Source organism: Nodosilinea sp. FACHB-131 (genome assembly GCF_014695395.1).
Taxonomy (GTDB): domain Bacteria; phylum Cyanobacteriota; class Cyanobacteriia; order Phormidesmidales; family Phormidesmidaceae; genus Nodosilinea.
On sequence record NZ_JACJOF010000013.1, the window covers coordinates 115344 to 223780 of the forward strand.

128 protein-coding genes, 1 tRNA gene and 1 other annotated feature (2 of these 130 cut by a window edge) are annotated in these 108437 nt (G+C 56.0%); of the genes, 61 read left to right on the forward strand and 68 right to left on the reverse strand.

The window, feature by feature from the left end:
- Positions 1-791, forward strand: the 3' portion of a protein-coding gene (locus H6F75_RS08835) for a hypothetical protein (protein ID WP_190751281.1). 19 nt of this gene lie to the left of the window's left edge; only the last 791 of its 810 coding nucleotides appear in the window; the start codon falls outside the window, past its left edge; the stop codon is at positions 789-791.
- A 196-nt stretch (positions 792-987) separates the two neighbouring features.
- Here the strand turns inward: H6F75_RS08835 and H6F75_RS08840 are convergent, their stop codons facing one another.
- Together H6F75_RS08840 and H6F75_RS08845 are read right to left on the reverse strand one after the other, a co-directional pair.
- Positions 988-1488, reverse strand: coding sequence for a DUF427 domain-containing protein (locus H6F75_RS08840; RefSeq protein WP_190751283.1), 501 nt, complete (start codon positions 1486-1488; stop codon positions 988-990).
- Between the two features lie 117 nt (positions 1489-1605).
- Positions 1606-3555, reverse strand: a complete 1950-nt coding sequence (locus H6F75_RS08845) for a caspase family protein (RefSeq protein ID WP_190751285.1) — start codon at positions 3553-3555, stop codon at positions 1606-1608.
- 203 nt (positions 3556-3758) lie between these two features.
- Between H6F75_RS08845 and H6F75_RS08850 the strand changes: the two genes are divergently transcribed.
- From H6F75_RS08850 to H6F75_RS08860, 3 genes are all read left to right on the forward strand, one after another.
- On the forward strand, positions 3759-4202 hold the full coding sequence (locus H6F75_RS08850) for a hypothetical protein (RefSeq protein ID WP_206754676.1): 444 nt from the start codon (positions 3759-3761) through the stop codon (positions 4200-4202).
- A 122-nt stretch (positions 4203-4324) separates the two neighbouring features.
- Positions 4325-4501 carry a 50S ribosomal protein L32 gene (gene rpmF, locus H6F75_RS08855; protein ID WP_190522797.1) on the forward strand — a complete coding sequence of 59 codons (177 nt, stop codon included), beginning with the start codon at positions 4325-4327 and terminating at the stop codon, positions 4499-4501.
- 144 nt (positions 4502-4645) lie between these two features.
- On the forward strand, positions 4646-4999 hold the full coding sequence (locus tag H6F75_RS08860; protein ID WP_190751289.1) for a DUF4870 domain-containing protein: 354 nt from the start codon (positions 4646-4648) through the stop codon (positions 4997-4999).
- A gap of 4 nt (positions 5000-5003) precedes the next feature.
- On the opposite strand, the gene H6F75_RS08865 is transcribed toward H6F75_RS08860, so the two are convergent.
- The gene (locus tag H6F75_RS08865; protein WP_190751292.1) at positions 5004-6857 is read right to left on the reverse strand and encodes a hypothetical protein; all 1854 of its coding nucleotides are present in this window, start codon (positions 6855-6857) and stop codon (positions 5004-5006) included.
- A gap of 138 nt (positions 6858-6995) precedes the next feature.
- Between H6F75_RS08865 and H6F75_RS08870 the strand changes: the two genes are divergently transcribed.
- A complete protein-coding gene (locus H6F75_RS08870; protein ID WP_190751294.1) occupies positions 6996-7709 on the forward strand; it encodes a hypothetical protein in 714 nt (237 codons plus the stop codon).
- Positions 7710-7715: 6 nt separating this feature from the next.
- Here the strand turns inward: H6F75_RS08870 and trxA are convergent, their stop codons facing one another.
- From trxA to H6F75_RS08885, 3 genes are all read right to left on the reverse strand, one after another.
- Positions 7716-8066 carry a thioredoxin gene (gene trxA, locus H6F75_RS08875; protein WP_190751296.1) on the reverse strand — a complete coding sequence of 117 codons (351 nt, stop codon included), beginning with the start codon at positions 8064-8066 and terminating at the stop codon, positions 7716-7718.
- A gap of 122 nt (positions 8067-8188) precedes the next feature.
- Positions 8189-8575, reverse strand: a complete 387-nt coding sequence (locus H6F75_RS08880) for an alr0857 family protein (RefSeq protein WP_190751298.1) — start codon at positions 8573-8575, stop codon at positions 8189-8191.
- Between the two features lie 288 nt (positions 8576-8863).
- Positions 8864-9211, reverse strand: coding sequence for a hypothetical protein (locus tag H6F75_RS08885; RefSeq protein ID WP_190751300.1), 348 nt, complete (start codon positions 9209-9211; stop codon positions 8864-8866).
- Between the two features lie 250 nt (positions 9212-9461).
- Here H6F75_RS08885 and H6F75_RS08890 point away from each other — a divergent pair, with 250 nt between their 5' ends.
- The 3 genes from H6F75_RS08890 to era all read left to right on the forward strand — a co-directional run bounded on the left by H6F75_RS08890 (position 9462) and on the right by era (position 11273).
- On the forward strand, positions 9462-9785 hold the full coding sequence (locus tag H6F75_RS08890) for a ribbon-helix-helix domain-containing protein (RefSeq protein ID WP_190626184.1): 324 nt from the start codon (positions 9462-9464) through the stop codon (positions 9783-9785).
- Positions 9786-9880: 95 nt separating this feature from the next.
- On the forward strand, positions 9881-10318 hold the full coding sequence (locus H6F75_RS08895; protein ID WP_190751302.1) for a secondary thiamine-phosphate synthase enzyme YjbQ: 438 nt from the start codon (positions 9881-9883) through the stop codon (positions 10316-10318).
- A gap of 1 nt (position 10319) precedes the next feature.
- Positions 10320-11273, forward strand: a complete 954-nt coding sequence (era, locus tag H6F75_RS08900; RefSeq protein WP_190751527.1) for a GTPase Era — start codon at positions 10320-10322, stop codon at positions 11271-11273.
- Positions 11274-11280: 7 nt separating this feature from the next.
- Here era and H6F75_RS28980 read toward each other — a convergent pair whose 3' ends face one another.
- From H6F75_RS28980 to H6F75_RS28455, 5 genes are all read right to left on the reverse strand, one after another.
- Complete coding sequence (locus tag H6F75_RS28980) at positions 11281-11442, reverse strand: hypothetical protein (protein WP_242019826.1); 162 nt, start codon at positions 11440-11442, stop codon at positions 11281-11283.
- A 58-nt stretch (positions 11443-11500) separates the two neighbouring features.
- Positions 11501-11860, reverse strand: a complete 360-nt coding sequence (locus H6F75_RS28760) for a hypothetical protein (protein WP_279308294.1) — start codon at positions 11858-11860, stop codon at positions 11501-11503.
- Between the two features lie 75 nt (positions 11861-11935).
- Positions 11936-12346 (reverse strand): PPC domain-containing DNA-binding protein, encoded by a 411-nt coding sequence (locus H6F75_RS08910; protein ID WP_190751306.1) that lies wholly within the window; start codon positions 12344-12346, stop codon positions 11936-11938.
- An 83-nt stretch (positions 12347-12429) separates the two neighbouring features.
- A complete protein-coding gene (locus H6F75_RS08915) occupies positions 12430-14076 on the reverse strand; it encodes an MBL fold metallo-hydrolase (RefSeq protein WP_190751530.1) in 1647 nt (548 codons plus the stop codon).
- Between the two features lie 127 nt (positions 14077-14203).
- Positions 14204-14326 carry a hypothetical protein gene (locus H6F75_RS28455; RefSeq protein WP_017297736.1) on the reverse strand — a complete coding sequence of 41 codons (123 nt, stop codon included), beginning with the start codon at positions 14324-14326 and terminating at the stop codon, positions 14204-14206.
- A gap of 111 nt (positions 14327-14437) precedes the next feature.
- On the opposite strand from H6F75_RS28455, the gene H6F75_RS08920 reads away from it, so the two are divergent.
- Entirely contained in the window at positions 14438-15028 is a 591-nt protein-coding gene (locus H6F75_RS08920) for a DNA-3-methyladenine glycosylase (protein WP_347710630.1), read from the forward strand.
- 25 nt (positions 15029-15053) lie between these two features.
- Here H6F75_RS08920 and H6F75_RS08925 read toward each other — a convergent pair whose 3' ends face one another.
- Both H6F75_RS08925 and H6F75_RS08930 read right to left on the reverse strand, forming a co-directional pair.
- A complete protein-coding gene (locus H6F75_RS08925) occupies positions 15054-15284 on the reverse strand; it encodes a hypothetical protein (protein WP_190751308.1) in 231 nt (76 codons plus the stop codon).
- A 217-nt stretch (positions 15285-15501) separates the two neighbouring features.
- The gene (locus H6F75_RS08930) at positions 15502-16497 is read right to left on the reverse strand and encodes a GNAT family N-acetyltransferase (protein WP_190751311.1); all 996 of its coding nucleotides are present in this window, start codon (positions 16495-16497) and stop codon (positions 15502-15504) included.
- Between the two features lie 184 nt (positions 16498-16681).
- Between H6F75_RS08930 and H6F75_RS08935 the strand changes: the two genes are divergently transcribed.
- Positions 16682-18316 (forward strand): alpha-D-glucose phosphate-specific phosphoglucomutase, encoded by a 1635-nt coding sequence (locus tag H6F75_RS08935; RefSeq protein WP_190751313.1) that lies wholly within the window; start codon positions 16682-16684, stop codon positions 18314-18316.
- A gap of 624 nt (positions 18317-18940) precedes the next feature.
- Here the strand turns inward: H6F75_RS08935 and H6F75_RS08940 are convergent.
- Both H6F75_RS08940 and H6F75_RS08945 read right to left on the reverse strand, forming a co-directional pair.
- The gene (locus tag H6F75_RS08940) at positions 18941-19351 is read right to left on the reverse strand and encodes a hypothetical protein (RefSeq protein WP_190751315.1); all 411 of its coding nucleotides are present in this window, start codon (positions 19349-19351) and stop codon (positions 18941-18943) included.
- A gap of 471 nt (positions 19352-19822) precedes the next feature.
- Positions 19823-20098, reverse strand: coding sequence for a hypothetical protein (locus H6F75_RS08945; protein WP_190751317.1), 276 nt, complete (start codon positions 20096-20098; stop codon positions 19823-19825).
- Between the two features lie 47 nt (positions 20099-20145).
- Between H6F75_RS08945 and H6F75_RS28765 the strand changes: the two genes are divergently transcribed.
- From H6F75_RS28765 to H6F75_RS08975, 6 genes are all read left to right on the forward strand, one after another.
- A complete protein-coding gene (locus H6F75_RS28765) occupies positions 20146-20307 on the forward strand; it encodes a PIN domain-containing protein (protein WP_279308295.1) in 162 nt (53 codons plus the stop codon).
- Positions 20308-20495: 188 nt separating this feature from the next.
- The gene (locus H6F75_RS08955) at positions 20496-23018 is read left to right on the forward strand and encodes a glycogen/starch/alpha-glucan phosphorylase (RefSeq protein ID WP_190751319.1); all 2523 of its coding nucleotides are present in this window, start codon (positions 20496-20498) and stop codon (positions 23016-23018) included.
- Positions 23019-23289: 271 nt separating this feature from the next.
- Entirely contained in the window at positions 23290-23928 is a 639-nt protein-coding gene (locus tag H6F75_RS08960) for a histidine phosphatase family protein (protein WP_190751321.1), read from the forward strand.
- Positions 23929-23989: 61 nt separating this feature from the next.
- Entirely contained in the window at positions 23990-24628 is a 639-nt protein-coding gene (locus H6F75_RS08965; protein ID WP_190751323.1) for a histidine phosphatase family protein, read from the forward strand.
- Positions 24629-24672: 44 nt separating this feature from the next.
- On the forward strand, positions 24673-25875 hold the full coding sequence (locus H6F75_RS08970) for an acetate kinase (protein WP_190751325.1): 1203 nt from the start codon (positions 24673-24675) through the stop codon (positions 25873-25875).
- 180 nt (positions 25876-26055) lie between these two features.
- Complete coding sequence (locus H6F75_RS08975; RefSeq protein WP_190751327.1) at positions 26056-26286, forward strand: hypothetical protein; 231 nt, start codon at positions 26056-26058, stop codon at positions 26284-26286.
- Between the two features lie 24 nt (positions 26287-26310).
- Here H6F75_RS08975 and H6F75_RS08980 read toward each other — a convergent pair whose 3' ends face one another.
- Complete coding sequence (locus tag H6F75_RS08980; RefSeq protein ID WP_190751329.1) at positions 26311-26607, reverse strand: hypothetical protein; 297 nt, start codon at positions 26605-26607, stop codon at positions 26311-26313.
- 184 nt (positions 26608-26791) lie between these two features.
- Here H6F75_RS08980 and trpS point away from each other — a divergent pair, with 184 nt between their 5' ends.
- Complete coding sequence (trpS, locus tag H6F75_RS08985) at positions 26792-27802, forward strand: tryptophan--tRNA ligase (RefSeq protein WP_190751331.1); 1011 nt, start codon at positions 26792-26794, stop codon at positions 27800-27802.
- Positions 27803-27861: 59 nt separating this feature from the next.
- Positions 27862-28785, forward strand: coding sequence for a methylenetetrahydrofolate reductase (locus H6F75_RS08990; RefSeq protein ID WP_279308296.1), 924 nt, complete (start codon positions 27862-27864; stop codon positions 28783-28785).
- Here the strand turns inward: H6F75_RS08990 and H6F75_RS08995 are convergent.
- From H6F75_RS08995 to H6F75_RS09015, 5 genes are all read right to left on the reverse strand, one after another.
- On the reverse strand, positions 28771-30150 hold the full coding sequence (locus tag H6F75_RS08995; protein ID WP_190751333.1) for a cytochrome P450: 1380 nt from the start codon (positions 30148-30150) through the stop codon (positions 28771-28773). The two genes, H6F75_RS08990 and H6F75_RS08995, sit on opposite strands and share 15 nt — an antisense overlap.
- Positions 30151-30258: 108 nt before the next feature.
- Entirely contained in the window at positions 30259-31503 is a 1245-nt protein-coding gene (locus tag H6F75_RS09000; protein WP_190751335.1) for a glycosyltransferase family 4 protein, read from the reverse strand.
- An 803-nt stretch (positions 31504-32306) separates the two neighbouring features.
- Positions 32307-32801 (reverse strand): hypothetical protein, encoded by a 495-nt coding sequence (locus H6F75_RS09005; protein WP_190751337.1) that lies wholly within the window; start codon positions 32799-32801, stop codon positions 32307-32309.
- 187 nt (positions 32802-32988) lie between these two features.
- A complete protein-coding gene (locus H6F75_RS09010; protein ID WP_190751339.1) occupies positions 32989-33651 on the reverse strand; it encodes a DUF2301 domain-containing membrane protein in 663 nt (220 codons plus the stop codon).
- 59 nt (positions 33652-33710) lie between these two features.
- Positions 33711-35960 (reverse strand): GAF domain-containing protein, encoded by a 2250-nt coding sequence (locus H6F75_RS09015; RefSeq protein WP_190751341.1) that lies wholly within the window; start codon positions 35958-35960, stop codon positions 33711-33713.
- A 201-nt stretch (positions 35961-36161) separates the two neighbouring features.
- Between H6F75_RS09015 and rplS the strand changes: the two genes are divergently transcribed.
- The 9 genes from rplS to H6F75_RS09060 all read left to right on the forward strand — a co-directional run bounded on the left by rplS (position 36162) and on the right by H6F75_RS09060 (position 40718).
- Entirely contained in the window at positions 36162-36527 is a 366-nt protein-coding gene (rplS, locus tag H6F75_RS09020) for a 50S ribosomal protein L19 (protein ID WP_190751343.1), read from the forward strand.
- A gap of 47 nt (positions 36528-36574) precedes the next feature.
- Positions 36575-36647: transfer RNA gene (locus tag H6F75_RS09025), tRNA-Trp, on the forward strand.
- A gap of 226 nt (positions 36648-36873) precedes the next feature.
- Positions 36874-37098: a preprotein translocase subunit SecE gene (secE, locus tag H6F75_RS09030; protein WP_347710631.1), complete on the forward strand. Its 225-nt coding sequence runs from the start codon at positions 36874-36876 to the stop codon at positions 37096-37098.
- Positions 37098-37796: a transcription termination/antitermination protein NusG gene (nusG, locus tag H6F75_RS09035; RefSeq protein ID WP_190751347.1), complete on the forward strand. Its 699-nt coding sequence runs from the start codon at positions 37098-37100 to the stop codon at positions 37794-37796. Before secE ends, nusG begins: the two co-directional genes overlap by 1 nt.
- A gap of 3 nt (positions 37797-37799) precedes the next feature.
- The gene (gene rplK, locus H6F75_RS09040; RefSeq protein WP_190751349.1) at positions 37800-38225 is read left to right on the forward strand and encodes a 50S ribosomal protein L11; all 426 of its coding nucleotides are present in this window, start codon (positions 37800-37802) and stop codon (positions 38223-38225) included.
- A 93-nt stretch (positions 38226-38318) separates the two neighbouring features.
- On the forward strand, positions 38319-39032 hold the full coding sequence (rplA, locus tag H6F75_RS09045; RefSeq protein ID WP_190751351.1) for a 50S ribosomal protein L1: 714 nt from the start codon (positions 38319-38321) through the stop codon (positions 39030-39032).
- A 52-nt stretch (positions 39033-39084) separates the two neighbouring features.
- Positions 39085-39243: a sequence feature (ribosomal protein L10 leader region), on the forward strand.
- Between the two features lie 67 nt (positions 39244-39310).
- Positions 39311-39871: a 50S ribosomal protein L10 gene (gene rplJ / locus H6F75_RS09050; RefSeq protein WP_190751353.1), complete on the forward strand. Its 561-nt coding sequence runs from the start codon at positions 39311-39313 to the stop codon at positions 39869-39871.
- A gap of 61 nt (positions 39872-39932) precedes the next feature.
- Positions 39933-40340: a 50S ribosomal protein L7/L12 gene (gene rplL, locus H6F75_RS09055; RefSeq protein ID WP_190751355.1), complete on the forward strand. Its 408-nt coding sequence runs from the start codon at positions 39933-39935 to the stop codon at positions 40338-40340.
- Between the two features lie 168 nt (positions 40341-40508).
- Positions 40509-40718: a hypothetical protein gene (locus H6F75_RS09060; protein ID WP_190751357.1), complete on the forward strand. Its 210-nt coding sequence runs from the start codon at positions 40509-40511 to the stop codon at positions 40716-40718.
- Positions 40719-40722: 4 nt separating this feature from the next.
- On the opposite strand, the gene H6F75_RS09065 is transcribed toward H6F75_RS09060, so the two are convergent.
- The gene (locus H6F75_RS09065) at positions 40723-42057 is read right to left on the reverse strand and encodes a TrkH family potassium uptake protein (RefSeq protein WP_190751359.1); all 1335 of its coding nucleotides are present in this window, start codon (positions 42055-42057) and stop codon (positions 40723-40725) included.
- 133 nt (positions 42058-42190) lie between these two features.
- Here H6F75_RS09065 and H6F75_RS09070 point away from each other — a divergent pair, with 133 nt between their 5' ends.
- Positions 42191-43051, forward strand: a complete 861-nt coding sequence (locus H6F75_RS09070) for a methyltransferase domain-containing protein (protein ID WP_190751361.1) — start codon at positions 42191-42193, stop codon at positions 43049-43051.
- 80 nt (positions 43052-43131) lie between these two features.
- On the opposite strand, the gene H6F75_RS09075 is transcribed toward H6F75_RS09070, so the two are convergent.
- Both H6F75_RS09075 and H6F75_RS09080 read right to left on the reverse strand, forming a co-directional pair.
- The gene (locus H6F75_RS09075) at positions 43132-44466 is read right to left on the reverse strand and encodes a DUF3747 domain-containing protein (protein ID WP_190751363.1); all 1335 of its coding nucleotides are present in this window, start codon (positions 44464-44466) and stop codon (positions 43132-43134) included.
- A gap of 423 nt (positions 44467-44889) precedes the next feature.
- A complete protein-coding gene (locus H6F75_RS09080) occupies positions 44890-46926 on the reverse strand; it encodes a hypothetical protein (protein WP_190751365.1) in 2037 nt (678 codons plus the stop codon).
- A 238-nt stretch (positions 46927-47164) separates the two neighbouring features.
- On the opposite strand from H6F75_RS09080, the gene H6F75_RS09085 reads away from it, so the two are divergent.
- Positions 47165-47347 carry a CsbD family protein gene (locus H6F75_RS09085; protein ID WP_190522730.1) on the forward strand — a complete coding sequence of 61 codons (183 nt, stop codon included), beginning with the start codon at positions 47165-47167 and terminating at the stop codon, positions 47345-47347.
- Positions 47348-47506: 159 nt separating this feature from the next.
- On the opposite strand, the gene H6F75_RS09090 is transcribed toward H6F75_RS09085, so the two are convergent.
- Both H6F75_RS09090 and H6F75_RS09095 read right to left on the reverse strand, forming a co-directional pair.
- Positions 47507-47860 (reverse strand): Spx/MgsR family RNA polymerase-binding regulatory protein, encoded by a 354-nt coding sequence (locus H6F75_RS09090; protein WP_190751367.1) that lies wholly within the window; start codon positions 47858-47860, stop codon positions 47507-47509.
- A gap of 116 nt (positions 47861-47976) precedes the next feature.
- On the reverse strand, positions 47977-48204 hold the full coding sequence (locus tag H6F75_RS09095) for a Calvin cycle protein CP12 (protein WP_190751369.1): 228 nt from the start codon (positions 48202-48204) through the stop codon (positions 47977-47979).
- Between the two features lie 337 nt (positions 48205-48541).
- On the opposite strand from H6F75_RS09095, the gene H6F75_RS09100 reads away from it, so the two are divergent.
- On the forward strand, positions 48542-49792 hold the full coding sequence (locus H6F75_RS09100) for an FIST N-terminal domain-containing protein (protein WP_279308297.1): 1251 nt from the start codon (positions 48542-48544) through the stop codon (positions 49790-49792).
- 110 nt (positions 49793-49902) lie between these two features.
- Here the strand turns inward: H6F75_RS09100 and H6F75_RS09105 are convergent, their stop codons facing one another.
- Positions 49903-50796: a hypothetical protein gene (locus H6F75_RS09105; protein ID WP_190751371.1), complete on the reverse strand. Its 894-nt coding sequence runs from the start codon at positions 50794-50796 to the stop codon at positions 49903-49905.
- Positions 50797-50835: 39 nt separating this feature from the next.
- Positions 50836-51561 (reverse strand): M15 family metallopeptidase, encoded by a 726-nt coding sequence (locus H6F75_RS09110; RefSeq protein ID WP_190751373.1) that lies wholly within the window; start codon positions 51559-51561, stop codon positions 50836-50838.
- A 285-nt stretch (positions 51562-51846) separates the two neighbouring features.
- On the opposite strand from H6F75_RS09110, the gene H6F75_RS09115 reads away from it, so the two are divergent.
- The gene (locus tag H6F75_RS09115; RefSeq protein WP_190751374.1) at positions 51847-52149 is read left to right on the forward strand and encodes a PadR family transcriptional regulator; all 303 of its coding nucleotides are present in this window, start codon (positions 51847-51849) and stop codon (positions 52147-52149) included.
- Between the two features lie 78 nt (positions 52150-52227).
- Positions 52228-53502, forward strand: coding sequence for a chromate efflux transporter (chrA, locus tag H6F75_RS09120; protein ID WP_190751376.1), 1275 nt, complete (start codon positions 52228-52230; stop codon positions 53500-53502).
- 21 nt (positions 53503-53523) lie between these two features.
- On the opposite strand, the gene H6F75_RS09125 is transcribed toward chrA, so the two are convergent.
- On the reverse strand, positions 53524-54222 hold the full coding sequence (locus tag H6F75_RS09125; RefSeq protein WP_190751378.1) for a response regulator transcription factor: 699 nt from the start codon (positions 54220-54222) through the stop codon (positions 53524-53526).
- Positions 54223-54431: 209 nt separating this feature from the next.
- On the opposite strand from H6F75_RS09125, the gene H6F75_RS09130 reads away from it, so the two are divergent.
- Positions 54432-54839 (forward strand): DUF6713 family protein, encoded by a 408-nt coding sequence (locus tag H6F75_RS09130; RefSeq protein ID WP_190751380.1) that lies wholly within the window; start codon positions 54432-54434, stop codon positions 54837-54839.
- Between the two features lie 127 nt (positions 54840-54966).
- Positions 54967-55908 carry a hypothetical protein gene (locus H6F75_RS09135; protein ID WP_190751382.1) on the forward strand — a complete coding sequence of 314 codons (942 nt, stop codon included), beginning with the start codon at positions 54967-54969 and terminating at the stop codon, positions 55906-55908.
- On the opposite strand, the gene H6F75_RS09140 is transcribed toward H6F75_RS09135, so the two are convergent.
- The 8 genes from H6F75_RS09140 to H6F75_RS09175 form a co-directional block, all read right to left on the reverse strand.
- Positions 55909-56217: a DUF3181 family protein gene (locus tag H6F75_RS09140; RefSeq protein WP_190751384.1), complete on the reverse strand. Its 309-nt coding sequence runs from the start codon at positions 56215-56217 to the stop codon at positions 55909-55911.
- A 16-nt stretch (positions 56218-56233) separates the two neighbouring features.
- Positions 56234-56518 (reverse strand): 2TM domain-containing protein, encoded by a 285-nt coding sequence (locus H6F75_RS09145; protein ID WP_190751387.1) that lies wholly within the window; start codon positions 56516-56518, stop codon positions 56234-56236.
- 30 nt (positions 56519-56548) lie between these two features.
- Entirely contained in the window at positions 56549-57082 is a 534-nt protein-coding gene (locus H6F75_RS09150) for an RNA methyltransferase (protein ID WP_190751390.1), read from the reverse strand.
- Between the two features lie 192 nt (positions 57083-57274).
- The gene (locus H6F75_RS09155) at positions 57275-57922 is read right to left on the reverse strand and encodes a DUF3386 domain-containing protein (protein WP_190751392.1); all 648 of its coding nucleotides are present in this window, start codon (positions 57920-57922) and stop codon (positions 57275-57277) included.
- Between the two features lie 451 nt (positions 57923-58373).
- Positions 58374-59813: an aspartate aminotransferase family protein gene (locus H6F75_RS09160; protein ID WP_347710628.1), complete on the reverse strand. Its 1440-nt coding sequence runs from the start codon at positions 59811-59813 to the stop codon at positions 58374-58376.
- Between the two features lie 72 nt (positions 59814-59885).
- A complete protein-coding gene (locus H6F75_RS09165; protein WP_190751396.1) occupies positions 59886-60656 on the reverse strand; it encodes an anti-sigma factor in 771 nt (256 codons plus the stop codon).
- 4 nt (positions 60657-60660) lie between these two features.
- The gene (locus H6F75_RS09170) at positions 60661-61242 is read right to left on the reverse strand and encodes a sigma-70 family RNA polymerase sigma factor (protein WP_190751398.1); all 582 of its coding nucleotides are present in this window, start codon (positions 61240-61242) and stop codon (positions 60661-60663) included.
- Positions 61243-61401: 159 nt separating this feature from the next.
- A complete protein-coding gene (locus H6F75_RS09175) occupies positions 61402-62061 on the reverse strand; it encodes a CHRD domain-containing protein (RefSeq protein WP_190751400.1) in 660 nt (219 codons plus the stop codon).
- Between the two features lie 227 nt (positions 62062-62288).
- On the opposite strand from H6F75_RS09175, the gene H6F75_RS09180 reads away from it, so the two are divergent.
- Positions 62289-63344, forward strand: coding sequence for a dipeptide epimerase (locus tag H6F75_RS09180; protein WP_190751402.1), 1056 nt, complete (start codon positions 62289-62291; stop codon positions 63342-63344).
- Entirely contained in the window at positions 63325-64368 is a 1044-nt protein-coding gene (locus H6F75_RS09185) for a DUF1611 domain-containing protein (protein WP_190751404.1), read from the forward strand. The genes H6F75_RS09180 and H6F75_RS09185 overlap by 20 nt, the downstream gene beginning before the upstream one ends.
- 6 nt (positions 64369-64374) lie before the next feature.
- On the opposite strand, the gene infA is transcribed toward H6F75_RS09185, so the two are convergent.
- The 21 genes from infA to rplC all read right to left on the reverse strand — a co-directional run bounded on the left by infA (position 64375) and on the right by rplC (position 75533).
- Positions 64375-64599 (reverse strand): translation initiation factor IF-1, encoded by a 225-nt coding sequence (gene infA, locus H6F75_RS09190; RefSeq protein ID WP_017297627.1) that lies wholly within the window; start codon positions 64597-64599, stop codon positions 64375-64377.
- A gap of 57 nt (positions 64600-64656) precedes the next feature.
- Entirely contained in the window at positions 64657-65211 is a 555-nt protein-coding gene (locus H6F75_RS09195) for an adenylate kinase (protein ID WP_190751406.1), read from the reverse strand.
- Positions 65211-66524, reverse strand: coding sequence for a preprotein translocase subunit SecY (gene secY / locus H6F75_RS09200; protein WP_073609617.1), 1314 nt, complete (start codon positions 66522-66524; stop codon positions 65211-65213). Before secY ends, H6F75_RS09195 begins: the two co-directional genes overlap by 1 nt.
- Positions 66525-66632: 108 nt before the next feature.
- Positions 66633-67079: a 50S ribosomal protein L15 gene (gene rplO / locus H6F75_RS09205; protein WP_073609618.1), complete on the reverse strand. Its 447-nt coding sequence runs from the start codon at positions 67077-67079 to the stop codon at positions 66633-66635.
- Positions 67080-67115: 36 nt separating this feature from the next.
- The gene (gene rpsE / locus H6F75_RS09210; protein ID WP_073609619.1) at positions 67116-67637 is read right to left on the reverse strand and encodes a 30S ribosomal protein S5; all 522 of its coding nucleotides are present in this window, start codon (positions 67635-67637) and stop codon (positions 67116-67118) included.
- Positions 67638-67703: 66 nt separating this feature from the next.
- Entirely contained in the window at positions 67704-68063 is a 360-nt protein-coding gene (gene rplR / locus H6F75_RS09215; RefSeq protein WP_190751408.1) for a 50S ribosomal protein L18, read from the reverse strand.
- A gap of 3 nt (positions 68064-68066) precedes the next feature.
- Entirely contained in the window at positions 68067-68606 is a 540-nt protein-coding gene (gene rplF / locus H6F75_RS09220; protein ID WP_190751410.1) for a 50S ribosomal protein L6, read from the reverse strand.
- Between the two features lie 82 nt (positions 68607-68688).
- The gene (rpsH, locus tag H6F75_RS09225) at positions 68689-69090 is read right to left on the reverse strand and encodes a 30S ribosomal protein S8 (RefSeq protein WP_035991897.1); all 402 of its coding nucleotides are present in this window, start codon (positions 69088-69090) and stop codon (positions 68689-68691) included.
- 26 nt (positions 69091-69116) lie between these two features.
- The gene (rplE, locus tag H6F75_RS09230; protein ID WP_190522683.1) at positions 69117-69662 is read right to left on the reverse strand and encodes a 50S ribosomal protein L5; all 546 of its coding nucleotides are present in this window, start codon (positions 69660-69662) and stop codon (positions 69117-69119) included.
- A 64-nt stretch (positions 69663-69726) separates the two neighbouring features.
- Positions 69727-70071, reverse strand: coding sequence for a 50S ribosomal protein L24 (gene rplX / locus H6F75_RS09235; RefSeq protein WP_073609624.1), 345 nt, complete (start codon positions 70069-70071; stop codon positions 69727-69729).
- Entirely contained in the window at positions 70071-70436 is a 366-nt protein-coding gene (rplN, locus tag H6F75_RS09240; protein WP_073609625.1) for a 50S ribosomal protein L14, read from the reverse strand. The genes rplX and rplN overlap by 1 nt, the downstream gene beginning before the upstream one ends.
- An 8-nt stretch (positions 70437-70444) precedes the next feature.
- Positions 70445-70696: a 30S ribosomal protein S17 gene (gene rpsQ, locus H6F75_RS09245; RefSeq protein WP_190751412.1), complete on the reverse strand. Its 252-nt coding sequence runs from the start codon at positions 70694-70696 to the stop codon at positions 70445-70447.
- Between the two features lie 16 nt (positions 70697-70712).
- Entirely contained in the window at positions 70713-70985 is a 273-nt protein-coding gene (rpmC, locus tag H6F75_RS09250) for a 50S ribosomal protein L29 (protein ID WP_190751415.1), read from the reverse strand.
- Positions 70986-70989: 4 nt separating this feature from the next.
- On the reverse strand, positions 70990-71409 hold the full coding sequence (gene rplP / locus H6F75_RS09255; protein ID WP_073609628.1) for a 50S ribosomal protein L16: 420 nt from the start codon (positions 71407-71409) through the stop codon (positions 70990-70992).
- A gap of 55 nt (positions 71410-71464) precedes the next feature.
- Entirely contained in the window at positions 71465-72199 is a 735-nt protein-coding gene (gene rpsC, locus H6F75_RS09260; RefSeq protein ID WP_190751417.1) for a 30S ribosomal protein S3, read from the reverse strand.
- Positions 72200-72264: 65 nt separating this feature from the next.
- Positions 72265-72621, reverse strand: a complete 357-nt coding sequence (gene rplV, locus H6F75_RS09265) for a 50S ribosomal protein L22 (RefSeq protein ID WP_190522672.1) — start codon at positions 72619-72621, stop codon at positions 72265-72267.
- A gap of 24 nt (positions 72622-72645) precedes the next feature.
- Entirely contained in the window at positions 72646-72924 is a 279-nt protein-coding gene (rpsS, locus tag H6F75_RS09270; protein WP_190522670.1) for a 30S ribosomal protein S19, read from the reverse strand.
- A gap of 48 nt (positions 72925-72972) precedes the next feature.
- A complete protein-coding gene (gene rplB, locus H6F75_RS09275; RefSeq protein WP_190751419.1) occupies positions 72973-73836 on the reverse strand; it encodes a 50S ribosomal protein L2 in 864 nt (287 codons plus the stop codon).
- Positions 73837-73888: 52 nt separating this feature from the next.
- Positions 73889-74191, reverse strand: coding sequence for a 50S ribosomal protein L23 (locus H6F75_RS09280; RefSeq protein ID WP_190751540.1), 303 nt, complete (start codon positions 74189-74191; stop codon positions 73889-73891).
- A complete protein-coding gene (gene rplD / locus H6F75_RS09285; protein ID WP_190751421.1) occupies positions 74187-74819 on the reverse strand; it encodes a 50S ribosomal protein L4 in 633 nt (210 codons plus the stop codon). Before rplD ends, H6F75_RS09280 begins: the two co-directional genes overlap by 5 nt.
- Positions 74820-74897: 78 nt before the next feature.
- Positions 74898-75533, reverse strand: a complete 636-nt coding sequence (gene rplC, locus H6F75_RS09290) for a 50S ribosomal protein L3 (protein WP_190751423.1) — start codon at positions 75531-75533, stop codon at positions 74898-74900.
- Positions 75534-76001: 468 nt separating this feature from the next.
- Between rplC and H6F75_RS09295 the strand changes: the two genes are divergently transcribed.
- The 15 genes from H6F75_RS09295 to H6F75_RS09365 all read left to right on the forward strand — a co-directional run bounded on the left by H6F75_RS09295 (position 76002) and on the right by H6F75_RS09365 (position 88037).
- Positions 76002-76469, forward strand: a complete 468-nt coding sequence (locus tag H6F75_RS09295; RefSeq protein WP_190751425.1) for an NAD(P)H-quinone oxidoreductase subunit N — start codon at positions 76002-76004, stop codon at positions 76467-76469.
- Between the two features lie 72 nt (positions 76470-76541).
- Entirely contained in the window at positions 76542-77864 is a 1323-nt protein-coding gene (locus tag H6F75_RS09300) for a circadian clock protein LdpA (RefSeq protein WP_190751427.1), read from the forward strand.
- Positions 77865-78009: 145 nt separating this feature from the next.
- On the forward strand, positions 78010-79731 hold the full coding sequence (locus H6F75_RS09305; RefSeq protein WP_190751542.1) for a R3H domain-containing nucleic acid-binding protein: 1722 nt from the start codon (positions 78010-78012) through the stop codon (positions 79729-79731).
- A gap of 151 nt (positions 79732-79882) precedes the next feature.
- Complete coding sequence (gene psb27 / locus H6F75_RS09310; protein WP_190751429.1) at positions 79883-80284, forward strand: photosystem II protein Psb27; 402 nt, start codon at positions 79883-79885, stop codon at positions 80282-80284.
- A gap of 166 nt (positions 80285-80450) precedes the next feature.
- Complete coding sequence (rpmJ, locus tag H6F75_RS09315) at positions 80451-80564, forward strand: 50S ribosomal protein L36 (protein WP_071527191.1); 114 nt, start codon at positions 80451-80453, stop codon at positions 80562-80564.
- Positions 80565-80777: 213 nt separating this feature from the next.
- Entirely contained in the window at positions 80778-81161 is a 384-nt protein-coding gene (gene rpsM / locus H6F75_RS09320) for a 30S ribosomal protein S13 (RefSeq protein ID WP_190522654.1), read from the forward strand.
- Between the two features lie 164 nt (positions 81162-81325).
- Positions 81326-81718, forward strand: a complete 393-nt coding sequence (rpsK, locus tag H6F75_RS09325; RefSeq protein ID WP_073609638.1) for a 30S ribosomal protein S11 — start codon at positions 81326-81328, stop codon at positions 81716-81718.
- Between the two features lie 68 nt (positions 81719-81786).
- Positions 81787-82734 carry a DNA-directed RNA polymerase subunit alpha gene (locus H6F75_RS09330; protein ID WP_190751431.1) on the forward strand — a complete coding sequence of 316 codons (948 nt, stop codon included), beginning with the start codon at positions 81787-81789 and terminating at the stop codon, positions 82732-82734.
- 109 nt (positions 82735-82843) lie between these two features.
- Positions 82844-83194, forward strand: a complete 351-nt coding sequence (gene rplQ, locus H6F75_RS09335) for a 50S ribosomal protein L17 (protein WP_190522649.1) — start codon at positions 82844-82846, stop codon at positions 83192-83194.
- Positions 83195-83244: 50 nt separating this feature from the next.
- Positions 83245-84117: a tRNA pseudouridine(38-40) synthase TruA gene (gene truA / locus H6F75_RS09340; protein WP_190751433.1), complete on the forward strand. Its 873-nt coding sequence runs from the start codon at positions 83245-83247 to the stop codon at positions 84115-84117.
- A 72-nt stretch (positions 84118-84189) separates the two neighbouring features.
- Complete coding sequence (rplM, locus tag H6F75_RS09345; RefSeq protein ID WP_073609641.1) at positions 84190-84648, forward strand: 50S ribosomal protein L13; 459 nt, start codon at positions 84190-84192, stop codon at positions 84646-84648.
- Positions 84648-85061 carry a 30S ribosomal protein S9 gene (rpsI, locus tag H6F75_RS09350; RefSeq protein ID WP_073609642.1) on the forward strand — a complete coding sequence of 138 codons (414 nt, stop codon included), beginning with the start codon at positions 84648-84650 and terminating at the stop codon, positions 85059-85061. The genes rplM and rpsI overlap by 1 nt, the downstream gene beginning before the upstream one ends.
- A 127-nt stretch (positions 85062-85188) precedes the next feature.
- On the forward strand, positions 85189-85437 hold the full coding sequence (gene rpmE, locus H6F75_RS09355; protein WP_190751435.1) for a 50S ribosomal protein L31: 249 nt from the start codon (positions 85189-85191) through the stop codon (positions 85435-85437).
- A gap of 60 nt (positions 85438-85497) precedes the next feature.
- Positions 85498-86598, forward strand: coding sequence for a peptide chain release factor 1 (gene prfA, locus H6F75_RS09360; RefSeq protein ID WP_190751437.1), 1101 nt, complete (start codon positions 85498-85500; stop codon positions 86596-86598).
- A 113-nt stretch (positions 86599-86711) separates the two neighbouring features.
- Positions 86712-88037, forward strand: a complete 1326-nt coding sequence (locus H6F75_RS09365; RefSeq protein ID WP_190751439.1) for a DNA repair exonuclease — start codon at positions 86712-86714, stop codon at positions 88035-88037.
- A gap of 1 nt (position 88038) precedes the next feature.
- Here the strand turns inward: H6F75_RS09365 and H6F75_RS09370 are convergent, their stop codons facing one another.
- Positions 88039-88785, reverse strand: a complete 747-nt coding sequence (locus tag H6F75_RS09370) for a sulfite exporter TauE/SafE family protein (protein WP_190751441.1) — start codon at positions 88783-88785, stop codon at positions 88039-88041.
- Positions 88786-88960: 175 nt separating this feature from the next.
- On the opposite strand from H6F75_RS09370, the gene H6F75_RS09375 reads away from it, so the two are divergent.
- Both H6F75_RS09375 and H6F75_RS09380 read left to right on the forward strand, forming a co-directional pair.
- A complete protein-coding gene (locus H6F75_RS09375) occupies positions 88961-91489 on the forward strand; it encodes a M48 family metalloprotease (RefSeq protein WP_190751443.1) in 2529 nt (842 codons plus the stop codon).
- 687 nt (positions 91490-92176) lie between these two features.
- Positions 92177-92623: an RNA-binding protein gene (locus tag H6F75_RS09380; RefSeq protein WP_190751445.1), complete on the forward strand. Its 447-nt coding sequence runs from the start codon at positions 92177-92179 to the stop codon at positions 92621-92623.
- An 89-nt stretch (positions 92624-92712) separates the two neighbouring features.
- Here the strand turns inward: H6F75_RS09380 and H6F75_RS09385 are convergent, their stop codons facing one another.
- On the reverse strand, positions 92713-93168 hold the full coding sequence (locus H6F75_RS09385; RefSeq protein WP_190751447.1) for an SRPBCC family protein: 456 nt from the start codon (positions 93166-93168) through the stop codon (positions 92713-92715).
- Positions 93169-93410: 242 nt separating this feature from the next.
- Between H6F75_RS09385 and H6F75_RS09390 the strand changes: the two genes are divergently transcribed.
- Together H6F75_RS09390 and ppk1 are read left to right on the forward strand one after the other, a co-directional pair.
- A complete protein-coding gene (locus tag H6F75_RS09390; RefSeq protein WP_190751449.1) occupies positions 93411-95072 on the forward strand; it encodes a mechanosensitive ion channel in 1662 nt (553 codons plus the stop codon).
- A 244-nt stretch (positions 95073-95316) separates the two neighbouring features.
- Entirely contained in the window at positions 95317-97485 is a 2169-nt protein-coding gene (ppk1, locus tag H6F75_RS09395; RefSeq protein ID WP_190751451.1) for a polyphosphate kinase 1, read from the forward strand.
- On the opposite strand, the gene H6F75_RS09400 is transcribed toward ppk1, so the two are convergent.
- Positions 97474-98346, reverse strand: a complete 873-nt coding sequence (locus tag H6F75_RS09400; protein WP_190751453.1) for a CPBP family intramembrane glutamic endopeptidase — start codon at positions 98344-98346, stop codon at positions 97474-97476. The two genes, ppk1 and H6F75_RS09400, sit on opposite strands and share 12 nt — an antisense overlap.
- Positions 98339-98626 carry an ATP-dependent Clp protease adapter ClpS gene (gene clpS / locus H6F75_RS09405; RefSeq protein WP_190751456.1) on the reverse strand — a complete coding sequence of 96 codons (288 nt, stop codon included), beginning with the start codon at positions 98624-98626 and terminating at the stop codon, positions 98339-98341. Before clpS ends, H6F75_RS09400 begins: the two co-directional genes overlap by 8 nt.
- A 323-nt stretch (positions 98627-98949) precedes the next feature.
- On the opposite strand from clpS, the gene H6F75_RS09410 reads away from it, so the two are divergent.
- Positions 98950-99342, forward strand: coding sequence for a hypothetical protein (locus tag H6F75_RS09410; RefSeq protein ID WP_190751458.1), 393 nt, complete (start codon positions 98950-98952; stop codon positions 99340-99342).
- A 143-nt stretch (positions 99343-99485) separates the two neighbouring features.
- Here H6F75_RS09410 and H6F75_RS09415 read toward each other — a convergent pair whose 3' ends face one another.
- The gene (locus H6F75_RS09415; RefSeq protein ID WP_190522619.1) at positions 99486-99719 is read right to left on the reverse strand and encodes a hypothetical protein; all 234 of its coding nucleotides are present in this window, start codon (positions 99717-99719) and stop codon (positions 99486-99488) included.
- A gap of 317 nt (positions 99720-100036) precedes the next feature.
- Between H6F75_RS09415 and H6F75_RS09420 the strand changes: the two genes are divergently transcribed.
- The 3 genes from H6F75_RS09420 to H6F75_RS09430 all read left to right on the forward strand — a co-directional run bounded on the left by H6F75_RS09420 (position 100037) and on the right by H6F75_RS09430 (position 103941).
- Positions 100037-100354, forward strand: coding sequence for an STAS domain-containing protein (locus tag H6F75_RS09420; RefSeq protein WP_190751460.1), 318 nt, complete (start codon positions 100037-100039; stop codon positions 100352-100354).
- Positions 100355-100432: 78 nt separating this feature from the next.
- Entirely contained in the window at positions 100433-103072 is a 2640-nt protein-coding gene (locus H6F75_RS09425; protein ID WP_190751462.1) for a TIGR03960 family B12-binding radical SAM protein, read from the forward strand.
- A 23-nt stretch (positions 103073-103095) separates the two neighbouring features.
- Positions 103096-103941, forward strand: coding sequence for a hypothetical protein (locus H6F75_RS09430; protein WP_190751464.1), 846 nt, complete (start codon positions 103096-103098; stop codon positions 103939-103941).
- 120 nt (positions 103942-104061) lie between these two features.
- On the opposite strand, the gene H6F75_RS09435 is transcribed toward H6F75_RS09430, so the two are convergent.
- Positions 104062-105171, reverse strand: a complete 1110-nt coding sequence (locus H6F75_RS09435) for an extracellular solute-binding protein (protein WP_190751466.1) — start codon at positions 105169-105171, stop codon at positions 104062-104064.
- A 198-nt stretch (positions 105172-105369) separates the two neighbouring features.
- Between H6F75_RS09435 and H6F75_RS09440 the strand changes: the two genes are divergently transcribed.
- Positions 105370-106341, forward strand: a complete 972-nt coding sequence (locus tag H6F75_RS09440; RefSeq protein ID WP_347710629.1) for a threonine/serine dehydratase — start codon at positions 105370-105372, stop codon at positions 106339-106341.
- 1 nt (position 106342) lies between these two features.
- Here H6F75_RS09440 and H6F75_RS09445 read toward each other — a convergent pair whose 3' ends face one another.
- From H6F75_RS09445 to H6F75_RS09455, 3 genes are all read right to left on the reverse strand, one after another.
- Positions 106343-106636: a hypothetical protein gene (locus H6F75_RS09445; protein ID WP_190751468.1), complete on the reverse strand. Its 294-nt coding sequence runs from the start codon at positions 106634-106636 to the stop codon at positions 106343-106345.
- A 37-nt stretch (positions 106637-106673) separates the two neighbouring features.
- Complete coding sequence (locus H6F75_RS09450) at positions 106674-107336, reverse strand: DUF938 domain-containing protein (RefSeq protein WP_190751470.1); 663 nt, start codon at positions 107334-107336, stop codon at positions 106674-106676.
- 108 nt (positions 107337-107444) lie between these two features.
- Positions 107445-107825, reverse strand: coding sequence for a hypothetical protein (locus H6F75_RS09455; RefSeq protein WP_190751472.1), 381 nt, complete (start codon positions 107823-107825; stop codon positions 107445-107447).
- Positions 107826-107942: 117 nt separating this feature from the next.
- On the opposite strand from H6F75_RS09455, the gene H6F75_RS28460 reads away from it, so the two are divergent.
- A complete protein-coding gene (locus H6F75_RS28460) occupies positions 107943-108071 on the forward strand; it encodes a hypothetical protein (RefSeq protein WP_277874246.1) in 129 nt (42 codons plus the stop codon).
- 199 nt (positions 108072-108270) lie between these two features.
- Here the strand turns inward: H6F75_RS28460 and H6F75_RS09460 are convergent, their stop codons facing one another.
- Positions 108271-108437: the 3' portion of a hypothetical protein gene (locus H6F75_RS09460; RefSeq protein ID WP_242019828.1), read on the reverse strand. It continues 43 nt past the right edge of the window; the window shows 167 of its 210 coding nt (coding positions 44-210); its start codon lies beyond the right edge, outside the window; its stop codon occupies positions 108271-108273.

The following is a 108437-nucleotide window of genomic DNA, read 5'->3' on the forward strand; positions in this document are numbered from 1 at the left end:
CTGCTGAATTCTCCGCTGTGCCCTCCCCTACTGTGGGTGCCGGGGAGGGACGTTCTGCTCAACGGCCAGTTTCATTTACCATCGATCTCAGCAGAGCGGCTAGCGCTGATACCCCTGCTAGCAGTGCTGCCGCCAAGCCGGTGCTCAAGGCTACGAATGCTCCGGCCCACCTGGCTCCCTTTCCGGTGCAGGCTCAGCTATCGCATTTGCCCCTGCTACCACGCCGCAAGTCACCAACCTTTAGCCGCCACCGTCACGACGCCAACCCAGCCCTGGCAGTTAAGGTACTGCAAGACATTCAGATGGCGGTAGAAGCCTGGCACCAAGACCTAAAACAGACAGTGCATCGCATTCAGGCCGTCTACATGGAAGGGCCGATTGTCGATGGTTGGCTCGAAACCGTAGACGAGCACCTTGGCCAAGCCGCTGCCCTCGATGCTGCCCTACTGCGCCACGGCGACCCTCAAGACCTCTCCAGCTATGTTGAGCAACTGTGTCAATCACTAGAGTCACCCCAAGAGCAACCTGCCCCTCCCGGTACCAGCTTGGGTCGTCCCGGCTATCGTCTGTGCAGCCTCGACTCTGACGGTCGGGTGCAATACTTCCCCTGCCCACCCGAGCAGTTGTCTACGATTAGTTTGGCCATTGCCCGCCACCAAAAGCTGCGCCAGCTACTCGACCATAAGCAATTTTTAGAAGCAAAGCTGAAGCGCACGGTGGATATTATGACCACTAGCCGCGACACGCTAGGCATTGCGCCGACCTATAGCTCGGAGACGGGGGAGGAGTAGGGAGTGGGTAGGTGAATGGGTGGATGGGTAGGTGGGTGGATGGGTGGATGGCTCGCTAGAGACTTAGTAGGCTACCAAGCTAAAGATGCACGCTAATAGGGTGAACGATTGGAGGTTCAAGGCGAACCATGAACCGTACACCTTGAGCCCCAAACCCTAAAGGGCTGCTGTCACAATCAGCTTGGTCAAGCACAAGCTACCATCCCCAGGTGCCGGGGTCACCTTTGAAGGGGCCAACAATGTCTGAGGTAATCCAGCCACCATAAAAGTCGCCGGGCTGGGACTGCACCAGCTCATCGTCGACATAGCAGGCTTCCATGCGGCTAGGGTAGAGGGCGATGTAGTTAGCAATGCTCTCAAACGCCTCGGTGGGCTGGGGGTAGGCCCAGGCAACCTGCTCGGCAATGCGATCGCCCACCGCTACCGAAAAATATACCGCTGCCCCTTTCCACTCGCAGATTGTTGAGCGGGGCACGGGCTGAAAATACTGCATCTGCACATCCTCGGGAGGAATGTAGTAGGTCGGCGGATGGCTAGTCTCTAGCACCCGCTTGGTACGCCGCGAATCAGCAATCACTACGCCATTAAACACCACACGAATATGCCGAGTTGAGTCTTCTAGCCGGGGCGGACGCGGGTAATCCCACACGGATTCTTGGTCGGGGCCGGGGGTGATGCGGTTGGGGGGAGAGAACATGGGTGGATGGGTGGATGGGTGGATGGGTAGGGGATCTAGACTTCGATTCGGTTTATTAGCAGTCAGTTATCTAAAGCATAAACTCCCTAACCCATCCACTCCCTACCCATCCACCCCTCACTGCCCCTGCCACTGCTGAATCTCCTGCTGGGCCTGGTCGTAGGCGCTGGTGCCAGGGGGCACCAGGCCAGCGGCGGAGATCGCACCGGGAAGCTGGCCGGAGGCGGCGCGGGCGCGGGCGATCGCCAAAATATCACGGCTCCACTGGTCGATGCGCTCCTGGGCGATCGCCGACTCGGGGTAGTCGGGGGGAATTTGCTGAGCGATCGCGATCGCCGACTGGAACGAGGTGGCCTGGTCGGGCTGAAGTAAGCTCTGGGCCTCTTGCAGCAGCTGCCGGTTGACTCGGCTCTGCTCCCATTTTTGAATTTGGGCCTGGGCCTGCCCCCAGGTTTCGCCCTGATCTTCGGGCACCAGGCGGGCAGCCGAAATGGCGGCATCTAAATCACCTGCAGCGGCTCGGCCTTCGGCCAGGTCCAAAATCACCAAACTCCAGCGCTCAATGTCGGCTTGGGCCTGCTCGTAGGCCGGATCCCCGACCGGTACCTGCCGAGCTTGCTCAATGGCATCGTTAAAGAGGGAGGCCGAAACCGGCTCAATTAGACGGCGAGCCTGGTTGAGGGCAGCCCCCCCGGACAGCTCAGCGTTGGTATAGCCAATTTCAGCCTGGTCAACCAGGGCTTCATAGTCTTCGGGACGCTCGCCCTCAGGAATTTGGGTTAGCCAGCTCAGCGCCTCGCCAAACTGACGCTGGTCAAGGGCCGTTCTAGCTCGCGCTAGGGCCTCGGCACCGCTCGCAGCCGCGCCTGGAAATAGGGATTCCCCAACCGTTTCAGCAGCAGGAGCTTCCGCTCCGGTAGTGCCATCGGGAGGGGGGACAACGGACGGCGTGGTGGCATCGGGGGCAGAACCTCCCCCCACAAAGCTGTCTTGGTTGCGCCACAGCACACCGAGCAGCAGCAGCCCCGCAACTAAAATTCCCCAACGCTGCCAGGGCACCAGGTTTGAGGCAGCCGACTGCCCCGGAGCGGCTGGCTTCGTGACCTCCGGCAAAACTCCTGGTGGCAGCTCCGGTTCAACCGGCTTGGTTGGTGGCCAAGGCTTCATAAACTCGTTGTTGGGCGGTTCTACGGGCACCGGGGTTGGGTAAGTGGGCCAGCTTAGGCTCGGCTCCACGGGCATGGAAATGCCTGGCTCGGGCTGAGGTTCTGGCAGCATCTCAGGTTGGGGCATGACACCAACAGGCATTTGGCCCACTAGGCTGGAGGGCACGAGCATGGCGTACTGCTGGCCGGGGGGCACCACGGCTACGGGGTTTTGCGCCGGTCGCCAGTGATGCTGGCACAGCTCAGGCACGCGATCGCGCAGGTAATCGACCAGTTGTGCTAGGGTCAAACAGCCGTGGAACCGCATCCCTTCGATTAAGGCTTCGGTAAACAGGCCGTGGCGCACCGCCAGCGTCTCCTGAGAAAACTGGTTGGGCTGGCAGGAGAGCACCAGAGGAATCTCCAGACTTTTAGCCAGAGCCAGGGTTTGATCGCCTAGGTTGCCGCCCCCAGAAGCAGGGCTAAGAGCGCTCTGGGGCCGGTTCATGTCGAGCATGACAATGGATTGGCGATGATTCCCCTGGGCCAATTGATTCAGCAGCGTTTCTACCAAAATGCCGGTTTGCTCAATGCGGTTGGGGTCAGCATCGATGGGCAGCAGGTAATCCTTTCCCTGCCACTGCACCCCGTAGCCGCTAAAGAAAAACCACACCGTATCCTCGGGGCCAGCGCGATCGCAGCTCTGGGCCAGCCGTTGCAGCATCACCTCGCGGGTCGGCGCAGCCGCCCCTTCATAAATCACCGCAGAAATATCCGTCAGCAGTGAGCAATACTGGGCCGGCAACCCTACCTCGGCCACCAAAAAGTCTCGCAGTTCGAGGGCGTCAAACTGGGCATACATGAGGGGCTGAAGCGATTGATATTGGTTGATGCCAACAATAACGGGCCAGTGGCTTGCCATGCCTTTTGAATGCCTCTCGTACTGTAGAGTTGAGGGATGAAAATTCCCCTGCCATAGTAGCGCCTGCCTGGCCAAACGGAAGCTCTGACCAGCAACACCAACCGGCGACAATTCTTAATTGACGATTGGCGGCTCTATCGCTAGAGTTAAAGCACTTTTTGGACATCCCGCGAGGATGTGTGGAGCAGCAGGCCATGGAATTGATGTCTCTTCTAAAAAATGGGCGCGCCAAAAGACACAATAGGCCGTCCTACATTGCGTCTCTGGGAGCACGATTCACCCTAGCTGCGTTGGTGGGTTTAGGGAGTGTGGCCCTGCCGTCGTTGGTTACCCCGCCCGCAGCCCAAGCCTACACGTCGCGAGTCAACCTCTACTTGGTGCGCGAACAGGGCGAAAGCTTTGAGACTCTAGTGCAGCGCTCCGAAATCATTGCTCGGGCCGCCATTCAGCGCAGCTTCGACGCCGATGTGCTGATGACCGACGTCATCGTTACCGTCATCGGTGACAACCAGGGCATTTCTGTCCCCATTCTCACGGTGCCGGTCAGCCGCAGCGAGTGGCAGCTCTTGCCCGATGTACCGCAGTGGGCGGATTACTTTGAAGCGGCTAGGTACTTGGTCGGCGATGAGGATGCGGCTGAACCCTAGAGCTGGGGCAATCGTTCTAAGTTTGTTTGTGGCTCTGCACAGCTAGATAGAAAAATAAAATTGCATAGAACAGCCTCTTGCCCTATGCTTGAAAGGTTGTGAAGTCTTAAAGTATTGCTGTCATGGCGGTTCCCAAGAAGAAAACCTCCAAACAAAAGCGTGACCAGCGTCGCGCTACCTGGAAGCGCACTGCAGCGCTTCAGGCTAAGAAAGCCATGTCCCTCGGCAAGTCTGTACTCACCGGGCGGTCTACTAGCTTTGTGTATCCCAACGATGAAGAGGACGACGACGAAGAGTAAAGTGCTAGGGCGATGTTCATTGGCCCTTGTGGGTTTGCCTCGTCTGTATTCAGCAACTGAATACTACATTTTGTAAGCAGGATAGAGCGTCTATCCTGCTTTTTAAGTTAGCTTGGCGGCAGATTATTCCATTCTGCCACTACCATGAACCAGCTTGACTCCAACCCAGAATCGCGCATGTGGGCGATGCTTGCTCATCTCAGCGCTCTGTCTGGCTTTGTTCTTCCCTTCGGCAATATTATTGGGCCTCTCGTCATTTGGCTGGTTAAGCGCGACGAAATGTCCTTCGTCAATGACCAAGCCAAGGAAGCGCTCAACTTCAATATCTCCATGACCCTCTACATGGTAGTGGCAGGGATACTGATTCTTGTACTGGTTGGCATTCCCCTAATGATTGTATTAGGCATCGCCTGGCTAGTGTTGGTCATTCTAGCCTCGGTTAAGGCCAACGAAGGGACAGCCTATCGCTATCCCCTAACGCTGCGGTTAGTAAAGTAGAACGCTAGATAAACGGACGCGTCTCTGGAACTAGGGGCGATCGCGGAGCAACCTTAGGCTGCTCACTGCGGGGCAACTCCACCGACTCGTCGGGTTCGGCCTCTGAGGTATCTGCCTCAGGGGCTTTTTCGGTACTGGGCGGGCTGGGCTCTGCCTGTTTCTCACCTAGAGAAGGATCGGTGTAGGGTTCAACCACCTCGGGTCGTAGTTCAGGTCGCTCAGGGGCTGCCTGCTCTGGGTTAGATGACCCCTCTGGGCCAGGTATGACCTGGGGCAGGTCGCCAAAGGTATCTTCTGGGGTGGTGTTTGGGGCTGGCGTGGCGGGTGCGGGTGCCGCTGGCTGACTAATCTGGTCGCGCCACTGCTTAAAGCGGTTGAGCAACCCTTTAGGACTAGGTTCTGGAGTAGCTTTTGGGGCGGCTGGGGGAGTCGGGCGCACGGGTATAGGCGCGGGCTCCACTTGAGGAGATAGAACGGGGGGAATCTCCGGATCTGCCAGCGGCACCATATCCTCAATGGCGTCCTTTGACTCAGGTGCGATCGAGGCAGGGGCTTCGATCGCAGGGCGATCGGGATTAAGGGCGTCCTCTTCGGCATCTTCCCCAGCACCATTGTCTTCCGGTGTGAGTTGATCTTCCTTAGCCATCTCCGGCTCTATCGATTTCTTTGGCAGAAGCAATGGAGTGGGTGGCGTCTCATCTTCAGGTTCAGCTGAGGAACTACCCTGGGCATCTGGAACAGTTGGTTCAGGTGCGGGTTGCTCCTGGGCTTCAGATTGAGATGGCTCCGGGGCAGCGTCTGGCTGAGTAATCTCAGGCTCAGGAGCATTCTGCTCTGGCGTTTCTACCCCAGCAAAGGGAGGTTGGGGTTCTAGTTCTGGAATCTCGGCTGGCGGCTCAGGGGCCGGAGGTACATAGGTGGGGTCAATGATACCCGCTACGTCATTTAGACCCAGTTCACCGCGCACCAGGCGAGAGAGGGTATCGCTGCCGCCGGGCTGGTAGTCGATGATGCGCACGGTGTTGTTAAAGCGGTTATCAATGGGATTGCCGCTTTCGTCAATCAGTTCGAGCTGCACCCAGTTGCGGCCCGGCTTGAAACCCTTAAGCCAGATAGGCTGCCACTGATCAAACACAAAGCTTTGGTCGTTGACGGTGCAGCGAATGCGCCAGTCGTGCAGGTCGTCGTTGGCCTCAGCCTGGGCACTCATGTGCAGGGGCGCATTGGTGAGATAGAAGTCGAGCATGATCGGCTCGGCCCCGTAGGTCGCCTGGGGGCGGCTGTAGGTTAGCAGGGGAGCCTTAGCGTTGAGCTCGTTTTGAGGCGTGGGGGCCACAATGTGAAACGTGCGCTGGTCGAAGGCTCCCTGGTTTTTAAAGCTTTCGTGCCAGGGGCGTGAGGCAAACACGCGCAGGGTGTGGGTGCCGGGGGAAAGCCCGTCAAAGGTAATCGGTTCTGACAGGTCGTAGACCGCTGTGTAGGGCTCGTTGTCTAGGAACAGATGCAGGTGGGGACCGAGCTGGTAGGCGTCGTCTTTAAACAGCGGCAGACCGCGCACCTGGAGACGCACCGAGACGCTGGTGTCGTCTAGCACTTCGCCAGGACGGGGGCTAAGAATGCGTACCTGGGGCGTGTAGGCGTCGATGATTTGCTTGAGGGTCTCTAGGGTTTCGGGGGGAGATACCTCGGCAATTTGCCCAGTGAGACGGTTGGATTGGGGGGTAGGCTCTGACAGCAGTTCGGTGGGCTGCACAGGTTTGGCGCAGCTGGACAGAAAGATCAGCGCGATCGCACAGAGGGCCACAGCTCGCCGTCCCAGTCCCATGACCTTGCGGATGAACCCTTGTGTCGTGCCCATGCTGCTATTCTCTACATCTTTACAACCAATACCATAGGCCACTTTAGGGTCTTTACAGCAATCGCCACACAGCTTTTTGCTAGCGTAGGAAAGCTGAGCTAGACTGGCTCGATGATACCCAAGGGAGGGTTGTCAGACATGCGGATAAAGCAGGCTGTTGTACTAGCGCTATCACTATTGATCGGTCTCTCGGCAGGGGCCGCCGCTGCCACCGCTTTCTACTGGAACCGGGCCACGGCGTTGCCGACCTGGTATAGCACCAGCGGTACCGATACGGCCGTGGCCGATGTCAGCACCGGCAGCGGCAACCTGCTGGAGAGCAAGCTGGCCAGTGGCCAGGGGGTGCGCTATGGCGACAACAATCGAGTTGAAATTTCTCTTACCGAGGCGGAACTGACCCAGCTGCTGGCCGAGGGCATAGCCCAGACTCCCCAGATAGCTCAGTTTTTGCCAGAGGCAGATAGTCTAAATGCCACGATTCGTGGCGATCGCGTGGCCGCCGGCATCGTTGTCAACCCCGCCAACCTGCCCACTCAATCGCTGCCTCCCCAGGCTCAGCAGGCCCTAGAGACTGCCCTGAGTAGCGTGCCCATGCTGGGCGATCGCCCCCTCTACATTGGCATCGAAGGCAGCCCTCGCGTAGACAACGGCCGCTTGGTACTGGGTAACGACACCCGCGTTCAAATTGGCCGAGTCAATCTATCGCTGGAGGATGTCGCCCGTTTGACCGGCCTCGATCCAGCTCAAATTACCGAGCGCATTAACCTTGCCCTACCTCAGGCCGGGCTCACCCTCGACGGCCTAGAGTTTGTGAATGGCGAGGCCGTGCTGCGCGGGGCCACCCAAAATTAAGGCCGCTTAAACTGCCGAACCGGCTGTTACCAACGCCTCAAGCCGAGCTACCAAGTCATCCTTGGAGATGACGCCTTCGACAGTGTCAACTCGCTCCCCATTCTGAAAAAAGATCAGGGTAGGGATGGCCATCACATGGTACTGAAGAGCCAGGGCGTCTTCTTCGTCGACGTTGAGCTTAGCGACCTTGGCCCGACCGGCAAAGGTTTCGGCCAGCTCTTCCACAATCGGGTTCATAATGCGGCAGGGGCCACACCAGGCAGCCCAAAAGTCGACCAGCACCGGCACATCGCTTTGCATCACCTCGGCCTCAAAGTTGTCGGCGGTCAGGGTGAGGTAGGTTGCATCGTCAGCCATTTCAATCTCTCCTTCTCTGCGTCGTTTTAGGTCTGCGTTGGAATTTTATGGGTAAAAAACTATCCGGCCCTCATTTTCTACGGTACTGCAAAGCCTAGGCGATGGGGTCATGATCAGCCAACTTAGCGCCCTTGGGAGCAGGGGGCCGCTACCCAGCTCAGGCTGCGTTGCCACAGGGCGACAAGCTGAGACTCTAGTTGGGAGCCAAGTTCGGCCACCAAAATACCTTCGGCGCTGGCAGCATGGTCGGTCAGCCAGGTGCCCCGCAGGGTGACTTCGAGCCAGTCGATGTCGCAGGGAGCGATGTCGATCGCCCCTTGACTTCCAGCTTTGAGCGCAGCAATCCCCGGCAGGTCGGCGGGCAGGGCAAAGGCCCCATAGCCCGGCTGCACCACCAGGGGCTGTCCGGCCCGCAGAGCCACCAGGCTGCGCTGGGTCACCATCGCTTCTACGGTGAGGTCTAAATGCTCAATCAATAAATCTGCATCGGAATAAGTTAGCTTCAACATGATCCCTCATGCTCTAATACTTGTGAACTAGTTTCGTTGCTTAAGTTTGTTGTGTCGAGGCAGCAGCGGCCCTAAAACGAAGGCCCAGCCAAGGCAATCGCACGGTGGATCACGGGCACCACAGGCGGCCTTGAGCGGCCAGACCGTGGGTGAATACCGATGCGAACCCCTGGTCTGACAAGAGGCCAACGGCGGCAATACTGCTGCAAACCCAAATTTGGAGCCCGATCGAAACGGAATTAGCCGAGAACAGCCATCCCTAGGCGCTGGGCCAGATCGGGGGTCGGGTTAATGCTGAAACAGAGAATGCTGGGAAAAATAGTGGGGATAGGGCCAGTCCATGCGTTGGCACGGCCGTCCCAAAGGGGAATCGCCCCGAGTGAGGCAGCCCATCAGCACCAAGGCTGGCCTGAACCAGAAAAAGCAATCTCCCCAAAGGCGATCGCCCCCTAGGGCGTCTCCTTTAAACAGATCACTCCTGTCAGCATCGCCTAGGGCTAACCCACCTATGGGGCGCAGTCGGCTAATCAGGCCACTAAAATACCCATCGAACCCCGCCACGACGCCCATCTGGCCAGCATCGCCCGTGGTGGTGGCGATATTCATTGCGGTGCCAGTAGACAAAATCCGTACCATGGCGGAGTTCCTCAAGCGTAAAACAGCAAGGCTTAGGAAGGCATAAGAGTATCTGTTGGCTCAAGCCCGCTCGCTGAGCGAAGAGGCTTGACGGATACACTCTAATGACGTTAATACTACACGTGTAATACAAACGTGTCTAGTCTGTCTAAACTGTTAGTTAGACACAACTCATCAGTGATAACCACAACCGAGTTGTGACGCGTTCCAGAAAAAGTCTTTTATGTTCCCTTTGGAGGTGTGCCCGCTAATGCCAACCCTAACTCGCGTATCGACTACTGATATGGAAGTTACCAGCATTCGCCTAGAGCGATCGCTGAAGGAAAAACTCAAAGCCCTGGCCGGTAACCGGGGGTATCAGGCGTTGATTCGCGACATTCTTTGGCAGTACGTGGAGCAAGGGCCGAGCGAATGTACGACCCAGGTACAGCCTGAGGACATTTGCGCCAGCTTTGGAGCGGTAGCTGAGCGTGAACAGGTGTGTGCCCTGACCGGTAATCCCATTCTCGCCAACCAGCCCATGCGGCTAGGGCTAACCGCCCAGGGCCGCCTCGTGCCCCTGTGTGTGGAGTGACCTAGGGTAAAGAGCCGCAGGGCGAAGGAACAAAGTTTCCCGAGGGTGGTTAATTCTGACAGAATAGAGAACGGTCTATTCTAGGGATTTGCCCCATGACACCCTCTACCGCCACCACTCGCCACCACCAGCAGGTGCTGACCCTGCGATCGCGGGGCAAATCTCTTCAGCGGTTTACGGCTGATGTAGAGCAGGTAGTGCGGGCCTCGGGGGTCGAGACTGGGCTGTGTACGGTGTTTTTGCGCCACACTTCTGCCAGCCTGATCATTCAAGAAAATGCCGACCCCGACGTGCTGGTGGATTTGGAGAATTTTTTAGCCAAGCTGGTGCCTGAGGGCAATCACTACATCCACAGCACCGAAGGCCCTGACGACATGCCGGCCCACATTCGCACGGTGCTAACTCACACCAGCGAAACCATTCCGGTCGTGCAGGGACGGCTGGGTCTGGGCACTTGGCAGGGGCTTTACCTGTGGGAGCACCGGGCGCGCGGGTCAAACCGCGAGGTGATCGTCCATGTCACAGGCTACTAGCATGGTCGACACCTTTGACCCGATCGGCTACAGCGCTATCCCCACCCCGCCGGAGGGGTTTAAGTCTGGTTTCGTAGGCATTGTGGGCCGCCCCAACGTGGGCAAATCTACTCTAATGAATGCTTTGGTAGGGCAAAAAGTAGCCATCACCTCCCCCACCGCCCAAACCACCCGCAACCGTCTGCGGGGCATTCTCTCCAACGACCAGGCCCAAATTATTTTTGTCGACACTCCCGGCATCCACAAGCCCCACCACGAGCTGGGCAAAATTTTGGTGAAAAACGCCCGCATGGCCATCGACTCGGTGGATACCACCCTATTTGTGGTCGACGGCAGCGTAGACGCGGGGCGGGGCGACCAGTTTGTGGCCGAACTGCTGGCCCACACCAGCGGTCCGGTCATTTTGGGCATGAACAAAGTTGACCAGCAGCCGGAGGAGATAGAGGCGATCGCCCCCCTCGACGCCAGCTACCAGCGCATGGCCGACGCCCACGGCTGGCCACTGGTCAAATTCTCGGCCCTGCACGAAACCAGTCTCGACACCCTGCTGGCCACGCTGATCGACCAGCTCGACCCCGGCCCCTACTACTACCCGCCCAATCTGGTCACTGACCAGCCCGAGCGCTTTATCATGGGCGAGCTGATCCGCGAGCAGATTTTGCTCAATACGCGGGAAGAGGTACCCCACTCGGTGGCGATCGCCGTTGACCGGGTCGAAGAAGACACCAACATCACCCGCATTCTCGCCACCATCCACGTCGAGCGTGAGTCGCAAAAGGGCATTTTGATCGGCAAAAAGGGCAGCATGCTGAAGGTGATTGGCTCCGACGCCCGCCAGCAAATTCAAAAGTTAGTGATGGGCCAAGTCTACCTGGAGCTATTCGTCAAAGTGGTGCCCAAATGGCGTCAATCTCGCAGCCGCCTCGAAGACTTTGGCTACCGGATAGAAGAGTAGCAACAGATTAAAGAACTTCTGCGGCTAAAAGTTGCCCTTGAACTCGTTCATATTCATCCTCCAGCAACCACTCTTGGGCAGCTTCATAGTTTGAGTGAGTAACCACCAGCTTATAGTTAGCACCTGGGTTGAAAATACGACAGAACCCATCGTGGTCACCAACCACCATGAGAATCTTGGGTGGGAAGAGAACTGGGTCAACCCAAAGTTCTAAAAACTGCCAGGTTCTAGCTTGTTCGGCGAGGGCCGGTTCGTGGGATAACATGATATTTACCTGTAGCTTTTACAATCTTGATCTCACCGTAGTAAAGAAGGGTTCGGCTCCCATCTACCCTAATTATGTAACCGATCGCTTCTGAGAAGTAGAGTCCGTAACGCTCGTAATCGTCCTCTTCATCATCTATACCGGTTCGATCTCCGCATTCGATGATGGCTTTTGTCACTGTTTCCAAGGTTCCACGGTCATTAAACACATGTGCTTTACCCTCCCGCTCTAGTAAACGTTGGACTTGAGGAGTGTCAGGTAAGTGGCGGTTAGTGAGACTCAGACGGGGCTCTGGGACAATGTCTCGATCAATTCCGCTCATTGGCTAAACCATTGCACAGGGTATCAGGGTGATTATCTTTGCCAGTTAAACCTTGGAAGAACTTGATAACTGACATCAGTAATTATCACGCTGAGGCCTTTCAACAACCAACTCTAGGTATCCAGTTTGGGAGTCAAGCCGGCGGTGAAGGCGTAGGTGGGGCAGATTGGCGATCGCAATTTCTGCCGTCGTGCGAATTAAACAGCCCGGCATGATGTGACCGCCGTAGACTCGGCCCTGGGCATCGGCGATCGCCCCATGCAAATGCATTCCGTGCCGCGACAGCGTACCGCTGAGGGAAATTAGCTCTAGCGGGCCATCGATTACCGTGGCCTCTGGGGCAGCCGCAAACCGCAGAGATGCCTGAGTCAAACTGCCCAACGCCGTCAGAATGATCCCAGCTTCTAGCGCTTGGTTCTGAACAAAGGTTTGCAGCTCTTGTTTGAGATCTTGGCCCGGAGTAAGGCGCAGGCAGAAGGTTTCCATCGGAATGGTTCAGGGTGCAAGGTGCAAGGTGTAGGGCTTAACCCTTCTACCCTAGACCCTTCACCTTAAACCTTTCTGCCATCCTAAGCCGTCGCCTCATCATCCCGCTCTGGTCGAGGTGGGCGGGCCTCAAAGGCAGGACACACCCCATCGGGACTGACCTGCAGCCCGTAAAGGGGAGAATCGTCGCCGTGGCAGCGGCCTTCTCGCTGATAGCGGCAGGTTTGACAGCTGGGCGGCTGCCAAGGGGCATCTCCACCCGTTACGGTGCGCAGCAGGTCGCGCTGGGTTAGCCCTTTGATGACTAAATCGTTGCCCTGCCAGCGGGCCTGTACCAGTCCGGTATCGGCTAGGGCCGTCCAGCGCGGGTCGGTGGTGAGGTCTTCGGGCAGCAGCAGCAGGACGCTGTCGTCAACCTGGGTAATTTCGCCCTCAAAGACTGGGTCAGGGGCAGCGGGCTGGATGAAGCGATCGCCAATGGGAAACTCCACTTCCTTACCGGCAGAGGGCAGGTGGAGCTGGTAGCGGGTTTGCAGTTCTTCTAGCCCAGCCAGGTCAGCTAGGTGAGTGGGCTTGCCGTGCACAAAGGCCACATGCTGGGGCCTGAGGTTGTGGATTAGCTGGGTGGTGCCGACGCGATCGCTGTGGGTGGTGAGCTGGTAGGTATCGAGCTGCACCCGCTCCGACTCTAGCTCGGCGGCCAGGGTTTGCAGCCAGCCCAGGGTAGCCCCAGCGTCGGTACTGGACGTACCTAGCACCGTATCGGCAATGGCGGTAGCAAAGGAATCAGGCAGCAGCACGGTCCAGGGCTGGGCCGAAGTGAGGCAGTAGTCGCTGAGGTCAACTTCACGGTGGGCAATCACAATGCAGGGGGCACAAGAAGAATCGCCCTGGGGGTGCCCGTCTATGCCTAAGCGACGCACCCGAGGCAAGATGCGCTCGTCCCAAAACAACGGCTGATGACGAGCAAAATTTTGCACGCTGCTAGGGAATGCAGGCATCAGCTCCAGATACAAGTCGCAACCTGCCGCCACGGTTTCATCGACCCAGACGGTGATATCTTGCCCGGTGAACTGGTAATGGCTGCGCAACAGCATCACCAGCTCCTGCCCAATGCCCAGGGTTGGCGTGGGCAGCAGCACCGATCGCCCCTGCTGCACCAGACTATGGAGTGTGCTGGCCAGCAAATTTTCCTGCTGGCGGCGGTGGGGATGGCGAGCAGACCCAGAGCTACCTTCGATGATCAGCACATCTGGCTTAAGGCCCCGCAACGCTTCTAAGGGCAACCCATCCACCAGGCGCGAATTGGACATGAAAAAATCGCCCGTGAAAAACACCGTGTAGGGGCGCTGGGGCGCGTGGTAGGTAAACAGGGCGCAGGCGGCTCCCGGCAAGTGCCCGGCGGGCCAAATTTGCACGGTGAGATCGTCGGCCAGGCTGATGGGGGTTTGCCAGGGTAATGCCTGGCACAGGTGAGGTGGCACGTCTTCCCCCAGCCAGTTCAGCGGCAGCAGTTGGGCCGTGACCTCACTGCCGTAGATGGGCACCTGAGGAAATTGCTGACTAAACTCCCACACCCCGCGAGCGTGGTCGCTGTGGGCGTGGCTGCAAAAGAGCAAATCAGCGGTGGCGATACGATTTGCGGAGCTATCTGTGCCGAAATCGCGCGCCGATTCCAAAGCCGCTAAGTCGCGCAGGCCACAGTCCAGCACAATCCGCCGTGGCCCCATGCGCAGCTCTAGGCACAGCCCTTCTTGGCCGTGACCCGCACCGAACGGAAAGCAGACCAGATTACTCACGGAGTGGTGAACACCCTAACGGCAGCGGCACAACAAAGCCGGTGGACAGGGTGTGATCCTAGTGGGCCGAACCGTTGCCGTGGTAGTCGTCGGTGTCGTAGAAGCCGTTTTTGGTGCCAAAAAAGAGGGTGGCCACTACAAACAATCCGGTGAGCACAGCCAGTACAAGTTTGATATCCATGGGAGCAGTAGGGATGATAAAAGAGCTTATGTTGGCAGAGCCTTGGTTTTGAGTCATCTTAGCAAGCCTGCCCTGGAGGACACTATAAAGCTTTTTAATCAGCCCGCGCCCATTGACCCAGCATGGCTGGGGCGATCGTCTCTAGAAGTGGCACCAGACCTGCTGGGCTGCCGCCTGGTGCGCCGCTGGGCCGACGGTCGCCAGCTCAGCGCCACCATTGTCGAAACCGAGGCCTATACCGAGGGCGACCCGGCCTGTCACGCCTACCGCCGTGAAACAGTCCGCAATCGGGTGATGTTTGGCCCACCCGGCTATAGCTACGTGTATCTGATCTACGGCATTTACCACTGCTTTAACGTAGTCACCGATCGCGATCGCATCCCCAGCGCCGTGCTGATTCGCGCCGTCGAACTCGACAGCATTCCCCCCTGGCTAGCAGGGTACCGGGTCGAAAAACCCGCTCGCTGGGGGGCTGGCCCCGGCAAGCTCTGCCTCTTGCTGGATATCGATCGCACCCTCACCGACCTGCCCTTGACTCCCGCCTCCGGTCTCTGGTTAGAACATCGGGATATTGACTGGCAACAGCGGGCGGCAGCGGGGGAAGCCACCGTTACCCAAACCACCCGCATCGGCCTCACCCAGGGTGCCGATTTGCCCTGGCGATGGTACGTCACAGAGTCCAAAGCCGTATCAAAGCGGTAGCGATCGCCAAGGGCACACCCTCGGACTAGGGCGATATCGGAATTGTTATCCCCGCTCCGCTCGCTCTACCCGCTCCACTCGATCGATCGACTAGATGCTCTAGGGCGTCAGCCTGGCGCTCTAATTGCTGGGTTTGCTTTTGCATCTCTTCTATTTGCCGGGTTTGAGACAGGGCTCTACTGGTATCGGGGGTAAAAAACTCGCAGCTTGACAGCAGCAGGCTGCACAGCAACGCCAAAATCAAGAAAATACGCATTGGTCTAAATCCCCCTAAATCACCCGGCTAGAGCACCTAGCCAGCCCATGGGAGGGCCGTAAGTCGCTGAGTCTAACGTCGTAGCAAGTGCACTAAAGGCTCTAAGTCAATGGGTTGAGTACCACCCTTAAGTTGAGGCTGCCAAAGCCAAAATGAAATCTATCCTGGGGTCAGTCCTGGCCTAGAGTTGGGCCTAAAGACAGCCTGGGCTGTGAGGTTAGGGGCAGGAATCTGGGGCTTCGGTGAGGGACTTTTGGTAAGTCATATGGGTTTCTTTAATGGTAAAGCCCACGGATTCGTACAGCCCCATGGCCTGGTTGGGGTTTTGGGTGTCTACGCCCAGCAGGGCCGTTTCCATGCCCGCTGCCTGGAGCCGATGCAGCCCCTGCAGCAGCATCGCCCGCGCCAATCCCTGCCGCCGATGGCCCCGCCGGGTGCCCAATAGCGTGATCCAACCCTCTTTGCGGTTTTTTAGGGCATTTTCTTCGTGGTCAATGAGGCCACTACAAAACCCGGCGAGGGTGCTATCGGGGGCCATCGCGATCCAGTCCAATTCGGGTTGGTAGGTGGGGTAGGTGAGGCGAAACTGGCGATCGCGCAGCGTCATTGGCGTAAAGTGCCAGTGATCGACAAAGCTTTCGTTAAACATTTCCACCCAGGCAGCGGCCTCATCGGCGTGGGTGGGACGGCTGGTAAAACCGGGCGGGAACTGCGGCTGGGGGATGGGTTCGGCTAGCGATCGCGCCATGGTATGAAACTGGCGAATGATTTCGTAGTTCGCAGTCTCATAGATGCTTCGGTAGAAGACAGCATCGGCTCTGGCTCCGGCGCAGAGCTTAGCGGGGCGCTGGGCAACTGTGGCCTGCTCCCGCACCTGCTGCTCAGCCCAGCCCAGCAGTTCGGCTTCCAGACCCGCGCCGCGCCGGTCAGGATGCACAAAGACGCCCATCCAGGCTTCTAATACATCGGTGGGGTCTTCCAGCCATAGGGAAACCAGGCCCACCAGCTCACCCTCGGCAGTTTCCCAGAGCTGGCGCTGGCGGGTGCCGTTTGGAGGCGGGTGGTCGAGGTGGCGTTGAAGGTCGGCGAGGGTGGGGATGTTGTCGAGACGATCGACGGTTTCGCAGAGAGCGTAAAAAGCGGCGATCGCAGGCAAATCGGCATGGCCCGTGCTGGGGCGCGACTGCGTTGAGGGCAGCTGTTGATTCGTCATAGACGCACGGAGATTAGGGGGCTTTAGAGCTGCTACAGCCTGGCGATGACCAATTCCCAACCCCCATCCCTTAACTAAGGCTTACGATTTACCCCATAAGTTAGACAGGGATTTATCCTTCAGAGTTAGCTAGGGATTTATCCTGAGGTTGCACCCGGTTGACCTTAGAGCAAATTTTGACCCTATGAGTATTCAAACCGTATCCACACAGCCCTATAGCGACCAAAAGCCCGGCACCTCGGGCTTGCGGAAAAAGGTTAAGGTTTTTCAGCAGTCAAACTATCTAGAAAACTTTGTCCAGTCGATTTTTGACAGCCTGGAGGGCTATCAAAACGAAACCCTGGTGGTGGGCGGCGACGGCCGCTACTACAACCGCCAGGCCATTCAAATTATTCTTAGAATGGCGGCGGCCAATGGCTTTGGCCGGGTGCTGGTGGGCCAGGGCGGCATTCTCTCCACCCCGGCGGCCTCCTGCGTGATCCGCAAGAACAACGCCTTTGGTGGCATCATTCTCTCGGCCAGCCACAACCCCGGCGGCCCTGACGAAGATTTTGGCATTAAGTACAACACCGGCAACGGCGGCCCCGCCCCCGAAGGCGTCACCGATGCGATCTATGCCCGCAGCCAGACGATCACCGAATACAAGATTCTCGACGCTGCCGACATTGACCTCGATCGCATCGCCACCCACAGCCTGGGCCACACCACCGTGGAAGTGATCGACTCCGTCAGCGACTACGGGGCGCTGATGGAAACCCTGTTTGATTTCGGCCAGATCAAGCAGCTGCTTTCTAGTGGCAAATTCCGCTTCTGCATGGATTCGCTGCACGCGGTGACTGGTCCCTATGCCAAAGCCCTGTTTGAGCGCCGGCTGAATGCTCCGGCAGGCACCGTAGTCAACGGCGAGCCGCTGGAAGACTTTGGTGGCGGCCACCCCGACCCCAACCTGGTTTACGCCCACGACCTGGTAGAGGTGATGTTTGGCGACAACGCTCCTGACTTTGGGGCAGCGTCGGATGGGGACGGCGATCGCAACATGGTGCTCGGTAGCAATTTCTTTGTCACCCCCAGCGACAGCCTGGCGGTGCTGGCCGCCAACGCCACGCTAGTGCCGGGCTATCGCAACGGCTTGGCCGGGATTGCCCGATCCATGCCCACCAGCCAGGCTCCCGATCGCGTCGCCGAGAAGCTGGGCATCGACTGCTTTGAGACCCCCACCGGCTGGAAGTTTTTTGGCAATTTGCTGGATGCGGGTAAGGCCACCCTTTGCGGCGAAGAGAGCTTCGGCACCGGCTCTAACCACATTCGCGAGAAGGACGGGCTGTGGGCGGTGCTGTTCTGGCTGAATATTCTCGCCGTTAAGGGCCAGTCGGTCGAGGACATTGTCAAAGAGCACTGGAGCACCTACGGGCGCAACTACTACTCGCGCCACGACTACGAAGGCGTGGAGAGCGATCGCGCCAACACCCTGATCAGCAACCTGCGATCGGCCTTGGGCAGCATGCCTGGCCAAACCTTCGGCCCCTATACCGTCGACTACGCCGACGACTTTGCCTACACCGACCCAATCGACGGCAGCGTGGCTAGCCAGCAGGGCGTGCGGATTGGCTTTACCGACGGCTCGCGGATTGTTTACCGGCTGTCGGGCACCGGCACCTCGGGCGCGACCCTGCGGCTCTATGTGGAGCGCTATGAGCCCGACGCCGCCAAGCATAACCAAGATACCCAAGAAGCTTTGGCTGACTTGATTGCCTTAGCCGACGAGATCGCCCAGATCAAGACGTTGACCGGGCGCGACCAGCCCACGGTGATCACCTAACTCTCAGCTCGGTTAACCCAAAACAGCAGACCCTAAAATTAGGGTCTGCTGTTGCTTTGACCATCCCTTGGAACCGATTCAAAGGTATAGCTTGAGAATTCTTAGCAACAGCAGTTGCGGAATCAAGCAGCAACTCATTTTCGACAGCTGTTCAAGCCAACATTGCCTATCACCTGTCGCGGACTATCTATGCATCAGGCTGATCATCTTTCGGCAGTCGGTGTGTATGGGGTTGTTAGCTTGCATCTGTTACTTATGAGTAAAGATTGTTTAGCTCAAGCCTGTGGGTGTCAGGTTCTGGGCCTCAACCTAACACCCACAATCAACGATCGCACTATTAAGCCTCTGATTTGAAAGGCTTTTTTTCTTGAGGCAAAAGCTGTCAGCGGGTTTTTACAGCAATAACTATAGAATTCTCTGTTGAGGTCGGTATATCTGGTTGGGAGAGGTATCAAGTGTTAGTGCGATCGCAGATTTTGCATCGTTTGCTGTACTGCTTTTCAAACGCTTCATTGGCAGTTTAATGGTCGAATTCAGCGGCCCATAACCAACCTCCACAGATAAGTATGTGAGTAAAAACGTCACCCAGCTACGGAGCCGCTGGAGTGCGCTGTCACAAGCTATTTAGTGATTGAGCGAGGAGAAGTACTTCGTCCGCACCTTGTCTTCCAGCCATTGGCTCAAATCTTCTTGAAAACTGAAATTTTGGATGCGCCAAGCTCCATTGGAGTTATAAAACTGAAACTCAAACCTCATTGGTTGGCGATCGAAAAAAACGATATAGTCGACCCGCACCAACCTGCCTGCCAAGTCTTCTTCAACGAGTTTCTCGTGCCCTTGATACATTCCAAGCAACTCAGGCAAGCTTGAGACTTGAGTTCTGATGCTCTGCAGCTGGTCCCTCTGGTTTTGGATCCACGGATTGTCTTGATAGATGTAATCAAGAGCCTCACTGTACTTTCCTTGTTTGATTCGCTCAAAGAACCCGTCTATGGCTACGTGATAGTTTGCTTTACGATCTTGAATGTCATTCATACGTGAGTAGAGGTTTTGGATGAGACTCAACTACATAACAACTTATTAAATCGATCTGATCTGCCTGATATTCTCTATGGTTAAACAGGCAGATTACTTACAACCTAATCATCTCCATTAGATAGACAGCAAACAATCTGCATGATAGCCATCTACAAGGTAAATAGGCAGCAAAGCTCTATACATCTTCACTTTGCCAGGTTTGTGCATGTGGAATTATTAAGGTCTATTTTGTTGGGTTTCTTTGAGTTGTTGTTTGTAACTGCACTGCTTTTAAAGGTTCCTGCTTCGATTGGAGTCAGCCCATGCTCACCGACCAGCCGGGGCAGTAGATGGTGGTCTTGGCCAAGATCCTAATGGTGGAGTAAACGCCTACCCCTGTTCCAGCGACCATGCGACCCGCACAACCAGAATAGGGAATAGCCTGCCCAAAGATAACCCCATTTGTTCGGCTCCGCTGGCTGTGCAACGCTATTCTTCAAGGGTAGGCTGCAAGTTAAACGCTGCGATCGCGCCACACAATTCAAATACAGCCGGTCGCTGATTGAATTCACCCTCTGCTTGAGCCAGAACATCGTCGCGATCTAGCCCAGAATCAAGGCGTTGGTCGAATTCGTCTGCGCGTCTATTGAATTCATGGCGATGATCATTGAATTCACCTGGCGATCTATAAGGATCACTTTCGCAATCTAAATAAAAATGAAAGTGTTTATTATGGATGGGCCTGTGTTCATCGAATTCATCCACTTGCTTTCAATCAACCCCCGCTTTTTCTAAAGCAACATCCTCATTGCTTGCATCGCCATGCTGCCGAACTGCGATCGCGACATGGCTTGAAAACGCCGGATGCACTACACCTAGCAGTTGCCCATCACTACGACTGCACAGAACTTTGGACTAACGACGATCGCCTGGCCATAGCCGCTGCCAGCAAGGCTATTAACCTGTTTTCGTGATGGTTGACAGTTGTGCAGGCAAAAAAGACGCACCTGGCCGCCGAACTCCACCTGTAGCCCTCTGCCGTCGAACCTTAAACTTTTCTTGGCCTCAACCCGTTCATACCTTAGGCCCCATTACATTGGTGGAATCCAGGCATCCTAGATTAGGCAATCAGCATATTCTGCCCCGGTTCAGGAGTTCTCCAATGACAGCCTTCATGAATTGCCCCACCGTCGATGTCGAAGACGATCGCACTGGCATTAGCGTTGAAACCCTGCGCCGAGCCCTGGCCGATCACCTGTTTTACATCCAGGGCAAGTGGCCCGAGGTCGCCAGTAAGAACGACTTTTACCTAGCGCTGGCCTACATGGTGCGCGATCGCATGATGCAGCGCTGGCTCAATTCCACCCGCAACTACCTGCGCGCTGAGGTGCGGATGGTCGCCTATCTGTCAGCGGAATTTTTGCTGGGGCCGCACCTGGGCCGCAACCTGCTCAACTCAGACCTCGAAGCTTCCGTCAGGCAGGCGCTGCAAGAGTCGGGCCTCGACCTCAACGACCTGATTGCTCAGGAAGAGGAACCTGGTCTGGGCAACGGCGGCCTGGGTCGCCTCGCCGCCTGCTATATGGAATCGCTCTCTAGCCTGGAAATTCCGGCGATCGGCTACGGTATTCGCTACGAGTTCGGCATTTTTGACCAGGAAATTCGCGACGGCTGGCAGGTCGAAATCACCGACAAATGGCTTCAGCACGGCAACCCCTGGGAGCTAGCCCATCCACAAGAGGCCGTCACCGTGGGGTTTGGTGGCTATACCGAGGGCTACACCGACTCCGATGGCCGTTTCCGCAAGCGCTGGATTCCCGCTAAGCAGGTGAAGGGCATTCCCTACGACACGCCGATTCCCGGCTATCGGGTCAACACCGTCAACACCCTGCGCCTGTGGAAGGCTGAAGCGGTAGAGTCCTTTGATTTTCAATCATTCAACGTCGGCAACTACTACGGCGCGGTCAACAGCAAAGTCACCTCCGAGAATATCTCCAAGGTGCTCTACCCCAACGACGAGCAGATTGAGGGCAAACAGCTGCGCCTAGAGCAGCAGTTTTTCTTTGTCTCCTGCGCCCTGCAGGATATGATTCGCATCCATCTCACCTCGGGGCGGCCGCTCGACAGCTTCCACGAGAAGTTTGCGGCCCAGCTCAACGACACCCACCCCGCCGTCGGGGTCGCCGAGCTGATGCGCCTGCTAATCGACGAGCACGGCATCGAGTGGGAAACGGCCTGGGAAATCACCCAAAGCACCTTTGCCTACACCAACCACACCCTGCTGCCCGAAGCCCTGGAGCGGTGGTCACTGTCTCTCTTTGGCGGCCTGCTGCCCCGGCACCTAGAGATTGTGTTTGAAATCAACCACCGGTTTATGGATCAGGTGCGGGTGCAGTACCTCAACGACTCGGCCAAACTCTCTAGCCTGTCGCTGATCGATGAGTCGGGGGAGCGCTACGTGCGCATGGCCAACCTAGCCAGCTTGGGCAGCCATGCCATCAACGGTGTGGCCGAGCTGCACAGCGAGCTGGTTAAGCAGACCATTCTCAAAGACTTTCACGAGATGTTTCCCGGCAAGATTCGCAATATTACCAACGGCGTCACCCCCCGCCGATGGCTGGCCCTGGCCAACCCCCGCCTGGCGGCTCTCTACACCGAGAAAGTGGGCGACGGCTGGCTCCAGAATATGGACAAGCTGCGATCGCTCGAAACTTACGCCGACGACCCCGGCTTTCGCCAGCACTGGCGGCAGATCAAGCGCGACATCAAGCAGGATCTGGCCGCCTACATCCAGACCCGCACCGGGGTCACGGTGAGTCCTGATTCCCTGTTCGACGTGCAGGTGAAGCGCATCCACGAGTACAAGCGCCAGCACCTCAACGTGCTGCACATCATCACCCTCTACGACCGGCTGCGGCAGAACCCTAACCTGGATATCACCCCCCGCACTTTCATTTTTGGCGGCAAGGCAGCCCCCGGCTATCGCATGGCCAAGCTGATGATCAAGTTCATCACCGCCGTCGGCGATGTGGTGAATAACGACGCTGCGATCGGTGATCGCCTCAAAGTCGTCTTTTTGCCCGACTACAACGTCACCCTAGGCCAGCGGGTCTACCCCGCCGCAGACTTATCCGAGCAGATTTCCACCGCCGGCAAAGAAGCCTCCGGCACCGGCAACATGAAGTTTTCCATGAACGGTGCCCTCACCATCGGCACGCTGGACGGGGCCAACGTCGAAATTCGCGAGCTAGTCGGTGACGAAAACTTCTTTCTCTTTGGCCTGGTCACCGAAGAAGTCATGGCCCTCAAAGCCCGTGGCTACAACCCCTGGGACTATTACAACAGCAACCCTCAGCTGAAGGGAGTGATTGATTTGATCAACTGCGGCTACTTCGCCAAGGGCGACAGCGAGCTATTCAAACCCCTGATCGACAACCTGCTCCACCACGACCCCTATCTGCTGCTGGCCGACTACCAATCCTATATCGACGCCCAAGACCGCGCCAGCGCCGCCTACCAAGACCAGGAAGACTGGTCGCGCCGGTCAATTATTAACGCCGTGCGCATGGGCAAGTTTTCCAGCGATCGCTCCATCCGCGAATACTGTGAGCAAATTTGGCACGTCAAACCCGTGCAGATCGAACTGAAGGAATACGTGCAGGCCCAGGCAGGATTCAAGGTGTAGGTGGGTAGGTGGGTAGGTGGGTAGGAGGGTGGATGGGTAGAGGGGTGGATGGGTAGGCGGGTAGGTGGGTAGGTGGGTAGGTGGGTAGGTGAATGAACCCAAGCCCAAACTCACTCTCCCACTCATCCACTCTCCCACTCATCCACCCTCCCACTCTCCCACTCATCCACTCTCCCACTCATCCACCCTCCCACTCTCCCACTCATCCACCCTCCTACCCGCCCACCCATCCACCCTCCCACTCGCCCACCCACCCACCCCCACCTCCCCCATGCCCCTCAACCTCTACCTCCTGCGCCACGGCGAAACCGAGTTTAGCCAAACTGGCGGCTTCTGTGGCGAGCTAGACCCCGAACTCACCCCCGAGGGCGTGGCCATGGCCGATGCCTTTGCGGCCCAGTATCAAGCCATGCCCTGGCAGGCGATCTTTGCCAGCCCGATGAAGCGCACGATCGCGACGGCTATGCCCCTGAGCAGAGCCGTGGGTGTGAATGTGCAGCTGCGCAATGGGCTCAAGGAAATTAACTACGGCCAGTGGGAGGGGCTAACCGCCGAGTATGTGCGCGAGCACTTTGCCGACGACTACCTGCACTGGCTCACCGAACCCGCCTGGAACCCGCCTACCGGGGGCGAAAGCTCGGTGCAAATCGCTAGCCGGGCCTCGCTGGTGATGGCCGAAATTGAAGAAAACTTTACCGAAGGTAACGTGCTGGTGGTGTCTCACAAGGCCACCATTCGAATTATTTTGTGCAACCTGATGGGGATGGATGTGGGGCGTTATCGCAATCGCATCAGCCTGCCGGTCGCCTCGGTTACCCACGTGCAGTTTAATAACAACGGCCCCATGTTGATGAAGCACGGCGATCGCGCCCACCTGCCCCCAGAGCTGGAGACCAGACCAGGCACCTAGGGAGGATGCCAGCGATCGCGCCAACCAAGACGATAGGAGAGCAGCGTCTTGACGTTCCCCCATGACTCTCAACCTCTACTTGCTCCGCCACGGCGAAACCGAATTGAGCCAGAGCGACACCTACTGCGGCTTATCTGACCCAGAGCTGACCGCCTCAGGTGTCGCCATGGCCCAGGCCTTTGCTGACAAATACCAGCACCTAGACTGGCAGGCGGTCTATGCCAGCCCGCTGCGGCGCACGGTGGCAACCGCCACGCCCTTTTGTGAAGCTACGGGCCAGACTATGCAGCTGCGCGACGGGTTGAAGGAGATGTTCTTTGGCGAGTGGGAAGGCAAGACCCACGACGAGGTGCAGGCAGAGTACACCCAAGACTACATGCGCTGGCTGGCCGAACCCGCCTGGAACCCGCCTACCGGGGGCGAAACGGGCGTTCAGGTAGCCAGCCGCGCCGCCCTGGTGATGGCCGAAATTGAGGCCAACCACAGGGCCGGCAACGTGCTAATTGTGTCGCACAAAACCACGATTCGACTGGTGCTCTGTAATCTGTTGGGTATCGATAGCGGTCGGTACCGCGATCGCATTGAGCTGCCCGTTGCTTCGCTCAGTCTGGTTCGGTTCGACCAGCATGGGCCAATGCTGGCCAAACACGGCGATCGCTCCCATTTGCCAGAGGAGCTTGCGTCGCGACCGGGCACCTAAGGGATGGGGAAGATGAGGCAGGTGGGGAAGATGAGGCAGGTGGCATGAAAATTCTGGTTCTCAATGCCGGGTCGAGCAGCCACAAGAGCTGTCTGTTTGACCTCAGTCAGGGTGCCGAGGGCGCAGCGCCCCACCCCCTCTGGCGCGCTGCCCTCGACTGGACTCACCAGCAGGGCAAGGTAGAACTCTCCGCCAGCGGTGCGGGAGAATCTATTCAGCAGGTGCTGTCGATTACCGACAAAGCCGAGGGCATTGAGGCTATGGTCAAGACCCTGGTGGAGGGACCAACTCAGGTGTTGGGCGAGCTGGCGGAGATTGCTGCCGTTGGGCACCGTGTCGTCCACGGCGGTCGCCACTATCAGCAGCCTGTGGTGGTGGATGACGAGGTGAAAGCTACGATTCAGAGCCTGGTGCCTCTAGCGCCAGCCCACAACCCGGCCAATCTGCAAGGTATTGAGGCGATCGCTCAGAGTCTCGGCACCATTCCCCAGGTGGCGGTGTTTGACACGGCCTTTCACAGCCACATGCCTGAGGCTGCTGCCACCTACCCTGGCCCCTACGCCTGGGTCGAGCAGGGCATTCGTCGCTACGGGTTCCACGGCATTAGCCACCAATATGTCGCCCAGCGGGCGGCGGATCTGATGGGGCAAGACCTCGCCAGCCTGAGATTACTCACCTGCCACCTGGGCAACGGCTGCTCGCTGGCGGCGGTCAAAAACGGCGTCTGCGTCGATACGACGATGGGATTTACGCCGCTGGATGGTCTGATGATGGGCAGTCGCTCGGGCAGTGTTGACCCTGGCATTTTGATCTATCTGATGCGGCAGGAGGGCTACACCGCCGACCAGCTTGATACGCTGCTGAACAAAGAATCTGGACTGAAGGGACTGTCGGGGCGCTCTAATGACATGCGCGCCGTGGCGGAGGCGATGGAGCAGGGCGATGCTCAGGCCAAGCTGGCCATTGAGGTGTTTATCCACCGCCTGCGGCGCGAGATGGGGGCGATGATCGCCAGCCTGGGCGGGCTGGATGGGGTAGTGTTTACCGCTGGGGTGGGCGAAAACAGCCCGCTGGTGTGGCAGCAGGCCTGCGAGCCGTTTGAGTTTTTGGGGCTGCGGCTAAAGGATGAGCTGGGCCGAGATGAAGCGGACCAGGATGTTGCGGCGGCGGATTCGGCGGTGCGGGTGCTGGTGGTGCATACCCAGGAGGAGTGGGCGATCGCCCAAGCCTGTCGATCCCTTCTCTAACCCATCACCTAATTCTCTATCCCCATGCCCCTAGTGAAAACGGGAGTAGAAGGGAAGGATTGCCCAGCAGATCCATGATCGCATGGCCACACTAAATACCCTGCCGATGGTATTGCTATTGGAGGCCGTACGATGGGGTTGCTCCTCTGCCTCAATGTTGCGGTTTGCAATGCAGCCTGAATGAACAACTACCTTATCTTTTGGATTTTTGGCTTTGGCACCCTCTGGGCCGGGCTAAAGCTGTTTGACGATGAAGTAATACTCATCGTGACAATGCTGGTTGGCTCGGCGCTAGTGCTGGCCGGTCTCATTGCAGCTCCCGACGAACTGCAAATTGTTGTTGAGGTGGTCCTGGTAATTGTCCTATTCCGCCTCTGTATGGAGTGCATCAGTCGGGGCGATCGCAGTTAGTTCCACCCAAAGACGCCCCTGCCTCTACTGCTCTTGAATTAGCCTCAGGTAGTTTTGCTTGAGCTGAATGTGGCTCTGGCTGAGGCGATCGGATAAGTTCTTTTCCACATCCGACAGCTGTTCCCAAAATTGCGAAGAGCGCTGGGTGCCAATGTACTCTTGCCAAAGCTGCCCTAGCAATTCAGCGGCGATCGGGCTCTCGGTTTTGAGCTCCCCAACTACCTCCTGAAAAGCTTGGTGGGCTTCGGGATGCTGCTGTACTTCTTTGGCCAAAGTAATAGCGGTTTGCAGGCGGGTCGACAGATCGGTGGGGAGAGTCATAGGAATAATGATTTTATGATTGCCTGTTACAAATCTAAGCAACTTAGCTTTTCCCGACAAGGAAAGCCTGACTATTGGTTCATTTCTGGCTACTGCGGCGGGCAGAGATTGGGGTAGATTCATAGGGGGGTTCGCCCACTGGCGTTATGCCAATTCCATCTACGTAGCTACACTCCCTAGACCTATGGCCAAACAGCGCATTCTTTCCGGCATTCAGCCAACGGGCAACCTACACCTGGGCAACTATCTCGGGGCGATTCGCAACTGGGTTGACCTGCAAGAAGAATACGACGCCTTTTTGTTTATGGCCGACCTCCACGCCATTACGGTGCCCCACGACCCCAAGCGGCTGGCGGAAGATACCTATAAGGTGGCGGCTACTTACATCGCCTGCGGCATTGACCCCGACAAGGCCACCATTTTTGTGCAGTCGCACCTATCGGCCCACTCAGAACTGGCCTGGCTGTTTAACTGCATCACCCCGCTTAACTGGCTAGAGCGCATGATTCAGTTCAAAGAAAAGGCGATTAAGCAGGGGGAGAACGTCAGCATTGGCCTGCTCGACTACCCGGTGCTGCAAGCCGCCGACATTTTACTCTACGAACCCGACTTGGTGCCCGTTGGCGAAGACCAAAAGCAGCACCTAGAACTCACCCGCGACATTGCGGCCCGGCTCAACTTTCAGTTTGGCAGCGAAGAAAACCCGGTGCTCAAGGTGCCTGAGCCGATGATTCGCGCTGAAGGAGCGCGGGTGATGAGCCTGACCGACGGCAGCAAAAAAATGTCGAAGTCAGACCCCTCTGACCAGAGCCGCATTGACCTGACTGACCCCACCGATGCGATCGTCAAAAAGATTAAGCGGGCCAAAACTGACCCCGAGCGGGGGTTGTGGTTCGATGACCCGGCTCGACCTGAGTGCAACAACCTGCTGACGCTGTATATGCTGCTGTCGGGCCAGACTAAGGAGGCCGTGGCGGCAGAGTGCAAAGAGATGGGCTGGGGCCAGTTTAAGCCGCTGCTGGCCGACACGGCGGTGGCCGCTTTGGAGCCAATTCAGAACCGCTTTAATGAGCTGATGGGCGATCGCCCCTACCTGGAAAGCATTCTTAGAACCGGGCGCGAAAAAGCGGGTGATGTGGCCAACGCTACCCTGGCTCGGGTAAAAGACGCCCTAGGCTACTCAAAACCACTGTAGCTGGCGAGATATACTGATCAATTCAATCACCCTTTCGTACAGATCCAAAGGAGGACGGTTTGGCTTCTGCACCCCTGGGTTATCGACTGCGCACGGCGGCCCAAGCCGACCAGTTTTTGGTGACGGCAGAGGTCATGCCGCCCAAGGGAGGCAACCCAGAGCACATGCTGGCCATGGGCCAAATGCTTAAGGGTCGAGTGCACGCCGTCAATGTCACCGACGGCAGCCGAGCGGTCATGCGCATGTCGTCGTGGGCCGCAGCGCTACTGCTCCAGCAGCAGGGGATCGAAGCGGTGTGCCAAATGGCCTGCCGCGATCGCAACCGCATCGCCCTCCAGGCCGACCTGATGGGAGCCCACGCCCTCGGGTTACGCAACGTGCTTGCCCTCACCGGCGACCCAGTCAAAGCGGGCGACCACCCCGAAGCGCGATCGGTGTTTGACCTGGAGTCAGTGCGACTGCTCAAGCTGCTCGAAAAACTCAATTTTGGCCTAGACAGCAACGACAAGCCCCTCACCGACGGCGCGTTAGACCTGTTTGCCGGAGCTGCGATCGATCCGCAATCGACCAGCTGGTCAGGGTTGCAGCGCCGTTTTGAAACCAAGGTCAAGGCGGGGGCGCAGTTCTTTCAAAGCCAGCTGATCACCGACTTCGATCGCCTGGCCAAGTTCATGGATCAGGTAGCGTCTGGCTATAACCGCCCGGTGCTCGCCGGCATTTTCCTGCTGAAGTCCGCGAAAAACGCCAATTTCATCAATCGCAATGTGCCTGGGGTCAACATTCCCCAAACTATCGTCGATCGCCTGACGGCTGCCTCCGACCCCCTACAGGAAGGGGTCCAGATTGCCGCCGAGCAGGTGCAGGCCGCCCGCCAGGTATGCCAGGGCGTGCATTTGATGGCCGTGCGCCGCGAAGATTTAATTCCCCAAATCCTCGACCAGGGGGGCGTAGCGCCAGTCGATGCAGCTCTAGCCGAGCGGTAGCGCCAGGCGCTGAGTCACACGCTGGGCTACGGGTATCAGCCGTAAGTTTCCCGGTGGTGCTAGGGTCAGACCACGGCGCACAGGTTTAAGCGGACGCCGCAGCTCCCCGGGCAATTCCAGCTGCCAGTGGCGCAAAATCGTCGCTAATACTAACTTCATTTCCATCAGCGCAAAAGCCGAGCCAATGCAGCTACGGTGGCCGCCGCCAAAGGGCAGATACTCAGAGGGCGAATACTGCCGCTCCAAAAATCGCTCGGGCCTGAAGGTATCGGGTTCAGGGTAAAGATCCTCCCGGTGGTGTACCAGGTAGACATTGAGAAACAGCACCGACCCAGCGGGGAACTCATAGCCTGCCACCGTCATCGGTCGGCTGACAATGCGAATGCCCGTGGTGGGGGCGACAGGGTAAATGCGCAGGGTTTCCTGACAAACGGCGGTAAGATAAGGCAGACTGGCATCAGCCAGAGGGTCGGGGGATGGCCCGACAGCATCTAACTCTTGCCGAAGACGCCCGCCCACTTCGGGTAGCCAGTGCACCCAGTACAGCGCCCAGGCCAATGCAGAAGCCGTGGTTTCATGGCCCGCTACCAGCAGCGTCATCAACTCGTCATGGAGTTCGCCGTCGCTCAGGGGTTCACCTTGGGCATCGCGAGCGCTGATCATCAGCGAGAGAATGTCGGTGCTGTTGGGATAGGGATGCTGGCGGCGATCGCTAATCTCGGCGTAGATCAGGGCATCAATCTCAGCTTTGATGCGCACAAACTTTCCCCAGGGGCTCACCGGCCCCCAGTCTTTCTGCAGCCCCGGGAAGAAAATAAAAAAAGCGCTAAAGGGAGTGCCCAACCCCTCTAGCAATGTGCTGAGCAGATGGCGCAGGCGATCGTAGCGATCGCCATCACCCAAACCAAACACGGCTTTTAAGATCACCCTCAGGGTAATGTCCTGCATGGCGGCTCGCACGTTAAAGGCCGTACCCGGCTGCCAGGCGGCGATCGCCTGCTTTGTCAAAGTGCAGATGACGTCGCCGTAGGCGCGCATGCGATCGCCGTGGAACGGTGGCATCAGCAAACGACGGTGACGGCGGTGACGCTCTCCGTCCAGCAGCAGCAGCGACTGCTCGCCCAGTAAAAAGGTCAGTCCACTCCCCGCACTTTGGGTGGGAATGTGAAACTGAGCCGCATCGGCCTGAAAAATACCCTGAATCACTGCCGGGTCAGCTACATAAACTGACAGCGGCGGTCCCTTCCCCACCTGAAACACCGGCCCGTAGCGCCGGTAATTGTCCTCAAAATAATCCAGCGGGCGCAAAATAAGCTTGGGTGCGCGCTGCCAAAAGGGAGTGTTAGAGCCAGGAAGAGTAGGCATGCCAAGAGGATGTATAGAGCATTGAGACGGCAAGCATCCAGTCACTTCAATGCTAGACCATTCCAAATGGCTACCCGCCCCACTGTCGTAGGATCAATGTAACCCTCACTAAGACCGAGTCAGAGCTGGCTGTAAACGACTGGAGCTAAGCTGCTGCTGTTGATACGAGCACCGCTCTAGGCTGTGCTGAAACAGCCATCGGCGGCTCTCGGGCGTATCGCTAATCCACTGCTCAATCAGCTGATGCCACTTAACCGGCAGCTGCAACCTAGACCAAGCAGCAGCAGAGTTTAGAGATAGCGCCTGGTACAGCTCTGCATTGGTCAACAGAGTTTCAATACAGTGAGCCAGTGCAGCAACATCTTTCTCAGGAAACATCAATACATCTCGTTCCAGCTCGAATTTTCCCAAAAACATTGGGTGGTCAGAAACAATTAGCGGCGTTCTAACGGTCAAGGCTTCATAAATGGTCAGGGGCAAGCCCTCAGGATAGGCATGGCGGCTCGGAACCAACACAATATCCGCCCAACGCATTTTTGCCAGCACCTGATCGTGAGACAAGCCGCCCGCCAGCGTCACTTGAGCATCCAACCCTAAACGATTAATTTCGGCTCTAAACCAGTCCAGTTCACCCTTACCAATTAAGGTCAAGTTAGGAGTGATACCAGACTGCTTCAACTCTGCCAGGGCATTTAAAGCATCGCCCACTCCCTTCGTCTGAACAACGCGGCCAACATAGACAATGTTTTTATTGTCTATAATCGCTTTCCCCAGTTGTTTTGGCGCAAAATCGCTGGGAGTAATTTCGTAGGGAAAATCCCAAGGAATAATTTTGCTAGGTCTAACGCCAATATGTTTTAAGGAATGACATGCGCTCAAACCATGGTTGGCCACCAAATCAACAGCATCGTTATTCAACATGCTTGACAGGCGAAAATTGCGAAGCTTCGCCAATAGCCCATTGCCTTGAAATGAATCAGCAAACAGGCCTATAACTTTCACATTATTTTGCTTAGCCCACTTAAACGCAGCACCTAGCGGAAAATGAACCACTAGATGGGTAGGCTTTTGCCGTTGAATCAACTCTAACAGCCGTTTTGGCTCTCTGTAAGGATCGAGGTTGCCACCTACGGCTCTAAGACCAGGCTCTAAGAGTTCGCTATATTCAGAACTGGTTTTACAGCAGACATGGATAACCTCGTCAATCTGACGACCTATTTCAATCGAGCTTTCTATCGTGTATCGATGGCTAAAATACTCTTGTTTACCTGACTGAGTAAGTAGATGATAAGCCTCCCGCAAATCACCGGCATATTGAAGAATCACCAAACGGACTTGGGCTAAGGCAGACATAATCACTCAATTGTTAGGGTTAAAACCACATCTTTAAGCAGATGGCCACACAAAACACTGTGCCGACGATGCCGAAATTCTTTAAGTAACAGAATTACATAAGCCAACTAACCTTTACAGAAGGATTACATCCCCCAGCAAACAGTTTCTAAACTCTCTATCCAGGAGAAAGACGGCGTCATCAACCCGATAGTTCCCTTCTAAAAACAGCAGCCCAAAATTTGTTTTTGTGGCTATTGGCTTTCGGATATTTCTTCAAAGGTAAACTATGCAAACTAGGGCATCAAAATTCCGACTTGGTCAAGAGAGCGCAAAGTTAAAAGCTAAGCCCTAGCCGTTTATCACAGCAAGTTAGCAGATAAACGTTGGCTCACAGGCATATTCTATCTACAGCCAATTGCTTCTGTTTTAAAAGAAGTAAGATCTTAGGAAGCTTTAGACAAACTTCAAAAGTATAAACTTATCTAAAGCAAGGGGGAGCAAATTAGCTCGAGAAGCGCAAAACCACGGCAAATTTTTAGGGCTGCTGTTAATTAAGCTACATTCAGATTTAGAGCACGAGCCTATCGAGCTTTTAGCGGTCCAAGTATAGTGCTACCAAAAAAGCAAATCTATCTTGAGGTAGATTGACACCTTCTGAAAAGTGAGGTGTCCAAGCTGGTTGAATGTTTCGTAATCCTTGAGGCGATCGCTACACGCAAAGTTCTACCAGCATGGGTCATCTACTTTAGACCCGCAAGTTTGCCCCTACAGCTATGCCGAAATTTTGCTACGGCCAAGGATTATTAATATCTAGCGCAAAGTTACAAAAACTCTTGAAGGAACTCGTAAGGTTCTATGTCCCAAGGAGGCTCAGGCACTAGGTAGCTAAGGCGAGTCAGAATATCGACCTCAACGGCGCCCATGTGCTCGTGATCAAAAATTTCCGTTAGTGCCTGGCGATCGCGATCGCGTAGCGGGGCCAACGGGTTCGCCAGCTGAGGCGCCAAATCCGCTAGGGAATAGGGCGCTGCTATAGCCCCACCAACCGTCAAATCGGGCTGAGAACGGGACAATTCCGGAACGGATACTCGTTTCGAGCCGGTCCCCGTTTCTGAGGTACCGCAAGCTTTACGCTGCCCCGATCGCGGCCTATCCGCAACAGCCTGGCTAAAGCCAAACAGAGCCTTGACCCACGGATCATCGCTCAGGGACGCGGTACCTAAATCAGGCGTCTTTTTTGAGCCAGAGCAATCTGACCTTTGCGAATCGGGTTGGGTGAAGGAGCGGGCGATCGCAGGACCAGGAGCGTTGCTCATATTGCCTCCGAGGAAATGGGTACTGGCGAAATGAGCCTCGAAGGCCATCACTGCCCGTCGGCATAACATCCCTAGTCAGGCATAGGGCTACCGAACTCGCACAGGCATATCCCTACTATAAATGCGGGGGTGAGCCAGTCACTCTACCTCTAAGCCAATACTGCGAGCAAGGTATGAGCCCTAGGGCTTAGGCGTTTGAGCGTTGCTGCTTTAAATAGGCGAAAACCGATTTATCACCAATGTCGGGCACGATGGGCTGCACAGCCTTGCGCAGAGCAAATACCAAAAACAAGATTGCCCAGACGGCTAACAGAGTTTGCTCTGCCACCAGCGGCAGCACGCCAAACAGGTGGCCCAACAGCAGCAGTGGCACCAAGGGCGTTAGCAGCTTAGTCTCTACCCGGTCAAAGCAAAAGGCTTCCTTAAAGAAGATGCCGGTTAGTGCTACGAAGGTAAAACCCAGACCCCACAGTACCGCAGGAGTTTCCACCACCGTTTGAGCTAAAGGACCGTCAATTCCGTGGGAGAGTGCCAGCGACGCCAGCCCCCCTAAAAGCCAAACCCCTTGCAGCACCCGGTGCAGCGGCACCAAGTAGATATGAATTGTCGCCAAGCTCAGCCCTAAGCCCAGCCAAAATAGCGTGTAGAGCAGGCTGATAGACTGCACCAGGGTGGAATTTTGGTTGAACCCCAAGGCTAGAACCGTACCCAAGCCAAAGGCTAGAGCCGCCACCATCAAGCCCGTACGATAGAGCACGACCCCTCGGCGATCGCCCTGGGTAATGGTGTAGTCGCCAAATTGCCCGGTGTAGATCGCCGGCGAAGAGATCTCGTTTACAGCGCTGTCCATAGGCATTTGTCCAGTAGAGACTACGGTTGACTCGTATCTCTATCTTATCGAGTTAAGGTCTATCGAGTGAGCGCCGGTTGCGTGGGTAGGGTAATGGTAAAGCAGGTTTGCCCAGGATCGCTAGTAACCGCGATATCGCCTCCTAGATGGGCGACCAGCTTTTTCACTAAAGCCAACCCTAGACCTGTTCCCCCCTGCTTCCAGGGGTCGGCGCTGGGCACTCGATAAAACTTGTCAAAGATCCGGGTCATCTCCTCTGCCGGAATCGTCACCCCAGTATTGGTGAAAGCAAGACACACCTGGTCATTAGGGGCGGCTGGATTAGGCAAGACTTCTAGCGTAATAGACTCCCCCGGCGGAGTGTATTTGCAGGCATTGTTTAGCAATTCAGCCAGCACTCGCTCTAGGCTGGCTAAGTCAGTGTGCAGCACCGGCAGGGTCGAAGTTGCCACTAACCTCAGGGTTTGATTGCGACTTTTGGCACGGGTCACAAAGCTGTCAATCCAGCCTGCGAGCCAGGGCTCTAGCAAAATTGGCTCAGGCTGAATGGGATGGTTGCCCACATCCAGTCGCTGGAGATCGAGCAGATCGTTAATTAGGCTAATTTCACGCTCGCACTCCTCTTGCAGAATGCTGTAGTAGCGGCCGATGCGGGTCTGCTCGGTCTTAGGCTTTTGCAGATCGGCAGTGAGGTCAAATTCCTGATTTAGAGTAACACCCAGCAGTTGCAGTGCCACCCGCATGCTGGTTACCGGAGTGCGCAGCTCATGGGAAACGGTGCTGAGAAAATCGTCTTTGAGGGTGTTGAGCCGCTCTAGCTCGGCCACCTGCGACTGGGCTGCTTGGTACAGCCGCGCTTGGCGAATGGCGATCGCACACTGGTTAGCCACCTGCTGCACTAGGCGAATCTCAATGTCGTTAAAGCCGTAGTCGCGATCGTTGATCAGCCAAAGATCGCCCAGCACACCCCGATCATCTACCACAGGGCAGGCCAGCATGGCCACATAGCCCCGCACCGGGTTCGGCTCCACTGAGCAAAACTGAAAATACTGACCGTCCAGCAGCTGATGGTATACCTCTGGAAAAGCCTCCATCTGAGCAACTCGGCCCTGGTACGACGGGCTAGAGCTGTTGTACTCGTAATAGATCGTCGAGGTGCCCTGTTCCAAATCGTAGAGCGATGTATTTGAGCCCTTCACCTCCAGGGCCTCGGTCAGCTCCTTGACCGCCGTCAGCATAATTTGATTGACGTCGAGGCTGTCGCGCACCCGGTCAGTAATCCGTTTGAGGGTCGCCTCAAACTCAAGGGCGGTCTGCAACTCCTCGGTCCGCTGGGCCACCTGCTGTTCCAGGTCAGTATTTAGCCGCTGCACCTGGTTGTAGAGGCGGGCCTGCTTGATGGCGCCGCCCACTTGGGTTGCGACCTCTCGCAGGGTCTCGATTTCCCAACTAGCCCAAGGGCGGGGACCACTACAGTTGAGGGCACACACCAGGCCGTAGAGAGCATCCCCCTGCACAATCGGCATCACCAGGCAGGCCTTGACCTGAGCCTGGGCAAATTTAGCCAGGTAAGCCGGTGGCAAGTGCGCCGTAGCAATGTCATCGATCACCTCCATCTCGCCGTGGCGGTAGCGCATCAGGTCCGCAGGCATAAAGCTGAGATCGGTCTGAGCTGTGACCGCGTTAGCCGTGGTGCCACTGGCCGACTCGGCCACTACCCCGTTGTAATCAGGGTCAAAGCTGTAAAACAGCACCCGGTCGATGCGCAAAAAACGACGCACCTCGTTCACTGTTGTCTGTAGTAAGTCTTCAGAATTGAGCGATTGCAGTAAGTGCTGGGCGATCGCCCCCAACAGCCGCTCGCGCTCCGACTGCCGCTGGATGGTCTGCTCCACCTCGTGCAGGGGGGTCATATCCTGAAGGCTCACCATTAGCTGAGGGTCACCGTTGTCAGCCCCAAATTGTCGCACCGTCGCCAGCAGTCGACGGCGCTCCCCCGCTGCATCAGTGATCTCCACCACAACGGTTTGCTCATCGCCACTGGCCAAGGCCCGCTGTCCCGCCGCTAGCACTGGTTGGCCGACCCCCGGTGGCAGTACGTCCACACCCCAATGGGGTTCGCCGTCAGCCCAGCGATCGATCCTCAGCAGGGATGCACAGGCCCGGTTGTAAAAGCGCCAGCGATCGCGAGCGTCCGTTATCCACAGCGGCGTGGCGATCGCATTGAGCACCTCCCCTAGGGTGGCGTCGGCGACCTCAGGTTGAGGCCACTCTCCCTGGGGTGAAGGATCAAGGGGCAGAGTAGACATATCCGTAGGGGCTCAGGAAGATTTAGGTAACAACAACCTTGGCAAAAAGGGGCGCATGCTCTATGAACACTATGCCCAGAGCTACCTGAAAACACCCAATCCAGTCCGACAAAAACCCATTGCCGAAAAACATTGTCCCAAGCTATTTGCTTAGCGTCGCCCATGGTCTATAATCGTAGACCGTGCACATTTGCAGGCCCTATGAACGCAGAGGAAATCATCCGCTCGATTGAGGCGGAGCAGATCAAGACCGACCTTCCCACCATTTACGTCGGCGACACCATCCGTGTTGGCGTGCGCATTCAAGAGGGTGGCAAAGAGCGGATTCAGCCCTATGAGGGCACCGTCATTGCCATGCGCAATGGCGGCATCAATCGCTCCATTACGGTGCGAAAGATTTTTCAAGGGGTCGGCGTTGAGCGAGTTTTTCTCGTCCATGCTCCCAAGGTGGCCAGCATTGCCGTGCTGCGTCGGGGTAAAGCTCGCCGGGCCAAGCTCTACTACCTGCGCGATCGCGTGGGCAAAGCTACCCGTCTGAAGCAGCGTTTTGATCGCCCAATCAACTAGAATTGAGTAAAGTTGGGCAGTGGTGCTAGAGTGGCACCTGGTTTCATGCGTCCTTAGTTCAGTTGGTAGAACGCGGGTCTCCAAAACCCGATGTCGGGGGTTCGAGTCCTCCAGGGCGCGCTGAGTAACGGCAGCGACATTTCCCAAAGCTCTTAGACCTTAGGGTCCGCTGGAGCAGAGGGATCTGTCACTGCCCCCAACTCGTGATTAAACCAGGAGCCATTAGCCCTTCGGTCTGATGTTTTCTTAGGTTAGCTAAGCCGGTTTGCCGGTCCGTGTTTTCCCGTTAGTTCAGTGTGGATAAGCGCCAACAGGAGCCAAGCCAGTGGTTAAGAAAGACACCGCAATAGAGTCTAAGGGTAAGGCTGCAGATCCTCAGGTTACTGAGCAGGGCTTTAGTGTGGTGACCTTCCTGCAGGGCACCAAGGAAGAACTGGGAAAAGTTGTTTGGCCCAGTAGACAGCAGCTCATCAGTGAGTCTGCCGCCGTTATCCTTATGGTTAGCCTTTCCGCAACGCTGATCTATCTGGTTGACCGTCTGTTTGGGTGGGTTTCGGGGCAAGTATTCTAATGGCGGTAACTGAAGAAGACTTCGACTACGATGACGCTCCCTTGGACGACGATCTAGGGGCCGAACCTTCAGCAGAAGGGACTGGACCGTCTACCGAAGAAGGCAACGAAGGCGAAGCGGCCCGTTTCTACCAGCGTAAAGCTCGGTGGTATGCCGTCCAGGTAGCCTCTGGCTGCGAAAAGCGCGTCAAGCTCAACCTCGAGCAGCGCATTGGTACTCTCGATGTGATGAACCGAATTTTTCAGGTTGAGATTCCTCAAACGCCAGCGGTTAAGCTCCGCAAGGACGGCAGTCGTCAAAATATTGACGAGAAGGTCTTCCCCGGCTACGTACTGGTGCGGATGTACATGGATGACGAAGCTTGGTCGGTGGTTAAGAACACCCCTCACGTCATCAATTTTGTTGGGGCTGAGCAGCGCCGGGCCTACGGTCGCGGTCGCGGTCACGTTAAGCCCATGCCCTTAGGCATGAGCGAGGTGAAGCGCATCTTCAAGCGCACTGAAGAGCAAAAGCCGGTGATCAAGGTCGACATGGCTCCGGGAGACAAAATTACCGTGCTCTCGGGTCCCTTTAAAGACTTTGAGGGCGAGGTAGTGGAAGTCAGTCCTGAGCGCAGTAAGCTGAAAGCTTTGCTGTCGATTTTTGGGCGCGACACCCCAGTGGAGCTGGAATTTAATCAAGTGGAAAAAGAGAGTTAATTAATGGCTAAGAAAGTTGTAGCGCTCATTAAGCTGGCACTTCCGGCTGGCAAGGCCAACCCAGCTCCCCCCGTCGGCCCAGCCCTGGGTCAGCACGGGGTTAACATCATGGCGTTCTGCAAAGAGTACAACGCCCGTACCCAGGAGAAAGTGGGTCTGGTGATACCGGTCGAGATCTCGGTCTTTGAAGACCGCAGCTTTACCTTCATTCTCAAGACACCGCCAGCCTCGGTACTAATTAAAAAAGCAGCGGGCATTGAGCGTGGTTCGGGCGAGCCCCGCACCAAGAAAGTGGGTTCCATTACTCGGGCTCAGCTCAAAGAAATTGCCGAGACCAAGATGCCTGACCTCAACGCCAATGACATTGAGGCAGCCATGAACATTGTCGAGGGTACCGCCCGCAACATGGGTGTTACCGTTTCTGGCTAGGCCGTTGCCCTAGACTACTGGCTGTAACCCAAGTTTCACTTATTCACACTACGGGGAAGAAGCGTTGCTTCGTTTGACCCCAAGGAGATCACCATGCCTAAAGTATCCAAGCGCCTGCGCGAAGCCCAGGCCAAAGTAGAAGACCGTCTCTACGAGCCCCTAGAGGCCCTAGAACTGCTTAAGGAAACCGCTACCGCTAAGTTTGTTGAGTCGGCCGAGGCCCACATTCGCTTAGGTATTGACCCTAAGTACACCGACCAACAGCTGCGTACCACGGTCATTTTGCCCAAGGGCACGGGTCAAACTATTCGAGTTGCCGTCATTGCTAAGGGTGAAAAAGTGGCTGAGGCCACCGCTGCTGGAGCTGACCTGGCGGGATCTGAAGAACTCATCGACGAAATTCAGAAAGGCATGATGGACTTCGACGTTCTGATTGCTACCCCCGACGTCATGCCTCAGGTAGCCAAGCTCGGTCGTCAACTCGGCCCCCGTGGCCTAATGCCCTCCCCCAAGGGTGGCACCGTAACCTTTGACTTGGCCAAAGCAATTGATGAGTTTAAAGCAGGTAAGTTAGAGTTCCGCGCCGACAAAACAGGTATCGTCCATGTTATGTTTGGCAAGGCCGACTTTAGCGCTGAAGATTTGCTAGTCAACCTCAAAGCGCTGCAAGAGACTGTCGATCGCAATCGTCCGTCTGGAGCCAAGGGCCGCTACTGGAGAACCGTAGCGATCGCCTCCACTATGGGGCCTTCCATTCGCCTCGATGTGAACGCATTGCGGGACTTCAAGATGGGCGACGCGGCCTAGGCCAACAAGTTTTACCCAGCCAATCAGGAGTTACGCCCACTGACACAACCCCTCACAACTGCATAGACGACCGGAGACAGCAGGTAGCCGCCCAGCGCTGCATAAACCCTGCCGAGGTTGACGTAAATGACTACGGTGCTCTTGCCCAAGCTGAGCACTTCTGGTTGTTGGTCTAACCCCGGCAGAGCTGTCGGGGTTTTGTTTTTACTAAAGGCTAAGCCAAACCTGGATCGGGTAATTAAGTTCCCAATCCCCAACTTAAAGGAGGTGAGATCGACATGGGGAGAACCCTAGCGAATAAGAAAGAGCTGGTGGCCGAAATTAAGGCCCTGCTAGACGATGCCCAGCTAGCCTTTGTGATTGATTACAAAGGTCTGACGGTATCGGAAATCAGCGACCTACGCAACCGGCTGCGCCCCAAGGGTGCTGAGTGTAAGATTGCCAAGAACACGCTGATGCGGATCGCCGTTGACGGCAACGAAAACTGGCAACCGATCACCGAGTTCCTCAAGGATTCTTCAGCCTTTGTGCTGGTTAAAGAAGACTTTGGCGGGGCGATCAAGGAATACCAGGCATTCCAAAAAGACACCAAAAAAACCACCCTGCGGGGCGGTGTCATGGAAGGTCAGGCCCTGAACGAAGACCAGATTAAGGCCATTACCGAACTGCCCACCAAAGAAGAGCTGATGGCTCGTCTGGCTGGAGCAATCAAGGCGATGCCAACTCGGGTGGCTGTGGGCGTCAACGCCGTACCGACCAAACTGGCTGTGGGCGTCAAAGAGGTGCCTGCATCTCTGGCCCGTGCTCTCAAGGCAGTCTCCGAAAAAGATGCAGCCTAGGCTCATCTCTCACGATTTTGTCTGTGTTCAATTGTTTTCAAATAGGAGTTAACCGGTAACTATGTCTGCTAAAACCGATGAAATTCTCGAACAGCTAAAGTCCCTTTCTCTGCTAGAAGCTTCCGAGCTGGTCAAGCAAATTGAGGAAGCCTTTGGTGTTGATGCTTCTGCCTCCGCTGGCGGCGGCATGATGATGATGGCCCCCGGCATGATGGGTGGCGGTGGCGCAGCTGCCGCCGAGCCCGAAGAAGAGAAGACTGAATTTGACGTCGTTCTCGAAGAAGTGCCCGCCGACAAGAAGATCGCCGTTCTTAAGGTTGTGCGCACCCTGACCGGTCTGGGTCTGAAGGAAGCCAAGGAACTGGTGGAAGCTGCTCCCAAGGCCGTCAAGGAAGCCACCACCAAGGACGACGCCGAAGATGCCAAGAAGCAGCTCGAAGAAGCTGGCGGCAAGGTATCTGTCAAGTAACCTAACGCTTTGCCGTTAAGGCAGTGACGTTTGATAGCTCCCTGTGGTTTCACAGGGAGTTTTTTCTATAGCTGGGTTAATCTTCCCCACCTTGGACAGCGGACCTTTGGCTACCCAGCCCCGGTCTCGAAGGTTAAGATTGGGGAGACAGTTGAGTAGAGGTTAGCTATGGCCCAATACCTAAAACGGTGGGAGTCGCCTCGTAAGCAGGGTCGCAATGACAAAGGACGAGGCGGCACTGCTCGCCAGCGCCAGCTGCAAAAACGACAGCAAACTTTGCGTAAGCGCCTTGTTGGGCGATCGCCATCAGACCATACAAATACTGATTCGGGGGAGCCAGCCGCTTCCCTTTTTGCTATCTATCTGCGTCCTGCCTGACAGCCTAGCCAATCAGCAACTCTTCTTCGGGATACTGCACAGAGGACGGCTTAGGATCGCCAAGCAGCGCTGCCATAAATAGCAGTACCCCTACCCGCCCCAGGTACATGGTGAAAACAATCACGTACTTGCCGACATCAGAGAGGTCGGCGGTAATGCCAGTAGAAAGCCCCACCGTGGCAAATGCAGACACGGCCTCAAAGAGAATGTCAATAAAGCTCACCGTTGGATTGGTAAGAGAGACTAAGGCAGTGGCTGTAACGACTGCAAGGACCGACCCCACCACTACGGAGATCGCCTTCAGCACCCGAATAGTAGCAATCTGCCGCCGGAACATGAGAACCTGCTCTTTACCCTGAAGGGCCATGCGCGTGCAGGCCAGCAGAATGCTGAGAGTAGTGGTTTTAATGCCGCCGCCAGTGCTGCCGGGGCTAGCCCCGATAAACATCAGGGCAATCATGATGAACAGTGAGGCGTTGCCCATGGCACCAATATCGATGCTGTTAAATCCAGCGGTGCGGGCAATAACAGACTGAAACCAAGCCATCAGCAGCTTGTGCTGGAGAGCCACTGGCCCCAAAGTATCGGGGTTTTGGTACTCAATGAGAAAGAATGCCAGGGTGCCTAGTACTAACAGCACGGCAGTAGTGGTAGTAACAATTTTAAAGTGGAGGGAAAACGGGTTGCGGCAGCGGTTGCCGCCAAGACGATTTCGGAGCCATGACAGAAACTCCATGATCACTTGGTAGCCAATGCCACCTAGGATGACTAGGGTAGTGATCACCGCGTTGATCCAGGGATCAAGTGCATAGCCAATGATGTTGTCTTTGAACAGGCCAAAACCCGCATTGTTGAAGGCGCTGACACTGTGGAACATGGAGAGCCATAATCCATAGCCAGGTCCGTAGTCTCGGCTAAAGATCGGATATAGGCAAAATAGGCCCGTTAGTTCAATAACTAGCGTCATGGCAATGATAGACAGGATCAAAGGCTTGCCACCCGCCAGAACTGAGTTATCCATGGACTGCTGAATGGCGAGTCGTTCTCGCAGCCCCAACCGTCGCCCCAGCAGCAGCAGCAGGAAGGTGTTAACAGTCATGTAGCCTAAACCGCCGACCTGAATCAGCGCCAGAATGGCCGCTTCGCCAAAGTCAGAGAAGTAGGTACCCGTGTCGACTACAACCAGCCCGGTGACGCAGACAGCGGAGGTAGCCGTAAACAGGGCGACAAGGGGATCACCCCAGCCTTGTTGAGTGCTAGAAATCGGCAGCGCCAATAGAAGCGTGCCAACGGCAATTAACACTAAAAAACCAAGGCATATGGTGCGCGGAACCGTCATCTGCATAGGTTGGGCTTTCCGCCAAACACGGAGTAGAGAGGCAACCCTATATTTCCACGAGTTGACGCTCTCGACCACTATGCCGCAAGATTTAACCGGCTAGCCACGCTGTTCTCTAGGTGTCGAGTTGTCCATGACCAATGCCCTGTACAAGAAGATTCAAACTTTCTACGACGACTCCTCTGGGCTGTGGGAGCAGATCTGGGGTGAGCACATGCACCACGGCTATTACGGAGCTGATGGCCGTCAGCGCAAAAATCGTCGCCAGGCTCAGATTGATCTCATTGACGAATGTTTGACCTGGGGGGGCATTACCCAAGCAGAGACTATTCTCGACTGCGGCTGCGGCATCGGCGGCAGCGCCCTCGAATTGGCGAACCGATATGGAGCCAGAGTGACAGGCATTACCCTCAGCCCGGTGCAGGCTGGGCGAGCTACAGAGCGGGCGATCGCGGCAAATTTGGGCGGCGATGCTGCTCCTTGTGCAACGTTTCAGGTCGCGGATGCTCTCAATACCCCCTTTGCTGACCACAGCTTTGACCTGGTGTGGTCGATGGAGAGCGGTGAGCACATGCCCGACAAGGTGGCATTCTTGCAGGAGTGCTACCGGGTGCTGAAGCCAGGGGGAAAACTGCTGATGGCCACCTGGTGCCACCGCCCCACGGATTCGCTGGGAGGAGCATTGACCTGGCTAGAGCAGCGGCAGCTCGACTGGATTTATCGCGTCTATGGCCTGCCCTATGTGATTTCTCTGCCCGACTACGAGGCGATCGCCCAAAACTGTGGCTTTAGCCAGCTAAAAGCAGCCGACTGGTCGCTGGCGGTTGCCCCCTTTTGGGATGAGGTGATTGCCTCCGCCCTTAGCCCCGAAGGCTTAGTAGGGTTGCTTCGGGCGGGGCCTGGCACTCTTCAGGGGGCGCTGGCCCTGGGGCCAATGCGGCAAGGGTTGCATAGCGGTCTAATTCGCTACGGGCTGCTGTGCGCGGTGCGCTAAATCAGACAACTCGCAAAAAAGGGTGAGTTCCGGCGTACGGAACTCACCCTGGAGTTAGGGTCTAGTTGTACCTGGCTGACCTACTGGGGTCGAGCAGCCGGGCAGTCAATGGCCCGCACGGCAACGGCGGCGGTATAGTCCCGCAGCGCGTTGGAGTTAGGCGAAAAGTTAGTCCCGGTTTCGTTGAGAGGAGTTGCGATCGCACAGAAGGCCGCCATCTGCCTGATCGTAGCCTCACCCCAGTGACCGCCGATGTCGGTGAAGGTGGGCGGGTTACTGATGTTGGGAATAATCCCCCGAGTGGTCTGGTCGATGCCTGGTACCGGGCTGGTGTTAGTGGTATCGCCCGCTCCTGCATTAGCTCGCACCAGGGCCAGCTTGTAGGTCATCGCCATCAGCTCGGCCCGAGAGACGTTGTCGGTTGGGCGGAAGTTACCGGTGCCAGCATCCCCCGTCACAATGCCCAACTGCTTAGCCTGCTGAATCTTGACCGCACTCCAGCGGTTGGCGGCTACGTCACCAAAGGGGGCGCTAGAGACCGCCTGGGGCAGGTTAGCCAGTGCCGAGGTCGGCAGCACTTTCCGAGCGGTTTCCATCATGACAGAAACGGCCTGCTCGCGGGTCAGTGGCGCAGTGGGCCGGAAGGTGCCATCCTCAGGGAAGCCAGAAATCACCCCTAGGCTGGACGCACGGGTGATCTCGGCGGCATAGCGGTTGCCCCGAATATCGTTAAAGGCTAGAGCGGGCGGTGTCACTGGCGGCGTCACTGGCGGCGTGCCACCACCGGTTTGCCCCCCCTGAATCTGGGCCAGAGTCAGCTCGTTGGTGAAATACACTAGATGCGAGCTGACGATTGCCCCGTTAAAGGTGCGCTTAGTCAATGACCAGCCTGGGTTGAGGTCGAGCTGCGTGAAGCCCGTAGGGCTAATGCCGTTAGCGCGACCGATGGTGATGCGCTCACGAGAAACGGTGCTGGGAGCAAACTGAAGCAGCAAGTCACCATCTCGCTGGTTGACCTCAAATCGGACCCCCGATAGGTCTTGGCCCGCTAACCGAATAGCGTAGCCATTGGTATCGCGCTGGAGGCGACAGACACCCGTAAAGTCAAAGGTATTCCAGAGGGCGTTTACTTGAGTGGGTTCGGCACCGGGGTTGGCAATCGTCCAGCAGGGGGGATTGGGCTGAAGCTGCTCCACAATATAGAGCCGGTAGGGCTGGGAAGTGCTCCCAGGCACCGCCACCACCAGAAAATTGGCCTCATTGATAGCGATGTTGCCAAAGGCCTGGGTCAGCAGCGTGCCGGTCTCGCGCACTGCGGGCTGAACTGAGGCGGGGTTGGGGGCAACGGCATGCCCTGCTCCGCTCACTACCCCGAGGGTAGCCGCAGTCAGCGCAGCCGCTTTTAAAATTGACATAGGATTCATGGTCACCCGTCCTAGTAGATAGCGATTTGTGATGGGGGGAATAGTTTCTTTACCTTAGCGCTGGGAATTGGGGGCAAACCCTTGACCTCAACCACTTATCAGATCGTCTGATAGTCAAGCTTGACGACCTCATATCGGCGGTCGAATCTCAGTTACCCAGACCTAAAACCTGGGCCGCTGGCCCCAAACCCAGACCTAAGCGAACCACGGCCAACGGTCACGACCAAATAAACTCTTTAAGCTCAATCCGAACAATCGAGTCAGCAAACCGACTCACGGTTTAGCTTAGAAAAGCCGCCATCATTGTAGGGTTACTACCACAGTAGAACCCCAATTTTTGCAGGAATTACTAGGATTCGTTGCAAAACCTCACCCTACGGCTCTGTGTTTGTTCAAAGGCCCATTAAAGGAGTCTTAGATCTGAAATTCGTCTAGGGAGGTCGGGGGAAGTCCTGCAGGGGCGATCGCGCGACTGACCGAGGCTTTATAGCTCTCTTGCTGGGTAACCATGTCCACAGAAATTGCCTCAAACCACGCCTCTAAACAGCCGAAGGGAGCCGTTAGCTGTAGATTGCCCTCGAGCTGACCCTGGCCGTTGGGCAGCAAATTGAGCAGCTGACGCGGCTCGTCGGCCAAAGTGCGGGTTTGGGGGTCAGTAATCCACACTTTGAGGTACAGACGGTTGGGATGAAAGGGCACCCGCAGAGTCACGACTACTGGCTCACCCGCAGTCAGGTCACCCTCTGGCAGCTCTAGGGTGGGCATGGGTGGGGTCACCACCTCAGGCGGCTCTTCGGTCTCTAGGGCAGGCACCGCTGCCGCTTCTAAATCCCGCAGGGTAGGGTCTTCATCTTCATAGATCACCACCTCGCCAGCAAAAGGGACAAACGGCGGCGGCTCAGCTGGGGTTTCTACCGGAGTTTCCACCGGGGCAGCGGCAACCTCAGTGCGCTGCTCGATCGCCTCCTGCTGAAGGTTGACGGCTAGTTGGTTGAGCCGATTCCAGAAGCGATCCTGCAGCTTGAGATCTCTGAACCCCATAGCCTCGTGGGAAATTAGCTGGGGTACCGCGCTGGGGGGTTTAGGGCTGGCACTAGGGGATGCCTGTCCAGTTAAGACAGCGATGGGGTCATCGGCCTGGGGCGGCGAGGCAATCGGCGGCAAGCTTAGCCCCCGGACTGGCTCTGGCCTAGACGTAGCGGAGTTGCTCAAACTGTCAGGGCTGCGATCGCTGGGGGGTGGGGGAACAGGGCGCGGTCGGCCCACCAGGGGCAGCGATGGCTGATGGGCAGCTGCCTCATGGGGAGAGGGGTAGTAAATCCTGGGCGGCAGTTCAGGACTGTTGCGGGGCAGGGTGAGAATGGGCATTTGCCGAGGCGGTGCCGCCCGGCCGACAATGTCCCAGGTTTTGAGCTCAGGGGTGGGGGGCTGGGGAGAGGCTGGGTCTTCATCCGGCTCTTCGGCAGGAAAGACAACGTCTAGACCTGATTCGGTCTCGGCCTGGTTGGCGATCGCATCAAACAGCGAGGCCACATCTACCGTGACCGTAAATCGCTGTAGGGCCGCTATTTCAGTTCCGACAAAGAGCCCTACTTCTCCCAGCAGCAGCCGGGTCGACAGCTGAGTGGGTACGGTTACGGTCAGCGTCATGGTGCTAGGCAGCATCGCCACCGCCAGCGGCACCGGGGCCATGGCCACAGTGACGGCAGTCTGGGGATCCGATAGCCGTAGCACTAGGGTTAGGGGCAAACGAGGTTCACTGTCGGATGGACCTGTCACCGTTGCCGTTAGCCCTAGGCTTTCGCCAGTGCTGCCCAAGAGCGCGGCGTGGGGCAGCAGCAGCCCGTAGGGCACGGGGGCAGTGGCCGAGCTGCCCAGCTGGGTTTGAAACGCATCCATAGCAGCCGCTGCGGTCTGGAGGTCAATGACCGGAGCTGGGGCCACTGAGTCTGCTCCGGCGGCTGGGGGAGAAGAGGCGGCGATCGCGCCTAAGCCAGCACTGCCGTCGTCGGCAAACCAGTCACCCTCGTCGGCGGAGTCTTGGGCCACTACCTGCAGCTGCACCGCGTAGCGCCAGGGTGCAGAAGCGTTGGCGGCAGTGGCATCCTCTGGGCTCGGCTCTGGGGCGATCGCGCTAGCGCATTCGATATCCCAAGATCCCTCACCCAGGCGAGTAAAGGGCATGACGACCATCAGGCCATTTTCGTTGATCTGGCCCTGGCGACGCAGGGTACGGCGCTGAGGGGGCACGCGATTCGCAGAGCGCTCTGTCCCAGAATCGCTTTGCGAATCGTGTAGCAGCTGGCCGATCTGAATATGTACCGGAGTATTGGTATGGCTAGTGTGGGCCATTACTCGGTAGCGGCCCTCCAAAATTTCTACCTGGGAGGTGTCGAGGGGCAACCAGCTCTGGTCACCCTCCTTTTGCAGCAGAAATTCCCAATACTCCATAGTTCAAGCCCCAGTTTAAGTCCTGAGTTTAAAGTCTGTTCTGGGAGACAAGCCACCCATGATGCTTCAGGATACTCCCTAGAGGCAAACCTGCACTGTTACCCCAGCAAACATTCAGGCCCAAACGGTAGCAATACCTACAATTTGGCAGAGGCTATCTTCTGTCTCTCTACAGAGGGGGCTGTCTCGGCCTCACCCTAAGATGACGGGTATAACTTTTCACGGAGATGATTACATCATGTCTATTGAAGATAGAGCCAAGGCCGCTGCCAAAGACGTTGAAGGCAAGCTCCAAGAAGGTGCCGGTAAGGTGACAGGCGATCGCCAGGCTCAAGCCGAAGGTAAGGCAAAGCAGGCTGAGTCCGATGTGCGCCACGGTGTAGAAGACGCAAAAGACAACGTCAAGCGCGCCATTGACTAGGCATTAGCAACTCTGCCTAAAGTTGTCTAACTTTTATGAGCTCCGATCCATAGAGGGTCGGAGCTTTTGATTACGGAGGACAGCGGTGCTAACTACTGCCCCCTGGCGCGTTTTGCATCATTCTCAGCCCTACGCACCGGCGCTTCTGGCTCAATGTGTTTAGCTCAGAAGGTCGTTTAGCTCGGCCTCAGTCGCTCGAAACCCAACCAGGACCGCCTGGCCGTTTTTGACAAACAGGGGGCGTTTCAGCAGCATGGCATCGTTGGTGAAGGCGTTGACCCACTCAGGATCGCCCCAGGTCTGCTTCTCATCTCCCAGCGCTCGGTAGGATTGCCCCGAGGTATTGCGCATGGGCTTGCTGCCTAGGCTGTCTACCCAAGCCGCTATCGAGGCACGGCTTGGAGGGTGTTCTTTGGTATTAATAAAGTCGTAGGCAATGGCGCGACTATCTAGCCATTGCAAGGCTTTTTTGCAGGTGCTACAGGTGGGAATGCCATAGACTGTTAGCGTCATAGCAGCGCTCAGTTAAGGGATAAATTCAAGCCAAGAACAGGGATTAAAACGCCAAAAACGCCCCGCGATCGAGACGTTTTTGCAGCGCTTAACCTCTAGTGAGGTAGCCCGTTAGCTTAGGTGTCGTACACTCGGCACTCGTCGGCTTCAGGGTTGTTGTCGCAGTAGACTTCTAGAGAGTTTTTATCGGTGCCTTTCTCGCGCTGGTGAGAGGCTTCCGCCTGAAGCTCTTCTACCGCATCCCAAGCAGCGGCGCACTCCTGGGAGCTGCCGCCGCTGGCATCACAGGCGGCCCGGGCACCTTCAATTTCTTTTTCAATGCGCTCTTTGATGTTCTCGCTCATGTCCTTTCTTACCGTTTGTAAACAACTAGCGGGGGCCTGTGGCCTGGTCAGCAGGGGCAAACTATGGCTTTAGATTGTCAGATCCCAACTCCAGGCTCAGTATACTGCACTGATTCAGAGGCTCTGGCGGTGAAAACTCTACCCCATGGGGGCAGGGTTACGCCCTTGACAGACCCCCCAATTGGCCCAGACGAGGTCAGTATAAGTACTCATTACTCATTGTACACATCTCCACCATGGCAGGGGTAACCGCTGAACATTCTGAGCTCAGGTCAATTTACTCAGGGGGAGGAGCAATCCGATCTAGACTGGAACCACCCAAGGAGGGGACTACCCAATGACCGACATTCCCCAACTAGACCATCCACCCATGGAGTGGGCCAATGCAGTGTCGACCCGTCCCTCCCTTGAGGGGGCAGTGAAGGACGTGGTAGAGCAGCTAAAGCACCGACTGACGGGGGCCCCTGATCTGGGCATCGTGTTCATTTCGTCGTCGTTTACCAGCGAGTTTGCTCGCCTGCTGCCCCTACTCCACGACCTGTTGCCCATACCGGCTTTGGTAGGGTGCAGCGGCGGCGGCATTGTAGGCATGGATGACCAAGGCCACCCCCAAGAATTAGAGGACACCCCAGCCTTAAGTCTGACGCTAGCTCGGCTGCCAGGGGTCACGGTACGAAGCTTTCATCTGTCGAGCGATGACCTGCCGGACTTAGACAGCCCGCCCAATGCCTGGTCTGAGCTAATGGGGGTCGCGCCAGAAGCGAACCCTCAGTTTATTTTGATGGCTGACCCATTTTCATCCAACGTTACCGACCTGCTCCAGGGGCTTGATTTCGCCTATCCCAGCGGCGTGAAGATTGGTGGTCTGGCCAGCGTAGACGGGTTCAATCGCCACAGTGGGCTATTTTGCAATCGCACCCTACATACCGAAGGCGCTGTTGGGGTAGCCCTGGCAGGACCCATCGTGCTTGACACTATTGTGGCCCAGGGCTGCCGCCCCATCGGGCCTGTCTATCGGGTTGATAAAGCCGAGCGCAACATTCTGCTGTCTCTGAGCGACCCAGCAGACAGCGACTCGGCGCGCCCGCCCCTAGAGCTGCTGCAAGAGCTGTTTGAAACGCTGCCCGAGGGCGATCGCCAGCTGGCCCAGAGTTCCCTCTTCATCGGCATGGCTCAGGACAGCTTTAAGCTCAGCCTCAACCCAGGAGACTTTTTGATTCGTACGCTGCTGGGGGTTGACCCCAAAATGGGCGCGATCGCCGTGGGCGATCGGCTGCGCCCCGGGCAGCGAGTGCAGTTTCATCTGCGCGATGCCCACACCTCCGCCACCGATCTCGAAGCCCTACTGCAGCGCTACCAGCAGCAGGCTCCTGTAGCGATCGCCCCCGCCGGAGCGCTGATGTTTGCCTGCATGGGACGCGGTGCCGGGCTCTATAACCAGGCCAACTTTGACTCAGGTCTGTTTGCCCAATATCTGCCCGGGCTCCCCATAGGAGGCTTCTTCTGCGGCGGCGAGATCGGCCCCGTGGGTCAGACGACGTTTCTGCATGGGTTTACAACGGTGTTTGGCATTTGTCGGCAGCCGTAGGGGTGGGGAGAAGATGAGGGGATGAGGACGTGAGGAAGATGAAGAGGGAGGATCGAAACTTCCCAGCTTCCTTTATCTTCCTCACCTCCCTTACCTTCCCTATCTCCCCTCTACCGCAATCCCAGCTCCGGGGAAGGGGTCAGGCCATCAATGGTTATTGTGTAGGTAACAGCGCTAGTGCCAATGCCCTGCCAACCAGTAATAAAACCACCCTCATCGAGAACAGGATGGTGTTGAGGAGTGGTGACGGCAGCATAGTAAACCCCGCTGGCGGGTAGGGGTGTGGCAGCCAGGTAGGGCTGCTGGCCAGCGATAGTGCGGCCGGAAGACAGCAGTCGACCTGCGGCGTCAAACAAGAACAACTGGGCGGCATCGTCGGTGTAGAGCAGCCCACGGCGCTGCTGAATAACGGTTAAATCCAGGTTGGCGCTGTCTCCCTGGGCACCCAGAAAGGCGTAGATGTCGACCCGACGGCTCACGGCTCCAGTAGTCACACCGCTGCCGCTGCGGGTGTTGACACGCTGGGCCTCGGCTAAGGGGCTGAGGGGAGTGCCGGCGGTCACGCCCAACCCAGCCTGCCAAAGCGCCTCGTACTGACGCAGGGTTTGATCGGCGGCAACGACGGGGGCACCACGGCCCACGCTAGAGTACACCCCTCGATCAAAATCCAGGGGTCGACCGGTATATCCGGGCAGGCCAAACCCAGCGAGCACGGGCTCACAGCCATCGATGGGGTTCACCACCGTTTGGTTTTGACGAAATAGCTGGATTTGGCGGCGAAACGTCGCAAGCTGGGCGCGAGTCTTGACGGGCAGTTCAGAGACTTGTTCGAGCTGGCTGGTATGGGCGATCGCGGTATCCCAGTCATTCAAGCAGACCGCTAGCCGCAGAGCATCCTGCAAAATGGCAGTGGATTGGCCGTGGGCTGGGGCGGCAGCCAGCGTCGCCAGCAAGACAACCGTTGCCCCGTATAACCAAGACCTAACTTTCGTCACCCCTTTCATCGCCGCTGACTCCTCTAGATACTGCCCAATCCGTTGGTCTCACTGTACCCACAAGTCTACCGAGGCGCGCCCATAGTGGGCCAAAAACTTGTCGCTGCCGGTTTCTTGTCGCCGCTGCCAGGCCCAAAGCTGATCGCCTAATGAAAAGTGCCACCACTCGTTAGGGTGACGGCGAAACCCCGCCATCGTCATCACCTGATTGAGCAGGGTGCGGTGAGCGTGAAAGGCTTGCTCAGCCGGGGTCGTGCGGTTGGCAAAATGGTCGGGGTGCGATCGCGGCGACACCTCATCAATGGGCGACCCCATATCTACCACGCTCCCGCTAGCATCGATCAGCGTCACATCTAGTGCGGCCCCGGTGCTGTGGGGCGGCGGCGTGGCTGGGTCAGCGCTGGGCATTGCCCAAAACTGCACGACCTCTGCCATCACCTCGTCGCGCTGAGCAGCGGTGAGCGCTTCAGCCACCCATCCCCGCGCCCGCGCCTGTTCTGCGAGAGTGTGCTCCACCATAAACCGCTGCACCGCCACGGGACGAAAGGCGTCAAAGATTTGTATGCGCCAGCCCGGTCGCCGCTGCTGAAGCTGATCCTGAGCTTCGGTCAGGGCGGCAAGCACGCCGGTTCTAAGGGAATAGGGCGATTGATTACCGTAGGGGGCTCCTAGCGCTTGGTAGGGGTGGGGCTGCACCAGGGCAAAACGATCGCGGGGTATGGGCACCAGCGGTTCACCGCGATCGCAGATCGGAATAGCCTGATAGGGTTTCATGGTGCTTTTCCCAGCTTGAAGAATGAGTGAATCGTTAGTTCAATGCCATCATTGCGCTAGTGCTCAACCCCAAAAGCATCGATAGTCAGAATTCAACAGGTCGCTGAGGCCGTGACCACAGATGGCTGTGCTAAAGGCAGTCTACCGAATGAACGGCGGCGTATATCGAGACCGCTATAGTAGGGGCTAGCAACTAGACTTTTAAGCGGCCACCAATTCGGTCAACTTCGCTGAGAACCCGGCTTCTGTGGGCAAAAATGCCTTAGATAATGACCCTATTTTTATATGGATGGACGTGAGTTTTACTCCAGCCTGATTCGTCTGCACATTCTTCACCACGCAGCGCAGGCGCCAATTTTTGGCCTTGGCATTATCGAAGAGCTGAGCCGCCACGGTTACAAACTCAGCGCGGGCACCCTCTACCCCATGCTCCATGACCTGGAGCGCAAAGGCTACCTGGCGTCCGCAGAAGCAAGGGACGGACGCCAGACCCGGCGTTTTTACTCGGCCACCGAGCTGGGCAAGCGGCAGCTAGAAGATGCCAAACAAAAGGTCAAAGAGCTGTTCGGCGAACTGTTTGAAGATTAACGTCGTAAATGTAGTGCTCGATATAGGGCTTCGTTATCGGATTTCGATACAGTGGCCTCAGCGTTGTTGTTTTGCCCCATGAGCCAGCCACCAGAATTAAATTCTCCAGCCGTAGAACCGTTCCAGGAAAGTTTATCGGCTCGGTTAAGCGAGCTAGCCCAACTTTTTCTAAAGCTAGGCGCAATTGGTTTTGGCGGTCCCCAGGCCCACATTGCCATGATTCACGATGAGGCAGTGGTGCGGCGCGGCTGGCTCAAAGAAGAGCAGTTTCTTGAAGGGGTAGCAATCTGCGAAATGCTGCCCGGTCCCGCCTCAACCCAAACCGGCATCTATATCGGGTACTTACGAGCGGGGCAGTTGGGGGCGCTGGTGGCTGGCGTTTGCTTTATTTTGCCGGCGTTTTTAATTGTGCTGACCCTGTCCTGGGCCTACTTTAAATTTCAGGGGGTGCCCCAAATTGAGGACTTGTTTTTGGGCATTTCGCCCGTGGTGATCGCTATTATTTTCGGCTTCTGCTGGAAGCTGGGCAAAAAGGCGATTAAAGACTGGCAGGGGGTGGCGATCGCTCTTACCGTCATCCTGCTCTCCCTCATCTTTCGCGTCAACATCCTACTGCTCTTTTTGGTGGCGGGTCTGGCCGGACTCGTCATCTATCGCCCTACCACTCCACCACCCGCTGGGCCATCTATCCGCACAAGTGCCTGGCTTACCCCCCTGCTGCCCATCACCCAGGGCATTCCCAATCTACTAGCGAACCTCCCTGCTGAGCCCATCGCGGTTTCTAGCTTCTGGGGCCTCGATCGCATCCCAAACTACTTTGTCCCCCTCTCAACCTTCTTTCTCAAGACCGGGGCCTTTATCTTTGGCGGTGGTTTGGTGATCATTCCCTTACTCGAAACGGCAGTGGTGGATGACTTTGGTTGGATGACCCGCAACCAGTTCATCGACGGTGTCGCCCTGGGAGAACTCACCCCCGGCCCAGTGGTGATCACCGCCGCCTTTGTGGGCTATAAGGTTGCTGGGGCATTGGGGGCACTGGTCGCCACGATTGCCATCTTTACCCCGTCGTTTTTATTCATTATGTTTGCCTCACCGTTTCTGGTATGGCTGCGGCAAAACCCCTGGGTCAAAAGCTTTTTGAAAGGGGTAATGCCAGCGGTGTTGGGGGCGATCGCCGCTGCTGCCATACCCCTCGCCGTTGCTGCCCTAAGACAAGACACTATGCCTCGGACGGTTGTTGCAACCATTGTGGGCCTTGCTGCCCTGATAGCCCTGGTGCGCTTCCGCCGCCCGACCTGGCAACTGGTGCCCGCCGGAGCGTTAATCGGCTTAATTGCAGGGGCTCTAACTTAAGAAAGGCACCTACTCTCGCTCCTAGGTTGTCACCATGCCGTGTTCTAGAGCGAAGCGCACCAGCTCTGTACGGCTGTTGGTGCCAGTTTTGCTAAACAGGCGGCTGACGTACTTTTCAACGTTGCGCACGCTGGTTTCTAAGCGGCTAGCAATTTCTTTATTCATCAGCCCCTCGGCTACCAGATCGAGTACGCTCTGTTCGCGGGGGGTGAGGTCAATGCGAATGTCGGAGGCCACCTTGGCAATGCCTCCCTTCTGGGTCAGCATGGCTTTGATCTCTTCGATCTGGCGAGCCATGACGGCAATATCGGGCACGTCGCCCGCGTCGAGGGTTTGGGCAGCGCGACGGCCCATCAGGTTGCTGACTACTGCTACCAGTTCTTCGGGGTCGAAGGGTTTAGAGAGATAGGCGTCGCAGCCCGCGTTGTAGCCTTGAATGCGATCGCTGGTCATGCCCCGCGCCGTCAAAAACAGCACGGGCAGTCCCTTAAAGCGAATGTCGTCGCGCACCTGGGCCAAAAAGGCGTAGCCATCGACCTGGGGCATCATAATGTCCGAGATTAGGACATCCGGCGTCTCCTGTTGCAGCAGATCCCAGCCTTCCTTCGCATTGCTAGCCGGTCGCACCGTAAAACCGCTGTCTTCTAAATAGGCTTGCACCGCCTCGCGCAGACCTGGCTCATCGTCTACCAGTAAGATATTCCCGGTTTGCTCAGACATAACATCGCCCCAGATGACCTATCACTGCTCACTCTAACTCGGAATTGTCAGGGCAGAATCAGTTCACGCCCGAGAAGACAACGAGACGCCAAAGAATCAGGATTTGATCAAATCCGATCTTTAGAGGCTAGGCAGAATGCCTGACCTTAGAAAGCCGAGACGGCGATCCCACTTCTTGAATCGTTGACCTAACCAGACGGTAACGCAAAATGAAAAACCTGCTGTTTCACCTAAGCTTTGCCACCCTCATGGCCCACGAACTCGACGCCATGACCCAAGCCGAGTGGCGACTCCTGTTTATTCTCAGCCGCTTGCCCGACACGATCGCCGAGGTAGCCTTTGTGCTGGTTCACATTCCCCTGGTGGCGGGGCTGCTGTGGCTGACTAATAACGAAGCTCCTGCTGTTCGCCGCTGGTCGCGCATTGTCGTGGCGCTCTTTCTCGCCATCCATGCCGGGCTGCACAAACGGCTTGAGCACAGTTCTCTCTATACCTTCAACTCTGCTCTCTCCCAAGGATTGATCTACGGCGGCGGCGCGTTGGGGCTACTGTACCTGCTGACTGTTTTTATAACCTCTCGACAAACCCTACAGACAGTCCCCCCAGAGACAAAGTAGTCAGTACCACTCTTAACCATCTGGGGAGTTTCCAAGCGCAAATTTTGATCGACTACCATTGAGTAAAGATCCCATCTAGGTCAAAGACGCGTTTGGGCTTGGGCTAGCGATCATAGGAGTGCTGATTATGGACGGGTCACATCCCCAGGGCATGCTGAAGAGCGAGTTACTCAACCGCCTGGCCATTAACCTCGACACCGCCGAAGAGTTTGGACCCATTGCCGAGATTTGGGTCAATGGGCGCACTCACCAGGTCAAGGGCATTGGCTGTAGCGCTGGTGGCCTGTTGACCCGCCAAAGCCGTCGGTTCCTGTGGTCCCAGATTGGCTCCATCGGGCGCGATGGCGTGGTGGTGAAAGCCGGGGCGCGAATCGAGGCGATTGATGAGCACCTGCAAGACTGCCTGCCCCTGGGAGAGATCGAGCTGTGGTCAGACCACGGCGATCGCATTGGTCAGCTCACCGACTACCGCTTCGACCCCGCCACCGGCAACATCCTGCAATACCTGTTCGTTCCGACAGAAACTAGCCCATTGCCCGCTGGCCTCTACGCCCTGGCCCCAGTGGCCGTGATCAGCACCGGTCGCCGCCGCATGATGGCAGAGGACACCGCCCTGAGCGCTCCGGCCCTAATTCAGGGTGGGGTGCAGCCACCCCGGCAGCCCGCTCCAGCCCAGTCACCCTTCGATCGCATTCCCCTAGACAAAATGCCCGACCCTCGCCGCAGCTGGGATGCTGCCGTCAAGGGCACCCAAACCATGCGCGATCAGGTGAATGAACAATTTCAGGAAGGTCGCCACAAGCTGGGGGCCGAAGCCCAAGACCGCCGCCAAAAGCTTCAGGCCGAGGCTCAAGATAAGCTCGGTGGCCTGTTGGGCAATGTGAAAAAGCGCACCCGCAGCCTGCGCAACCAGCTGCGCGAAGCCGTCACCGACGCCACCGCCGGGCTGCCCTCTGGCCCCAACCTGCGCGACGACAAAACACCCACCATCGATGTGGATGCTATGGAGCTGTGGCCTGAGGACGATTTTCCGCCAGAGCGGCCCGGTCATCGCTCCGACAGGCGTTAACTACAGATCGCGCTGGTAATCGGCGATCGCCTCTAGCAAATCGGCCTTGCCCGTTGCTGGGATCAAATCGGCCAGGGTGACGGTTTTCTGCCCACCGCCAATAGCCACCGACGTGCTGGTCAAAATATCCGCTACGGCAGATTCGGTCACTTTACCGCCAGCGACCAGGGGGTAAAGCTTTTCGGCTAGGGGCGTGTGCAGTTTGGCATCGCCCAGATATAAGTGCCACTTGGCCACATCGAGATACACTTTGTCGCCAATGGTAGCGGCTAGAGACTCAATGGCGCGGGCGGTAGAGGCATCAGACATAGTTCGGGTTCTCCATCTAAGGCTCTGTGTTGGGGTCAGGGTCAGCCGTGGACGCTAGGGGCACAGGGGAGTAATCTGCGATCGCAAAAATATAGACAGCATTGGCTATCAAGATCGGTAACCAAGTCAGGGTTACCTTATTTGCCCAAGGCGCCCACTCAGGGTTAAGGGTATTAAAAAACCACAGCCCAGAGTTGACGGCAGTAAACGCCGCCACATGCACCGCAAAATTAATGCGGTCTTCTAGCTTGCGGTAGGCAGGGTCTTCTCGGGTGGGTTTACGGGGCCAACGGGGTGGCATAGGTCAAACATCACAATTACGCTACACCCTTCATTCTAAAGGCGTTGGGGCTAAAGGCGGGGGCGGCATTCCCCACTGGCCAATGTAGGCATGGATTGCCAAAGCCGCCGCTGTCTGCACATTGAGCGACTGCACCACGCCATACTGCGGAATCACTACCGCCTGGTCGCAGGCTGCCGCCACCGCTGCGGGAATGCCAGTCAGCTCGCGGCCCAACACCAGCACCATGCGTTGAGGAAAATGCATCTCAGGCAAGGGCGTAGCCTGGGGCTGAAGATCTAGGGCAATGGGGCTGTAGCCCTGCTGTCGCCGCGCCGCTAGCCACTGGGGCAACTGCTCCGCTGCACAGGCCACCACGGGCTGCCACTGGTGGGTTGCCACCGCGACTTGGCGAAACTTTCTATTTTGAGTTAGCGCTAACTCACCCAGCACCAGAGCCTCTAGGCGAAAGGCCTCGGCAGTGCGGCACAACATGCCCAAGTTCATGGGGTTTTCGACCAAAGAGGCGCACACCACCAAAGGGTGACGGGGCAAGTTTGGGTACTGAGTGCGAAACAGCGCCATAGAGTGGGTGAAGCCTGATTAGGAAGCCCAAAAGCCGAAGTTCAAGCTTATCAAGTACTTTTTTCAGTTTTTGCTCTTCTGTTTTCGTTCTTTCGCCGTAGACGACACACATGTCTGAAATACAAGGTCAATAGAAAACCCGTCCTGCCTAGACAGGACGGGTGAGGTGCCATCGCTAGATAGACGCAGCCCCTAGGCCGCGATCAGAGCGATGTTAGAAAACACAAATTCCTGCTTATCAGTATCGTCGTCAACACCGGTTTCGATGGAGCGGCGAGAGAGAATGTAGTAGCCACCAACCTCAGTGTATTCGTCTTCAAAATCGCTGAGGCCACCCTTTTGCTCGCCAGTCTTAGGGTCGTGGTAGACCGAGTCGTAGCGGTGCGATAGGTAGCCTGACCCGGTGTCGTGGCTGCTATAGGTGTGAATGGTCACTACGACGCCGTGGATGTGGCGGTGCACCATCGACACTTCATTGTTTTTGAGCTGGTAGCGATCGCCCTCGGATTTGCCACCCATCAAGATCTCTACCGACCCGTCGGCTAGGGTCTCGCCATAGCTAAAGGTGTTGTTGCCGTGGGTGTCTTCAAACTCGCGCCGCACGCGGTGAATCGAGACCTCAAACAGCTGACCGTGCACCATTTTTTGGGCCGCCTCATCGGCGATGCCGCTCACTTCAAGCTTGAGGTCGGCGCTAACCTTGACCTGGCCACTGTGAACCTGGTCATTGTGGGTAAACGTCACATCGGCGGTATAACCGGGGAACGCTGCATCCCAGGTGTAGCGATTTTCGTAGGCAGCGCGAAACAAGTCCCGTGCTGCAAGCTGAGTTCCAACCATTAAAAAATTCTCCCGATTCAGATTTGGTGCACAGACAGCGTCCGGCCGCTGTGCTGGAGCTTCTTTAGCATAGCGATTCTAGGCTCCCCTGGGCTTGGCCTGGTCCTAAGTAGTGGGCAGGGTCAGTCGTCAATTGCAAAGAAATGTATTAATGTATTGTGGTTTACAGTGCTAACGGGGTCGCCTCTTTAGGATAAGGAGCCCATAATTCATTCAGGCCTGTGCTGCCCCAGCAAAACTGCGGCAGATCGGTTGCTAGAAGCTCAATTTAGTTCCAGTTTTCCACAGGCTGCCCGCGAGCCTCAGTTTTAAGGCATTCGCTAAAAGGCCTGCACAGTCAGGGCTTTTAGGATCACCTGTTTTCGTAAATTGTAAAAGCTCTAAGTTATCCACAGCTTTTTGGCAGTCTGTGGATAACTTGTTTTGGGTAAATAGACGGGCGATCGCCCCCTCAACCCGCAGCGCTACCAGCGTACTGATCGACAGCCTCAAACAGCTTACTCACCTCAGCCACCGTAGTGAATGGGTTGAGCAGCACCGCCTTCAACCATCGCTGCCCTCGAAAGTTAGGCACCGACAAAAAGATTTGGTGCTGCTTCAGCAAATAGTCCTGCAAGCTAGCGTTCCAGGCATCCCACTGAGCCGGCGGCAGCGCGGGAGGGCAGCCGCGAAAGCAGATTAGATTCATCTCAGGCTCGCTCGCTAGTTCCAGGTAGGGCCGCTGGCGCACCTGGGTGACAAAGTGATGGCTCAGGGCATAGCTAGCCTCAATCAGTTCAGCGCAGCCTGCCTGGCCTAGATGCTGGAGCGTGAGCCACAGTTTAAGCACGTCGGCATGGCGGGTTCCCTGCACCGTCAGCTCCCCTAGATTTACCCAGTCAGGCTCAGTATTCATGTAGGGTGCCGGCACTCGAAAGTGACTGTGCAGCAATCCCAAATCGCGAAATAGCACTGAGGCGCAGGTCTTAGTGACATACAGCCATTTTTGGGGGTTAAATGTCACGGAATCAGCCTGTTCAATGCCCGTCAGCCGAGGGCGGTGCTGAGGCGAAAAGGCAATCGCCCCACCGTAGGCCGCATCCACATGGAACCAGAGCCCGTGGGTTTGAGCAATGCGGGCAATTTCGGGCAGTGGGTCAATGTTGCCGGTGACGGTGGTGCCCGCCGTGCCCACCACTGCAAAGGGCCGCTGCCCCCGGGCGATCGCACCCTGAATTTTCTCTTCTAAGGCATTCGCGTCCATCTGAGCATTGGCGTTCGCAGGTACCAGCACCACCCCCTCCAGCCCCAGCCCCAACACCATTGCCGCCTTTTGAATCGAGGTGTGAGCCATCTCCGAGGCTAAGATCACTGGTGGTGGCCCCCCAGCGAGCCCTTTCTGTAAACAGTCCAGTTTGACGTTGCGAGCTACGGTGAGCGCCTGCAAGTTGGCCAGGCTGCCGCCGCTGGCCAGCAGCCCCCCCGCCCGCTCCCCCAGCCCAAACAGCTGGGCCAATTCGGCCAGCAGCAGTGGCTCTAGGCGCGATAGAGCGGGCGACATCTCTACACTCAGCATGTTGTTGTTCAGGGCGGCGGCCGCCCAGTCGCCCACAATGGAAGCGGTGCTGGGCAAGGGGTCCATGTGGCCCATATAGCCGGGGTGAGCCGGGTTCATCGACTGGGCCATCAGGTCGCCCAGGGATGCCAGCAGGGGAGCGATCGCCGTGGGCTGAGCTGGAATACCGCCAAACTCAACATCCTTGATCGAGGGCAGAGGGTCGTGGCTACCCGCCCCTGTGGAGTAGTCAAGGATTTGCTCGACCACCGTCTGCAAAATCGCTGCGATGGCCGCTCGGTTGTGGCCCTGGGGATCAATAAACGCGGTAGCAGGCAAAACCGATGGAGCCAACACACACCTCTCGTAGGATCTATGGCTCAATTATCTCGCCAATGCTCTATCCCATGCCAGAGAAACCTAGGGTTTCTACAGGGGCTGAATCAGCAGGGGGGGCGACAGGTGAGCCTGGGGAGCAGTGGCACTCTCTTTGGTAATGGCCACAGCTCGCACCAGATCGCGATCGCGGCGGTACACAGGCGGCAGATCAATCGGTTGCGACACCTGACCCTGCTCATCCACGGTGAACACGGTGGTGAGAATGGCGTTTTTTTGATCCACGGTGGCGGTGGCATTGGGATCTACCACCGTCCACAGCACGTAAACAGTGCCGGGCTCCAGGGCAGGCAGGTTCTCCACCATGAGGGAGCCCGCTAGGGTATTGGGGTTGATCACCACCTGAGCTTGCCCTGACGAAGTATCACCCCCAGGAGAACCTAGGGCAATGGTCAAGGTTTCGTCCTCGGGCTGACTGGCGCGCTCAAGCTGTAGCGTGCGCCAAAGCATCAGGTTGCTTAAACTAAGGCCAGCAATTAGCGCCGCTGCCGCTGCCCCCCAAAGACTTCCCCAGCGCCGAGGTCGCAGCCCCAGAGTCGAAACCGGGGCACTCACTGCTTCAGCCCCATCAACCAGCTGGGCAGCGGTCTGTAGCAGAGCTGTCCTCAAATGCGCAGGCGGGCTGACGGGATCACCGTCGTAGGCTATTTCCAATGCCTGCTGAAGCTGGTCAATATCCTGCTGTAGATCGGGGTTGGCCGCCAGCAGCTCTGCCAGGGCAATCGACTCTTCGGGGCTGAGGTCGTAGAGGACATAGCCCGCCAGCAGCTGCTGCAATTGTTCTGATGAAATTGACCTAGTCATAGTGCTAGTTACCCCAATGCTCTTGGAGAATTTGTCGCAGCCTCAGCAGACCTCGACGAGAATGAGTTTTGACGGTGCCCAAGGGGGTATTGAGCTGTTCGGCAATGGTGGCCTGGGATAGCCCTTCGTAATAAGCCAGGCGCAAAATCTCTTGCTGACTCTCAGAGAGCTGGGCCAGAGCAGTCTGGATGTCTTGGGCACGCTCGGCTTGGGCTAAGGCTTGCTCAGGGGTATGGGCTGGAGACGTCATGTCAATAGACTGAATACGTTCCACCGCAGCCCGAGCCACCTGACGCGATCGCAGGCGGTCAATGGCGCGCGATCGCGTCAGTATGGCCAAGAACGTGCGCAACGAGCCTCGCCGGGGGTCATAGGCCGTCGACGGTAGCTTGACAAAAATATCTTGGGTCAGGTCTTCGGCTTCCTGGGTGTGGCCTAGCACTTTGAGAGCGATACCGTAGACCAGTCCACCGTGGCGATCGTACAGAGGCCCAAGGGCGTCAGTCTGCCCCGTCTTTAAAGCTAACCAAAGGTCTGCATCCGTGGGCGATTCAGTTTCAGTCGAGGTTAGTCGATCAAAATCCATATATATCGGATGCTCAGACACCAGACCCGTCATGTAACTGAAGGATCGTACCGCAATCATCGCTTTCTACAATGCCATGCTTCGGGTCTGCTGCCATTCCGTTAGGTGGGGCTGGCGTTCAGCCACCACCCAACAGGATATAGAGTACGTAGCGTTCGCCTAAACAGGCATTAAAACGCCCCGTAGTTCGCCAGCGCGGTAGCGAGTGGTGTGGAAGTCGATATACAGCATGCCGTTTTGCAGCGCCTGAAGCTGTTCAGGGGTAAGGGTGTAGTCGCCCATGGCGCTGCCCCCACGACCATTGGCATTCATAGTTACATCTAGGGCGTACTGAAATGGCCCATTTTCGCTAGCGCTACCGCGGTGGACGTGGAACGCCGAGGTGATGTTGGGGTTGGGCGGATCGAGCGGATCGGTGGCATAGTCGCGCGGGGCACTGCTCAGCTCTCGAAAGCTGCCGCGCACCACCAAGCGATTGCCGGACAGGGCAGCCCCAACCACTCCACGAGCCTCGGTTTTAGCCGCTTTGGGAACGATATTCTGACCGTTAAGCATGGCTATATAGGTAACGATGGGCGCATCGAAGCCCTGAGCTAGTAGGGGAGCCGTAGCCGCCGCTAGGTTTGCGTCAATCTGTTCTCCTAGGGCAAAGGTGTCACTGGGGGCACCAGACCAAGGAGTTGCTGACACGGTCATAGGGGTTGCCAACGGCGACTGAGCCATCACCCGACCCAGCATGGGGGAGTACAGTACTGTTACAAACAGGCAGGTAGCTAAGGCAATTAAGCTATTGCGCCAATGCTTTCGTTCTCTCAACATGATGCTTCATTCCATTCAACAAACGGCTAAAAGTCTCTTTGGTGAAGACTCATACCCGGTACGCAGCCCTCTACAAATTGGATGCGGTAGCATTGCATGAAAACTCAGCTAGCCGAACAATCAGTGGCGCGACAGCTGGACTGATGGCAGCCCCGTAAGAGCATTACCCTGCTTCAGCGTTGACCTGCGGCGCTGCCATCTACTGCCCCCAAGCTAGCTACCCCTGTATGGAAATCACCTATCAGCCGTTTACTGTTCACAAACGTGTACCGCTCACCATCAGTCGCGGCACCACGGCTCAGTCAACCAACCTCTGGCTAAAGCTCAGCGCTGAAGGCGTAGAAGGCTGGGGGGAAGCGGCTCCGTTTTCCATTGGCACTCACCAGCAAACGTTGGCCACCTTGCAGGCAGAGATAGTTCGCTTGCAGACGACCATATCGTCTTTCCATCCGTTAGAACGGCAGGCTATGGAGGCCGCTATTGCCGAATTATCTCTCCACTCAGCCACCCGCGCCGCACTCGACGTAGCGCTGTGGGACTGGTGCGGCAAGTGGGTTGGGCAGCCCATTTGGCGACTGCTGGGGCTAGACTTAGGGCGCATTCAGCCAACGTCAGTTACCGTGGGCATTTCATCACCCGAGGCGGCCCAGCAGCGATCGCAGGATTGGCTACAGCAAACCTCCGCCCATGCCCTTAAGGTGAAGCTTGGTAGTCCCCACGGTATCGCAGCGGATCAAGCCATGTTTCAGGCCGTCTATGACAATATTCCCACCGCCGTCAGCCTCAGCGTTGATGCCAACGGCGGCTGGAGTCTGGAGGAAGCCAAGCAAATGGCGGATTGGCTGAGCGATCGCCGCGTTACTCACCTAGAGCAACCCCTACCCGTCAGCCAGGATGCCGACTTGGTCAAGCTCAAGCGGGACTCACCGCTGCCAATCTTCGTGGATGAGAGCTGCTTCAACAGTTTAGATATTCCTCGCCTAGCAGATTTAGTCGATGGCATTAACATTAAGTTGATGAAAGCTGGGGGGCTGACCGAGGCCCTACGGATGATTCACACCGCGCGGGCCTGCGGCCTTCAGGTAATGTTCGGTTGCTATTCCGACAGCAGCTTAGCGAATGGGGCTATGGCTCAGCTCTCACCCTTAGCCGACTATCTCGACCTCGACAGCCACCTCAACCTGCGGGACGACCCCTTCAGTGGCCTTACCCTAGCTGACGGACGCCTACTCCCCTCCACCAATCCTGGACTTGGACTTAGCTATGCACCTCAAGCCCAATAGTCGCATTGCCCTACTCATGCACGAGGGCACCCAAAGCACCATGGGCAAGACGGGTCTGGCCCTGCTGCGCTTTAGCCAATCGCCGATTGTGGCGGTGATTGATTACCAGGCGGCGGGGCGATCGCTCCACGACCTCACCGGCATCGATAAGCCCATCCCCGTTGTCAAATCGCTCACCGAGGCTCTGACTTATACCCCAGATGTGCTGGCGATTGGCATCGCCCCCTCCGGTGGTAAGCTGCCCGACGCTTGGTTTCAAGAAATTGAGCAGGCGGTCCAGGCAGGACTGAGTATCGTCAATGGCCTCCATACCCCAATGGCCAAACACCCGGCACTCCAGCCCTGGCTAAGAGACTATCAGTGGATTTGGGACGTACGCCAGGAACCGGAAGGCCTGACTGTGGGGAGCGGGCAAGCCAGTCAGCTAACCTGCAAGCGCATTCTGACTATAGGTACCGATATGTCCGTGGGCAAAATGTCGGCAACCCTAGAGCTGCACCGCGCCTGCCTCCAGCGCGGGTTGCGCTCTAAAGTGATTGCCACGGGCCAAACCAACCTCATGTTGGGGGACGACGGCGTGCCGCTAGATGCCATTCGGGTCGATTACGCGTCAGGAGCCGTTGAACAGCAGCTTATGCGCCATGGCCCTCATTACGACTTCGTCTTTGTGGAAGGGCAGGGATCGCTACTCAACCCGGCCTCGACCGCTACACTGCCTCTGCTGCGAGGCACCCAACCCACCCATCTGGTGCTGGTACACCGAGCTGGGCAGAGCCACATCCACAATTTTCCCCAAGTAAAAATCCCAGATTTACCCGGCGTAATCGCCCTTTATGAACAGGTCACAACAGCGGCAGGGGCATTTTACCCGGCTAAGGTAGTCGCGATCGCCCTTAACACGGGTCACCTAACCGCAGCTGCTGCTGAGGAGGCCATTCAGTCGGTCGAAGCCCAAACAAAACTTCCCTGTGCAGACATCTTCCGCACAGGGGCCGACAAACTATTAGCACCCATCTTGGCCTAGTCCAGGCTACTTCTTGCGAAGACGATAGGTAATACGCCCCTTGGTGAGGTCGTAGGGGGTAAGCTCTACCTTGACGCGATCGCCTGGCAAAATCTTGATGTAATTACGACGAATCTTCCCAGAAATGTGGGCTAATACGTTAAATCCATTATCCAAATCAACCCGAAACATCGCGTTCGGCAACGATTCAGTAATGGTGCCCTCCATTTCAATTAGGTCTTGCTTAGACAAGCTGAACTCTCCCTCAGTACACAATCAACAGGCTGAACTCTAGCATAACCCCAGCAACTACTCGATCACTAGGCGCTTTAGGTCAGCATGAACTACGTCCATGGTTTGATTACCATCCACCGACACCAACTGTTGGCGGCTGCGATAGAAATCAATTAGCGGCTCCGTTTGTTCACGGTACACCTGAAGCCGATTGAGAATCACGGACTCCTCATCGTCGTCACGCCCCCGCTGCAGCAGACGGGCAACAATCACATCGTCCTCAACATCCAAGTTAACTACAAAGTCAACGGGCTGTTCAATTTGATCAAGCAGCTTCTGCAAAAACTCAGCCTGGGGCACATTGCGTGGAAAACCGTCCAGCAGCCAACCTGCTTGGGTATCATCCTGACCCAACCGCTCCTGAATTAAATCCAGTATGAGCTCATCAGGCACCAATTCCCCAGCGCTCATGTACTGCTCTGCTTTTTGACCCAGCTCGCTACCCGCCGCTACCGCCGACCGTAGAATATCTCCAGTAGAAATATGAGGAACCTCACAGTCCTTGGCCAGCAGCAAAGCCTGGGTACCCTTGCCCGCCCCCGGCGGACCTAAAAAAATAAGTCGAGTCACTACTGCTTCACCATCCCTTCGTAGCGTTGGGAAATTACGTAGGTCTGAATTTGCTTGGCAGTGTCAATAGCAACACCCACCAGAATCAGCAGAGAAGTAGCTCCGAACCCCCTGAAAGTTTGTACTCGAGTCAAACTCTCTACAGCACTGGGGACAACCGCTACCATACCCAAAAAAACAGCGCCCAGAAAAGTTAACCGATTGAGAATGCGGCTGATGTACTCAGTGGTCGCCTTACCAGGGCGAATGCCAGGGATACTGGCTCCCATCTTCTTCAGGTTGCGCGATACATCATCTGGGTTCATCACCAAAGATGAATAGAAGTAGCTAAAGAAGAGGATCAAAACGAGGTACAGCGAAACATAGAACAGAGAAGTTGGGTTCAGGTAGTTATTCACAAACTGACTGAATCCAGGATTGGTAATGTACTGGGTCAACGAAATTGGCAGCACCAGCACTGCGGAGGCGAAAATAATGGGCATAACGCCGCCCTGGTTAAGTCGCAGAGGCAAGTAGTTGCTCTGCTCTAAATAAAGCTTGCGACCTACCTGGCGACGAGCAGAAATAATGGGAATGCGGCGAGTCCCTTCCTGCACAAAAACAATTCCTACAATCATTGCCAGAAAGGCAAGCATAAGAATGATAATGCCGCCCACCAGGCCGCGATCGCCACTCTGCGCCAACTCAATCGTTTGACCTAACGACCGAGGAAGAGTAGAAACAATGTTTAGAAAGATCAGTAGTGAAGCACCGTTGCCAATACCACGCTCAGTGATTAACTCACCTACCCACATCACAAACATTGACCCGGCTGTCAGGGCAATTACCGTCTGGGCCACAAATGCAGGACCAGGAACTTCCGCAAATTGATAGAGCAAGAAGGACGCCAGCAAAGTACTCTGCAAAATTGCCCAGCCCAAAGCCACGTAGCGAGTAATTTGGGAGATCTTGCGACGGCCAGCTTCCCCTTCATTCTTTTGCAGATCTTCCAGCTGAGGCAGAGCCGCCGTTAACAGCTGCATAATAATCGAAGCGTTGATGAAAGGCAGGATCCCCAGAGCAAAGATACCTAGAGCGGACAGACCGCCCCCGACAAAGATATCTAAGAAGCCTACAAAGCCAGCTAAACTGCCCGACTGAATAGAAGCACCAAAAGCTTGGCGATCAATACCTGGTACCGGAATAAAAATCCCTAGTCTCACTAATACCAGAAGCCCTAAAGTCACCAGCAAACGGCTTCGCAGGCCAGCGGCCTGGGCCATTTGCATAAATGTCTCCTGCGCGCTTGGATTTTTACCCCGACTTACGACCATGCATGTACCTCAGGCCTACGTTTAGCAATACATTGACGGCAATAAGTAACCGCAGAATCTACGGTTACAGTCCCTGACTTTAGTCTAAGGGATGAGCGAGACATCCCGCTATGCGACAACTTCCCATGTACCGCCAGCCTGCTCAATTTTCTCCTTGGCAGACTGGGTAAAAGCCGCCGCTCTAACGTTTAGAGCCACACCAATTTCACCATGACCCAGCACCTTCAAAGGACCGTCATTGGTGGTCAATATGCCCGCCTCAAGCAGCGACTCAAGCGATACATCAGTCCCTGCTGCCAGGTCAGACAGCCCTTTAACGTTGATAATGGTGTACTCCTTCTGATTGACCAGAGGGAAGTGCTTGAGCTTAGGGATGCGGCGGTAGAGGGGCATTTGGCCACCCTCAAAGCCAGGTCGGGTACCGCTACCCGAACGAGACTTTTGTCCTCGCATACCAAAGCCACAGCTCGCGCCTTGGCCGGCAGAAATACCGCGACCGACGCGGCGACGGCGGCGCTTAGAGCCGACTTGTGGTTGTGCGTCGTTGATTCTCATGGCTGAGGAAAATAAAAACAGCGATACCGAAATGGATTAAATGTACAGGCTTTCAACCGGGATATCCCGTTCTTCAGCTACGTCAGCGAAGGTGCGTAGAGAAGCTAGAGCGTCCGCCGCAGCTCGAGCATTATTGAGGGGGTTGTTAGAGCCTAGTTGCTTGGCTAAGACATTCCGTACCCCAGCTAATTCAAGCACCGTGCGTACGGCACCACCAGCAATTACCCCAGTACCAGGGGCAGCAGGGCGCATAAATACCTTGGCACCACCGCCAATCCCATTAGAGGGATGAGGAATGGAATAAGAGCGAGTCAAAGGCACATCTACCAGGTGCTTTTTGCCATCGGCTACACCCTTCTTTACAGCGCCAATGACATCGCCTGCCTTACCAACGCCAACGCCGACCTGGCCTTTCTCATTGCCGACAACCACAATGGCACGGAAGCTAAGTTTTTTACCTCCCTTCACCACCTTGGTCACACGACGGATTTGGACAACGCGTTCCTGCCAGTCGGTTTTCTTTTCTTTAGTACGCGCTTCTTTGCGACGGTTTGCCATGCCTTTCCCCAGCCTTGTTTACATCAAGCAAAATTAGGTGCTTTCTATCCAGTAATCACGCTTGGCCTACAGGCTCAAGCCTGCTTCACGGGCTGCCTCAGCCAGAGCCGCTACTCGTCCGTGATATAACTTGCCGCCTCGGTCAAAAACCACTTGCGTAATACCAGCCTTTAGGGCACGCTCAGCCACTAGTTTGCCAACTACAGCAGCTGAGTCTTGAGTAGCTCCCGTCTCATCCTTCAAAACATCAGGCTCAACGGTTGAGGCAGCCACTAGAGTATGGTGAGCTGTATCGTCAATAATCTGAGCGTAAATATGCTGGTTTGAGCGAAATACGGCCAACCGAGGCCGCTCAGAGGTGCCAAACACGCGGCGACGGATGCGGACGTGACGGCGACGGGTTAATTCTTTACGACTTGCTTTCATGGCTTATTTCTTCCCTGACTTACCGGCCTTACGTCTGACCTGCTCACCGGCGTAGCGCACACCTTTACCCTTATAGGGCTCAGGGGGGCGGCTGGCCCGAATGCTTGCGGCAATGTTGCCTACTAATTCTTTATCGATGCCGCTAATGATGACATTGGTATTGTTCTCAACTACGAACTCAATGCCGGCGGGAGGCTCAAATACAACAGGGTGGCTGTACCCAAGGCTGAGGTTCAAGTTGCGGCCCTGCACCTGTGCCCGATAACCAATACCCTGAATCTCTAGGCGCTTTTGATAGCCATTCGAAACCCCCTCAACCATATTAGCCACTAGGGTGCGGCAGAGACCGTGACGCTCGCGGGCTAGACGAGAATCATCTTTGCGATTGACCAGAACGGTCTCCCCGTCCTGAACCACCAACACTCCGCTGGGCAGGGTACGAGACAGCTCGCCCTTAGGCCCTTTAACCTGAATGTCCTGACCGTCAATTACGATTGACACTTTAGCCGGGACTGGGATTGGCCGTTTGCCAATACGTGACATGATGCAAAACTCCTAAATCCTTAGCACTCGATAACGCCCTTGATGACTTAGCCGTTAGCTAACAACATTGCTGTTCAGCTACCTACCAGACATAGCAAAGCACTTCGCCACCAATACCCTGACGGCGGGCATCGCGGTCAGTCATGATTCCGCTAGAGGTAGAAACAATTGCAATGCCAATACCCCCCAGCACCCGAGGTAGCTCTTTTCGGTTGGAATACACGCGCAAACCGGGCTTGCTAACGCGAGTAAGGTTGCGAATGATGGGCTGACGAGTCTTGCCCTTGTACTTGAGGGCGACCACCAGTTGAGGACGCTCTTCGACAGTAGTTTCAGAGTAATCCGTGATGAACCCTTCTTCCTTAAGCACCTTTGCAATACTCCGGGTCATCCGGGTAGAAGGAATACCTACAGTTTGGTGCCGCGCCAGATTCGCATTTCTGATGCGAGTCAACATATCCGCAATTGTGTCGTTAGCAGCCATAGTTCTAGTACGCGTATAAACCTGTGTTAGTTGTCACGGAACGGCATACCCAATTCCTTGAGTAGCGCTCGGCCTTCTTCATCGGTGCTGGCGGTAGTCACAATGGTGATGTCCATACCGCGAATTTGATCGATGCTGTCGTAGTCAATTTCAGGAAAAATTAACTGCTCTCGCAGACCCAAGGTGTAGTTGCCACGTCCGTCGAAGCTCTTAGGGCTAATGCCGCGAAAGTCACGAATGCGGGGCAGGGTCAGGTTGATGAGGCGATTTAGAAAGGCGTACATGCGGTCAGAACGTAAGGTGACCATGACCCCCACGGGCATGCCTTGACGAATTTTGAACCCTGCGATCGCCTTTTTGGCGCGGGTTACCACCGGACGCTGACCGGTGATGAGAGCCAGTTCGCTCAGAGAAGACTCCAGCGCTTTGGCATTCTGAGATGCTTCACCCAAGCCACGGTTGACGGTCACCTTGACCACCTTGGGCACTTGATGAATGTTGTCGTACTTAAACTGTTCCATCAGTTTAGGTACAACGGTGTCTTTATATATGGTCTTTAACTGGTCGGTCATGGGTCGTTTCTATCGCTTTCCTGGGCTTGGTCAGGACTAGAGGATGAGCGTAAGACTAAAAGCCTTAGTCAATGATTTCACCGGTCTTTTTCAGCATCCGCACCTTACGCCCGTCATCGGTAAAGGTGTAAGCAACTCGGCTAGCCACTTTCTCCTTCTCGGAGTAAAGCATGACGTTAGAGCTGTGGATGGGGGCTTCCTGGGTCACGATCTGACCCGACTCGCCTTCTTGCTGAGGCTTAACGTGTTTGGTGCGAATATTTACGCCCTGTACAACCACTTGGCTGGTTTTGGGAATAACGGTCAGCACCTCGCCGACTTTGCCGCGATCGCGCCCAGCAATCACTTGAACAGTGTCTCCCTTACGCACATGCACCTTGTGGCGCACGGGCTGCTTTGTTGTTGCCATTAGAGAACCTCCGGTGCCAGCGACACAATCTTGGTGAAGTTTTTGTCGCGCAGCTCACGGGCTACTGGCCCAAATACGCGAGTGCCTTTGGGATTTCCGTCTTGGTTAATGATCACGGCCGCGTTATCGTCAAAACGAATGCTCATGCCGCTGCTGCGGCGCAAGCCCTTCTTAGTCCGAACGACTACAGCCCGGACCACATCCGACTTTTTCACTGCCATGTTTGGCAGTGCATCTTTAACCACAGCAATGATTACATCGCCCACCCCGGCATAGCGGCGATTACCACCGAGTACGCGAATGCACATAAGCTTCCGGGCACCGCTGTTGTCCGCCACGTTTAAGTACGATTCCTGCTGAATCACAATTCCCCCTATGCGTCTGCCGCACGATTAACAATGTCAGCCACCGTCCAGCGCTTGGTTCGGCTCAGGGGACGAGTTTCAAGAATTCGCACCTGATCGCCTTCCTGGCACGTATTCTCTTCGTCATGTGCCTTATAGCGCTTTGTCCGCACCACAATCTTGCCGTACTTAGGATGGGAGGTGCGGCTTTCCACGGCAACTACGACGGTTTTATCCATCTTGTTGCTAACAACCAGTCCCACTCGTTCTTTAACCGCCATCTAATTCACCTATTCCCTACGCTGTTACCGATTCTGTTGCGGCTGCTGCCACAGCGGTGGCTTGGACCTCTGCCTCTGCCTCTAGGGCAATCAGCTGGCGCTCCCGCTGAACCGTCATAAGCTGAGACAGACGATGACGGAGATGCTTAAACTGATGCACTTGCTTATCGAGTTGGCGAGTAGCTTTTTGAAATCGCAGTTGAAACAGTTCGCGCTTGGTCTCAGCGATCGCATTTAGCAACTCTTCATCGCTCAGGCTGCGCGCCTCTTGAATCTTAGTTAATGCCATTGGCCTACGCCTCCTTGCTTTCGCGGGCGATGAACTTAGTCTTAAACGGCAGCTTAAAAGCAGCTAGTCGCATCGCTTCCCGAGCAGTAGCTTCAGGTACCCCAGCAATCTCAAAAACGATGCGGCCAGGCTTCACCACAGCTACCCAAAACTCAGGGTTACCCTTACCAGAACCCATTCGAGTTTCTGCGGGACGCATGGTCACAGGCTTGTCGGGAAAGACGCGAATCCAGATCTTGCCGCCTCGCCGTACATAGCGGGTCATGGCTCGACGGGCTGCTTCAATCTGACGAGCAGTTAGCCAGCAGGGCTCGGTTGCCTGAAGGGCAAAATCACCAAAGTTGATGTCGCTGCCCCGCTGAGCCATTCCGCGCATACGCCCGCGGTGCTGCTTGCGAAATTTAGTTCGTTTTGGACTTAGCATGGATCGGCACTCTTGAAGTCACAGGTAAAATCAATCAAAGAAACGCTAGGACAGCCTAATCTTCATTAGAGCGGTCATCAAACTGCTGACGACGACGGGGCTGACGGCGACGGGGTTGAGCATTAGGGGCAGCAGCTGGAGCTTCCTCTTGACCGGGAATAATCTCGCCCTTAAAGATCCAAACCTTGACACCCAAAATGCCATAGGTGGTTTGAGCAGTCGTGTAGGCGTAGTCAACATCAGCCCGTAGAGTGTGGAGAGGTACCCGACCTTCCCGAGTCCACTCAGTACGGGCAATTTCTGCACCGTTCAAACGACCGCTCACCTGAATTTTGATACCTTCCACCCCAGCGCGCTGGGCACGCTGAATAGCTTGGCGCACCACCCGGCGAAAGGAAACCCGACGCTCTAGCTGCTGAATAATGTATTCAGCGACTAGGGCAGCGTCCGCATCCACGCGGTTCACTTCCACCACATTGACGCGAATTTGGCGGTTGGAGTCCTTGAGTAGCTTCTGCACGCCTACTCTTAGCGACTCAATACCCGCTCCACCACGACCTACCACAACCCCAGGACGAGCAGTCCGCAACTCAAGATCAATTTGGTCAGCCTTGCGCTCAATGCGAATATCGGCGATACCAGCATTGTTCAAAGTTTTTTGAACATACTCGCGAATGCGATAGTCTTCCTGAAGTAGATCAGGATAGCGAGTGCCCTCTGCAAACCAGCGAGAGCGGTGCTCTTGAACGATGCCAAGGCGAAACCCGGTTGGATGAATCTTGTGTCCCACGAACTAACCCTCTGAAAATTGGTTTTTGAACAACTGTGTTTGGACAATGGAATCAGTACGACAAGCTATTCAGCAGCCGGAGCCACAGCAATAGTGATGTGGCAGGTCGGCTTGCGAATTTGATAAGCCCGACCTTGGGCTCGTGGGCGAAACCGCTTCAAGGCTGGACCTGCATCAGCAAATGCCTCGCTGACTACCAAACCTGTTGGGTCAAGACCGTTGTTGTGCTCAGCATTAGCTACGGCAGAACGTAACACTTTAATAATGGGCTCGCACGCTTTGTAGGGCATAAACTCCAGGATGATTAGCGCATCCCGATAGCTCTTGCCGCGAATTTGATCAAGTACCCGACGCACCTTGCGGGGCGACATGCGCACATAGCGAGCTACCGCCTTAACCTGCTCTGAGGTATCCACAGCCATTTTTCCAGTTCCTCTACCTAATACCTAACGACGAGCTTTTTTATCGGTCTTGGCGTGGCCACGAAAGGTCCGCGTGGGAGCAAATTCACCCAGTTTATGGCCCACCATCTGTTCAGTGACATAGACCGGCACATGCTGGCGACCATTGTGCACTGCAATCGTATGCCCAATCATCTGGGGCAGAATCGTAGAGGCCCGCGACCAGGTCTTAATTACCTGCTTATCACCCCTGGTGTTTAGGGCTTCGATCTTGGAAAGAAGGTGGTCGGCCACAAATGGCCCTTTTTTTAATGAGCGAGACATGATGCTTCAGCCCTAACAACAATCAAGAAACAGCCAACAAATTGCCAACTAGGCGTTACGACCGCCACGACCCCGCTTAGATACGCGACGACGACGACGCACCACGTACTTGTCGCTGTCCTTGTTCTTTTTGCGAGTTTTGTAACCCAAGGCTGGCTTGCCCCAAGGGGTTACAGGACCAGAGCGTCCAATGGGTGCCCGACCCTCACCACCACCATGGGGGTGATCAACCGGGTTCATCACACTACCTCGTACCTCAGGACGGCGGCCCATCCAACGCTTACGGCCTGCTTTACCAAGGCTAACGTTGCGGATATCAGCATTGCCGACCTGGCCAATGGTGGCATAGCACTCGCGACGCACTAGGCGAACCTCAGTCGAAGGCAGCTTAAGGGTGACATAGTCACCCTCTTTAGCTACAACTTGAGCGCCAGTGCCGGCAGAGCGCACCATTTGTCCGCCTTTCCCAGCCTGCATCTCTACGTTGTGCACCGTGGTGCCCAGGGGAATTTTGTAAAGAGGTAGGGCATTGCCTACCTCTAGAGGTGCATCAGGACCAGCCACCACGGTTGCCCCTACCGCTAGGCCAGCGGGACAGAGAATGTAGCGCTTTTCACCGTCTTCGTAATGAAGCAGGGAGATACGTGCATTACGGTTAGGGTCATACTCGATGGAAGCGACCTTGGCGAGCACGCCCAGCTTATTGCGATGAAAATCGATGACGCGGTACAAGCGCTTATGACCGCCACCCCGATGGCGACAGGTAATTACCCCTCGGTTGTTACGCCCCTTGGGACGATGGGTGGAGTGAGTTAGAGACTTTTCAGGCTCGCTGCGGGTAATCTCGGCAAACTCAGAAACGGTTCGCTCACGAGTACCAGGGGTATAAGGTCGATAGGTACGGATGCCCATGGGAGTACTTGCTGGCTACACGGCTAAAGGTTAAGACAGTGAAAACTTGATCCTAGAGATCGGGGAAGAGAGGAATAGTGTTTCCAGGGGCCAGAGTGACCACAGAACGCTTGTAGTGAGGACGATGGCCTACAAAGCGACCCATCCGACGCTTCTTCTTGGGAGGATTGTATGTATTGACCGACACAACCCTGACTTCAAATAATTCCTCGATCGCTGCCTTGATTTGCAGCTTGTTAGCCCGAGGGTCAACCTCAAAGACGTACTGGTTGTTCTCCAGTAGAAGGGTAGCCTTTTCGGTAATCAGGGGCCGACGGATGAGATCAGCCAAAGATGGGGTATTAGCGGCATTAATCACTGTAAACCTCCTGAATAGCCTCTAGGGCAGGGGATGTAATGACAAGATAGTCAGCATTCAGCAAGTCATGAACGTTGAGGTTAGCAGCGGTAATCAGCTTGACGTTCTCAACGTTGCGGGCCGAGAGATAGACCAGTTCTTGTCGTTCGGCAATGATCAAGAGAATCTTGGCGTTGGGATCAATACCCCAGCGAGCAATAGCATCGAGCAGATCACGGGTTTTGGGGCGAGAGAATTTATCCTCAAATCCTTCCACTACCACTAAATCGTCAATCCGGCTCTGGAGGACGGTGCGTAAAGCCAACCGCCGCTCTTTGCGGTTCATCTTGACGCTATAGTCGCGGGGCTTAGGGCCAAAGATAACACCGCCGCCGCGCCACAGAGGAGAACGGTTAGAACCAGCTCGGGCTCGACCGGTGCCCTTTTGCCGCCAGGGCTTTCGGCCACCACCTCTGACTTCAGCACGGGTCTTAGTAGAAACCGTGCCTTGACGGGCGTTGTTCATCTGACGCACTAGAGCGCGGTGAACAATGTGAGAGGCAGACTCTTCTTTGGCAACCTGAAGATCTAAGGATGCCGTACCCGCCTCTTGGCCCTCCCAGTTTTTTACGACGCACTCAACCATTGTCTGAACCTATCTCTTAAAAAGCTTTGGATGCCCGAAAGTCAAAGACTTAAACCGCTTGCTGCAACCCTGGAAGAATTAGGCATTTACCCATTGGGCTGGAGCAATACTCAACAACCCGCCGGGCTTGCCAGGAATGGCACCTTTGATCAGCAGGATGTTGCGATCGCCATCTACCCGCACCACCTCCAACTTGCGAATGGTCACCCGAGCATTGCCCATTTGACCAGCCATCCGCTTACCGGGATAAACACGGCCAGGAGTCGTACCTGCGCCTGTAGAACCAGGTAGTCGATGGTTCTTAGAACCGTGGGCCATGGGGCCACGGCGGAAGTTGTGACGCTTTTGATAGCCCGCGAAGCCACGACCCATACTCTTACCGGTGACATCCACCAGCTGGCCTTGGCTAAACGTTTCAGCAGTTACGGTCTGCCCCAACTCAAAACCATCGGCGGCATCAACCCGATATTCCTTCAAATGACGTAAAGGAGCGCTGCCAGAGCGAGCCAGATGGCCTAACTCGGGCTTGTTAAGCTTCTTTTCGGTCACTTCATCAAAACCTAGTTGGACAGCTGCATAGCCATCGGTATCTGAGGTTTTAATCTGAGTAACAACACAGGGGCCGGCCTGCACCACCGTTACGGGGATAGCATTGCCTGCCTCATCGAATACTTGGGTCATGCCCAGCTTTTTGCCGAGAATACCGACTGCCACAGTCCTGTCTCCCTACTAACACACTACGAAATGCGCAGGACTCCCTGAATGGAGAGCTTTGCGCATCAACGACATCGACTTTTGAACACCCCAGACTAAAAAGCTCACCGGGGGTAAGCGTTGCCGGCCTAAACCGGTCACTATTCAAAAGAAAGCTGGCTTACTCTGACCACAGCTGGCCCTAGAGCCAAAACCGCAAACACCTTGGTGTTAGGGCATCAGAACAGCCAAATGCCAGGACTTGGGTAACCCGCTGGACTACTCAGTATCCTTTTTTGTCGGCGATTTACCATAGTACACTCCTTATCAGCACATGTCTATAACCATTTTCAGAAAAGTTTTAAAGTTCGGCTGCTGACCCACCTAGGCGCAGACAGTCAGCCAAACAAAGGCTTCTGGCTAGCTGGGTTTACTCTCCGCATGAACGCAGTACAATAACACCTGATAGCCAACGGTCGAGGATAATTTATGGCGCTGCTGACAACGGGTAAGCCCTTTATTAAAGATCTGGAGAGCAACGGCGCGATCGCCGTGCGCATACCCCTAGAGGGAGGGTTTGAAGGTCGCTACCAGCGCCGATTGAAGGCTACCGGTTACGAAACGATGAACCTCACTGCTCGTGGATTAGGGGATGTGTCCTCTTATCTCACCGCTATTCACGGGGTGCGCCCGCCCCACTTGGGTAAGAAGACCTTGGGCAGTGGTGCGGCGGTAGGCTACACCTATTTTGTTCCCCCGGTACTCACATATCGTCTAGATACCATGTCGGCTAAGGCGAAAGGCATGGTGCTGTGGCTGATTGAGGGACATATTTTGTCGCGCCAGGAGCTGGCCTATTTGGTTAGCCTGCCATCCCTTGAGCCTCGAGTAAAAGTGGTGGTGGAAATGGGGGGCGATCGCTCCTTTAGCTGGGAGCCCTTGGCCAACCTGATATAGACCCGAGGCCAATTTAAACTGCGAGGCTGGCTCCCAAAGAGCTGGGTTATCCTCGCTAAAATCTACGCCCCCATGGACACTGAAATCGCCTCTGGAGCTGTATCGGGGCCGCTTTACCTACAAAGTCCCCTACCGTTTCCCCACCGATCGCTACAGATGGGGCAGTGGGTAAAGCTAATTTGCGGTGCTAGCTACCAGGACATGCCGACGGTGCGTCGGTTGGCGATGCTCTATGCCTTAGCGGGAGTAGATTGCATCGACGTCGCCGCCGATGGAGCGGTGGTAGCCACTGCCCGTCAGGGATTGGCGGATGCTATGCGCTTGGCGGAGTATTTGGACAACGGCGAAGCGTCTTCAGAGAATTACAACCATCTGATTCCCGGATTGCCCTGGCTCATGGTGAGCCTCAATGACAGTGAAGACCCTCACTTTCGCAAGGCTCACTTCGATGCGGCGCACTGCCCACCCCAGTGCGATCGCCCCTGCGAATCTATTTGTCCCACGGCCGCCATTCAGTTTCAGGCTCCCAAGCAGGGTGGAGTGGCTGCGAACCTCTGCTACGGCTGCGGTCGCTGCATCACCGTTTGCCCAATTGATAATATTGAAGCCCAATCTTATCTAGCCAGCCCAGAAGCCTTTCCTAATGAGCAACTGGCCCAAATTGATGCCGTAGAAATTCATACCCAAACTGGGCATCACGTTCAGTTCGAGCAGCTCTGGCGGCGGCTGCAAGCGTGGCGACCTCACCTCAAACTAATTTCCATTAGCTGCCCAGATCACGACCAGGTGGTGCCGTATCTATGGCACCTCTACAATCTGATGGCGCCGTTAGAGGTGCCTCTGATCTGGCAAACGGATGGTCGACCCATGAGCGGTGACTTGGGTAAAGGCACAACCCACGCCGCCATTCGTCTGGCCCAAAAGATTCTCGACGCAGGGCTACCGGGCTATGTGCAACCCGCTGGCGGTACCAATGGCTACACTGTAGATAAGTTGCTCAATCTCGGTTTGGTCAGTACAGCATTTCCACTTCAGCTTGATGCGTCTCAACCCAATGCCTGGCCTTCTTCCCAGCCGGTTGGGATGGTTGACGGTGATACAGCTTTAGCCCCCAAAACTATTTCGGGCATTGCCTACGGTAGCTACGGGCGATCGCAAGTACTGCCGCTGCTTGACGCCCTTGACCAAGAGCTTCAACCCTGGCTAGGGAATGGCTCCCTTGACCAGTCCGCCATCGGTCAAAACACTTCAATCAGCGACGGCCTTACCCAACCAACCGTTGCCCCTTGGCAGCGGTTAGAGAGTAGTGTCTTGGGCCAAAGTCTAGCCCTGGCCCGGCAGCTGGTAGGCCCACTCAAATCCCATAGACATTTTTTACCAACACGTTATGGTTAGCTATAGCGACGATCGCTCGATGAGTGACGGATCGAGCAGCAACGCCCCTGCCGACAACTTTTCTGCCATTAATAACCTTGCCGTGGATTTTTTACCCACTGAATCTGAAGGGACGGCCCAACACCAGTCTGCCCCTGCCCAAGACATGCCCATTGATGACCTCGAGCAAATTCTCAGTATTCTACCTCCGTCCATTCGCGCCCAGCTTCTGCACCACCCTCAACGCCCAAGCCTGATTGAAGTCGTTTTAGACCTGGGTCGCCTGCCCGAAGCAAGATTTTTTGGCAGCGTCGAGTATCTGTCTGAAGATCCCGTTACCCATGCCGATCTAGACCACTGCATCAAGCGAGTGGGCATTTTTGGCGGCGATAACCGAGCCGGTATTGAGAAAACGTTGCACCGCATCAGCGCCATTCGCAACCGCTCTGGGGAAGTGATTGGCCTCACCTGCCGCGTGGGGCGAGCGATCTTTGGCACCATCGGTATGATTCGAGACCTGGTGGAGACAGGTCGTTCCATTCTGATGCTGGGTCGGCCTGGCGTAGGTAAAACCACCGCTCTGCGCGAAATTGCCCGAGTGCTGGCCGACGACCTGCAAAAGCGGGTGGTGATTATCGACACCTCCAACGAAATTGCGGGCGATGGTGACATTCCCCATCCCGCCATTGGTCGAGCGCGGCGCATGCAGGTAGCTCGCCCCGAAGAACAACATCGCGTGATGATCGAGGCGGTGGAGAACCACATGCCTGAAGTGATCGTCATTGATGAAATTGGCACCGAGCTAGAGGCCTTGGCGGCCCGCACCATCGCTGAGCGTGGGGTGCAGCTAGTGGGTACCGCCCACGGCAACCAGCTCGAAAATCTGATTAAAAACCCAACGCTTTCAGACTTGATTGGCGGTATTCAATCGGTCACCCTAGGGGATGAAGAAGCCCGCCGTCGAGGCAGCCAAAAAAGCGTGCTAGAGCGTAAGGCTCCTCCGACTTTTGACATCGCCGTGGAAATGCTGGAGCGGCAGCGCTGGGCCGTCCATGAGGATGTGACAGTCACTATTGACAACCTGCTGCGGGGGCGCCAGCCGGGGCTACAAATTCGCACTGTGGATGAGAACCAGAAGGTAATTATTACCCACGAGCTACCGGGCTCAGGGCGAGAGGTCGCCAAGCCATCGCGATCGGGTATGGGCTGGCGCGCAGCAGGGCAAATGGTGCCTCCGACCAATGCCGCGATCGCCCAGCGCACCACAGGCAACGGCAACAACATTCGGCCCCTAGGTAAGGTCTATAGCCAAGAACCGACCACTGACCCCATGTTCGCCCACCTGCTAGAGACGACTCCCGATGACGACATCATCGGCCCCAATGGGGAAGATGCCATGCGCCTTTATCCCTATGGCCTCAGTCGTTACCAGATTGAGCGGGTAATTCAGACTTTGCATATGCCTGTAGTGATCACTAAAGATTTGGACAACGCTGATGCCGTGATAGCGCTGCGATCGCACGCTAAGGCCCAAGCCAAGCTCAAGCACATGGCCCAGGGGCGGCAGATTCCTGTCCACCTGGTCAAGTCCAACAGCATTCCCCAAATTACCCGCGCCCTCCAGCGCCTGCTGGACATGGATGACAATCCAGCCGCCATTGACCTAGAACTGTTTAGTCACAGTGGCGGCGACGATGAGCTAGAAGCCTTAGAAGAAGCTCGTCTAGCCGTTGAGCAAATCGTGATTCCCAAAGGCCAACCGGTTGAACTGCTGCCCCGCTCAGCCCACATCCGCAAGATGCAGCACGAGCTAGCCGAACATTATCGGCTCAAATCCCTCAGCTGTGGCGAAGAACCTAACCGACGGCTGCGCATTTATCCAGCCTGAGACAGAGCGTCCTCAATCAACCAAAGAATACTATGACCACGGTGCGCTATAGAATGAAAGCACCAAAATGACACCAGCGCAGCTTTAGCACGGGATTTAGTGCCTATTTCCTCTGGCCTGTCGTTTGACCTAACCTCTTTCAAAGAATCCTATGAAATCTTTAATTGCTCGTCTCTTAGCCTTAGTACTTGTGGCCGTTGTTGGCCTCACAGGGTGCGGTGCAGGCGTCAGCGGCAGGCTCAGTGGTGACTATCGCCAAGACACATTGATGCTGGTAGATAGCCTCAGAACCTCGATTAACCTACCTGACGATGACCCCGCTAAGGTAGAGGCACAAGCTGAGGCCAAGGCCGTCATTAGCGACTTTGCCTCTCGCTATCGCCGGGATACTTCTGTAGCTAACCTCAGCTCGTTTACGACAATGCGCACGGCACTAAATGCGATCGCAGGTCACTACAGCAGCTATCCCAACCGCCCCCTGCCTGAAAAGCTCAAGACTCGTGTCGAGCAGGAACTGAAGCAGGTAGAATCCGCCCTCAAACGCGGAGCTTAGGGATAGAACCCGCACTCTTTCGTCATTTTTCTGAGTAATTCTCGAGAAGAGGTCGTCCGTGGACGACCTCTTTTTGTTTCCGGCATTACCTCAAAGGCAATTTTTATTTGACGGATTGCCGTCAGCTTGCTAGCATAGCAATTCTGTAGTGAAGTGCGAGTTGGACATGAAAGTCCGTGCGTCTGTGCGCAAGATGTGTGATAAGTGTCGTGTGATTCGCCGCCGCGGCCGGGTCATGGTGATTTGTTCTAACCCCAAGCATAAGCAACGACAGGGGTAATGTAAGGTCTGGCAGGGTGTTTGCAACAGTGCGAATGCCGTTTTGATGTGCCAGATGGTGTTGAGTATACTGACTCGGAACAACTGAATCTAAACGTTCTGTTCGAGTTTTTGTATAGACTTTTGACGGTTTGGGCAGCGGCCTAACATAGCAAACTGAGTAGCCATAGCTGGGCTGCATGGTTAAAACCACATACTGGGGAGATAGTTAAAGGTGGCACGGATAGCAGGCGTGGATTTGCCACGCGACAAACGAGTTGAAATTGGCTTGACCTATATCTACGGTATTGGCCTTACCCGTTCTAAAGAAATCCTCGCTAAAACCGGGGTTAGTCCTGACGTGCGGGTTAAGGACTTGACCGATTCCGACGTAGCAAAGCTACGTGACTCCGTCGAAAGCGACTATCAAGTAGAGGGCGATCTACGACGGTTGGAAAGCATGAACATCAAGCGATTGATGGACATCGGCTCCTACCGTGGACGGCGTCACCGCGCTGGCCTACCAGTGCGTGGGCAGCGTACCCGAACCAACTCTCGCACCCGTCGAGGCGGCACCCGTCGTACGGTGGCTGGTAAGAAGAAAGCACCTCGCAAGTAAAACTGCTTCGCCTCAGCCTTCAGTCAACATGGGGGTTAGAGCAAAAAGCTCGCTAAGCTTTGTAGCGAGTTTTTCTGACTGTTTACTGGTGTTTGCTAGTGTTAGTGGCTCACCGATAATCGCATTGACTCAAGTTTCCTTGAATTGAATTTAGTGACAACGCTATGGCCAAACCGACTCGAAAGACTGGACCTCGAAAAAGTAAGAAGAACGTACCGAGCGGTGTCGCTCACATCCGTTCAACCTTCAACAACACCATTGTGACTATTACTGACCAGTCAGGGGAAGCAATTTCCTGGGCTTCAGCAGGCTCTAGTGGATTCAAGGGAGCAAAAAAGGGGACACCCTTTGCAGCTCAGACAGCAGCTGATAGCGCTGCTCGACGGGCGATGGATCAAGGGATGCGGCAGATTGAGGTCATGGTGAGCGGTCCTGGGGCTGGTCGCGAAACCGCTATTCGTGCCTTACAGGGAGCGGGTTTAGAAATTACTCTAATTAGAGATGTTACTCCTATCCCCCACAACGGTTGTCGACCACCCAAGCGTCGTCGGGTTTAGGCACTCACCATAGTGTCGTTGGCGCATTTGGTGAGCAGGGTATCGCGAGGTTTAAGGGAGGCAGGATTTTGGCACAGTTTCATGTTGATTGCGTAGAGTCTGTCGTTGAAAACGACCAAAGTCAGTACGGTCGATTTGTCATCGAGCCTTTAGAGCGTAGTCAGGGTACTACCGTAGGCAATGCGCTACGGCGGGTATTGCTATCCAACCTAGAGGGTATTGCAATTACAGCCGTGAGAATTGCTGGGGCGACCCATGAGTTCTCAACCATTGTTGGGGTGCGGGAAGATGTTCTCGACATTCTTCTCAACATGAAGGAGATCGTCCTAAGGAGCTATACCAGCCAGCCTCAAATCGGCCGCCTTCTAGTTCAAGGTCCTGCTCGAGTGACTGCGGGTCACTTTGAGCTACCGTCTGAAGTAGAAGTGGTCAACCCTGAGCAGTACGTGGCGACAGTAGCGGATGGCCATACGCTGGAGATGGAGTTTAGGGTTGAGCGGGGCCAGGGCTACCGAGCCGTGGAACGGAGTAAAGACGATGCTACGGCGCTAGACTTCATTCAAATTGACTCGGTGTTTATGCCAGTCAAAAAGGTCAATTACACCGTTGAAGAGGTCGTTGTTTCTGGGTCTATGCAGCGCGACCAGCTGATCATGGACATCTGGACAAATGGCAGCATTACTCCTCAGCAAGCAATGAGCCAGGCCGCCGATATCCTAGTGGGTCTATTTATGCCCCTCAAGGATGTCACCTTAGAGCCCAAGTTTGACGAAGAGGTCAAGGAAGAAGACCCCAACAACCAAATTCCTATTGAAGAACTAAGGCTGTCGGTACGGGCCTACAACTGCCTAAAGCGGGCCCAAATTAATTCGGTAGCCGACTTACTTGACTTTAGTCAAGAAGATCTCCTAGAGATCAAAAACTTTGGTCAGAAATCTGCTGAAGAGGTAATTGAGGCTCTTCAGGAGCGTTTGGGTATCACCCTACCCCTTGAGAAGGCATCTAAGACAGCCTAAGCTCAGGGATTAGCCTTAGAACCAAAAAGCTTAATACGCTGAGCCGTTCTAGTTCTAATCTACTTGGTTTTCTGATCTTTCATTTTGTTGTTCATCTGAGTTCAGTACCATGCGTCACCAGTGTCGCGTTCATCAACTTGGGAAGCCCGCAGACCAGCGTAAAGCTCTGTTGCGTTCCCTAACCACAGAGCTAATTCGCCACGGTCGAATTACCACGACTAAAGCTCGGGCTAGAGCCGTGCGTGAAGAAGCCGACCGTATGATTACCCTAGCCAAAGATGGTTCTCTACCAGCCCGTCGTCAGGCCATGGGATATATCTACGACAAGCAGCTAGTGCATGCTCTATTTAGCCAAGCAAGCGAGCGCTACGGCAGTCGCAACGGCGGTTATACCCGTATTGTCAAGACCGTTCGCCGCCGAGGCGATAACTCTGAGATGGCCATCATTGAGTTAACCTAGCTCCTCTGTGCCAACGCTCTTATTTATTTATTAGCCCTTAGCCCGTATTGATGGAGAAGTCGTCACCCATACAGCGCAGTCTAGAAAGCCAGCCCGCGGAGTTTGCTCAGTCAACTCAGCGGGTAGCTTTGGTAGTGCAGTATGTGGGTACACATCTCCACGGCTGGCAATGGCAGCCCAATGCTCGTACGGTGCAGGGCGAGATTGAAGCAGCTGTGCGTTCAGTGCTGGGCTATGAGGTGCGTCTCAGTGGTGCAGGACGAACCGATACAGGTGTCCATGCGGCGGCTCAAGTGGCTCACTTTGATGCGCCTAGCTTTATCCCAGCACACCGCTGGGCCGATGTGCTCAATGCTCGACTGCCAGAGGATATTTTGATTCGGGCTTCGGCGGCGGTGGCTGACACTTGGCATGCCCAATTTTCAGCCTGCTGGCGGCGCTACCGCTATACCCTATACACTGGGCAGCGGCCAAATTTGTTTGTGCGTCCTTTTGTCTGGCACTACTACCGTCAGTATTTAGACCAGGGAAAAATTCAGGTGGCTCTCGACGCCATGGTGGGCCATCATGATATGACAGCCTTTCACCGGGCGCGCTCAGGCAAAAGCCATTCCTGGGTAGACCTACAGGTAGCTGAGTGTCACCGCCAAGATACTTTCCTCACCGTTGAGCTTCAAGCCAAGGGTTTTTTGTACGGTATGGTGCGGCTGATTATGGGCCTGGTGGTGAAGGTAGGTAGTGGTGAACTGACACCGACACAGTTTGGTGAGCTGTGGCAGCAACGCCAGCGGCAGCAGGTTAAATATGCGGCCCCTGCCCAAGGGTTGTGTCTGCTTCGGGTTGGCTACGACGACCATCCCTTCGCTCAGGAGGTTTGGTTTGATACTCAGCCCCATTTTTTCTGGGGTGCGGCGGTAGCCTAAAGTTTGTCCAGTTTTATTTAGCTCGTTTGTTTTATTTAGTGTGGTTTACTCAAGAAAGGCAGCTCAAGCGCTATGACTACTAAGACCTACATTCCCCCCACCGATTCTATTCAGAGGCAGTGGCACGTAATCGACGCTGAAGGTCAGCGCCTGGGACGGTTGGCAACCGAAATCGCCACAATTCTGCGCGGCAAAAACAAGCCGACCTTTACTCCCCACATGGACACTGGCGATTTTGTTGTCGTGGTGAACGCTGAAAAAGTGGTAGTTACGGGTCGTAAGTCCAGCATGAAGCTCTATCGGCGCCACTCAGGACGTCCTGGGGGGATGAAGGTTGAGACCTTTGATAAGCTCCAGGCTCGTATTCCTGCGCGAATTCTTGAGCAGGCTGTGAAGGGTATGCTGCCGAAGAATTCTTTGGGCCGCAAGCAGTTCACCAAGCTTAAGGTGTATGCCGGGCCAGAGCATCCTCATCAGGCTCAAAATCCTGTAATTCACGCTGTAAATACTATTCCTGGAGAAGCTAAATAATGCAGGCTACCGATCAATCTGAACGGGCTGTGTATTGGGGTACCGGTCGTCGCAAGACCTCCATCGCGCGAGTACGTCTAGTGCCTGGAAGTGGTCAGCTGGTAATCAACAAGCGCCCTGGTGACGATTACCTACAGTTCAACCCAGCTTATCTCAACGCTACCAAGGCACCTCTCGAGGTGCTGGGTTTGGAGAACGCCTATGATGTTTTAGTTAACGTCAAGGGTGGTGGCTTAACCGGTCAGGCTGATGCAATTCGGCTTGGTGTAGCCCGAGCACTGTGTGAGCTTGATCCTGAAAACCGCAAGCCTCTCAAAGTAGAAGGGTATTTAACCCGCGATCCCCGTGCTAAGGAGCGCCGCAAGTACGGTCTGAAGAAGGCCCGTAAGGCACCTCAGTTCTCCAAGCGCTAGATTGAAGTTAGTGATTTAGACATGGTTTGGCAAAGCTCAATTTTGAGCTTTTGCCATTACCAGTAAATCCTTGCTCCTATCTCTGCTAAGTCTGTCTCACTCTATTGACGTTGTTTCAAACCCTGTCATGGCAAAGTCTGATATTCACCCCACTTGGTATCCCGAGGCTAAGGTCTTCTGCGACGGTAAAGAGATTATGACCGTGGGCTCTACCAAGCCTGAACTGCATGTGGACGTATGGTCTGGGAATCACCCTTTCTATACCGGTACCCAGAAAATTATTGATACTGAAGGCCGCGTTGAGCGCTTTCTGCGTAAGTATGGTATGGCTGATACATCGGCTACTCCCACCGACGACGCTGCCGACAAGGCCTAGTTTGCTGTGCTGTAGTAGTAGGGCAAAGCATTCTGGCTAGACGGCGGACAAAAGGGGACTATGGCTGAGGCGTACTTAATCGAAAAACTCAACTCTGTGGAACAGACGTTCCAAGAGCTGACGCGGAGAATGGCTGACCCAGATGTAGCCAAGGATCCGGATGAGTTTCAGCGTATTGCCAAGTCTAGATCTTCCTTGGAGGAAACGGTCGCAACCTACGCTGAGTGGAAATCTACCGGCGAGGAATTGGCTGATGCGCGCGAAATCTACAAGGAAGCTAACAGCGACCCTGAGATGAAAGCGATGGCAGGTCTAGAGGTTGAGGCTCTAGATGCGAAGCTAGCGGAGCTAGAATCTCGACTCAAGGTGCTACTGCTGCCACGCGATCCCAATGATGACAAGAACATCATGTTGGAGATTCGTGCGGGTACCGGCGGCGATGAGGCTAGTATCTGGGCCGGGGATTTGGTGCGCCTCTATTCCCGCTACGCCGAAACGCAGGGCTGGCGTGTGAAGCTGCTCAGCGAGTCGGCCGCCGATATGGGCGGTTTTAAGGAAGCAATTTTAGAAATTGCGGGCGATCGCGTCTACAGCCAGCTCAAGTTTGAGGCAGGGGTTCACCGCGTTCAGCGGGTGCCGGTCACCGAGGCGGGCGGGCGGGTGCATACGTCTACGGCCACTGTGGCAATTATGCCTGAGGTGGACGAGGTAGAAGTGCAGATTGATCCCAAGGATATTGAGCTCACCACGGCGCGATCGGGCGGGGCTGGCGGTCAGAACGTCAACAAAGTAGAAACGGCGGTTGATCTGATTCACAAGCCTACGGGCATTCGAGTGTTTTGCACCGAAGAGCGCTCACAGCTCAAAAACCGTGAGCGAGCCATGCAGATTCTGCGGGCTAAGCTCTTTGACATAAAGATGCGAGAGCAGCAGGAGGCCGTATCTTCGATGCGAAAGTCGCAGGTAGGCAGTGGGGCGCGATCGGAGAAAATTCGCACCTACAACTACAAAGACAATCGGGTAACCGACCACCGTCTCAACCAAAACTTTACCCTCACCCCGGTTTTAGAAGGGGATATTGAGGATCTGATTCAGTCTTGTGTTAGCCGAGACCAGCAGGAACGATTGGAAGAGCTGGCGGCTGAGTCATCCGCGGTCTAGGAATCTGTGAGGTTACGGACAGTTGGCTACCAGTCAAGATTTTTTGGCCAAAATCAAACTTCCAAAATTGAAAATCGGAACTAGGCTGAGGAAGTAGCGCTGCGGACAGCCTGATGGCCAAGTTTCTTCATATTGCCGATATCCACTTGGGGTTTGACCGCTACGACACTCCTGAGCGCACTAAGGACTTTTTCCGCGCTCTGCAAACAGTGCTGGAACGATACGCTGTCGAGGAGAGAGTAGATTTTGTGGCGATCGCGGGCGATCTCTTTGAGCACCGCAACATTAAGCCCGCTACCCTCAACCAGGCTCAGGTTTGCCTTCAAACGCTGAAGGATGCCAACATTCCAGTGGTGGCCATTGAGGGCAACCACGACAACCGCCCCTATGGCACTCGCACTAGCTGGCTCAAGTATCTCTCTGAGTGGAACCTGCTCAAGCTGCTGGAGCCCAACGACGGAGCGAATGCCGCAGAGCGGCTCACCCCGTGGGACGGCAGCACCCGCTCCGGCGGCTATATTGACCTATCCTGCGGCGTGCGGGTAATCGGATCAAACTGGTATGGGGCCACTGCCCCTCGCGCCATTGAGCTATTAGCTGACGCTATCAAAGACTTGCCCACTGGTCCCGACCACACAGTTTTGCTGTTTCACCACGGCCTGGAAGGGCAAATCTCTCGCTACGCTGGAGCACTGCGTTATAGCGAACTGCTGCCGCTCAAGGAAGCTGGGGTAGATTATCTAGCCTTGGGCCATATTCACAAGAATTACACCGCCGAGGGATGGGTGTTCAATCCTGGCTCTCTTGAGGCTAACAATGTTGAGGAAAGCCGCTATCCCCGAGGTGCTTATTTAGTAGAACTGTTGCCCGATCGCATCGACGCGCAGCTCAAGACGGATTACTTTCAGCGCCCCATCGAACGGGTTGAGCTAGTGGCCAAGGGCCAGGAAAGCCTAGACGAATTGAACCAGATGGCTCTAGATTGCGCGATCGCCGCCGCTGCTAAGCACCAGAGCAGCATCGCCCCCATTGTGGAGCTGAAGATTACTGGCCAGGTGGGTTTTGATCGGCTCGAACTCGACACGCGCCGCCTACAGGAAGCCATTAAAGCCGCCAGTAATGCACTGGTGGTGCTAGTTAAGTATGACGTGGAGGATGTGGCCTACCAAACACCCCTCAACGAAGGCCAAAATCGAGTTGAAATTGAGCAATCTATTTTTGAGGATATGCTCACTGCCCACCGCGACTATAAGAGCAGAGCCTCCGAACTCGCCCAAGGACTCACCGATCTCAAAGATCGCCAACTTTCTGGAGCAGACGAAATCTCCCTCTATGGGCTCGTCGAAACATTGTTGGGTTTGGACCGCCAAACAGAATATTCCGAAGAACCGCTAGAAACAACTCAAGACGTCTTAGAGAATTTGCAAGCTAGTAATTAGCTTACATAAACGAGACAGTCAAAAAATGGCGCTGCTGCCAGATCATGGTTACACCGCTTACTGCTACAAAGGCAAGCACTAGCTGTCTAAACTGCTGGGCCGACATTTTTGCCAGCACCAGCTTACCCAGCCAGTTGGCCGGTATGGCACCTAACCCAATCACCAACCCATAAACCAGATAGTCTGAGCTGAGGCTGCCAAAGGCAGCGTAGGCCGTTAATTTAACTAGATGTAGCACCGCTTTATTGAGGGCTTTGGTAGCTACCATGGCCTCTTTTTCTAACCCATAGTTGAGATACAACGGGTTCATAACTGGGCCAGTGCTGCCGATTAGCCCGGACCCAATGGCATTGATAAAGGACAGCGGCAAAAAGTACCAGGCTTTGACCACAAACTGAGCATCCTTGGGAATCGGTAGGTGGTTAGCAACCATAATTAGCAGCCCGAGGCCAAGTAGCAGTTGTAGGCCTTCTACATGAACCTGGGTGAGCCCGTAACCACCAATAATGGCTCCCACCGTAGCTCCCGGCACGTACCAGGCTGTTAGTTGCCAGTCCACATGGTGCCAAAAAGAAATTCCCCGCTGAGTATTGCCAATCAGCAGTCCTGTCGTAATCACCGGGGCTACCGCCGCGGATCCTAGCAACAGGGAAATCATGGGAATTAGAATAAACGGACTGCCACCCCCTGCTAGCATGCTGAGAAACCAGGCCAGGAAACTAGCAATAAAAAGGCTAACGGCAATCATAGAGCAGCAGCAACAGTGGCACTGTTGCTTAGTCTAGAGGGCAACTGCAATCTGCTGCCAGGGTTTGTCTCGCCAATTGTTAACAAACGGTTATCCGCAGGAGGAAGAAACAGAATGGGAATAGTTGGTTATCCTTGAACTTCTCCTCTGCTTTTCTATCCTTAACTAGCGGCGTATGGCGCAGCCCATAGACCCCAAATCCCAAGCTTCTGGCCCTAGCGATCGCTCCGGTGCCTCACCCAAGCAGGTATACCAACAGGCGGTGACTGCCTTCAAAGCCCAAAGCTATGACCAAGCTCTAGCGCTTTTTCAGCGTTTGGGGCAATTGCCGCCGGGTTCTCCCTACTATCTCAAAGCTGTAATGGGTCAGGTAAGGGCACACCAGCGACTGAAGCAGGTTGACCAAGCCCGATTGGGTTGCCAAGTTCTGATCGCCAGTTCTTCATCCGAGGCTCGGCAGTGGGCTCAACAGGTTCTAAGCCAGCTGCCTGACAGGACGAAGGGCGGGGTTCCTTCAGCAACTCAGGAGACCGCCTCACCAAATAGAGCCGATTTAAGTGGCTTTGTGCCGTTAGCAGGCACCGTAAGTTCTCAGACCTTACCGCCTGGGCCACCAAAATCCGCTGCCAAAGCATCTATCTCCCTGCCTAACCCAGAAGAACTTGACCAGCCTAAGCCAAAAGACGCTAATTTGGACGCTGCTGAAGCAAGGGAACCAGAGCCAACCTACCAGTCGCTCTTTCACTTTCAGCAGCTTAACCAACGCTCGGGTATAGATCAAAACGACAGCGATCGCCCTCCAGATGCCTCCAGCGATGCAGCGATTCCGGCTTCTACATCTGGTGCTGAGCCAGGCTTACGCTCAAAGGCTACCGCAGGCCAGCAGCGGCAGCGCCAAGCTTCTCTGCCAAAGTACCCGGTGGGGCTGTGGCTACAGCAGGGGCTTACGGCGATCGCCCTGCTCTGGATAACAAATTGGGCCATCCATTTTGCCCTCAGAACGGTGGATAGGCTGCTGCGATGGGTGCGGTGGCCGGTACAGCTCAGCCTGCCGGGGGCGTATCATACCTACACCGTTTGGATTATCGGTGGGCTGGTGTTGCTAGCCCTAGCCAGCCCGTGGATTATGGACTTTGCCTTGGCTTTTTGGCATGGCCAAAAGCCTCTATCAACGCGCCAGCTCCAAGGGTCTAGCCCAGGAACCCTGCGCCTGTTGCGCCAAGTGTGCCGCCAGCGCGGTTGGCAACTACCCGAGCTCCGGGTTATTCCCGATCAGGCTCCCCTGTGCTTTAGCTATGGCTGGCTGGCGCGCAATACTCGCATTGTCGTCAGCCAAGGCATTTTAGACCAGGGACCTGATGAAGCTATAACGGCGCTATATGGGTACGAGCTGGCTCAGATGGTGAACGGTAGCGGATTGGTGCTCTCAGCGGTAGGGCTGCTGCTGCTGCTATTGCACACTGCCTACTATCGTCTAGCCCAGGTTGGGGATAGGTTAACCCAACCCTTCCTACGCAACCCCTTAGGAGTATTTTCCAGTATCTTTTACGGCCTGTTTTGGCTGCTGCGGCAGCTCGTGCTGTGGCTGTCGCGATCGGGCTGTAGCTGGGGCGATCGCCGCGCCACTGTGCTCACGCAGCACCCCGACCACCTGGCGGATGGCCTGCTGCAGCTTACTGAGGCGATCGCAGCTGACCTTGAGCGGCGGGGTACCCTCCACCCGTTGCTTACCAGCCTAGAGGTTCTAATGCCCGTCAGCAGTCGCCAGGCGATTACCCCAGGTAGCCTGTTGGCAAAGGCAGGGCGCGATGGTCAAAGCCTGGATACAGCGGACAATTTCCACAGCGATCGCCTCACGAATCGCGCCACCACCATCGCTAACCTGGTTGCGGTAGACAGCCTCAACCCCTACCGCCAGTGGTTGCGTGTCAATGCCTCCCACCCACCCTTAGGGGAGCGGCTGCTCGATCTCAGCCAGCAGGCAATCCTTCGACAGCAGCCCACCGCTGTCGCCCTACCGCTGGCGTCTCCAACTTCAAACAGCTTTTCACCCCCACGGCTACTGCTGCAAAAAAGTCCACTAGCGGGCCTACTGATGGGGGGCGGCATAGCCATGGGGCTGTGGTTTTTGGGCGGCGTTGTCAATCGGCTGGGTTGGCAACGATTAAGCTGGCTCTACCAAGACCCCAGCGTACTTTTGGGAGGGCTATGGTTGGGCCTGGGACTAGGCCTGCTGCTGCGCATCAACGCTCTGTTTCCCGATTTGGGTGGCCCGCCTCCCGCCGGACAAACCAGCACCACCGCCCCAGATACTATTGCGGATCTGCTCCACAGCAGCTCAGTCCTATCTGTGCAAGGAAAACCTGTAACCCTCCGGGGCCAGCTACGAGGTTCCATCGGGTTAGAAAACTGGGGCTGCCAAAATTTGTACCTTGACGATGCCTCAGGGCTAGTCAAACTGGTTAATCCGGTCCCCTTGGGCAGTCTTCAAGAGTTATTTCAGCGCCACCCCCGGCTGTGGATTGGGCAAGCTGTCACAGTCAGTGGCTGGAGTCGCTATGGCGGTGGTTTGTTGTGGGTCGACATCCATCACGTGCAGCTGGACCCCCGTCACCGCTTTCAAGCCTATGGACCGATTTGGGCTACGCTCTTGAGCCTAGCCATCAGCCTGATTGGAATTTGGACGATTTTTCGAGGGGGATAGCCGCGATACGTAAAGTTGTGTTGCGAAATAGTGTATTTGATGTTAAGTTAATTTACAGAAACACATACCTAGGTTCCTGGGTTACCCGTTTAGGGTTGGCTTTGGGGTTATTGGGTAATGGGTTCTCCTACTCTCAACACAGCAAATGAACCAGCCCTTGCCGGCTGGTTTTTATTTGGGTGCTAATTTTGGTTCGCGGCTGCGCCAGCCGCGAGGCATCTAACGTGTTACGGTAATAGATAATTGTATAGAGGGACAGCAGCGCTGATATTTCACTATCCAAGGTACTCAGTTAATGGCCTATAAATGTTAGGTCTTTCCTTGGGAAGATGATTAAGGTAGGCAGCTTCTGGGAAACTCAAGGAGTTTGATGAGTCGTTTCTTTCCAGGGCGACGATAGTTAAGATCACACCCCTGAGCTTTGGGTTTTTAAGTTATTTTCAATAACAGATTAGGGCCTAGGGGCGATCGCACGAAGTAAGAATTTGTTAAATTGATACAGGATTTAGATTTGACGTTTTAATACGACTTTATTAGGCTTTTGGAGCAGAATCTGCAATCCTGATAGAAATCGATTGTGTGAATAGGGTTGTCAAAGGTGGCGGTTGACTTGCTATTCAAACTTCACTTGGCGAGTCAACGATTTCGATTTTTGCCCTTTGTTTTAGAACACCAGAGGTATCTCAAATGTCAATTCGCCTTTACGTTGGTAACCTTTCTAAGGATCTAGAGCGGCAGGAGTTTGAAAACGTTTTCGCTGATTTTACGGCTGACTTGGTCTCTGTCAAGCTAATTGCTGACAAAAAAACCGGGAAATGCCGGGGATTTGGCTTCGTAACCGTAAAGACCGACGAAAAGGCTGATGAAGTTGTAGAAAAACTGAATGGCCAGATGCTAGCAGAACTGCCCATTAAAATTGAAAAAGCGCTGCCCCGCACCAAGCCCGAGGGTGAAGCAGAAGCTCGTCCCAGTGGCGAACCTTCCGGCAAGCGACCGGCTAAGGGAAGCACTCGTAAGTCTTCTACTCCAGCGGCAGCTGCTAGCACCAGTGCCTCGGTTCAGCCCGATCCTCGCTGGGCCGGCGAATTGGAGAAGCTTAAGCAAATGCTGGCGACTCAAACGACCTCCAGCTAATCCTCTCTGGAAGTTACCCACAATTTTTATATCTAGGCCGTAGGGAGCGTTGTCTCTACGGCCTTTTTAATGAGTGGCCATGCTCGAGATCAACATCGATTGGTCTGGGTTTCAGCTACCTGTTTCAGGCGGCGCAGTTGAGCAGCCATGTCTCGCTGAGTCCAGCCAGCAGCAACCCAGTTAAACCCAGCCTGTATGACGGGGTTGGGAATCTCAAACTCAAACCGGTTCAGCAACCGGGTTCCTGCTGGCTCGGGGGTACATTCCCAGCGATCGCGACCGTCAAAAAATCCTTCAAATGCCCACACAATCAGGCCTGGCTGACGCTCAACCACCGTACTCACCAGCGCAGGTTGCCACAGCGGCACCTGAATCACAAACCGGCTTTTGGCTCCCAGCTCGGTGCTCCAGTCGCCGATCGGGTCGCAGCGTAGGGCTGGGTTGAGCCAGCGGTGCATCAGGTCTTGACGAGTCAAACACTGCTCCACCTGGCTGGCGCTAGCGCTAATGGAAATGCTGTGTTCAAAGACACGACGAGTAGACATCTCAATGGACTCCTGAGAGAATCAGCCCGGGTGTAGGTATCAAAATCCTCAAAAACGTGTATTTTTGGGAAGTTTCTATCGTACTTGCCCTGGGCGGTCTCGTTTTTAAGCTGAAGCGCTGGTTCATGGAATGACATGATTTGGCTGTCAGTTTATTTGCCTGTAGTGAATGGCCAACAGTCGAGATCGCGCAACGGCCCCCTGCACAATGCTCTTTCAGGATGCTCCCAACTGCAAGGATCATGATTAATTTTTTATCGCTAACACTGCTTCAGGTGACTGAGCCTGGAGTTCAACCTGCCGACCCTGGACCGCTGACTAACCCTGTGGAGTCTCCCAGCCGCTTTGTGCAAGAGGCTTCTGGGCAACTGGGGAGATTTTTACCCAGCTTAATTGGGGCGATCGCACTGCTGCTGCTGGGCTGGCTTATAGCCACGGTGGCGGCTCTGGTGGTACGCAGTCTGCTGCGGCGTACCGACCTCGATAACCGCCTTGCCAACTGGGCTCTGGGTCGCCCGTCAGATCAGCCCATACCGATTGAAAAATGGGCATCGACCCTCGTGTACTGGGTGATTTTTCTGTTCGCCATTGTGGCGTCGCTCAACGCCCTTAACCTGTCTGGGGTGTCGACTCCGCTCAACAACTTTCTCGACCAGATCTTTCTCTACCTACCCCGTATCGGCGGTGCGCTGCTACTGCTGGGGGTGGCCTGGCTGGCGGCGACTCTGGTGCGATCGCTCGTGGTCAATGGCCTAGGTCGCTTTAATCTAGACGATCGCCTAGCTCAGCAGACCGGCTTAGAGCAGGGCAGCTCTCCGGTCGTGCTGAATGAAACCATCGGCAACGTGCTGTACTGGTTCATTTTGCTGCTGTTTATTCCGCTGATTTTGAGCGCCCTGCAGCTACCTGGGCTGTTGGCCCCGGTAGAAGGGCTAATTAATTCTTTCCTTCAGGCCATTCCCCGCATTGTCACCGCCGGAATCGTTCTAGCCATCGGCTGGGTGATTGCGCGAATTGTGCGCGGCGTAGTGACCAATCTGCTGATGGCCACCGGAGTCGATCAGCTCGGTCGCCGTCTGGGGCTGCAAAGCGGCACGTCGGGCGTTTCCCTCTCCAGTCTGGCCGGTACCTTAGCCTACGTGCTGGTGCTCATCCCCGCTGTGGTGGCCGCCCTCAACGAGCTTGATATCGAGGCCATTTCGGCTCCCGCCATTGGGATGCTAGAGCAGATTTTGACCGCAATTCCCCAAGTCATTATGGCGGGGGTTGTGATCGCTGCGGCCTACTTTGTAGGGCGCTTTGTGTCCGACCTGGTTACCAGCTTGCTACGGGGAGCTGGCTTTGACAACATCCTGGGCGTTTTGGGGTTGCCAGACCTAAATCTGGCCACAGGGGCCACCACGGTACAGCCTGGGCTTGATGCCGAAGGCCGTCCCATGACTACGGTGCAGACCCCAAGCCGCACCCCCTCAGAGATCGTTGGCATTATCACCCTGGTGGCGATCGTGCTGTTTGGGGCCGTGACCGCCACCGAAATTCTCAATTTCGCCGGTCTGACGGAGATTGTGCGGGCGATTCTGCGCATTGGCGCACGGGTGCTCAGTGGCGTGGTTGTCTTTGCGGTGGGCCTCTACCTGGCAAATCTGGCCTTTCGCCTGGTCAACGCCATGGGCACCGGACAGGCCAGGGTACTGGCCCAAGCGGCTCGCATCGCCATCTTGATCTTTGTGGGGGCTATGGCCCTACAGCAGATGGGAGTGGCTCCCGACATCGTCAACCTGGCCTTTGGCCTATTGCTGGGGGCGATCGCAGTGGCGATCGCGATCGCCTTTGGTCTGGGTGGGCGCGACGTCGCCGCCGACCAACTGCGGGAGTGGCTCGCTAGCTTTAAACAGCGCCAATAATCTTCCTAACCACTACTACCAACACAACCAGTTTAGGCCGGGGGGTTGACCCCTCCGGCCTTTTCGCACGTTAGTATGTTTAACTCAGCCTCAACAAATCTGCTTAAGGGGCTGTAATCCATAGCCAGAGGCATCTATGGACAGCAAAGACTGGGCTTAATGCCGGGTCTAGAGGACAGATAGCAGAGCCAGGAAAACCCTGAATTGGGTAACCGAGAGTCACTTTCAGGGGAGTCTTAAAACAATGGCCACGGTAGAGCGGCGCAGTGGTAAACCAGCTGCCAATCTCAGCGATCCTCAGTACTACATTAGCCGCGAGCTGAGCTGGATAGAATTTAACCGACGGGTGCTCCATGAAGCCCTAGACGATCGCACTCCACTGTTAGAAGCGCTGAAGTTTTTGGCAATTTTTAGCACCAACCTAGACGAATATTTCATGGTGCGGGTAGCCGCCCTCAAGCAGCGGATCGAGGCCCAGGTGACGCGGCGATCGCCCGATGGGCGATCGCCGCAAGAACACATCGACGATGTCAGCAAAGCGCTGCGCCCCATTGTCGAGCAGCAGCACCAGGCCTTTAGCACTGAACTCAGACAGCAGATGGCCGACCAGGGGATCTGGCTGCTCGACTATGACGAGCTGACAGCCGCTCAGCAGACCTACTGCCGCGACTACTTTGAAGAGCAAGTTTTCCCGGTTTTAACCCCTCTAGCCGTCGATCCAGGCCATCCATTTCCCTACATTTCGAACCTCAGCTTAAACCTGGCGGTCGTAGTGCAAGACCCCCATACCCAGCAGCCTCACTTTGCCCGAGTTAAAGTGCCTCGAGTGCTCCCCCGGTTTGTTCCCCTACCAGAACCGCAGGGGGAAGAAGTGGATAGTAAAATCTATCGCTGGCTAGGGGTACCCCTCGAACAAATCATTGCCGCCAATTTGTCCGCTCTTTTCCCCGGCATGGTGGTGCAGGAACACTATTGCTTTCGCATCACCCGCGACGCCGATCTAGCAGTCGAAGAAGACGAAGCCGACGACCTCATGCTGGCGGTTGAGCAAGAGCTACGTAAGCGTCGCCGGGGCGGGTCAGCGGTACGCATGGAAATTCAGCGTTCCACCCCAGGCCCGGTGCGAGCCATGCTGACAGAAGAACTGGACCTGGCCGAAACCGATGTGTACAACATTGACGGGTTGCTGGGGCTAGGAGACCTAATGACCTTTATGTCCCTACCCCTGCCTGACCTCAAAGCCCCCAGTTGGACAGCCGCCGTGCCCCCTGATCTAGAGCGCCTCAGCCCGCCAGGGGTAGACGACGACGACACGACCCTCGAGACCGCCGAAGATCTGTTTTCGCTGCTGCGGCGCCAGGAGCAGCTAGTGCACCATCCCTACCACTCATTCTCAGCAACGGTGCAACGATTCATCACTCAGGCAGCCCACGATCCTCAAGTGCTGGCCATCAAGATGACGCTGTACCGAACCTCTGGCGATTCTCCCATTGTCAGCTCCCTGATCTCTGCCGCAGAAAACGGCAAACAGGTGACGGTTTTAGTCGAGATCAAGGCCCGCTTTGACGAAGAAAACAACATCAACTGGGCCCGCAAGCTCGAACAGTCAGGAGTGCACGTCGTCTATGGCCTGGTGGGGCTTAAAACCCATTGCAAAGTCACGCTGGTGGTGCGCCGTGAAGGACAGCACATTCGGCGGTACTACCACGTTGGCACAGGCAACTACAATCCTAAAACCGCCAGAGTTTACACCGACCTCGGTTTACTCAGCGCCCGAGACGATGTGGGTGCCGATATCTCTGAGCTATTTAACTATTTAACCGGCTATTCCCGCCAGCAGGTTTACCGCCAGTTGCTTGTCGCCCCCATAGCTATGCGCCAGCAATTGGTCAGCTTAGTCGAGCACGAAATCGCCTGCCAGAAAAAGGGAAAGGGGGGCCGCATCATCGTCAAGCTGAATTCTTTGGTAGACCCGGATTTAATTGCGCTACTCTATCGGGCTTCCCAGGCAGGCGTCTCAATTGATTTAATTGTGCGGGGCATCTGCTGCCTGCGGCCAGGGGTACCGGGAGTAAGCGACAATATTCGCGTCATCAGCATTGTGGGGCAGTTCCTAGAGCACTCTCGCATCTTGTATTTTCAGCAGGGGGGAGAGGAGGTTGTGCTCCTAGGCAGCGCTGACTGGATGCCGCGCAACCTCAATCGCCGGGTGGAGGTGATGGTGCCCGTTATCGACCCAGCGCTGCAGGGAGAGCTCAAGGCTATTCTCAATCTGTGCCTGGAAGACAACCGGCGGGCTTGGGATCTGGCAACCGATGGTAGCTACCGCCAGCGCCGCCCTAAGGCAGACGAGAAGATCCGCAGTGTTCAGGAGCAGCTGATGGCAAATGCTGCCAAACCCTTAGCCGAGTGAACGGCTCCAGCGAAATACTACCACCCCTAACCCTGACAGCAGCGTCATTCCCAGCAGCCCGGCGAGGGGGTTACCGCCTAGGCCAGTTACCCAGGCGGGGACGACACCAGTGGGCTGAAGCAAATTACCCACCTCAAGCATGTAGTAGCCCCATACCAGCCCAGCATGGAGACCTACCGGATGGCCTAGCCCGGTTTTGTTGACTCCTACTGGTATGCGGCGGGCCCATCCCAGCACGAGACCTAACAGCAATAGCCCTGCTAACTGAGGCAGCAGGGCCAGAATCGCATCGAGGGGTTTGATAAAATGGGCGATCGCAAAAATTAGGCTAGTTGCCCCTAAAGCCGTCCCCGGTGACCAACCCTGCTCCAGCTCCCGTAGCAGCCAGCCTCGGAACAACACCTCTTCTGACCAGCCAACAGCGGTAGCCGCCAGAGCCCCAATCAAGGCGGTTTGCAACAGACTAACGCCCCGCGCACCATCCGCGTCCAGCACGGCCCAGCCTAAAGTCAGCTGCACTACCGCCAGTAGTGCCAGGCTCACTGCTCCGATCAGAGCACCTGTTGCCATGCCCTGGCCCAATTCTTGGCGGCCAGCGAACCCGATTTTTGCCCAGGGCTGCGTTTCAGCCCGCACCGCCCGTTCCCAGCGGGGCAGCACCAGCAAAAAGACAACGTACAGCAGAGCAGTAGGGAATAAATCGCCCCCCGGCAACAGGCCACGTCCCGCCAAACTATACAGCGGCAGAGCAAAGGGCGCCCAGAGCACCACCACAATTAGCAAAAAGACCACCACCCGCACCAGCGGCGGATAACTGGCCAGCTTGGCCCAGGGAAGCTTAACCCCAGACAAGTTACTCATCTGGCTCAATGGTGCTAGTCAACCCCAGATTGCACAATCCCTCGCTGTAAAACTCAGCATGTTCGAGGGCACAGGTGATTACCAGAGCTACCCCAGCGGTGTGGGCCTGCATCATGATGTCAACGGCCTGAGGCATCGTCAGACTCGGCACCACCTTTAGCAGTGATTCCACTACATGCTCCATTGAGTTGAAGGTGTCGTTGTGAAGCAACACTCGGTAGCGAGGCGCAGGCTTGCGCACTGTGGATGTCGTAGTCCGCTCGATGGTTTCAACTGACACAGTAATACCTCCTTGCGAAGCTCCAAGGCGAAGATTTTCAAGAACATCCTTGCCCAGGCCAACTTTCCCATCATAAAACTTCACGATGGTTTTAGCATGACACTAGAGGCAGGCTTGAAAAATCTCAACCCGCCCTACCCAGTTCACGGCTTCTATAACTTAGTACAGCAACTGTCCGACATTTAGGCCAGTGAAAGAGGATAAGACCATGGGTGCGCCAATCCAGCCTGCTCAAAAATTCCAGCGATCGCCCAATACGGTGGGTACCATAGAAAACAGTTGACAGACGCTACTGTCCCCTTCGTTTTCCTGTTGGATCGTCCATGACTCTGGTTACAGGCCAAATTGTATTTTTAGAGTGCCGCCAAATCCGTCTTTATGCTGAAGTCATTCAGGTGTTAGCACTGCGCCCCACGGGCTGGATAAGGCCTTTGGCGCTAGTTAGCGAAACTGAAGCGATCGCCTTAGGAGCAGATTTCGACGCCACGAGTCTGATGGCTACTAAACCAGCAGTACCCGACATGCTCTGGCCCCTAGAGCAGCTGCAACCCGCCCTAGACACCGACGTCATCCCGCTGCTAGCTAGTCTCTCGGCCAAATCCACGGTCTCAGCAGCCGCACTACCCCTAGACTCTGACCGCAGGCATTTAACTGTCAACGAGTTTGTGCAGTGGCTGTGGGCCGATCGCCAAGCCTCAAACCCCAGTAACCTCTAGGACTAGGCAACAATCCGGACAGCTTCTGTAAAGCTTTCATAAAGATACTAAGGCCACCTTAGGGAAAGTCCTGAGGTGGCCTGAAAATGCTGGGAATCTGGGTGGTGGTCTAGGCCTCGGCCACAGTTAAACGCTCGCTCTCATTAGCTAGACACTGAATGCTGCAGCGACTCACCGTATACTCCAAATCCCGGAACCAGCCGAATGCGGCCTTCGTCCATTTCGTACATGAGCAGCTCTAATGCTTCGGAGTCGCCAATGGGCAAATACCCTAGGCGGGACAGTTCAGCATTAATACCCTGCTCAATATCAGGGGTCAGCAACCCACTGTGGAGTGCTTTTTCTACCAGTCGACGAATGGAAAATGTGGGGGCCATGAACCATTACCTGAGCGTGATTTCGTTACTGTCCATTGTCAAGCTTGGCCACGCTGTCGCCAGTGATGACACCCCAAATAAGTTGTGCACTCTACCACGGTAATTCGTGATCCAAATCACAAAATGATTCAACCGTTGGGGATATGTTCAGTAGATTCACGGAAGCACAGAATCAATCAGGTCTGAATCTATATCAAGATATGACCAACTATGCCCCTAGACATACCCAGGCCGGTCTGATTCCGATTATCGTCTTCGTATGGCAGGCTGGCTCTAAATAGTTTTTAACATTATCCATAATCTTGGAGTGTACGAATATGCAGACTATGACTAAAGAAATGGCTATTTTTCAAGCCCAGGGCTCCCTCAATGCGTCCAACGCCCACGACTTCCATTCGTCTTTAATGCAAAAGATTCAGTCTGACCGGACCGATGGCCTGTTCGTAGACATGAGCCAAGTCGAGTCGCTCGATAGCGCTGGGCTGATTTCTCTGGTGTCGGCTCTGAAGCACGCTCGTCAGCTCCAAAAGCGCCTCTGCCTCTGCTCTGTGCCGCCCGCTATTCGCATTGTGTTTGAACTTACTCAGCTCGATCGCGCCTTTGAGATGGTGGATGAGTTGCCCGTAGCCGCTTAATTTCAGTCTTAGCAAAGCTCACTCCCGCCTCGCTATAGTATGGTGGTCATGCTTGCGAGCGTTTGGGGCAGCTAGATCGTGTCTGTATCAATTAACACATTGGTGAATGCCGAGGTTTCTCGGCCGGGTCGCTATCTAGGTAATGAGCTTGGTGCCGTTCACAAGCCCTGGGATGGGGCTAGCGTGCGCTGGGTGCTAACTTATCCTGAGGTCTACGAGGTTGGGGCCTCTAACCTGGGTCACATCATTCTCTACAGCATTTTAAATGCTCAACCTCGACAGCTGTGCGATCGCGCTTACCTACCCGCATCTGACCTCGCCGCCAAGCTCAAAGCGACTCAGACGCCGCTGTTTGCGGTGGAGTCGCAGCGATCGCTGACCGACTTTGACATCCTGGGTTTTAGCCTCAGCTATGAGCTAGGGGCCACAAATATTCTCGAAATGCTATCGCTGTCAGGCATTCCGCTCACCTGGCAGGAGCGCGACCAGGCCGGAGCCTTTGCCCCTGAGGCAGGGTCCTGGCCATTAATTTTTGCCGGTGGCCAAACGGCCACCTCTAACCCTGAACCCTACGCCGACTTCTTTGACTTTGTGGCTCTGGGTGACGGTGAAGAGCTACTGCCCGAGATTGCCCTGGTGATGGAAGAGGGCAAGGCGGCTGGCCTGAGCCGAGAGGCCCTACTGCTCGATCTAGCCCAGGTGCCAGGGGTCTACGTGCCTCGGTTCTACGATATGGCTGACGATGGCTCGGTGCATCCCAATCGGCCCGATGTACCCGCACGGGTGCTGCGCCGGGTAGCTACCCCCATTCCGGCCTATGCCATGGGCTTGGTGCCCTACGTCGAAACGGTCCACGATCGCCTAACCGTGGAAATTCGGCGGGGTTGCACTCGGGGCTGCCGCTTTTGCCAACCCGGCATGCTGACGCGCCCAGCCCGGGATGTGGAGCCAGAGGCCGTCATCGACGCCATTGAAACCGGCATGCGCAAGACCGGCTATGACGAGTTTTCGCTGCTGTCGCTGAGCTGCTCTGACTACCTGGCTCTGCCAGCGGTGGGGGTAGAGGTTAAAAATCGCCTCAAGGACGAAAATATTTCGCTGTCGCTGCCCAGCCAGCGGGTTGACCGCTTCGATGAAAACATTGCCAATATCATTGGTGGCACCCGCCTCACTGGGCTCACCTTTGCTCCCGAGGCGGGCACCCAGCGCATGCGCGACATCATTAATAAAGGGTTGACCAATGAAGAGCTGCTGCGCGGCATCAAAACGGCCCACGAGCAGGGCTGGGGCCGGGTCAAACTGTACTTTATGATCGGCCTGCCCGGCGAAACCGATGCCGACGTCCTAGGCATTGCCGAAACCGTGCGCTGGCTGCGCCAAGCCTGTACCCAGTCAGGACGACGCCCCCTGGCTTTTAACATCACCATTTCTAACTTCACCCCGAAACCCCACACCCCGTTTCAGTGGCACTCGGTCTCGACAGAGGAATTTTCGCGCAAGCAGCGGCTGCTGCGGGAAGAATTTCGAGCCCTGCGCTGGGCCAAGGTCAACTTTACCGACGTGCGCATCTCGGCGATGGAAGACTTTGTCGGCCGAGGCGATCGCCGCCTAGCCGCCGTAGTGCGCCGCGCCTGGGAGCTGGGGGCTGGCATGGACAGCTGGTGGGAAAGCTTAGAAACCGCCTTTAAAGCTTGGACCCAAGCCATTGACGAAGCTGGGTTAACCCTAAAGTATCGCCAGGTAGACCAAGGCGAATGGAATGTGATGGACACGGCCAAGGGTGCTAGCAACCTGGATACCCCCCTGCCCTGGGATCACCTCGACACCGGCATCGACAAAGCCTGGCTTAAAGAGGACCTACACCGCGCCCTAGAAGAGGCCACAGTTCCTGACTGTTCCTTTGAAGGGTGTAGCCACTGCGGCGTGTGCGGTCCCGACTTTGGCCACAATGTGGTGGTGCCGCCACCCCCCATTCCTGCCTTCCTCGGCCACAGCCAGCCCAGCGCTGAGCGGGTGCAGCGCCTGCGAGTGACCCTGGGCAAGCTGGGGTCGATGGCCCTACTTGGCCACCTAGACATGGTGCGCCTGTTTGATCGCGCCCTGCGGCGAGCCGGGCTGCCCATTGCCTTTACCGGCGGTTTCCATCCGGGGCCGCGTTTGTCGCCCGCCAACGCGCTCCCGCTCGGGGCCACCAGCAGCGGCGAAGTAGTGGATTTTGAGCTGACTCAGGCGATCGCCCCTGCCGATTTTCTTCAGCGGCTAGGGGCTGAGCTGCCGCCGGAGATCCCGCTCTACGCCATTGCCGAGGTGCCCCTAGATGGGCCTTCTGCCACCAAAATCCTCGATCAGGCTGAATATTACCTACAGGTAAGTCTGGAAGACGCCAGTCTAGCGGCTCCAGCTTGGATCGCCTGGACCGAGGCTGTTTTGGCGCTCGATGAGGTGCTGTGGGAGAAGAAAACCAAGTCTGGGAAGATGCAACTCATTAACCTGCGAGAGCGCCTGCACGAGCTAGCGGTGGTTAGCCCAGACCATCCTCTACCCGTAGGTCTGGAGTATCCTAGAGATAGCCATGGAGTCTGGCTTAGAGCCGTGGGCCACTGTCGCAACGATGGGAACCTGCTGCGCCCAGAGCACGTCGTCTCCATGGTAGAAAAGGTGGCTAACCAGCCGCTAGCGTTACAGCACGTGCATCGCAGCCGACTCATTTTCCTTTAGAAAAACCCCAAGGGGGCACAACCATGGACGGAGCACCAGGCCATTCACCACGGGTATCAGTGAAGGGGCAAATCTGGGACTCTAGGGCCCAGGCTAAACCGAGGGTGTCTCGGCGGCTCTGGTTGGCGATCGCCGGGGCAGGTCTGCTGATGGTAGGGGGTGCTAACCCGTCCCAAGCACAGTCGTCGGAGGCCTGTACCGTTCCAGAAAGCGGGGAAGTAGCCATCATTGATGCGGCCTGCTGCCCAGACGAGCTACTTACTAGCTACTGGCCAGGGCGATCGACCGAACTCAACCAAACGTTCTGTCAGCTATTAATGTTTCCCACCGCGTCGTTAGGCAACGGTGACGACTTTACCGATCGCATTGTCGATGGTTCGCTGTCTAGCGATAGTCGCCGCGCTTCCCCGACCAGCATGACCCTGCCCAGCCTATGGTGGAATCGCGACTCGCTGACATCGCACCTGGGCGGACGACGTCTGGTGGAATCTTGGATTTCTTACCAGATTGAAGACTCGGGCACAACGGTGGTCGACGTGATGGTCAACCCCCAAATGTGGTCGGTGCTGACCTACAACGAGCGCTACGCCGTGCTTAACCAGTTCGGCACAGCAGCCCGGGACTTTGGGCACAACCTCCGCTTCTTCCAGGGCAATTCTCGCACCTCCCGCATGGCAGGGCTTTACGCCTGTGATTTTGTCGACCAGCCAGGGCTGCCTTTGGACTCTGAGAACAACGTTTATGCCTGCTCGGCTAACTTAGACTCGGCGTTGATTGTGCAGCTTCAGCGCAACCTAGTGGCAGAGGGAGAGCGCCGCTACCAACCCGCCCCCACGGCCCAGGCCATAGAGCCTAGCGAAAGCCCATAGACTAATAGACTGCCAAACCAAGGATACAGGTTAGGAGAGTTCAGGCTTCAAGATTCACAACCAACCTTGAACCTTACACCGTAGACCCTGAACCCCAGATGTTCGAGCCTGTCCCATGAGCTAGGCGCGCAAGCTTTGCCACAGCCGACCATAGCGCTCTTCAGCTTCGGCCTTGAGGGGAAGGAGAAACTCGCTCTGGTCAGCGATCGCCGGAGTCAGCACGATCTCCGGCGGCGTTTGCAGGGGCTCGGGTCGTTGCTGCGGGTCAGTCCCCCATAGTAAGGGCGAAGTAGTGTGGCCAAAGATGGCGAGTTGGGTGGCAAAGTCATCCCCCAGGCAAAAATTGAGCCAGTCGACCGCGACCGGAGCAGGGGCGGGCACCGGCTGGGGCCGGACCCAGAGTTGGGCACTCAGCAGTGTTCCTTCGGGGGGCACCGCGACAGCTAAATGGCGGTACTGGCGCAGCAGCGGCAGTACGTCGTCTGACCAGCCCACTACAGCGGTCGCGTCGCCAACGATCAAACTCTCAAGATAGTAATTCGAGTCGTAGGTTCGCACCTGCTGGTGCAGCTTGGCTAAGAAGGTATCTAAGCCTGAAACAGCAGCTGGGTCTGGGCTGTTAGCGGAGGCCCCCAAGGCTTTTTGAGCCAGCCCCAGCACCAGACGGGGATGGTCGGGCAGCACCAGACGGCGCGCCAGTTCAGGCCGGAGCAAGTCGGCCCAGGTTTTGAGCTGAGCGGCCTTGCGGGGTAAACGAGCGGGGTCGTAGAGCAGCACCAGGTGGCTCCAGCGGTAGGGCACGGCCCAGATGCTGCCCTCGGGGCTGGGGATGCCGCTGCGATCGCGGCGCACCAGCTGTGGCCAAACCTGATTCAGGTCTTCCCAGCGGGGAATTGCCCCTACCTCAATCGGCTGCACTAGCTCCTGACGAATGGCGGGAGCCAGCCAATAATCGGCCAAACTCACCCAGTCGGCCATCGGTGCCGCTCCTTCTTTCTCACCGTGCCAGTCTTGCAGCAGGCTGTACAGCCCCAGCAGCGACTCTTGCGGCGTCACCGCCACGCTGCTGCCCCGCTCCGGCAGCTGCTGAAACGCTTTGAGCAACTGAGCGGGCACCGAGTTGACCACCATGGCCAGCCGCAGGTTAGCAGCACTGGACCGCTGGCAACCGGCCAAGAGCGTAGCCAGGGTCAACCCGCTGGCCCCCGCTAAAAAGCTGCGACGATTCATGAGCATTTGGCCCCCGCGCCCCCTTGCCAGGGGAGAATACTGATCTAAACCATAGCGCTTTAGTCTACGCCCATGAAAGCCGTCCGCGATATTGTCAATGTCTCGATTACCGTTATTTTGGTGTCGTTTATTGGTCTCAGCCTGGCCCGGCTGGTGTACTTTTTTCTCCACAGTCAGCAGATTATTTAGAGCAATGCTGTGCCTAATCTGGATGAGCCCCCTGCGCTCAATGAGCCTTCCCTAGATGAAGTTAAGGCAGCCCGCGATCGCATTGCCCCCTACATTCGGCACACGCCTTTGGTGCCTGCGATCGCAATCAAGCAGCCTATCCCCAGCTGCCCCGACCTGTGGCTTAAGCTCGACTGTTTGCAGGTGACCGGGTCTTTCAAGGCCAGAGGGGCGGTGAACACCCTGAAAAGTCTTTCGGCCGCTGACCTCCAGCGGGGCATCATCACCGCCTCGGGGGGCAATCACGGGCTCGCGGTGGCCTATGCAGGCTGGCTGGCTCAGGTGCCTGCCACCATTTATCTGGGCAGCAACGTGCCCCCCGCCAAGGCCGAGAAGCTGCGGCAGTGGGGAGCGCAGGTGGTGTTTGCAGGCAGCGACTGGGACGAAGCCAATCAAGCGGCCATGACCGTGGCCGCCACCCAAGGAATTTCCTACATTCACCCCTTTGATGATCCGCAAGTGATTGCCGGGCAGGGCACTCTGGCCCTAGAGATTTTGGCCGACCTGCCCCAGGTCGACACACTGCTGGTGGCCATCGGCGGCGGTGGTTTGATCAGCGGCGTCAGCCTGGCGGCTAAGGCGCTCAAGCCCAGCATTCGCATTGTGGGCATTGAGCCGGTAGGCGCACCCACTCTAAAAGCCAGCGTCGAAGCGGGCAAAATTCTTGAGCTAGAGGCCACCCCCACCCTGGCCAACACCCTGGCGCCCCGTAAGACGGAACCCCTAACCTTTGAGATCGTTCGCCGTTACGTGGATAAGTTTGTGCTGGTCAGCGATGAAGCGATGGTTGAGGCCTGCCGCTGGCTGTGGTTTGAGCTGGGGGTAGCGGCAGAGCTAAGCGGCGGAGCAGCGATCGCCGCCCTGATGACCAACCAATACCAACCGCAGCCCGGTGAAGTGGTCTGCGCTTTGATCTGCGGTGCGGGGACAGCAGGACTATAGACTAAGCCACCACAGGACCCAGAGTGGACGAGATCCGCATCGCCAGCTCGGTCAGGTTGTCGCTATCGGTGCAGAATTGCTCGGCGGCAGGGCGAGGCACCCCGGCCCCGACCAAATATTCCACCAGCAGGTTAAACAGCATATCTTCGGCCAGCTCTCGCTGGTCGGCCCAGCCCCGCTGCTGGTAGTGCAGATACTCTTGGCAGCGCAGAGCTAGGTCGTGATAGGTGGCATTGCTGGTTAAAAACTGAAGGCTGCTAATAATCATGGCGACCTCAGAACGCAGGTTAGCCACAGTCTAACGAAACCGCCCTAACGAAGCGGCCATCAGGCTAACCGATCGCCCTAAACACCACCGAGAGATTGTTGGCAGGCATGGCGATAGTTTCGACTAGCGCCAGTCCGTGGACTTTGGCGGCGGCCACCACCGCCTCTAAATCGCGCACGCCCCACTCAGGATTTTGGGCCTGCAAGCTGTCGTCAAACGCAGCGTTGCTAGGGGCGGTATGCTGCCCGTTCTGTTTGTAAGGCCCATAAAGATACAGAATACCGCCGGGCGGCAAAATTCGCCCCGCTGCCGCTAGCAGACCCAAGCAGGCAGCCCAGGGAGCAATGTGAATCATGTTGATGTTGACCAGAGCGGTGATGGGGTGCTGCTGCAAGTCGAGTTCTGGGAGCAGATCGCTGAAGTTTTCAGATTCGACTGGCCATAGGGGAGCCGCCGCATCTAACGCGATGGGTGCATGCAGGTTTGCGGCAGGAGCGGCCTCTCGCCAAGCGGCGATGCTAGCTCGGGCACCGGGGTCGAGGTCTGAGGGCAACCACTGCCGAGGCGCGAGGTGGGGCGCAAAGAATACGGCGTGCTCTCCGGTGCCGCTCGACACTTCGAGCACGGTGCCGGTGGGGGGCAGCACCCGCTGGAGCACCGCTAAGATCGGCTCGCGGTTGCGCTCGGTGGCAGGGGCATAGCGACGGGCATCGGGGGAGGTGAACATAGCAATGCCTAGGGCGAGGTGAGAGCAATCAGTGTCTGGTGAGAGCAAGCTTTGCCCATGCTACAGAGATACTGCATTGCTCAAAGTTTACCTGTTCTTGCCCCAAGGCTACTGAGATAGGCCTTCGCCTGTTGCCAAAGTTTTTTTGCGGGACGATCGCTTGCGCATAGACGCTCTTGTGTAGCCGATGGCTTGAATTTCGTCACTGTTTGGCCCAAACTGTCCGACAACTGACTGCTTCATGGCCAAAACGGCATTGTGAAATTCCCACTCGGCCGCGCGGGCGCGATCGCGGGTAGCCTTGAATCTCGCTTCCATCACAACTTCGTCTTGCTGGCTCTGCCGCATGGCCTGGTAGGCCTGCTGCAAGGTTTGATGCGATGCCTCTGGCCGCATGGGCACATAGTTGGCGATCACTCTCAGACTGTCTAAAGCTTGAATATCTTGGGCAATGCGCTTGGGCGCAAGGCGACGAGTCGTGTCGGTCATGGCGGCTGAGGTGGGTTAGTGAAAATGGGGCAAAACGTACCACGTAGCCTCGCGCCGTCTTGCCTTAGATTCACAATGCCCAGTTGGTAGGGGATTTGCTCAAGAAGAAACCCAGTTGTGGCGGTGAAAAACGGCTCTGGAGGCGATCGCAACGCTATTGCAGCCAAGGACAACGGCGTTGTGACCGGTGACAACAGCGTTGCAGGAGATGACAATTTAGTTGCAGCGAAAGCAATAGCGTTGTGAGCCGATCGCGTTGAGTTTGCGATCGCAATAATGCTGTTGCAAAACCAAACAATGGCCCTATCGCTAGAGCCATGACTCTACAGATGTCACCGGAGGGGTAAAGCAAAGCGGAACCCAACAGTAGCAAGCCTGCTGGGTTCCGCTGGTGCTCGGTTCAACCTACAAAAACACTAGGGCCTTGCAACCCCTCGCCTGCGGGTCATGACGCTGATATATTCGCCACTGCGGCCAGTGGGGATGGGTTCTGACCAAGCGATGCGATCGCAGTAGCCCAGCGAAACCAATGGTTAATGCCATCAATGAGTGCATCATGGTCGCCGAGCAAAATATGGCGCAGCGTTTCTTGCCGATAGGTTGGCAAACCAA

Excerpts from the sequence above, each read along its gene's own strand:
- H6F75_RS08880 (WP_190751298.1), bottom strand. The coding sequence starts at position 8,575 with ATGTTGAAGCTAACTTATTCCGATGCAGATTTATTGATTGAGCATTTA.
- H6F75_RS09170 (WP_190751398.1), bottom strand. The coding sequence starts at position 61,242 with ATGGATTTTGATCGACTAACCTCGACTGAAACTGAATCGCCCACGGAT.
- H6F75_RS09155 (WP_190751392.1), bottom strand. The coding sequence starts at position 57,922 with ATGGTTGGAACTCAGCTTGCAGCACGGGACTTGTTTCGCGCTGCCTAC.
- prfA (WP_190751437.1), top strand. The coding sequence starts at position 85,498 with ATGGCTGAGGCGTACTTAATCGAAAAACTCAACTCTGTGGAACAGACG.
- H6F75_RS09380 (WP_190751445.1), top strand. The coding sequence starts at position 92,177 with ATGTCAATTCGCCTTTACGTTGGTAACCTTTCTAAGGATCTAGAGCGG.
- H6F75_RS09060 (WP_190751357.1), top strand. The coding sequence starts at position 40,509 with ATGGCCCAATACCTAAAACGGTGGGAGTCGCCTCGTAAGCAGGGTCGC.
- H6F75_RS08960 (WP_190751321.1), top strand. The coding sequence starts at position 23,290 with ATGCCCCTCAACCTCTACCTCCTGCGCCACGGCGAAACCGAGTTTAGC.
- H6F75_RS09015 (WP_190751341.1), bottom strand. The coding sequence starts at position 35,960 with ATGTCTACTCTGCCCCTTGATCCTTCACCCCAGGGAGAGTGGCCTCAA.
- H6F75_RS08850 (WP_206754676.1), top strand. The coding sequence starts at position 3,759 with ATGTCTCTTCTAAAAAATGGGCGCGCCAAAAGACACAATAGGCCGTCC.
- H6F75_RS08910 (WP_190751306.1), bottom strand. The coding sequence starts at position 12,346 with ATGGAAACCTTCTGCCTGCGCCTTACTCCGGGCCAAGATCTCAAACAA.
- H6F75_RS09450 (WP_190751470.1), bottom strand. The coding sequence starts at position 107,336 with ATGTTCACCTCCCCCGATGCCCGTCGCTATGCCCCTGCCACCGAGCGC.
- H6F75_RS09410 (WP_190751458.1), top strand. The coding sequence starts at position 98,950 with ATGACTCTGGTTACAGGCCAAATTGTATTTTTAGAGTGCCGCCAAATC.
- H6F75_RS09385 (WP_190751447.1), bottom strand. The coding sequence starts at position 93,168 with ATGTCTACTCGTCGTGTCTTTGAACACAGCATTTCCATTAGCGCTAGC.
- H6F75_RS08925 (WP_190751308.1), bottom strand. The coding sequence starts at position 15,284 with ATGCGTATTTTCTTGATTTTGGCGTTGCTGTGCAGCCTGCTGCTGTCA.
- rplQ (WP_190522649.1), top strand. The coding sequence starts at position 82,844 with ATGCGTCACCAGTGTCGCGTTCATCAACTTGGGAAGCCCGCAGACCAG.
- H6F75_RS08965 (WP_190751323.1), top strand. The coding sequence starts at position 23,990 with ATGACTCTCAACCTCTACTTGCTCCGCCACGGCGAAACCGAATTGAGC.
- H6F75_RS09370 (WP_190751441.1), bottom strand. The coding sequence starts at position 88,785 with ATGATTGCCGTTAGCCTTTTTATTGCTAGTTTCCTGGCCTGGTTTCTC.
- secY (WP_073609617.1), bottom strand. The coding sequence starts at position 66,524 with ATGGTCGTAAGTCGGGGTAAAAATCCAAGCGCGCAGGAGACATTTATG.
- H6F75_RS09130 (WP_190751380.1), top strand. The coding sequence starts at position 54,432 with ATGAAAAACCTGCTGTTTCACCTAAGCTTTGCCACCCTCATGGCCCAC.
- H6F75_RS09075 (WP_190751363.1), bottom strand. The coding sequence starts at position 44,466 with ATGTCAATTTTAAAAGCGGCTGCGCTGACTGCGGCTACCCTCGGGGTA.
- H6F75_RS09390 (WP_190751449.1), top strand. The coding sequence starts at position 93,411 with ATGATTAATTTTTTATCGCTAACACTGCTTCAGGTGACTGAGCCTGGA.
- H6F75_RS09115 (WP_190751374.1), top strand. The coding sequence starts at position 51,847 with ATGGATGGACGTGAGTTTTACTCCAGCCTGATTCGTCTGCACATTCTT.
- H6F75_RS09095 (WP_190751369.1), bottom strand. The coding sequence starts at position 48,204 with ATGAGCGAGAACATCAAAGAGCGCATTGAAAAAGAAATTGAAGGTGCC.
- rpsI (WP_073609642.1), top strand. The coding sequence starts at position 84,648 with ATGCAGGCTACCGATCAATCTGAACGGGCTGTGTATTGGGGTACCGGT.
- rplS (WP_190751343.1), top strand. The coding sequence starts at position 36,162 with ATGAACGCAGAGGAAATCATCCGCTCGATTGAGGCGGAGCAGATCAAG.
- H6F75_RS09145 (WP_190751387.1), bottom strand. The coding sequence starts at position 56,518 with ATGCCACCCCGTTGGCCCCGTAAACCCACCCGAGAAGACCCTGCCTAC.
- trxA (WP_190751296.1), bottom strand. The coding sequence starts at position 8,066 with ATGGCTGACGATGCAACCTACCTCACCCTGACCGCCGACAACTTTGAG.
- H6F75_RS09150 (WP_190751390.1), bottom strand. The coding sequence starts at position 57,082 with ATGGCGCTGTTTCGCACTCAGTACCCAAACTTGCCCCGTCACCCTTTG.
- rplK (WP_190751349.1), top strand. The coding sequence starts at position 37,800 with ATGGCTAAGAAAGTTGTAGCGCTCATTAAGCTGGCACTTCCGGCTGGC.
- H6F75_RS08915 (WP_190751530.1), bottom strand. The coding sequence starts at position 14,076 with ATGGGGCCACGGCGGATTGTGCTGGACTGTGGCCTGCGCGACTTAGCG.
- rpmC (WP_190751415.1), bottom strand. The coding sequence starts at position 70,985 with ATGGCATTAACTAAGATTCAAGAGGCGCGCAGCCTGAGCGATGAAGAG.
- H6F75_RS09125 (WP_190751378.1), bottom strand. The coding sequence starts at position 54,222 with ATGTCTGAGCAAACCGGGAATATCTTACTGGTAGACGATGAGCCAGGT.
- H6F75_RS28455 (WP_017297736.1), bottom strand. The coding sequence starts at position 14,326 with ATGGATATCAAACTTGTACTGGCTGTGCTCACCGGATTGTTTGTAGTG.
- H6F75_RS09165 (WP_190751396.1), bottom strand. The coding sequence starts at position 60,656 with ATGACTAGGTCAATTTCATCAGAACAATTGCAGCAGCTGCTGGCGGGC.
- H6F75_RS09400 (WP_190751453.1), bottom strand. The coding sequence starts at position 98,346 with ATGAGTAACTTGTCTGGGGTTAAGCTTCCCTGGGCCAAGCTGGCCAGT.
- H6F75_RS09305 (WP_190751542.1), top strand. The coding sequence starts at position 78,010 with ATGCCCATTGATGACCTCGAGCAAATTCTCAGTATTCTACCTCCGTCC.
- H6F75_RS09430 (WP_190751464.1), top strand. The coding sequence starts at position 103,096 with ATGGACGGAGCACCAGGCCATTCACCACGGGTATCAGTGAAGGGGCAA.
- rpsK (WP_073609638.1), top strand. The coding sequence starts at position 81,326 with ATGGCCAAACCGACTCGAAAGACTGGACCTCGAAAAAGTAAGAAGAAC.
- rplP (WP_073609628.1), bottom strand. The coding sequence starts at position 71,409 with ATGCTAAGTCCAAAACGAACTAAATTTCGCAAGCAGCACCGCGGGCGT.
- H6F75_RS08885 (WP_190751300.1), bottom strand. The coding sequence starts at position 9,211 with ATGGTACGGATTTTGTCTACTGGCACCGCAATGAATATCGCCACCACC.
- ppk1 (WP_190751451.1), top strand. The coding sequence starts at position 95,317 with ATGGCCACGGTAGAGCGGCGCAGTGGTAAACCAGCTGCCAATCTCAGC.
- H6F75_RS08935 (WP_190751313.1), top strand. The coding sequence starts at position 16,682 with ATGAGTATTCAAACCGTATCCACACAGCCCTATAGCGACCAAAAGCCC.
- H6F75_RS08980 (WP_190751329.1), bottom strand. The coding sequence starts at position 26,607 with ATGACTCTCCCCACCGATCTGTCGACCCGCCTGCAAACCGCTATTACT.
- rplA (WP_190751351.1), top strand. The coding sequence starts at position 38,319 with ATGCCTAAAGTATCCAAGCGCCTGCGCGAAGCCCAGGCCAAAGTAGAA.
- trpS (WP_190751331.1), top strand. The coding sequence starts at position 26,792 with ATGGCCAAACAGCGCATTCTTTCCGGCATTCAGCCAACGGGCAACCTA.
- H6F75_RS09300 (WP_190751427.1), top strand. The coding sequence starts at position 76,542 with ATGGACACTGAAATCGCCTCTGGAGCTGTATCGGGGCCGCTTTACCTA.
- H6F75_RS09295 (WP_190751425.1), top strand. The coding sequence starts at position 76,002 with ATGGCGCTGCTGACAACGGGTAAGCCCTTTATTAAAGATCTGGAGAGC.
- H6F75_RS09085 (WP_190522730.1), top strand. The coding sequence starts at position 47,165 with ATGTCTATTGAAGATAGAGCCAAGGCCGCTGCCAAAGACGTTGAAGGC.
- rplV (WP_190522672.1), bottom strand. The coding sequence starts at position 72,621 with ATGGCTGTGGATACCTCAGAGCAGGTTAAGGCGGTAGCTCGCTATGTG.
- H6F75_RS09100 (WP_279308297.1), top strand. The coding sequence starts at position 48,542 with ATGACCGACATTCCCCAACTAGACCATCCACCCATGGAGTGGGCCAAT.
- H6F75_RS09140 (WP_190751384.1), bottom strand. The coding sequence starts at position 56,217 with ATGTCTGATGCCTCTACCGCCCGCGCCATTGAGTCTCTAGCCGCTACC.
- truA (WP_190751433.1), top strand. The coding sequence starts at position 83,245 with ATGGAGAAGTCGTCACCCATACAGCGCAGTCTAGAAAGCCAGCCCGCG.
- rplD (WP_190751421.1), bottom strand. The coding sequence starts at position 74,819 with ATGGTTGAGTGCGTCGTAAAAAACTGGGAGGGCCAAGAGGCGGGTACG.
- H6F75_RS08930 (WP_190751311.1), bottom strand. The coding sequence starts at position 16,497 with ATGACGAATCAACAGCTGCCCTCAACGCAGTCGCGCCCCAGCACGGGC.
- rpmJ (WP_071527191.1), top strand. The coding sequence starts at position 80,451 with ATGAAAGTCCGTGCGTCTGTGCGCAAGATGTGTGATAAGTGTCGTGTG.
- nusG (WP_190751347.1), top strand. The coding sequence starts at position 37,098 with ATGGCGGTAACTGAAGAAGACTTCGACTACGATGACGCTCCCTTGGAC.
- H6F75_RS08975 (WP_190751327.1), top strand. The coding sequence starts at position 26,056 with ATGAACAACTACCTTATCTTTTGGATTTTTGGCTTTGGCACCCTCTGG.
- H6F75_RS09105 (WP_190751371.1), bottom strand. The coding sequence starts at position 50,796 with ATGAAAGGGGTGACGAAAGTTAGGTCTTGGTTATACGGGGCAACGGTT.
- H6F75_RS09435 (WP_190751466.1), bottom strand. The coding sequence starts at position 105,171 with ATGAATCGTCGCAGCTTTTTAGCGGGGGCCAGCGGGTTGACCCTGGCT.
- rpsS (WP_190522670.1), bottom strand. The coding sequence starts at position 72,924 with ATGTCTCGCTCATTAAAAAAAGGGCCATTTGTGGCCGACCACCTTCTT.
- rplX (WP_073609624.1), bottom strand. The coding sequence starts at position 70,071 with ATGGCAACAACAAAGCAGCCCGTGCGCCACAAGGTGCATGTGCGTAAG.
- H6F75_RS08955 (WP_190751319.1), top strand. The coding sequence starts at position 20,496 with ATGACAGCCTTCATGAATTGCCCCACCGTCGATGTCGAAGACGATCGC.
- H6F75_RS09005 (WP_190751337.1), bottom strand. The coding sequence starts at position 32,801 with ATGAGCAACGCTCCTGGTCCTGCGATCGCCCGCTCCTTCACCCAACCC.
- H6F75_RS09180 (WP_190751402.1), top strand. The coding sequence starts at position 62,289 with ATGGAAATCACCTATCAGCCGTTTACTGTTCACAAACGTGTACCGCTC.
- H6F75_RS09070 (WP_190751361.1), top strand. The coding sequence starts at position 42,191 with ATGACCAATGCCCTGTACAAGAAGATTCAAACTTTCTACGACGACTCC.
- H6F75_RS09455 (WP_190751472.1), bottom strand. The coding sequence starts at position 107,825 with ATGACCGACACGACTCGTCGCCTTGCGCCCAAGCGCATTGCCCAAGAT.
- H6F75_RS08865 (WP_190751292.1), bottom strand. The coding sequence starts at position 6,857 with ATGGGCACGACACAAGGGTTCATCCGCAAGGTCATGGGACTGGGACGG.
- H6F75_RS28760 (WP_279308294.1), bottom strand. The coding sequence starts at position 11,860 with ATGAGCGGAATTGATCGAGACATTGTCCCAGAGCCCCGTCTGAGTCTC.
- H6F75_RS08940 (WP_190751315.1), bottom strand. The coding sequence starts at position 19,351 with ATGAATGACATTCAAGATCGTAAAGCAAACTATCACGTAGCCATAGAC.
- rpmE (WP_190751435.1), top strand. The coding sequence starts at position 85,189 with ATGGCAAAGTCTGATATTCACCCCACTTGGTATCCCGAGGCTAAGGTC.
- H6F75_RS08895 (WP_190751302.1), top strand. The coding sequence starts at position 9,881 with ATGACACCCTCTACCGCCACCACTCGCCACCACCAGCAGGTGCTGACC.
- rpmF (WP_190522797.1), top strand. The coding sequence starts at position 4,325 with ATGGCGGTTCCCAAGAAGAAAACCTCCAAACAAAAGCGTGACCAGCGT.
- H6F75_RS08995 (WP_190751333.1), bottom strand. The coding sequence starts at position 30,150 with ATGCCTACTCTTCCTGGCTCTAACACTCCCTTTTGGCAGCGCGCACCC.
- H6F75_RS09065 (WP_190751359.1), bottom strand. The coding sequence starts at position 42,057 with ATGACGGTTCCGCGCACCATATGCCTTGGTTTTTTAGTGTTAATTGCC.
- rplB (WP_190751419.1), bottom strand. The coding sequence starts at position 73,836 with ATGGGCATCCGTACCTATCGACCTTATACCCCTGGTACTCGTGAGCGA.
- rplR (WP_190751408.1), bottom strand. The coding sequence starts at position 68,063 with ATGAAAGCAAGTCGTAAAGAATTAACCCGTCGCCGTCACGTCCGCATC.
- rplO (WP_073609618.1), bottom strand. The coding sequence starts at position 67,079 with ATGAGAATCAACGACGCACAACCACAAGTCGGCTCTAAGCGCCGCCGT.
- rpsE (WP_073609619.1), bottom strand. The coding sequence starts at position 67,637 with ATGGCAAACCGTCGCAAAGAAGCGCGTACTAAAGAAAAGAAAACCGAC.
- H6F75_RS09415 (WP_190522619.1), bottom strand. The coding sequence starts at position 99,719 with ATGGCCCCCACATTTTCCATTCGTCGACTGGTAGAAAAAGCACTCCAC.
- H6F75_RS09080 (WP_190751365.1), bottom strand. The coding sequence starts at position 46,926 with ATGGAGTATTGGGAATTTCTGCTGCAAAAGGAGGGTGACCAGAGCTGG.
- H6F75_RS09185 (WP_190751404.1), top strand. The coding sequence starts at position 63,325 with ATGCACCTCAAGCCCAATAGTCGCATTGCCCTACTCATGCACGAGGGC.
- H6F75_RS08890 (WP_190626184.1), top strand. The coding sequence starts at position 9,462 with ATGCCAACCCTAACTCGCGTATCGACTACTGATATGGAAGTTACCAGC.
- H6F75_RS08860 (WP_190751289.1), top strand. The coding sequence starts at position 4,646 with ATGAACCAGCTTGACTCCAACCCAGAATCGCGCATGTGGGCGATGCTT.
- H6F75_RS09420 (WP_190751460.1), top strand. The coding sequence starts at position 100,037 with ATGCAGACTATGACTAAAGAAATGGCTATTTTTCAAGCCCAGGGCTCC.
- psb27 (WP_190751429.1), top strand. The coding sequence starts at position 79,883 with ATGAAATCTTTAATTGCTCGTCTCTTAGCCTTAGTACTTGTGGCCGTT.
- H6F75_RS09010 (WP_190751339.1), bottom strand. The coding sequence starts at position 33,651 with ATGGACAGCGCTGTAAACGAGATCTCTTCGCCGGCGATCTACACCGGG.
- H6F75_RS08870 (WP_190751294.1), top strand. The coding sequence starts at position 6,996 with ATGCGGATAAAGCAGGCTGTTGTACTAGCGCTATCACTATTGATCGGT.
- rpsH (WP_035991897.1), bottom strand. The coding sequence starts at position 69,090 with ATGGCTGCTAACGACACAATTGCGGATATGTTGACTCGCATCAGAAAT.
- rpsQ (WP_190751412.1), bottom strand. The coding sequence starts at position 70,696 with ATGGCGGTTAAAGAACGAGTGGGACTGGTTGTTAGCAACAAGATGGAT.
- H6F75_RS09375 (WP_190751443.1), top strand. The coding sequence starts at position 88,961 with ATGGCGCAGCCCATAGACCCCAAATCCCAAGCTTCTGGCCCTAGCGAT.
- H6F75_RS28980 (WP_242019826.1), bottom strand. The coding sequence starts at position 11,442 with ATGGTGGTTGGTGACCACGATGGGTTCTGTCGTATTTTCAACCCAGGT.
- H6F75_RS09365 (WP_190751439.1), top strand. The coding sequence starts at position 86,712 with ATGGCCAAGTTTCTTCATATTGCCGATATCCACTTGGGGTTTGACCGC.
- H6F75_RS09135 (WP_190751382.1), top strand. The coding sequence starts at position 54,967 with ATGGACGGGTCACATCCCCAGGGCATGCTGAAGAGCGAGTTACTCAAC.
- H6F75_RS09110 (WP_190751373.1), bottom strand. The coding sequence starts at position 51,561 with ATGAAACCCTATCAGGCTATTCCGATCTGCGATCGCGGTGAACCGCTG.
- H6F75_RS08845 (WP_190751285.1), bottom strand. The coding sequence starts at position 3,555 with ATGGCAAGCCACTGGCCCGTTATTGTTGGCATCAACCAATATCAATCG.
- rplE (WP_190522683.1), bottom strand. The coding sequence starts at position 69,662 with ATGACCGACCAGTTAAAGACCATATATAAAGACACCGTTGTACCTAAA.
- rplL (WP_190751355.1), top strand. The coding sequence starts at position 39,933 with ATGTCTGCTAAAACCGATGAAATTCTCGAACAGCTAAAGTCCCTTTCT.
- H6F75_RS09090 (WP_190751367.1), bottom strand. The coding sequence starts at position 47,860 with ATGACGCTAACAGTCTATGGCATTCCCACCTGTAGCACCTGCAAAAAA.
- H6F75_RS09000 (WP_190751335.1), bottom strand. The coding sequence starts at position 31,503 with ATGTCTGCCTTAGCCCAAGTCCGTTTGGTGATTCTTCAATATGCCGGT.
- H6F75_RS09175 (WP_190751400.1), bottom strand. The coding sequence starts at position 62,061 with ATGTTGAGAGAACGAAAGCATTGGCGCAATAGCTTAATTGCCTTAGCT.
- rplM (WP_073609641.1), top strand. The coding sequence starts at position 84,190 with ATGACTACTAAGACCTACATTCCCCCCACCGATTCTATTCAGAGGCAG.
- H6F75_RS08840 (WP_190751283.1), bottom strand. The coding sequence starts at position 1,488 with ATGTTCTCTCCCCCCAACCGCATCACCCCCGGCCCCGACCAAGAATCC.
- era (WP_190751527.1), top strand. The coding sequence starts at position 10,320 with ATGGTCGACACCTTTGACCCGATCGGCTACAGCGCTATCCCCACCCCG.
- rplF (WP_190751410.1), bottom strand. The coding sequence starts at position 68,606 with ATGTCACGTATTGGCAAACGGCCAATCCCAGTCCCGGCTAAAGTGTCA.
- chrA (WP_190751376.1), top strand. The coding sequence starts at position 52,228 with ATGAGCCAGCCACCAGAATTAAATTCTCCAGCCGTAGAACCGTTCCAG.
- H6F75_RS08970 (WP_190751325.1), top strand. The coding sequence starts at position 24,673 with ATGAAAATTCTGGTTCTCAATGCCGGGTCGAGCAGCCACAAGAGCTGT.
- rplJ (WP_190751353.1), top strand. The coding sequence starts at position 39,311 with ATGGGGAGAACCCTAGCGAATAAGAAAGAGCTGGTGGCCGAAATTAAG.